Source organism: Peteryoungia algae (genome assembly GCF_030369675.1).
Lineage (GTDB): Bacteria > Pseudomonadota > Alphaproteobacteria > Rhizobiales > Rhizobiaceae > Allorhizobium > Allorhizobium algae.
The window spans coordinates 3,469,843-3,583,085 of record NZ_CP128477.1; the positions used below are offsets into that span (position 1 = coordinate 3,469,843).

Consider the following 113,243-nt stretch of genomic DNA (forward strand, 5'->3'; position numbering starts at 1 on the left):
ACGTCGAAGGAGACGTCGTCGACCATGACGACACCACGGCCGTCCTTGACGGTCAGGTTGCGCACCGAGAGGAAAATTTCGCCCGGATTGGCCGGCTGCTTTTCCACATGCAGGAGCACGCGGCGGCCGACCATCAGTTCTGCAAGTTCCTCGACGGTTGTCTCCGACGTCTTGCGGGTTGCGACCATTTCGCCGCGGCGCATGACCGACACCGTATCGGTGATCGCCATGATCTCGCGCAGCTTGTGGGTGATCAGGATGACCGTCTTGCCCTGGTCGCGCAGCACGCCGAGGATTTTGAACAAGTGGTCGGCTTCGGCCGGGGTCAGAACGCCGGTCGGCTCGTCGAGAATAAGGATCTCGGCGCCACGATAGAGCGCCTTCAGGATTTCAACGCGCTGCTGCAGGCCAACGGGCAGTTCCTCGACGATCGCGTCGGGATCCACTTCCAGTTCGTAGTCTTCCTCCAGCTTCTTCAGCGATGTGCGCGCGGCATCGGTGCCCTTGCCGAGCAGGGCGCCGCCTTCCGCGCCGAGCATCAGGTTTTCGAGCACGGAGAAATTTTCGACCAGCATGAAGTGCTGGTGCACCATGCCGATCCCGGCGCTGATGGCGGCCTGGCTGTCCTTGATCGTGATCGGCTTGCCGTCGATATGGATGGATCCGTGATCGGCCTGGTAGAAGCCGTAGAGGATCGACATCAGCGTCGACTTGCCTGCGCCGTTTTCACCGATGATGCCGTGGATCGAACCCTTGGCGACCGTCAGATTGATGTTCTTGTTGGCATGCACCGCACCGAACTTCTTGTCGATGCCGATCAATTCGATCGCGGGTGCCTGGTTCGCTGCACTCATTCCGGTCCCCCAGACATACAATAAGGGCGCAAGACGACACTGGAGCCGTCCTGCGCCCGGATTTCAGATCACTTCGGGCAGGAATTGTCCGACATGTAGTCATGGACCTTGATGGTGCCCGCAGCGATGTCGGCCTTGGCCTTCTCGACGGCAGCCTTCATCTCTTCGGTGATCAGCTTGGCATTGTTGTCGTCCAGGGCATAGGCGACACCCTCCTGAGCAACGCCGAGAACCTGCAGGCCAGGCGTGAACTTGTCGTTCTTCGAGTCCGCGTAGGCGTTGTAGACGGCGAGGTCGACGCGCTTGACCATGGAGGTCAGAACCGAACCCGGGTGCAGGTGGTTCTGGTTGGAGTCGACGCCGATCGACAGCTTGCCGTTGTCGGCAGCCGTCTGCAGCACACCGAGACCGGTGGCGCCGGCTGCCGCGTAGACGACATCTGCGCCCTGGTCGATCTGGTTCTTGGTGAGCTCACCGCCGCGAACCGGGTCGTTCCAGGCAGCGCCCGTCGTGCCGGTCATGTTCTGGAAGACCTGGATGTCGGCCTTGGCCGCACGTGCGCCCTGCTCGTAGCCGCAGGCGAACTTGCGGATCAGCGGGATGTCCATGCCGCCGACGAAGCCGACCTTGCCGGTGGTCGATGCCATGCCGGCGAGCAGGCCAACGAGATACGAACCTTCTTCTTCCTTGTAGACGACCGAGCGGACATTCGGCTTGTCGACGACCGAGTCGACGATCACGAACTGCGTGTCCGGGAATTCGGCGGAGACCTTTTCGACGGCCGAGGTCCAGGCGAAGGAAACGGCGACGATCGGGTTGAAGCCGCGCGAAGCGAAGTTGCGGATCGCCTGTTCGCCCTGCGTGTCGCTGGTCGGCTCGAAATCGCGGTAGTCGACGCCGGTTTCGGCCTTGAACTTCTCGGCGCCACCGTAGGCGGCTTCGTTGAAGGATTTGTCGAACTTGCCGCCCGTGCCGTAGACCAGCGCCGGCTTGACATCGGCCGCAAGCGCGGTCGCCGACATCGCGGCCAAGGCAAAGAGACTGAGGAGGGTTTTCTTCATAATGCAGCCCTGTTGTTGCTATTGATCTTGTTGGGTCCTCCCGCAAGCCTTTCCTGAAGAGAAAGACATGTCTGCGGAACCGCCGCCCCCTGTCTCGGAGGTCTTGGCTGGCGATCATCCTTGCATGGCTGGTATGAAAATTCACCAGATTTTTTTCATCTGGTAAAAATTCACAAGTCTGCTGATTTTTCAGTGCCCGGCGCTGAAAAATCAGTCAGATCAATGTGATTTCTGCTGCCCCATTGGGCATTTGCCCTCAGGCCGCAGGTGTGATCGGGCAGGAGACACCCGTCCCGCGCAACCCACAATAGCCGTTCGGGTTCTTCGCCAGATACTGCTGGTGATAGTCTTCCGCATAATAGAATGGGCCAGCCTGGGCGATCTCCGTCGTCACCCGGCTGTTGCGACCGGCCGTGACCAGCGCATCCTGGAACCGGTCGCGCACGGCGACGGCAACCGCCATGTCCTCCTCGTCCTCCACATAGATGGCCGAGCGATAGGTGGTGCCGATATCATTTCCCTGACGCATGCCCTGAGTCGGATCATGGGCTTCGAAGAAGATCTTGAGCAGGCCCTCCAGCGAAATTGTCGCGGGATCATAGACCACCTTGACCACCTCGGTATGGCCGGTAAGGCCGGTGACGGTTTCCTGATAGGTCGGATTGGGCGTGATCCCGCCCTGATATCCGGCGACCGTCAGGTGCACGCCGGGCGTCTGCCAGAGCAGACGTTCGGCACCCCAGAAACAACCCATGCCAAGATAGATGGTCTTCATGCCGTCAGGCGTGGGGCCCTTGAGCGGAAGGCCGGAGATGAAATGCGTGGACGCCGTCGGGATCGGCTCGGAGCGGCCGGGAAGGGCGTTTTCTGCCGTGGGCATGACAGTCTTCTTGTTGAACATGTCGATCAGGAACATCTGCTACCTCCTGGGCCGCATGTCGGCCCGCTACTTCTCATTTTATGCAGTTAAGCCCGAAGGCGAATTGTCGAATGCGGCATTATTTGCAGTTCCGGCCAATGGGTCGTTGGTCGCAGGCCGTGGCTGAAACGGACACAGCGCGGTTCTTGCTGCTGCATGACCCGACCCTTCAAGGCGGTCTCCATCAAATCAGGCGGCGAAACGCCCGGCGGCAGACGGTTTCTTGTAGCCGATCACCCAGAATGCCAGCGCCAGAACGAGACAGGCGGCGAAAGCCGGTTGCGGCAGAACCACATCGCGCAGCGCAAGCCAGGCACCATCGCCGAACCGTTGCTCGACCATGCCTTCGAGCGCCATGAGCGAGCCCGGATGTGCGTCGATCCAGGCCTCCGAGAGAGGGGTAATGATGACCTGCGACGCCGATACCGACGCGATCGAATCCACGACGCCGAACACAACGCCGACGCAAAGCGCAAGCAAACTCAAGATCCTGAACAGGAATCGCACGATCAATGTCTCCGGCTGAGGCCCGGCACGGCCTCCAACCCGCCGCGCTCGGCCTTATAGATAGGGAATTGTCGGCTGATGTCAAAATTCTGATAGATTTCGGTTGATCCGCCGGAATTCCTCGGTATATATCGCGCCCGACCAACCGCGGTGATTTTCCCCCCGCGATCCCCCTGGACAGGTGGCCGAGTGGTTTAAGGCGCACGCCTGGAACGCGTGTGTGCGTGAAAGCGTACCGTGGGTTCGAATCCCACCCTGTCCGCCATACAATTCAGAAAAAGCTGTTTTTGCAGATTGCGCTGAGCGAGCCGTTTAGCCGCTGTTCGCAATCCCCGCACGGATACGGAAACCATCGCTCTGCCATTCGCGGCCGATGAGTGTCGATCTTGATCGCCAGCAGCGGAGCGGAGACCCGCAGTCATGGCCTTCTCCACAATCAATTGGCGGACCTGGCAAAAAATAGCCGGGGAACAGGATTTGCACCACGGGGGAGATTGCGCCCGTTGGAGCAGCAAGGGCACGCCCACGGCGTTGCCGCCGATCTCACCAGCATCGGAACAGTTCTATTGTCATATTCTCGACCGGAAGCCATGCCATCTCCCTCCCATTGCCAGGAATTGACGCATCCTGCGCGGTCGGCACACCGCTCCGGCCCGAAGCAGAGCCGTGTGCGTGACGTCCACGCATTCGCTTCGATTGCAGCGATACCTTCCCCCTGCTAGCGTCAGTTTCGGCGATCGCGCCGGATTGTGGAGAATGAACCAATGTCGGTTGAAGAGGGAACAAAAAAGCCGCGGCTGAAGATCGGCTTCGTGCTGTCACGGTCCTTCACGCTCTCCGCCTTTGCGCTCTTCATCGATACCATCCGGCTTGCCAGCGACCAGTATGATCGTTCCGGCCGCGTGCTCGCCGATTGGCAGGTCATCGGCAGCACGCGCCACCTCATCACCTCCAGCTGCGGGGTGCAGGTCGCGCCCACCAGCGATTTCGTTGATCCCAGCCGCTTCGACTATATCGTCGTGGTCGGCGGCCTGCTCGGCCGTCAGCCGGCCGTGGACGATCAGACCATCGCCTTCCTGAGGAAGGCCGAGGCGCAGAAAGTCCCGCTGATCGGGCTTTGCACCGGCACCTTCATCCTCGCCGAAGCCGGATTGATGAAGAACCACCAGACCTGTGTCAGCTGGCTGCATTATCAGGAGTTCCGCGATCGATTCCCCGATCACGAGGTGCGCTCCGACCGCCTGTTCAATCTCGACCGCCGCCGTGGCTCCTGTGCCGGTGGCAGCAGTTCCGCCGATCTCGCCGCCTTCATCGTCCGGCAGTATCTCGGCCACGACGCCGAGCGAAATGCGCTGGAAGTGCTGCAGATCGAAAAGGCCCGCACGAACAAGGACATCCAGGTCCGCAGGCCATTGACCATCGACTGCGACGATCCAAGACTGAAGGCGGTGCTGATCCTGATGGAACAGAGCCTGGAAAACGAGCTGACCATCGACCAGCTCGCGCGCTCCGTCGGCCTGTCGCGCCGCCAGCTGGAACGCCTCTTCGCCCAGAAGATCGATGTCTCCCCGGCCCGTATCTATACCAAGCTGCGCATGGAGCGTGCCAAGATGCTGGTCACCAAGACCAATGCTTCACTGATCGATATCGCGCTTCAGGTCGGCTTCCAGAACACGTCCCATTTTACCCGCGTCTTCAAGGGCACCTATGGCCGCACGCCCGGCCAGATGCGCAGCCATCCCGCCGCCTGAGCCGGGCGCTGTACGTTAAGAGGCGCCTGTTCCAGGTCGCCCTGTTTCGGCGTTTCCGCTCGCATCGAAACGGCGTTGCATCACCGCTTGTGAGCGGCCTGTCTGAATGCTAGTCAAGCGCGTCTGTCGGGGGATGGAATGACGGAAACGGGCGTCCGGATGAGCTTTGACCGAGCGATACGCATGATCTGCGTCGTCGCGCTGGTCCTGCTCGGCCTCGCCCATCGACCGGTCTTGGCACCCGCACAGCAATTCTCCCCGGATGAAATTGCCACCCTGACCCTGCCGGATGGCAGCCTGCCCGAACTCTGTCTGCCGTCGGATGACGGCAGGGGGAAGACGCACGCCGCCGCCGCCGCTTGTGAAGCCTGCCGCATCTCGACCGCGGTTCTGCTCCCGTCGCCCGCCGATGCCGTCGGCACGCGTATGGCCATGGCCGCCACCGTCGTTCTGCCGCAGCCGGCAGAGGCGCATCACCGCCAGCTGTTCCCGCCCGATACCCATCCTCGCGCACCGCCTGTCACCGCCTGATCGAAGGTCATGGCCGGCGCATCCCTGCATCCGGCCGTCGTCGTCGTCAGGCCGGTGAGGTTGCAAGCCCTGCAACTCCGGTCGAAATCGGATGTCTGTCTTGCTGCAAATCCTCCCCGATCGCGGGCTGTCGCCTGATCTCCCCTTGCGTCTCCCGCCATCTGCAAATGCCCCCGCACCACGCCCTGACCGGCCTGCGGCGATCTCGTCGCCGCGTTCGCTCCGCAACAACTTTGGGGCATCGCGGCCGGCAATCGCCTGCTTTCCCACTCAACCCTCCTCAACCAGTCGAGACCCAGGATGACCATCGTTTCCGATCTCTCCCCCGCCCAGGCGCACAGCGCCGCCGTGTCGCGCCGTTTCTACATCACCGCCTGGCGCTGGCATTTCTATGCCGGCCTCTATGTGGCCCCCTTCCTGCTGATGCTCGCCGTCACCGGCCTCGTCATGCTCTGGACCGCCACGATCTTCGGCCGTGACGGAGAAAAGACCTTCGTCGTCACGCCCCGGTCGACGATGACCGGTGTGTCCGCCCAGGCCGAAGCCGCCATCCGCGAAATCCCTGGCCAGATCGTGCAGTACATCGCACCGCGACACCCCGACCAGGCCTCGCTCTTCCGGATCAATCAGGCAGACGTCTCTTTCATGGTCGCCGTCGATCCCTACAAGGCGGAGACCCTCGGCTATTGGGAACGTCGCGACGGCCTTTATGATCTGGCCAGCACCATTCACGGTTCTCTCATGATCGGCGATCTGGGAGATCGACTGATCGAAATCGCCGCCGGCTTCGGCATCATGCTCGTCGTCACCGGCCTCTATCTGTGGTGGCCGCGCGACGGTCGCAGCATCAGATCTATCCTCGTTCCGCAATTGTCGGCGAAGGGCCGGCCGCTGTGGAAATCACTGCATATGTCGATCGGCGTCTATGCCTCGCTCTTCCTGGTCGTCTTCCTCATTTCGGGTCTGACCTGGGCCGGCATCTGGGGCGAGAAGATGACCCAGGCCTGGAGCACGTTTCCGGCAGAGAAGTGGGACAATGTCCCCCTTTCGGACAAAACCCATGCCAGCATGAACCATGGTGGCGTCAAGGAAGTCCCGTGGACGCTGGAGCAGACGCCGATGCCGGCCTCCGGCTCTGCGGCGGGCGTCACGGGCACGCCGGAAGGACAGCCCGTCTCGCTGGATGCCATCGTCGCGCTCGCTCGCAATCTCGGCTTCGACCAGCGGTTCCAGCTGGCTTTCCCGGGTGATGACACGGCAGTCTGGACGATTGCCCGCGACACGATGAGCAATGACAGTGCCAATCCGTTCATGGACCGCACCGTGCATGTCGATCAGTATACCGGCCGCGTGCTCGCCGATGTCGGCTTCACTGACTACGGCCTCGCCGGCAAGGCCATGGCGGCGGGCATCGCCTTCCACGAAGGCGACCTGGGGCTCTGGAACCTCATCCTAGTGACGGTTCTTTGCCTGTCGATCGTCTTCCTGTCGGTCAGTGGCATCGTCATGTGGTGGAAGCGCCGCCCGAAGAATGCGGCCCGGTTGATGGCGCCCGTTGTCGTCGAGCCCGGTCCCCTCTGGAAGACCGGTGCCTTCGTCATGCTGGTGACGGCGCTGCTCTTCCCGCTCTCTGGCGCCGTTCTCATCACGGTTCTTCTGCTGGATCTCCTGGTGCTGCGCCACGTCAAGCCCCTGAAAAGGGCTCTGAACTGATCGAACGCCGACGCCCGGAAAACGGGACGTCGCATCACTCCGGCCATTTTTCCAAAAAAATATTGGAACAATGGAACTGCTCACGCATTTGCATGGTAAGCGACGGTGTGCCGGCGATCGACGATCGGCGTGCCGGCGCGCTTTTGTTTGGTCTTTCAACGGAGGTTTCAGCCCAGTTCATGTGTGGCATTTGTGGAGAAGTGAGATTCGATGGTGCATCGCCATCGGTAGCGGCGGTTTCGATCATGGCGGATGTTCTGGCCCCAAGAGGGCCGGATTCGGCCGGCGTGATAGTCAGGGGCAATGTCGGGCTCGGTCACCGACGATTGCGCATCCTCGACCTTTCCGACAAGTCGCAACAGCCCATGGTCGATCCCGACCTCGGCCTCTCGCTCGTCTTCAACGGCTGCATCTACAATTTCCGTGAACTGCGCGGCGAACTGGAAGCCAAGGGCTACCGTTTCTTCTCCGATGGCGACACAGAAGTCATCCTGAAGGCCTGGCATGCCTGGGGTCCGGACTGCGTGTCCCGCTTCCACGGCATGTTCGCCTTTGCCATCCACGAGCGCGATACCGGCCGTGTGGCCATGGCGCGCGACCGTTTCGGCATCAAGCCGCTTTATCTGGCCGAAGTTTCGGGTGGCCTGCGCTTCGCCTCGTCGCTGCCGGCCCTCGTCAAGACCGGTGGGGTCGATACCGCCATCGATGTCACGGCGCTTCATCACTACATGACCTTCCACGCCGTCGTTCCGCCGCCGCGGACGATCTACAAGGGTGTGCGCAAGCTGCCCCCGGCGACCGTCAGGGTCTACCAGGCCGATGGCAGCTTCGAGGACAAGCGCTACTGGGATCCGGCCTATACGCGCCGGGCCGAAGATGCGCGCATGAGCCGCGAGGACTGGCAGCAGCAATTGCTCGATGCCCTGCGTCTCGCCGTCAAGCGCCGGATGATCGCCGACGTGCCCGTCGGCGTCCTGCTCTCCGGCGGCGTCGATTCCAGCCTGATTGTCGGGCTCCTGGCCGAGGCAGGGCAGACGGGCTTGATGAGCTTTTCGGTCGGCTTCGAGGAAGCCAATGGCGAAAAAGGCGACGAATTCGTCTATTCCGATCTGATCGCGAAGCATTTCGGAACCGACCATCACAAGATCTTCGTGCCTTCCGCCGATCTCATGGGCGCGCTGCCCGGCACCATCGCCGCCATGTCCGAGCCGATGGTCTCCTACGACAATGTCGGCTTCTATCTCCTGTCTAAGGAAGTCTCGAAACACATCAAGGTGGTGCAATCGGGCCAGGGCGCCGATGAAGTCTTTGGTGGTTATCACTGGTATCCGCCGCTCGTCGGCTCCACCGATGTCGTCGCCGATTACGGCCGCGCCTTCCGGGATCGCTCGCACGAAACCTTGCAGACCCAGCTGCAGGATCGCTGGATTGCCGATCGCGACGTCAGTGGCGACCTGCTGCGCGAACATCTTCTGCGCTCCGGTGCCGATAGCCCTGTCGATCAGGCGCTGCGCCTCGACAGCAATGTCATGCTCGTCGACGACCCGGTCAAACGGGTCGACAACATGACCATGGCTTGGGGCCTGGAGGCGCGTGTCCCCTTCCTCGACCACGAACTGGTCGAACTTGCCGCCCGCATTCCCCCCGAGGAAAAGTTGCGCGATGGTGGCAAGGGCATACTGAAGGATGTCGCCCGCAAGGTCATCCCCTCGGAGGTCATCGACCGCAAGAAGGGTTACTTCCCGGTCCCGCAGCTGAAATACATTGCCGGCCCCTATCTCGACATGCTCCGCGACGCCCTGTCATCGAAGGCGGCACGCGAGCGCGGCCTCTTCCGGCAGGACTATATCGATCGTTTGGTGGCCGATCCCGCCTCGCATATCACGCCGCTGCAGGGTTCCGAACTCTGGCAGATCGGACTTCTCGAAATGTGGTTGCAGGCCCAGGAGAACTGACGTGAGCAAGGCAGAGAAAAAGCCCGCCACTCCGCCGCGTAAGGCAAGGCGCGGCAAGGCTGTCTCTCATCGACTGACCCGCCTCCGGACACCCGGGGGCGGCAGCCAGGGCTCGGCCAGCCGATCCGCGGAAACGGCAGGGCGCAACCGCAATGTCGCCCTGGACTGCGGCTGGGGGCGTCTCCTTTTCACACCGACTTTCGACCGCTATGAGGATCTTCTCGCAGCCCTGCGTGAAGAAGCACCTGATACGCGCGACATCGCCTTTCACGTCGGCGATCCCCATGTCCTCCTCGCCCAGGCCCCCCAGGAAATCTTCCTCGATCCGTCACATACCTTCCGGCTCGACCTCTCGACCTATCGTGCCGGTGGCCGCCGCCCCAAGGGCGTCACCATCCGGCGTTTCTCGTCAGAAAGCGATGCTGCGGGCATCAACGCGGTCTATGCGAACTGCGGCATGGTCCAGGTGCGCGAGGATTTCTTCGCCGGCGAGCGCGACAACAGGCCGGTGACCTATTTCGTCGCGCAGGACGATATGACCGGCGAGATCGTCGGAACCATCACCGGCATTGACCACCACCGCCTGTTCGACGACCCGGAACGCGGTGCCTCGCTCTGGTGCCTCGCGGTTCACCCCCAGGCTCGCCAGCCGGGCATCGGCGAAGGCCTGGTGCGCATCCTCGCCGAACATTTCCATGCGCGGGGCCTCGCCTATCTCGATCTCTCGGTCCTGCATGACAACGACAAGGCGATCGGACTGTATGAAAAGCTCGGCTTCCGCCGCGTGCCGCTCTTTGCGGTGAAACGCAAAAACGCCATCAACGAAAAATTCTTTGCCCAGCCTGTCGAAGGCTATGAGGCACTCAACCCTTATGCCCGCCTGATCGTCAATGAGGCGCTGCGCTGCGGCATTCATGTCGAGGTAACAGACGCCGAAGGTGGGTTCTTCCGTCTGAGCCATGGCGGGCGCAGCATTCACTGTCGCGAAAGCCTCTCGGATCTTACTTCCTCGGTCGCCATGTCGATCTGCGATGACAAGGCGGTCACCCGCCGCTTCGCCGAGGCAGCCGATCTCAGCGTGCCGGCGCAGCTCTCTGCGGATGCACCCGATGCCGAAAAGCAGGCATTTCTGGAAAAGCACCTCAAGCTGGTGGTCAAGCCCGCCCGCGGAGAGCAGGGCCGAGGCATTTCGGTCGGCATCTCTTCGATGGAGGCCTTGCAGGCCGCAATCCGTCAGGCCCGTCAGGTCTGCGACCGCGTGCTTCTGGAAGCCTGCTTCGAAGGCGAGGACCTGCGCCTCGTCGTCATCGATTACAAGCTCGTTGCCGCCGCCGTCCGTCGTCCACCGCGCGTGATCGGCGATGGTCGCACCTCGATCCGCAAGCTGATCGACCAGCAATCTCGCCGCCGGGCTGCCGCGACAGGGGGAGAGAGCCGTATCCCTGTCGATGCCGAGACGAAGCGATGCCTTGCCGAGCAGGACCTCGATCTCGAAAGCGTGCTCGAAGAGGGCCGCGAGATTACCGTGCGAAAGGCGGCCAATCTCCATACCGGCGGCACGATCCACGACGTCACGGCAAATGTCCATCCCAGGCTCGTCGAAGCCGCTTGCCGGATCGCCAAAGCGATCAAGATCCCGGTCGTCGGCATCGATTTCATGGTCCATGATCCTGCCGAACCCGACTATGTTTTCATTGAGGCCAATGAGCGCCCCGGGCTTGCCAATCACGAACCGCAACCGACGGCCGAATGTTTCATCCAGCTGCTGTTCCCCGGCAGCCGCGCCCGCGAGCGCCGAAACGGCTGATGACCGGATAGACCAGCAGGGTAGGACGTGAGGGCGGCATTCGGTGCCGCCCCATTTTTTTGAGCATGTTTTCGACTATTGCGACGGGCCGAGCGTGTCGGCGACATGGGCGCCCCGAAGTCCCATTGGCTGGGTCGGCCCCGTCGTTGTATCCTCGGCCGTCTGATGTTCGAGTTCCGCGTTCATCATCGCTCCGACGATCAGGATGACCACGGAAAGCCAGGTCCAGAACATCAGGCCTATAAAGGTGCCGAGTGTGCCATACGTGGCGTTGAAGTCGGCGAAATTCTCCAGATAGAAGGAGAAGCCGATCGACATGACCAGCCAGGCGAGCGAACTGAGCAGCGTGCCCCAGGTGAGCCATCGCAGCTTGGCGTTTTCCCGGCTCGGCCCGTATCGATAGACCATGACGGTCCCGAGCCAGACGACGCTCATCAGGATCGGCCAACGGATCAGCCCGACCAGCATCTCGGCCCGTTCGGAAATGAGGACGACGGAAATGATCATCGGCAGGATTGCGAGCACCGTGACGATGACGGCGAGGATGGCCATGGCCCCGAGGGTGAACGCGATGGCCAGAAACGTGGTGTGGATGAAGCCGCGCTTCTCCGTTTCCTTATAGGCAATGTTCATCGCCTCGAAGAGGGCTACCATGCCGTTGCGGGCGCTGAACAGCGAAACGCCGAGACCCGCAAGAAAGCCGATGCTCAAGGTGCTGTCGTTTTCGTCCGCGAGGGACTGTAGCTGGTCCAGGATCATCGCCACGCCGTCTGCCGGCAGCAGTTCGGAGAGAAAATCAAGCCGACCAGCGATCGTGGTGGGGTCTGCAATCAACCCGTAAAGTGAAACAAGCGCCGCAAGCCCGGGAAACAGGGACAGCATCATGTAAAACGATACACCCGCCGCCGCCAGCATGACCCGGTCGGAGGTCAGCCGAGCCATGAGCCTCAGCGACACATCCCACAGGCCGCGCAGGGGAATGGTTTCCGGGCTCTGCGCATGCCGGCCCCTTTCGTCTGCCACAGGGGTGGTCGCGACGTGAGGGGATGAAGGCGTGACTGGCGGCATCTCTTGCTCCTTATCAATGAAGAATGGTCCGCTTGCCGGCATGTTCCATGATGAGAAGACGGAGGGCCGACGGAACCGGATAGGGCCACCGTCGGTTGGAGACGGACGCATGTCGGAGGGAGAAGACCATGCCGCAAGACACAGACCACGCAATACCGAATGAAAGGCCAGGAGGCGAAAGCGATCCGCGTTTGGCGCAGCCTGTGGAAAGCGCCGCTCGCCGGTCGGATGCAGCTGCCACAGCACACGGCATGTCCAGGGGTGACGAACTGCTCAATGTCTACCGTCTGGAACCCATCGCCGAGCCGGATGATCCGCGTTGGGATAACGCCCGCAGCCATGGTGTGGTCACTGTGGCTGCCCGCTCTACGGGCGATGCCCGCCTCGTCGCTGCATCGCAAGAACTGGACTATATGGAGATTGACGCCAAACCTGCCGAGGACGTGACGACCGGAATGGCGAGTGCCTTCCGCTCGGAGAAACTCTATACGGTGGTGGAAATTGCGCGTGACCGGCAGGGTCTCACCCGCGGCCTCATCGAGGGCGAGATCGGTACCGATACGATCAGGCCCGTTCAGGTCTGACTGGCGCCGTGCTGTTGTGAACCGGCCTGTGGAAGCGGGGTGTGCCCGCTTCCACGCTCCCGGGGCCTGAAATTGGCCGGGCCCTCATACCTTCGCGTCTTCGCCCGCCTCCTGCCGCGAGACGAATTCGGTCGTCACCTCACGGAGATTCTCCCGCAGCCACTCGGCCATGGTTTCCTCTTCCACGAGGTTCTGCTGCAGAGCGCTCATCGCGCCGTGAAACCCACCCATTTCCGCCATGACCAGCAATGAATTATAGGCGGCGATCTCGTAATTCTCGAAAGCCTGGTTGGCGAAGGAATTCTTCAGGATCTCGTCGTTCGCCATGGCGTGGCCAAGGGCCGCCATGCTGGCACCGGCCGAAAGCATCCAGTCCTTGATGGTCGAGTGCTCCTCGTCGAGGCTGGCGAGAATGTCTTCCAGCCGTTTCAATTGCACTTCCGTTTCCCGCAGGTGCTGCTCGAGGCGCCGTGCCACTTGAGGATAGTTCTCGATCCGAGAGAGCTGTGGTTTGATGATCGAGATTGCCTGGTTTTCCATTGCATGCGCATTGCGCAGGCCGGTGACGAAGAGCGAACGTCTGTCCTCTGCCATTGTCTGTGTCTCCTTGATCTGACGGCCTCCGAACCGCAAGCTGCCGAAAGGGTTCCCCATCGTGAGGATGCCGGGCCGATCAAGGAAAAAAGGCACGCCGCAGCACGGCGCGCCCCGAAGGGGACTGTCCCCCGATCAAGTGTCTTGCCGATGCAGGCTCAGCTCTCGAACTCTTCGGCGGATGGGTTGACCTCGCGGCCGCCGACGATGATCGCCCGCTTGCCGACATGGTTGGCCGGGCCGACAATGCCCTCCTGCTCCATGCGCTCGACCAGCGAGGCGGCCTTGTTGTAGCCGATTGAAAGCCGCCGCTGGATATACGAGGTCGAGCACTTCTTGTCGCGCAGCACCACCTTGACCGCCTTGTCATAGAGATCGTTTCCGTCCTCTTCGCCCATGGCGCTCTTGTCGAAGACGGCGACATCTTCTTCCGGCTCGTCCTCCACCTCGTCGGCATCCTCGGTCACAGTGCCCAGATAGTCCGGACGTCCCTGCATCTTCAAATGCGCGACGACCTTCTCGACTTCCTCGTCGGAAACGAAGGGACCGTGGACGCGGGCAATGCGTCCGCCGCCGACCATGTGCAGCATGTCGCCCTGACCGAGCAGATGCTCGGCACCCGGCTCGCCCAGAATGGTGCGGCTGTCGATCTTCGACGTCACCTGGAAGGAAACGCGGGTCGGGAAGTTCGCCTTGATCGTGCCGGTGATCACATCGACGGAGGGGCGCTGCGTCGCCATGATCAGGTGGATGCCGGCCGCACGCGCCATCTGCGCCAGCCGCTGGATCGCGCCTTCGATCTCCTTGCCGGCGACCATCATCAGATCGGCCATCTCGTCGACCACGACCACGATGTAGGGCATCGGCGAGAGGTCGAGTTCCTGCTCCTCGTATACGATTTCGCCGCTGTGGCGATCAAATCCGGTCTGGACATTGACGGTGATCGTCTCGCCCTTTTCGCGCGCCTGGGCGGCCCGGGCATTATAGCCGTCGATATTGCGCACACCGAGGCGGCTCATCTTGCGATAGCGATCCTCCATCTCGCGCACCGCCCATTTCAAGGCCATCACGGCCTTTTTCGGGTCGGTCACGACGGGCGTGAGCAGATGGGGGATCCCGTCATAGACGGAAAGCTCCAGCATCTTCGGATCGACCATGATCAACCGGCACTCGTCGGGACGGAACCTGTAGAGCAGCGACAGGATCATGGTGTTGATCGCGACCGACTTGCCCGACCCGGTGGTCCCGGCCACGAGCAGATGCGGCATTTTCGCGAGTTCGGCGATGACGGGTTCGCCGCCAATGGTCTTGCCAAGGCAGACCGGCAGCTTGTAGCGCGTCTCGGCATAATCGGGCGTTTCGATCAGCTCGCGCAGATAGACCGTCTCGCGCACCGGGTTCGGCAGTTCGATGCCGATCACGTTGCGCCCGGGGACAACAGCAACACGCGCCGATAGGGCCGACATCGAACGGGCGATATCGTCCGAAAGGCCGATGACGCGCGAGGATTTAACCCCCGGTGCCGGCTCGAATTCGTAGAGCGTGACGACCGGACCGGGCCTGACGTCGATCACTTCACCCTTGATGCCGAAATCTTCCAGCACGTTTTCCAGCAACCCGGCGCTCTGCTCCAGCGCCTCGGCCGACATCGTCACGCCCGTCTGGACCGGCGGCGTCTGCAGGAAGTCGAGGTAAGGCAGTTGGTATTCGCCTTCACCAAGCGCTTCCTGCGCCCGGAACAGCGGTTGGCGCGGCAGTGCGGCCGAGACCGGAACGATGGAGGCGTGGTTCGCCTGAACTGCCAGCGGCACGGCAGCTTCGAGCGGGGGGACTGTTTCAGCCGTCATCGAGGCCGGCCGCAATGCAAAGGTCGATGCCGTTACGTCGCGGCGGGCGATTTCCCGGTAGAGCGCCACGACCGATCCGGCAGTCGCCTCGAAAGACGGCTTGCGCGGCAAACCGGTTGCAGGCTGCACCGATGTCGTGAGCGCGTCGGGCCGATAACGAACCACCTCGGCGCGACCGGCTGCCATGGCCGGCGGTGTCGGTGCGGGAATGGTCCTGACGGGCTGGTGAACGGCCGGGGCGATGCTCTGACGGGCGGCGGGCAGACGTGTCTTCGTGGGCGACGGTGATACGACAGGACGCGCCATTTCGATATCCGAGGGCGTCTCCACCGGCTCGATCATCGCCTCGAAGAAGATGTGATCCGACAGCAGCGATGCGATCGGAAGTCTCGCTGCCGTCACCGGCGCCTCGACGACGTCGGGGGCGACCGGAGCTTCGGCTGCGGGCAGCTTTGTATCCGGCGCGGTCATCTGGGCCCAGGCCGAAAAGCCAGAGGCAGCAGGCGAAGTGCTTGCGGCGTTGTGCGTCGCGGGTGACGAGACGGGTTCCGGATTGATCGGTTGCGGTGTGCGCAGGAATGCGTTGCGCACCATGGGCGCGCGCGCGGTCTGGCTTGCTTGCAGGGCGGCCACCCGCGCGGCCTCTGCCTGCTGCGCCAGCGAGCGCTGCAGATATGGCGGCACGGAAACGTCGTTCGTCGGCCGCTGAGCCGCGCCGATGGTCGCGGCCTGGGTGCTGGCGAGCACGCTGCGCATCCCCTGGACCAGCGGTGCCGGCTGCAGCGGATGCGGCGCAGGCCCGATCTCGCTGCCGGCACCATCCGCAACCGAGGCTTCCCAGGCAGCCTGCTCGGCCTGTTGACGTGCCAGTTCCCGGCGAAGCTTGTAGGTGAGCGCCCGCGCGCCGATTGCATCCGGCGGCTGTGGCAACGTAACGGAAGCCGGTATGCGCGGCGCTTCCGGCTGGGGCGCAGGCGTCGTTGCGCCGGTCCGCGGCAGCCCGGCAAAAGGCACGCCGGTTGACGGCGATGCCGTCCGCGCGGAGGACGGGGGCGTGGGTGAGGGAACGTGGTGCCTGGCCTGCGGCTGAGTTGCTGCCGGTTGCGTGACCGGCTGCGAGGCGATCGTACGCGTCGGAGTGGTGGTCCGTGCCGTTGGCTGCGGCAATGCGTTCGCCTCAGCTTCCGGCTTGGCCGGTACGCGATCGGGCGTGCGGGTAAAGCGCACATTCGGCCCGAGCACGAACGCCTTCTGCCAGACAGGCGTTTCCTCGCGGCCCTCGATCTGGTTTGCCGCCGACTGGTCGGCCCCCTGGCTGTCGCTCTCCCCTGACTGATTGACCTGATACGCAGAACTGGAACGGGGAGGGTGCATCGGAAACCTGAACTCTGACGGGATACGGGAACGCGAAAACTGAGCTATCTGAGTAGAAAATAAAGGTTAACGACCGCTTTCCGTCTGGCAGGAATTCCTAATGCACGGGAAGCCAGATCGCCCCCGTTCTGTCGCCGATGATGCTGTTGCCAAAGCCGAATTCTGCTCCGTGCCGGACGAAGCGAGGCGACAAGTTTTTTTCTCGCGCCAGCCCCGCGCTCGGGCTATGGACGGAGACGAACAGAAAGCCGGTCATGTCCAAGAAAGAGAAGCCCAGCCCGTTGCAGAAGCTGCTGAAAGCCTGGACGGCCGCCACATCGGAGGAGCGTCAGGCCTTTCTCGATTTCGTCTCGGCCGAATCGCGGGCGAGGGGACGAGGCGCCATAACGGCGGAACCGGCCGAGCCAGTGCCGGATGACGCCGCAGCCCTGATCGCGAACGGCCGCTACCTGCTTCCGTCGACCATCGAGCGCATCGAGACCGTCATGCGCGCCCGCCAGCTCACCCCCTCAGGCGTGATGGCGGAACTCGGCTTCTCCAGTCGGGACGCATCGCTCACCCGGGCACTGGCCATGAAGGCGGCACTCAGGCTCTCGGTCATCGCCGCACTCGCTGACTGGCTCACCCTCCACGAACCGGGCGCCTGAGAGAGCGCCATGCCCTACACGCTCCTCGCTCCCGCCGATATCGTCCAGGACATCAAGAAGAGCCGTTTCATCGGCCAGGCAGCGCCGATTGCCAGCGAAGAGGAGGCCAGGGCCTTTCTTGCGAGCTTTTCCGATCCCGCCGCCAATCACAATTGCTGGGCCTGGCGCATTGGTCAGGCCTATCGCTTCTCCGATGACGGCGAACCCTCGGGCACGGCGGGCAAGCCGATCCTGCAGGCGATAGACGGTCAGGATCTCGACGGTGTCGTGGTGGTCGTGACCCGCTTCTTCGGCGGCATTCTGCTCGGCAGCGGTGGCCTCATGCGTGCCTATGGCGGCACCGCAGCGCAGATGCTGCGTCAGGCCGAAAAGCGCGAGATCATCCCGATGGTGACGGGAGGCTGTGCTGTGGGTTTTTCCGATCTCGCCTTGGTCAAGGCGCGGCTGACCGCGATCCCGCATCTCGTGCTCGCCGAAACCTTCACGGCGCAGGGTGTGGATCTCACGGTGACGCTGAGCCGGGGCGATGAGGACCAGGCGGCCCGGCTGGTCCGGGATCTGACCAGCGGCCGTTCCAGCCTCGACTTTCCCGATTGAGCGGGGCTCAGCCCTTCTTTTTCGGCATGTCCTGACTGGAAAGCTGCTTCCAGGAGTTCTGCTGGGCCAGCATGCCGCGCAGATATTGCAGATTGGCAGCCGCCTGTTGCGGGTCGAGTTCCTGCGAGGCCAGCTGTTCGGCCTCCTGGAACCGGCCCTGCAGACCGACCACCAGCGCAAGGTTCTGCCGCACACGGCTGTCGGCGCCCGGTTGCTGCGAGGCCTGGCGCAGATAGGTTTCTGCCGTCTTCAGGTCGCCGGAAAGCACATGGGACATGCCCAGGTTCGACAGCACGCTCGGATCGTTTGGCTGGATCTGCAGCGCCATGCGGTAGCGCGAGCGCGCTTCGCTGGAGCGTCCGAGTTGATCGAGCACCGCGCCTTCGGCAGAATAGAGCCGCCAGTCGGGCCGGTCGGGTGTCTGCGCCCGCAGGATTGTACCGAGCGCTTTTTCCAGCTGCCCGGCTGCAGCCTGCGCCTTGCCGAGCGCGGAGAGCACTTCGCGGTCGCTCGGATGGGAGATCGCCACCTGCTGCATGACGGCGAGTGCCTGCGCGTTGCGACCCGTCATCATCAGGCCATTGGCATAGGAGAGCCCGGTATTGCGATCCTTGGGATTGCGCTCATAGGCCTGGCCGATGCCGTCCACGGCACGGGTGAGCTCCGATCCGCTCAGCGCGTCGAGCGAGCGGGTCGTCTTCGGGATGGAGCCGGTCGTCAGTTCCTTCTTTCCCGATGCGCATCCTGTAAGCGCCAGCGCGGCCACCATCAGGCCGGCCGTGGCCATGATCTGCAAACGATTTGCCGAGCCTGGGTTTTGCATGCGCATGGTGATTGTCCCGAGTTCCGTTTCGTCCCACCGCCTCGCCAGGGACGGGCGGCGCAATCTCCACTCAAGCAATAATCTGTTAACCCTAACGGAGTGTTAATCGGTCACCTCCTGCGAATCTCCAGAAAGCGTCTCCATGGCCCCCTTCCAATATATCGAACGACCTTCCCCCTTCAGCACGAAGGGCGGAAAGACGCTTCCGGTCTTCGCCGTCACGCCGGCTCATGTCGAAACCGGCACTCTGGAACCGCTCGCCCTCGACTGGGCCAAGAAGGCGGGCTTCAAGGCGGAGCCCGGCGCGGTCCTGCTGGTCCCGACAGCCGAGGGGCATGTGGGCGGCGCGCTGTTCGGCCTCGGCTCCAACCCGTCCGAAAACCCCTATCTGACCGGCAAGCTCGCCCGCGCGCTGCCGGCCGGCGAATGGCATATCGAGACCGCACCGCTGACCGCCAACCGTCTTCTTCTCGGCTATGGCCTGGGCGCCTATAGCTTCGACCGCTATCGCTCGGCAAGCATCACGGAGCCGCGTCTGCTCATCCCTCAGGATGCCGACGCCGCCGACATCAAGCGCCAGATATCGGGCGTCTATCTTGCCCGCGACCTGATCAACACGCCGGCCAATGACATGAGCCCGGCCGACATCGAAGCCGTCGTTCGCCGTCTTGCCGAACACTACAAGGCCGAAGTCTCGGTGATCGCAGGTGACGACCTGCTCGCGAAGAATTTTCCCCTCATCCACGCCGTCGGCCGCGCCTCCACCGTCGCGCCACGTCTCATTGACATGCGCTGGGGCAAGAAGGGGCACCGCAAGGCAACCCTCGTCGGCAAGGGCGTCAGCTTCGATACCGGCGGCCTCGACATCAAGCCGGCTTCTTCCATGCTTCTGATGAAGAAGGACATGGGAGGCGCTGCCAATGTGCTTGGCCTTGCACTGATGATCATGGACGCCAAGCTGAAGATTGATCTGCGCGTCGTCATCCCGGCTGTCGAGAACGCGGTCGCGGGCAATGCCTTCCGACCGGGCGACGTCTACAAGAGCCGCAAGGGTCTGACTGTCCAGATCGACAATACCGACGCGGAAGGCCGTCTAATCCTGGCGGACGCCCTGGCCTATGCCGATGCGGAAGAGCCGGACCTGCTGATCGACATGGCGACACTCACCGGCGCCGCCCGTGTTGCGCTTGGCCCCGACCTGCCGCCCTACTTCACCGACGACGAAGACCTCGCCGATCGGATTGCCGATGCCAGCATCGAGGTTGACGATCCCGTGTGGCGTTTGCCCCTGCACAAGGGCTACGAGCGAATGTTGAAGGCTCAGATTGCCGATCTGACCAACGCCCCCTCCGGTGGCATGGCGGGTGCCATCACGGCGGCCCTTTTCCTCAAGCGCTTCGTCTCCCCCGGTCGCCGCTGGGCCCATTTCGACATTTTCGGCTGGTCGCAGAGCGAACGAGCCCATTCTCCCGTTGGTGGCGAGGCCCAGGCGATTCGCGCCCTCTACCGAATGCTGCAGGCAGACTGAGCTCGCCGCCGGGTGGTGCATGGCCGCTCCCTCTTGCCAGATCGTTTCTTTGCCGGAATGATGGGAAGCGGGACGGAGTGCCCGCATCTGACGAAGGGGAGGGGCCATGGGCCTCGAAATGACGGCAACCCAGGCGCTCGGCCTGTGGCACAAAGTGACGCTGGATCAGGTCCAGAGGCAAGGCCATGATCTCACCATGCGCCAGCTCGCCGTGCTGCTGGAAATATATCTCGTTCCCCCGCCCCACACGGTGCGCGGGCTTGCCGCGACGCTGAATGTCACCAAGCCGGTCATCACCCGCGCGCTGGACACACTTGGCGAAATGGGCCTGGTCGATCGCATCAGGGACGAGCTCGACCGCCGCAGCGTCATCGTCAAACGCACCGTATCAGGTGCGCTTTTCCTCGAAAAATTCGGCGATTGCGTTATCGCCAAGGGCCGCTCGCTCGGCTGACGGAGATTGCCATGCTCGACCGGCGCCTCGCCGCCTTCCGCCCGGATCTCGCCGATATTGCCCTGAAGGGACAGGTGGACGCCGACCGTTTCGTTGCGCCCGAACCCTCCATGGTGACCTTGCCGGTCGTCGCTCTCCGCCCAAAGCCGGATGTCTCTCTAGGCATCGACACCGAGCTCTTGATGGGCGAGCACGTCCGTGTTTTCGACCGGCAGGATGGCTGGGCCTGGGTCCAGGCCACCGATGACAGCTATGTCGGCTACCTGCCGGAAGAGGCGCTCGGCCAGACAGTTCCGGCGACCCACGTTGTTACGGTTCCTCGCACATTCGTCTATCGCGGCGCCGACCTGCGCTTTCCCACCCGCACAGCGCTCTCAATGGGTAGCCGGCTCACGATAGTCGGAGAAGCCGAGACCCGTGGCACGCGCTATCTCCTCCTTTCCGACGGCGGCGCGCTCGTATCACGCCATCTTCGCCCTGTCTCCGATCCGCCGGCTCCCGACTATGTCGCGGTTGCGGCTCTCTTCCTCGAGACCCCCTATCTCTGGGGCGGCAAATCCGGCTTCGGCATCGATTGCTCGGGGCTCGTCCAGCTGGCCATGCGCCTCGCCGGTCTCGAGGCGCCCCGTGACAGCGATATGCAGGCTGCGGGTCTCGGAGTGCCGATCGAGCGCTGCGACCTGCGACGGGGCGATCTCGTCTTCTGGAAGGGGCATGTGGCGATCATGGAAGACGAGACGACCATGATCCACGCCAATGGTCACACCATGACCGTGGCACGAGAGACGCTCGAAGCCGCCATCGAACGCATCGGCTGGCTTTACGGAACGCCGACGGGCTATCGCCGTCCCGTCGCCGAAACGTGAAGTGCAGACCCTTGGTGGTGGGGCGGAGACCACTTATATCGGCACTGTCATACCCTGTGGGATAAGTGCCATGCTGCCGGTTCGCCGAGACAATCCAATGCAAATATCGATCGGCCGCCAGGGCGCCATGGCGCTGCTGATGGTCGTTCTGTCGGCCCTTGCAGCCCCTGCCGTCGCCGCCGAAGGCATCGCCTGGGGCAATGCTGCACAGGACAGTTTCCAGGATCTGCCGGGTGTGAAGCCGCAGGACCCCGCCAACCAGTTTGGCGAAGGCTACGCCTGCGAAACGCGCACGATTGCCCCGCGTCCCGGTTTCGGGCGCCGCGAACTGCGCGACATGCTTCCATACACGGTCTATCGGTGTGAAAAGAACGGCATTGTCTACCAGGGCACCGAGCCGCCGCGCAGTGGTCGTGATTGGTATCCGGGCGTCAACCCGCGCATCATCGACTGAGAGCGTCGGTCTGTTCGCCTCAGCCCTGGTCGTCCTGTCCAAGCAGGCCGTCGAACACTTCGAGCAGTGCCGCGCTGATTGCGCCACCGAGGTTTTGGCCTGCCTCACGCAGGCCCTGTTCGTCCATGTCACGCGCCGCAAGCGCCAGCGACGTGCCTTCCTGTGCGACGATTTCCTTGGCCCGTTCGATCGCCCAGAGGGCGAATTCGCTACGGCTTTCGATGGCGACGGTCTCGTCCATGGTCTGTCCTTTTCGTCTATGCGCGGGCGTTCGGGAAAGGGCTGCTGAAATCGGTCGAAGATGGCTTTGCAGCGGCGTCGAGCGGCTGCCAGAAGACAAGAAAAAAGCCCGGCAAGCCGGGCTTTTTTCTTTTGTTTGAGGACCGCATAAACTGCTGATCTCAAATCGGAATTTGGTGCCCAGAAGAGGACTCGAACCTCCACACCCTTTCGAGTACCAGCACCTGAAGCTGGCGCGTCTACCAATTCCGCCATCTGGGCGACGAGGAGCCGTGTAAAGCGACTACCCCGGCCTGTCAACCAGCATTTTGAAGTTTTCGTGTCGCCTCTGTGAAAGGGCCCGGAAAGCTGGGAAAACCATCTGCAGAATTGCGACACTTGTCCGGCCTCGGCGGTGCTGGCCGCCACCTGCCGGCCGGTAACGCCGTCGTGAAAAAGCCGTGATCGAACGGCTCTGTTTCCGAGTCGGCGAAGCACGAGAGCGGCAAGCCGGGGACGAGACAGGATAAAGAGATGACGACGAGAACAGCCCTCATGGCTCTGGCGCTGGCCGGCACCCAGCTTTTGGCACCTTTGGCCGAGGCCGCCATGCCGACGCCGCTTCAATCCACCGCTGAGCAGCGCTTGGACGTCGAGACGGTCGATCTGGTCTGTGACTTTTCCGGTTGCTACGAAACCTGGGATCGCCCGCCGCCGCGTCGCCCACGGCCCCTGCCGCCTGAATACTATCCGCCCTCTGTCTATGATGAGCCGCCGGTCTATCGGCCCCGCCCGCGTCCGCCCGTCTATGTCGAGCCCGGTTACCGTCCGCCTCCACGCCCGCCGGTCTATGACAATCCGGGATATCGACCACCCGGTCGCGCCTGGCAGCGCCATGTCGACTGGTGCCTGAACCGCTACCGGTCCTACAATCCCCGCACCAATCAGTTCCTCTCGTCGAGCGGCTACTACAAGATCTGCCGGTCGCCCTTCAACTGAGCCACCGGAAGCCGGCAGGGCGACCGATCGGCCGCCTTGCTCAGCTGTCCATTCCTTCATTGCGGCTCGCTCTATCCACATGGCCGAGATCGCGCTCGGGATCGATCGCGTCGCGCACCTTCTGCTTCAGATCCTTCGGGCCCGGAAAGCCGCCGTCGCGCTTGCGCTCCCAGATCAGTTCACCGTTCAGCCGGATCTCGAAGATCCCACCGGTCCCCGGGATGAGTGCCACTTCGCCGAGGTCGTCGGCAAAGGTATGCAGCAGCTCCTGCGCCATCCATCCGGAGCGCAAAAGCCAGTTGCATTGGGTGCAATAGGTGATCGATATCCGGGGCTTGTCCATCTTTGCCTTCCTTGCATCACGCAGAAGTTAACTTTCGTATTCAACTTTTTGTCCAGCCGCAATTGCCATGCCCCCGGTGTTCCCTCATGAGGCCCGTATCATTGTCTTCCGAGGTATTCTGCATGTCGACTGAACCGAACCGTCTTTTCATCCCCGCTCTGGCTCCCGTCTATCGCTCCGGCCATGATCTCGTCGAAACCTTGCTGCGTCTCGTTGCGGGCGGTTTTCTCGTCATCCATGGTGCCGGCAAGATCGCCGATCCCTTCGGCGCCGTCCAGATGGTCGAAGGCCTCGGCTTCTATCCCGGCATGTTCTGGTCACCCTTGCTCGCCGCCACGGAATTCTTCGGTGGCATCCTGCTGGCGATCGGGCTGCTCACCCGCCCTGCGGCACTCGCTGCCACAATCGTCCTTCTGGTCACGGTCTATTTCCACTGGATCCAGATGGGGCAGGGCTTCTCCGGCGCCGAAAAGTCTCTGCTCTGGGTCGCGATCACCCTGTTCTTCGTGATCCGCGGCGGCAACAGCCAGTCCGTCGATGCCCGCCTGAAGAAAAACGTCTGATTTCGGAGGATGGAGGGTACTCGGGTGCCCTCTGTCTTGCGACGAGCGCGTGTCCATGCTTTCTCTGAGGCACCCGCCCGCGAGACCCGATTCCCCATGCGCGTTGCCATCGTCGAGAATACCCGCGTCACCGAAGCCGGCCAGGTGGGCATTGCGCTTGCCGAGGCCGGTGCGCAGATCGTCACGGTGCATGCCTATGCCGGGGAACCCTTGCCGGACGTCGATGCGCATGACGCCCTCGTCGTCTTCGGCGGCGAACAGAATGCCCGCGACGACGACAAGCATCCCTATCTCTCCGAGCTCGCAAGGCTGATGCGTCGCTTTGGTGACAGCGACAAGGCGATCTTGGGCATCTGCCTCGGCAGCCAGCTTCTCGCCCGCGCCTATGGCGGCGAAAACCTGATCGGTTCCGCGCCCGAATTCGGCTGGCGCGGCATTGTCCGCACGGAAGCCGGCAAGGCCGATCCGGTGCTGTCCGTCCTGCCCGACCACTTCCTCTCGTTCCAGTGGCACGACGATACCTTCACCCTGCCGCAAGGAGCGGCCCATCTGGCAGAGAACGAAGCCGCCCGGCACCAGGCCTTCCGCATTGGCCGCGCTGCTTACGGTTTCCAGTTCCACTTCGAGGCAAATCGCGAGGTGGTGCGCAACTGGATGACGCATTTCCCCGACATCATCGAGCGGAAGGAGCCCGGCTGGCTCAACCGGCATCCCGAGCTGGAGCCGACGGATGGTCTCCTGTCCGATGAGGCGGGCCTCGCGATTGCCCGCGCCTGGGTCGAGCAGATCATGCCGGCTTGAAAGGCTCGCTGCGGCCTCCGGGCTCGACCAGTGGCAGGCGGCATCGCGGCTGCGTCACCAGCTGGGTTTGCCCCACAGTCATCCCTTGCCCCCCTTGCGAGGCGTCCGCCCCCGTGCTTAATCGATATTCAATCGATTGAGATTGCTTCAGAAACCTGTGGGAGGGGGACATGAAAGCCATGGGGAAGCGCATTCTGGCGCTCTGCTTCATCATTCTGGCGCTGGTGGTTCAGCCGGTCCAGGCAGGCTCTGTCGGAGCCGACACGGTCATTCGCGACTGGTATCGCCTGATCCTCGAACTCGTCCGTCATACGCCCACCTATTCGCCACCGGTCGCCAGCCGCGCCTTCGCCTATCTCGGCGTCACCGCCTATGAAGCGCTTGCCTCCGGCGACACGACGCTCACTTCCCTCTCCGGCCAGCTGAACGGGTTGACGGCGGTACCGCCCCGCGAAAATGGCGCCTATGACGAAGCCGTCGTGCTGCAGGCGGCGCTTTCGTCCGCGGCCCGGGAACTCTTCGGCAATACCGGCCCGACCGGCCAGCGCGCCCTGAAGCGCATGACGGAAAAGCTGTCGGCCGAGGTGTCCGCCGGTCTCGCTCCTGATCTCGTCGCCCGCAGCCAAGCCTATGGACAAGGCGTCACGGCCCATATCCTCGCCTGGTCAAAGGGGGATGGCGGTGCTGATGTCGAGAACATGGGCTTTCCGCTGGAATTCGCCCTCGGCAACCGCAAGGACAGCTGGATCCCGACCAGCTTGATCAACCAGCAGCAGAAGCCGCTTCTGCCGAAATGGGGTGAGAACCGGCCCTTCGCCATGGAAACGGGCAATGGCTGCCCCTTGCCGCCGCCACCGACCTATAGCGAGGACAAGGAGTCGGATTTCCATAAGGAGGCGGTTGAGGTCTATGCTGCGGTGAACGAGGTCACCGATGAGCAGCGGGCCATTGCGCGCTTCTGGTCGGATGATCCGATGCTCTCGCCAACCCCGCCGGGCCACTGGATCGTGATCGGCCTCAAGATCCTCGACGAGCGCCAGGCGAGTGCTGCAGAGCATGCCGATCTGGTTGCCCGCCTTGGCGTCACGCTGGCCGATGCCTTCATCGGCTGCTGGCATTCGAAATTCGAATACGACCTGCTTCGCCCGGTCACCTACATCAAGCGCGTCATCGACCCGAAATGGGAACCCATCCTGATCACGCCGCCCTTCCCGGAATATCCGAGCGGCCATTCCACCCAGTCGGGCGCCGCCGCCACCGTGCTCACCGCCTTCTTCGGCGAGAACTATGCCTTCACCGACAACACACATGAAAAGGACAAGCTTCCCAGCCGGTCCTTCGGCAGCTTCTGGGAAGCCGCCGAGGAAGCGGGCGTCTCGCGTCTTTATGGCGGCATCCATTTTCGCGCGGCAATCGACCGTGGCCTGGATCAGGGCCGCTGCATCGGCGCAAAGACGGTCGCCCTGAGGACCCGTGGATGACTGGCGTCATGAAGATCCGGAGTGTCGGCAGGATCACGACGCTGACCATCCTTCTCGCCGCATCGCAGGTCGCGACAGCGCGTGCCAATGGCGGGCCGCTTCCTCCCCGCTTCGCCGACGAGACTGCGTCCAGCGGTATCGCCAGCACCTATCGAGGTGACTGGGAATATATGGTCGGCGGTGGCGCCGGCAGTTTCGACTGCAATGCCGACGGGTTTCCCGATCTGGTGCTATCAGGCGGCGAGGACAAGGCGAGGTTCTATCTCAACCGCAGTACCCCCGGCGGCGCCCTGAAATTCGAGGAAAACGTGTCCGGCCTGGAGCTCGACAAGGTGATCGGCGCCTATCCGCTCGATATCGATGGCGACGGGCTGCAAGACGTCGTGCTCCTGCGCTCCGGCGAAAATGTCGTCATGCGGGGTCTCGGCGAATGCCGCTTCGAGCGCGCCAATGAAGCCTGGGGCTTCGACGGTGGCGACGCGTGGTCCACGGCCTTCTCCGCCACCTGGGAGCGGGGCAACAGCTGGCCGACACTCGCCATTGGCAACTATATCGACCGCTTCGAGGATTTCGAGCCCTGGGGCTCCTGCACCGACAACTGGCTGCACCGCCCGATGTCTGCCACCGAGCGCCGCTTTGCCCCGCCGCTGCCGCTCACGCCCTCCTATTGCCCGCTGTCGATCCTCTTTACCGACTGGAACCGCTCCGGCACGCCGTCGCTGCGTGTCTCCAATGATCGGGAGTATTACAAGGGCGGCCAGGAGCAGATGTGGCATGTCGAGCCCGGCAAGGCGCCGAGGCTCTACACCCAGGACGAGGGGTGGAAATACCTGCGCATCTGGGGCATGGGCATCGCCAGCCACGACCTCGATTTCGATGGCTACCCGGAATATTTCCTGACCAGCATGGCCGACAACAAGCTTCAGACGCTGGACGCAATCCCGGCCGATGGCAAGCCGAAGCCCTCCTATGCCGACATCGCCTTCGCCAGGGGGGCGACTGCCCACCGGCCTTATGTTGGCGCAGAGATCCGCCCGTCGACGGCCTGGCACACCGATTTCGAGGACGTCAACAATGACGGCCGCACCGATCTCTTCGTCGCCAAGGGCAATGTCGCCGAGATGCCGGACTTTGCCGAGAAAGACCCCAACAACCTTCTGGTTCAGGGCGAGGACGGCCGGTTCGCCGAGATGGGCGACAAGGCCGGCGTCGCCTCCATGGCCAAGGGTCGTGGCGGGGCGCTCGTCGATTTCAACCTCGATGGCTTGGTCGATCTGCTCGTCGTCAACCAGGGCTCGCCCGTCGAGATCTGGCGCAACGCGACCGAAGGCACAGGCCATTTCCTCGAGATCGCGCTCCGCCAGGACGACGTCAACCGAGATGCCGTCAGTGCCTGGATCGAGGTCAAGACCGGTGAGATCGTCCAGCGACGTGAGGTCACCATCGGCGGCGGCCACGCCAGCGGCAAGACCGGCTGGCACCATGTCGGGCTGGGGAAGCAGGCCGAAACCGAGATTCGCGTGCTCTGGCCGGATGGCGAGGCGGGGCCCTGGCAGACGGTCAAGGCGGACGGGTCTTATGTGGTCGCGCGCGGTGTGGCGCCGAAACTATGGAAGCCGGGCGAGGGGTTCTGAGGGCGCGCGTCACGCGCCAATGACGGTGGCTAGGCAGACACTCTGCGGGTGCCGGGGAAAAACGGGCGAGGATTCCGATAGCGAGGGACATGTCTCCCCCCTTGCGGATTTTCCAAGAGAGGGGCTTGGTGAGGCGAGTGCCACGCAGCCATGCCCCTCGCCACGAAAACCTTAAGTTCAAGCGGCTTCCGCTGACCTCAGGCCTTCGGCATTCCGTCCTCCCCCGAAGGGGAGGAGGTAGCCGCCTGCATCAGCAAGAGAGGAAGCCTATCAGCCTCACTCGGCCTCTTCGACGACGGCCTCGGCGGCGCGTTTCTGGACGGATCCGATGCAGTTCTTCGCGCTCGACTTCGATTTGTAGGTTTCCGAGCGCACCATGATCTCGCCATTGGCGGCGCGGAAGCGGACGAAGGTTTCCCCATTCTTGGCGCGGTCGATCTCGAAACGATAACCGCTGCCGGTCTCCTCCTTCGTGAGGTCGACGACGGGGGCGGCAGGAGCATTCTTCTTCAGCGATTCGACGCAGTTCTTGGCGCTTGCCTTTGAGGCATAATTTTCCGACCAGACCATGATTTCGGCATTGTAGACGAACTGGACGCGAAATTCGCCCTTCTCGGTCTTGACGATCTTGAACTTGTGCATGCCCGTTTCCCCTGTCTTTTCACCCATCGGCTTATGATTGCATGCGAATGCTAGCGTGCGATGGGCGCGTGGGCAAGAAGGGGCCGGAAACCCAGGAAGAGGAAATCACGGCACCGGTGATCTCGTCGCGCGAGCGGAGAGATCTGCGGGAGCGGGACCGACAGCAGAGAGGTGGACAGTCGTAATGAATTGGGTGAGCCTCGCGAAGGTTTCGCCATCGATGGCAATGCGAGGATTGAGGCGGGTCCGGTCCGGTAATTTTCGAGCGGCAAGCCATGCCTGGCGACATGGTCGTTTGACGCCCTGATCGCCTCGGCGACGAGCGCTTCACTGTCTGCCGGGTCATGTGGTTTTCGGGCTTCGATCGACAGGGATGGTCTCCGTTGCTGCGCAAAAACCAGCACGGATTCGGCTCGTTGAGAATGGCCCCATCAGCCCTTTCCCCGCCCATCATAGGCCTCGCGTGAAGCAAGGATCACGTCCTTGTGTTCCCGCGACCATTCGACCAGCCCGGCCGTTATGGCCGAAAACCCGAGGCCGTGGGTCGTCAGAGAATAGGTGACCGAGGGAGGGTTGGTGGGTTCGACATGGCGGTCAACCAATCCGTCCCGTTCGAGACGGCGCAATGTGAGCGTAAGCATGCGCTGGGTGACGCCCGAAAGCGCGCGCTCGATCTCCCGGTAGCGGCGCGGGCCTGTCGAGAGTTCCGCGATCACCATGACCGTCCATTTTTCACCAAGGCGATCAAGTGTCAGGCGAAGGCCGCAATCCTCATGATCCGGTGTGCCGCAAGGTTCGAGCGTCTTGGCCACAGGCTGTGTTGCGGCGAACATCAATGTGCCTCCTTACGTAGTTCCGGTGGTCGCAATAAATAGATGCGCCCGCAACGAAAAGGACGCAATCCATGATACTGCTGACTGGTGGCTCCGGCCAACTCTCCTCCCTCATCGCGCAAGGTGTCAAAGACGCCGGCCTCAACATCTGCATTGGCAGCCGCCTGGCAGACGAGGCGGGGCCAGATCGACGTCGGATCGATTTCGACGATCCACAAACGCTCGACTTCAGCGACGTCGAAACGCTAATGATGATCTCCGCCGGTTACGCGGAAGACGATGTCGTGATTAGCCGCCATGAGGCTGTAATCGCAGCTGCTGTCAGCTTCGACGTGCGGCATGTCGTCTATACCAGCCTCAGCGGGACGGGCGACCACCTCGCCTTTGCGCTCGCCCATCGGTGGACAGAGAAGCGGCTGAAGGACAGCGGCCTTGCCTGGACGATCCTGCGCAATGGTCTCTATGCTGAGTTGATTGGGGCACTTGCCGCGCCGGTCGATGGACTGATCCGGGTACCCTTCGGCACTGCGCCTATTTTACCGGTGGCGCGGGAAGATCTGGCCGATGCCGCAGTGACGGTTCTGAAGAACCCGCAGGTTCATGCAGGTCGCATTTACGAACTGTCGGGAGTGGAAGCCTGGACTATCCACGATCTGGCAAGTGTCCTCGGCGCCACATATCAGCCGTGGCGCCTTGAAGAGATGCGGGCGTCCCTGGCTGGTGCGCCGCTCAAGCCCTTCCAGCCCCCGATGCTGATGTCGATCTATTCGAGCGCGGCTGCAGGATTTCTGCAGGCGGAGAGCACGGACCTTCCGGTCCTGCTCCCTGACCCGCCACGGGAGACCTTGCCGATCGCGGCAGAGGCTGCGCGGGCGTCAGGGTGAGATGAGGAAACGGGAGCCTTCAAGGAAGGCCCCAGCCCTCACTCGTCGCTCATCTTCAGTGCTGCGATAAACGCTTCCTGCGGGATCTCGACCTTGCCGAACTGGCGCATGCGCTTCTTGCCGGCCTTCTGCTTGTCGAGCAGCTTGCGCTTGCGGGATGCGTCGCCGCCGTAGCACTTGGCGGTGACGTCCTTGCGCATCGCCGAGATCGTTTCGCGGGCGATCACATTGCCGCCGATGGCGGCCTGGATCGGGATCTTGAACATGTGGCGCGGGATAAGGTCCTTCAGCTTCTCGCACATGTCGCGGCCGCGCTTTTCCGCCGCCGTCCGGTGGACCAGCATGGAGAGCGCATCGACCGGCTCGCCATTGACCATGATCGACATCTTGACGAGGTTGCCCTCGCGATAGGCGTCGAGATGATAGTCGAAGGAGGCATAACCCTTGGAGATCGACTTCAGCCGGTCATAGAAATCGAAGACCACTTCGTTGAGCGGCAGCTGATAGGTCAGCATGGCGCGCTTGCCGACATAGGTGAGTTCGGTCTGGATGCCGCGACGGTCCTGGCAGAGTTTGAGGATGCCGCCGAGATAATCGTCCGGCGTCAAGATCGTCGCCTTGATCCACGGTTCGTGGATCTCGTTGATCCGCACGACGTCGGGCATGTCGGCCGGGTTGTGCAGCTCGCGCTCTGTGCCGTCGGTCATGAACAGCTTGTAGACAACGGACGGTGCGGTCGCGATCAGGTCGAGATCGAATTCGCGCTCGAGGCGCTCCTGGATGATTTCGAGATGCAGCAGGCCGAGGAAGCCGCAGCGGAAGCCGAAGCCGAGCGCGGCGGACGATTCCATTTCAAACGAGAAGGAGGCGTCGTTGAGGCGAAGCTTGCCCATGGCGGCGCGCAGGTCTTCGAAGTCGGCGGCGTCGACCGGAAACAGGCCGCAGAACACCACCGGCTGGGCCGGCTTGAAGCCCGGCAGCATGTTTGCGGTCGGGCGCTTGTCCTCGGTGATGGTGTCGCCGACGCGGGTGTCGGCCACTTCCTTGATCGAACCGGTGAAGAAGCCGATTTCGCCCGGGCCGAGTGAATCCACCGCAACCATTTTCGGGGTGAGCACGCCGACGCGCTCGACATTGTATTTGGCATCCGTGCCCATCATCCGGATCACCTGGCCCTTGGTCAGCACGCCGTCGAGCACGCGCACCAGAACCATGACGCCGAGATAGGTGTCGTACCAGCTGTCGACCAGGAGCGCCTTCAGGGGGGCCTTTTCGCCACCTTCGCTCTTCGGCGCCGGCAGCTTGTGCACGATGGCTTCGAGCACGTCGGGAATGCCGAGACCGGTCTTCGCCGAAATCAGCACGGCTTCCGATGCATCGATGCCGATGACTTCCTCGATCTGCTCCTTGATCCGCTCGGGTTCGGCGGCCGGAAGGTCGACCTTGTTGAGGACCGTCACCAGTTCGTGATTGTTGTCGATCGCCTGATAGACATTGGCAAGTGTCTGGGCTTCGACGCCCTGAGAGGCGTCAACCACGAGCAGCGAGCCTTCGCAGGCAGACAGCGAGCGCGAGACTTCATAGGCGAAGTCGACGTGTCCGGGCGTGTCGATCAGGTTCAGCACATAGGTTTCGCCATTATTGGCCTTGTAGTGCAGACGCACCGTCTGGGCCTTGATGGTGATGCCGCGTTCCTTCTCGATCTCCATGTTGTCGAGGACCTGTTCCGACATCTCGCGATCGGCGAGGCCGCCGGTCGACTGGATCAGGCGGTCGGCCAGCGTCGATTTGCCATGGTCGATATGTGCGACGATGGAGAAGTTGCGGATATGGTCGAGAGGGGTGCGATCGGTGCTCATGGCTCGCGCATATAGCAGCGAGCTTGGTCAACGCCTAGCGGGAAATTGACGCGATAGGCTGGAAAGCTTGGCTTTTAGACGCAGAATTGTTCCGGCCAGTCGCGGCGGGTGGCGACCTGGCCATCGGTTCTGAGGCGGCGGACGGTGTCGAGATCGATTTGCGTGATCAGCCAGTGGCTCTCCTCGACCTCGTCGCTCTCGCTTTCGGCATAGATGCCACTGGGCGGCATGCCGTAGTCGGAGGGCACGTAAAGGGCGGCACGGCCACGATTTTCGTCGAGTGCGGGGGACCAGGGCGCGGTGCCGGCCGTGGGGGAGGAAAGAATGGCGATCTGGTTTTCGAGCGCCCGCGCCTGGGCGCCGATGCGCACGCGGTAAGCACCGGCCAGCGTGTCGGTGCAGGACGGGGCGAGGATCAGATCGACGCCCTGTTCCGCGAGGGTGTGGGCGAGCATCGGGAATTCGTTGTCGTAGCAGATGAGGATGCCGAGTTTGCCGAGCGGCGTGTCGAGGGCGGTGAGGCCATCGCGTCCGGCAGCGATCCCCCATTGCTCGCGCTCGAAGCGGGTCATGATGATCTTGTCCTGATGGCCGACAAGGCCATCGGGTCCGAAGAGGAAGGCGCGGTTGCGGTATTGACCGTCGGGGTCGAGCACGGGTGCCGAGCCGGGCTGGAAGACGATCGAATGGGTGCGGGCGAGCTCCTCGCAAAGTTCGACCCAGGCCGGGATCGTGGGCTGGATGCCGGCAATAGAGCCGTGCAGGTCGGACCGTGTGGCGGCGTCGAGCTGGCCGGCGAGCACCAGTCCGGCATATTCCGGCAGGAGCACGAGTTTCGCGCCGCGCTCGACGGCCTGATGCACCAGTTGCGTCAGATGGAGGACATAATCTTCCCAGCTTTCGATGAGCTCGATCTTGTACTGGCAGGCGGCAAGGGTAAGGACTGTCATGCGCTGAGATCCCGGATCCAGAAGGAAAGCGGCTTCGGACTTTCATGGGTTTCATCGAGGTCGCGCCAGGTGAAGATGGTGCGAAGCTCGGGGTGATGGGTATAGCCGCGCTTGCCCCAGAAGGCATCGAGCGGCTGATAATCCGCCGGCCGGCGCGGGTGGTCGGCGGGGCGCTCGACGGCGCAGAAGGTGGCGTAGCGCAGGCCGAGCTTCTTCGCCTGCGCCTCGCGGCCCTCGAAGAACTTCACGCCGATGCCGCGGCCGCGATATTGGGGCAGAAGCACGCTTTCGCCGAAATAGAAGAAGTGTTCGGGATCGAAGCCTGCCGCAAGGAAAGGGCGTTGAACCTCTTCGGTCTCGCCTGCCATCGGCGTGCCCGTCGCCACCCCGACCACCTTGTCGCCATCCATGGCCAGCACGAAGACGGAGCCTTCAGACCTCGCATAGGTCGACAGATAGGTCTGCTCGTAATCCGGATTTCCCTCGTACAGATAGGGAAAGTCGCGAAAGACGGTGGATCTGAGCCGCGCGAGGTCGCCGAAGAAGGGTGTCGCGTCGCTGCCGGAAAAGGATTGGATCGTAAGCGTCATAGAGTGTTTTCAGTCCGTTGCGGAGTGGTTATACCCGTCTGTGACGACCTGAGAAAGCAGTTCCACGACGAGGAGTGATCGATGACCGCCGCCGCCACCATCCGTGCCTATTACGATGCCTTCAATGCCGGCGACATGGACCGTTTCCTCGCGCTCCTGACCGATGACGTGGCCCACGACATCAACCAGGGCGCCCGCCAGACGGGCAAGGAAGCCTTTGCGAAGTTCATGGACCACATGAACCGATGCTACAAGGAAGAGCTGACCGATATGGTGGTCATGGTGAACGAGGACGGCACGCGGGGTGCTGCCGAATTCATCGTCAACGGCACCTATCTCGCCACGGACGAGGGCTTGCCGGAAGCCGATGGACAGACCTACCGCCTGCCGGCTGGCGCTTTCTTCGAAATCCGTGACGGCAAGGTTGCCCGCATCTCCAATTATTACAGCCTGCCCGACTGGATCGCCCAGGTCGGCGGCTGAAGACATTCAGAAATGGAAAAAGAGCCGTCCCGTTCCATGGGACGGCTCTTTGCTTTCGCCGGCATCATGCCAAGGCGTATCGATCAGTTGACCGACCAGTCGCGCTTCACGTCGTCGGCGTTTTTGGCCAGATGCACGTGCTGATCGACATGATCGACCCAGTCGAGGGGAATGTAGTGGTGCTGACCGTCAGCCGAATCATTCTTGGTCAGCTTGATGCGGCTTGCGCCATCCATATGGTCGACAGTGCCGACATGGGCGCCGTCCTGGGCCAGAACTTCCATATGTTCGCGGATCTGATCTGCAGAAATCATCTGATATCCTCCTTTGGATGTTTCGATGCCTGAGAAAGTCGCGACCGGGGGGATTTGTTCCGGTCGGGACTTCCGGTCTCAGGTGGAAGATCAGCGGAACATCCGCCGCCTATGCGCATTGTCAGGGACCCCCCACGCGAGATCCCTTGCGCGACAGCGAGACATTCATGCTTCCGAGAATTGCGATCATCGGCACGGGTCCAACCGGCCTCTACACCTTCAAGCGACTGATCGAGGCGACAGCTCCCCTGTCGATCACCCTCTACGAGGCGGAGGGTGAACCCGGCAAGGGCACGCCATACCATCCCGATATGAATGACCCGGCCATGCTCTCCAATATTCCGAGCATCGAACTTCCCGCCTTTACAGAAACGCTGGCCGAGTGGCTGCGGCGGCAGGATGATGAATGCCTGGTCCGCCATGGCATCCGCCGCGAGGCGATCGACGAGCGGGAATTCTATCCGCGCCTGGTGCTGGGCGATTACATGCAGGCGCAGTTCGAGCGCATGCTGACGCTGGCTGCCGAGCGCGGTCACGAGATCACCGTGCTGGCCCGCCACAAGATAGCCGACATCGAGATCCAGGCGGATGCGATCCGGTTGCGGGTTTCCCATCCGGACGGAGAAGACGACGCGAGTTTCGATCACGTTGTCATGGCGACCGGTCACAACTGGCCCGAAAGCACGGAAATCCGTCCCGGCTACTTCGTCTCGCCCTGGCCAGCGACGGTGCTCCAGTCTATCCGCAACGAGGCGGTCGGCATTCTCGGCACGTCGCTGAGCGGCATCGACGCTCTGATGACGGTCGCAACTGCGCATGGGATGTTCTACGCTGATGCGGCGGGCGACCTTCAATACCAGCCCGCCGAAGGCACGCAGGATTTCCGGGCGACGCTGATGTCGCGCAAGGGCATCCTGCCGGAGGCCGATTTTTATTGTCCTCTGCCCTATGTGGAGCCCGAGGTCTGCACCGAAGAGGCAATCGACGCCCTGATCTCGACGGGTCGGCACGATCTGCTCGATGATGTCTTCGATCTCTTCCGCCGCGAGATCGTCGCGCGCGATCCCGACTACGCCGCCCGGATCGGCCTGTCGCAGTTGACGGTGGAGAGTTTTGCTGCGGCCTATTATGCCGACCGGACCGAGAGCGATCCTTTCGTCTGGGCAGCGAAGAACCTGGCCGAAGCCGAGGACAACAGGGTAAAGCGCTACACGGTGCCGTGGCGCTATGCGATCCTGATCACCCACGAGATCGTCGCCCGTGTGATTCCGCATCTGGACGAGAACGACCTCAAGCGTTTCCACCGACACTTCAAGGGCATTTTCATCGACGACTATGCAACGGTGCCGCTGATGTCGATCCGCAGGCTGCTTGCGCTGTCGCGCGCGGGCAAGCTGTCCATCCTGCGGCTTGGCGAGGAATACCTGATCCGGACGGCCGAGGACGGTCTGGAGCGAGGCGCGGAAGTCGAGGTGTCAGGCACGGTGCATCGCTTCGGCGCCTTCATCGATGCGACCGGCCAGGATACCCTGTCGGCCACGGATCTCCCCTTTCCGACCCTCGTCGCCCAGGGTGGCGTGCGCGAAGCCGCGACCCCCAAGGTCGAGACAATCATGTCCCTCGACCGGGATCCCGATATGGTTCGGACAGGCGGCATCGACGTGGACGATTGCTATCGCCCGAGTCTCGGCCTGATGTCGCAGGGGCGGCTTTATTGCGCGGCGATCGCCTTCCTGCTGCACAAGGAGCCCTTTGTTCAAGGCATCACTAGTGCCCGGGACATCGGCGAGACAGTTGGCGATGCAATCCTCAAGGACATTTTTGAGGTCGACACGCCGCTATTTCAGATCTCGGCGTAAACAGCATCATCGACGCGGATGGTCACGGCCTCGGCTGGCGTTGCATAGACGCCGAGATTGCGCTTGTTGTGGCGCATGATGCCGCGCAGCACGTCGGGCTCTTCCGCCATGCCGGGCTGTGCGACAAGCGTCATCCCACAGCGACGCGAGGCCTCGGTGACGCGGATGTCCGCGTCGCCGATCCTGACGACATGACCCACCCAGTCGTTTTCGAGGAAACCATCCCCGTTGTCGGTTTCGATCAGCACGGAGGGGCGAAAGCGCCTTGCATCGAGCGGCGGGAGGCTTGCGCTTCCGGCAAGCGCCTGAAGCGATGCCGATGTCACGAGGTGAAGGGGCGCCGGCTGATATCGGTTGGAGACAACGGGAAAGCGGTAGTCACCCGCGCCAAGGAGCCCGACGGCAACCGGGAAGCCGAAATGCTCTGCCAGTCGATCCGCCAGTGCGTCGTCATCAAGTGCATGCTCCGCCCCGTCGGCGAAGCGCAGCACCGGCAGTCCGGTTGGCGCTTGCGAGGCGGTGACGAAGAGTGCGGGACGCCAGCGGGTCTCCCGTTCGGGGGCTGCGGCCAGACCCGTTGCCGGGTCGAACAGGGCGAATTGCCGGTCACCTGCGATCCCCTCGGGGGAAACCGTGATCGAGGCGAGCGATTCGCCGCCAACCGAACTCACCGGATAGCGCCAGACTTCCCGCACTCGACCGATTCTTTGCATGATGGTTCCCCGTTTCAAACGATCACCATACGCGGGATAGTCGCATTATGTTCCCGGAATTCTGCGTGGCAGCACCTTTGCCTGCGTGCTCGTCCTCAGGTCCAGTCGAGCACGATCTTGCTCGCCTTGCCAGCGCTCGCGAGTTCGAAGGCTTCGGCATAGTCGTCCACCTTCATCCGGTGGGTAATGACCTTGCGGATGTCGAGGCCGCTTTCCAGCATGGCGAGCATCTTGTGCCAGGTGTCGAACATCTCGCGGCCATAGATGCCCTTGAGCGTCACCATGCGGAAGACGACCTTGGAGAGATCGAAATGGAAAGGTCGCGCGGGAACGCCGAGAAGCGCGATGCGCCCGCCCATGACGAGATGGTCGATCATCTGGTCGAGGGCGGCCGGTGAGCCGCTCATTTCGAGCCCGACATCGAAGCCTTCCTTCATCTTCAGCTTCGCCATCACGTCGCGCAGGTCTTCCTTGGCGACATTGACCGGATGCACGTCGGCGACCTCTGCCGCGAGCGCCAGGCGCTCCGGATTGACGTCGGTGATGACAACGTGGCGGGCGCCGACATGACGGGCGATGGCCGCCCCCATGATGCCGATCGGACCGGCGCCGGTGATGATGACGTCCTCGCCGACGAGGTCGAAGGCGAGCGCCGTGTGCACGGCATTGCCGAGCGGATCGAGGATCGCGCCGATCTCGTCGTCGATCGTGTCGGGGAGCGGGATGATGTTGAAGGCGGGGATCCTGGCAAATTCCGCAAACGTGCCCTGTACGTTAACGCCGATGCCCTTCGTTTCCGGATCGAGATGATACTTGCCGGCGCGTGAGGCGCGGCTGTTCATGCCGACGAGATGTCCTTCGCCCGAGACCCTCTGGCCGACGCTAAGATTGCGGACATTGGCGCCGACGGCGACGATCTCGCCAGCATATTCGTGGCCTGTTATCATCGGCACGGGGATGGTCTTTTGCGCCCACTCGTCCCATTTGTAGATGTGCACATCCGTGCCGCAGATGCCGGTCTTGTTGATCTTGACCAGCACGTCGTCAGGCCCAATTTCGGGAACGGCTGCGTCGATCATCCAGATGCCGACTTCGGATTTCTGCTTGGAAAGCGCCTTCATGATCAGATCATCCCGATGGTCTTGCCGGCATCGATGAATGCGGCGATGGCGGTATCGATATCGGCCTCGGAAAGCGCTGCCGACATCTGGGTACGGATGCGGGCCTGCCCCTTGGGCACGACGGGGAAGAAGAAGCCGGCGACATAGATGCCGCGCGCATCGAGTTCGGCGGCAAGCTTTTGGGCAAGCACCGCGTCATGGGTCATGACCGGGATGATCGGCGTTTCGCCGGGAAGCAGTTCGAAGCCAGCCTCGGTGAGGCCCTGGCGGAAACGCCGGGTATGGCCGGTGAGCTTTGTGCGCAGTTCGTCGGCGCTTTCGGCGATCTCGATCGCCTTCAGGGAGCCGGCAGCGACAGCGGGTGCAAGGCTGTTGGAGAAGAGATAGGGCCGCGCGCGCTGGCGCAAAAGGTCGATGGCGGCTTTCGGGCCGGCGATGAAACCGCCCATGGCTCCACCAAGTGTCTTGCCGAAGGTGCCGGTGATGATGTCGACACGCGTGCCGACACCCGTCAACGTCGGCGTGCCCTTGCCCTTGGTCCCGAGATGGCCGGTGGCATGGCATTCGTCGATCATCACCATGGCGCCGTATTTTTCGGCGAGCGCACAGATCTCCGGCAGCTTTGCGACATAGCCGTCCATCGAGAAAACGCCGTCGGTGACGATCAGACGGAAGCGCGTACCGCCGGCGATTGCCTTCTTCAGCTCGTCTTCCAGCCCGTCCATATCCGAATTGGCATAGCGGTAGCGCTTAGCCTTGGAGAGGCGCACGCCGTCGATGATCGAGGCATGGTTCAGGCTGTCGGAAATGATGGCGTCTTCCGGGCCCAGCAGCGTTTCGAAGATCCCGCCATTGGCATCGAAACAGGCGGCAAACAGGATCGCATCGCCCTTGTCGAGATAACGCGCGATCGCCTGTTCGAGCGCGCGGTGAATGTCCTGTGCGCCGCAGATGAAGCGGACCGAGGCCATGCCGAAGCCATGGCTGTCGATCGCGGCCTTGGCGGCCTGTTCGATATCGGGATGATTGGCGAGGCCGAGATAATTGTTGGCGCAGAGATTGATCATCTCGCGCGTGCCCTTGGCATCACGCACCTGTATGCGGCCCGATTGCGGACTGACGATCTCGCGTTCGCGCTTCAGAAGCCCGTCGGCTTCGATGCTCTTAAGGGTTTCGGTAATGTGGTCGAGAAAGCCGGTCTGCATGGGAAATCCCTCGATGCTGAATAATTCCAGCATATCGGAATTTTGCCCTCCGGCAATCGATATTTTGGAATTGCCTTTTCGTCTACCTGTGTAGCACGACCAGCAGGCCTTTGCCGATATCCGTTCCGCCATTGCGGATCGCATGCGGAACATCGGCGCGGTAACGGGCAGTCTCGCCGGCCCGGATGACGGTCTTGCTGCCGCCGCTCGAAATCTCGAAACCATCGGTGAAGGCGGTGAAATGCTCGAAGGCGCCGATCGAATGTGGCTGGCTGATCAGCGCGCCGCCGGGATCCATTTCGAGCTCGTACCATTCCGTCTGGCCGGCGAGCCGGGGTGAACTCCGGATCTTCAGCCGGCAGGACCCGTCAGCGCTGCGGATCACCGGCGTGTGCATGATCGAGGTCACCTCGATCTCTTCGCGCCCGGCGACCGACGTGCCGTTGCCGATGAGATCGGACAGTTCGACCTCCATCGCCTGGGTAAGGCTCCAGAGCACGGCGAAAGTCGGATTGGCCTCGCCCCGCTCGATCTGGCTGAGCATCGACTTGGAAACGCCCGACAGCGTGCCGAGCTGTTCGAGCGTCAGCTTGCGCGCCTTGCGCTCGCGTTTTATGGCCGGGCCGATCTCGGGAGTGTGCTGCTGCATCGGATTGTCCTGCGGTCTTGACGGCGGGGCGGTCGCTTCTTTTACGCCGAGGGTGAGGCATGAAGAAAGAGGGGGCATACCAAAGCTTGACTCCATTATGCGCACATGAAATTCTCGGATAATGGAATCAGAAGATTGCTTCGAGACACATGTCGCCGAGCGGCTGAAGCGTCTGCGGGTCGGGCGCGGCTTGACCCTCGACCAGCTGGCCGAAGCGTCCGGCGTCAGTCGGGCGATGATTTCGCGCATCGAACGCACGGAGGCAAGTCCGACGGCCGCGCTGCTGGCGCGGCTCTGCTCGGCGCTCGGTGTGTCGCTCTCGGTCTTCTTCGCCAGCACGGAAGCAGAGCCTTCGCCACTGTCGCGCCGGGTCGAACAGCCGATCTGGCGCGATCCGGAAAGCGGCTATCTGCGCCGTGCCGTCTCACCGCAAGGCACGGGCAGCGGGACCGATATCGTCGAGGTCGAGTTTCCGGCCGGTGCCGAGCTTCGGTTTCCGGGACGCCCGACCGGGCGCAGCCAGACCCAGCATGTCTGGGTCTTCGAGGGCGTGATCGAACTCATTGTCGGCGACACAGTACATCGGCTGGAGGCAGGAGACTGTCTCTTCATGAATGTCGGTGATGTGCACGGCTACCGCAATCCGACCGACCGCGCTGCCCGCTATGCCGTCGTCATTTCCCTCGGACCCTGATCACTCCCGACCACAGGACTTGAACCATGCCTGCCGCCAAGCCTGATATTCGCCTGCTCTCCGAAGCCGACGCGCTCGCCGTCCTGAACGACCTTTGCGAGGCCCTGTCCGACTGTGTGGACGACGGGGCTTCCCTTGGCTTCATGTCACCCTTCACGCCCACGGATGGCAAAGCCTTCTGGGAAGGGGTCGCAGACCGCGTCGGGCGCGGCGAGGTGCTCCTCTACGGCGCCTTTATCGGGGACCGCCTCGTCGGCACGGTCCAGATCGGATTTGCCTCGAAACCCAACCAGCCCCACCGCGCCGATCTGATGAAGTTGCTTGTGCATCGTGATGCTCGTGGGCTCGGTCTGTCCAGGATGCTGATGGCCGCAGCGGAGGCCGGTGCGGCCCGGGCGGGTCTGTCCTTGCTGGTCCTCGATACGGCTGCGGGCGAATTGGCCGAAACACTTTACGAGAAACTCGGCTGGCAGCGCTCCGGCATCATTCCGAACTATGCGCTCTTCCCCGACGGACGCTTTTGCGACACGGTGATTTTCTGGAAGGCCCTCTCCTGATGGGCGCAGCGCAAGCTGTTGAAACTCACCCAAAAAACGTCAGCGCCAAGCCCTTTCCATAGGCATGGTCTTCTGCTTATCGTCCGCCGGAATTCAGATAATCAGGGGAACGTGGAACAAGATGGTTGCAACGAACAGTTTGAAATGGATCGCCCTGGGATTGGCCATGGCCGTGGCCTCGCCGGCTCTTGCCGCCGACGTCACCTTCGTGATGCGCAACGACCACCCGAATGCCGTCGAGCTCGAGCTTTACAGCCAGGACCGGAACCACATCTGGCCGGGCGACAACCAAGTTTACTATCTGGATGACGGCGAGACCAAGCAGATCCCGCTTTCCTGCGAAGAAGGCGAGTCGATCTGCTATGGAGCCTGGATCTCGGGCGACAAGCAGACCTATTGGGGCGTGGGGCCTGAAAATGCCGAGACATGCGAAGACTGCTGCTACACCTGCAGCAGTGGCGAGACAGAACAGATCAACCTGACCGAGTAGAATCAATTCGGCGGGGGCCGAGGGGCGGGGGCAATTTTTTTGGTCGAATGACCAGGAAAAATTGCCCCCTTTGCACTTGTGGCCGAGGCTCCGACAAGGCAGATTTTCCTTCAAAATGACCAGAGGGAAATCAATAGGCATGCGGGTATTCTATTCCGAAAAGCACAAGCTGCGCGACGCCAAGACCGAGCTGCATGGCGGTTTGCTGGTCAAGCCGTTCGAGGGACCCTTCCGCGCTGAATGGGTGCTGGCGGGCGTGAAGGACGCGGGCTTCACCGATGTGCGCGCACCGGCCGAGCACGGGCTGGACACGGCGCTCAAGCTGCACGATGCAGGCTATCTCGAATTTCTGCGCACCTGCTGGGATCGCTGGCAGGCGCATGGTTTCGAGGGCGAGGCAATCGCGACCTCCTTCCCCTGCCGACGCAGCCAGACGGGCCGCGTGCCGAAGAACATCGACGGCGCTGTGGGCTACTACACCAATTCGGCCGAAACCTCGATTTCCAAGGGCACCTATGAGGCAGCGATCGCCTCGATGGATGTTGCCTTGTCGGGCGCCGACTGGCTGAACGAGGGCAGCCGCTTCGCCTTCTCGCTCTGCCGCCCGCCGGGCCACCATGCCGGTATCGACCTCTTCGGCGGCTACTGCTTCATCAACAACGCCGCCGTCGCCGCACAGCGCCTCCTGGATCATGGCGCCAAAAATGTCGCGATCCTCGACGTCGATTTCCACCATGGCAATGGCACGCAGGACATTACCTATCGCCGTGGCGACATCTTCTTCGCCTCGCTGCATGGCGAGCCGGAAGATGCCTTCCCCTTCTTCCTCGGTTACGCCGACGAGACCGGCGAGGGCGAGGGCGAAGGCCTGAACGCCAACTATCCCATGCCCTCGGGCACGCCCTTCGAGATCTGGTCGGCAGCCCTCGAAGACAGCCTGAAGAAGATCAAGGCCTATGGGGCGGAAGCAATCGTCCTCTCGCTGGGCGTCGACACATTCGAAAAGGACCCGATCAGCTTTTTCAAGCTGACGAGCCCCGATTACATCCGCATGGGCGCGTTGATTGCGGCAAGCGGCGTGCCGGTGCTGACGGTCATGGAAGGCGGCTACGGCGTGCCCGAAATCGGGCTCAACGTCGCCAATGTGCTCAAGGGTCTCGAGGGCTGAACGCTCCTCCTTGGCGTTCGCATGGAGGCCCCGCCATGCAGCAGGGGCCTCCAGCTGCTTCAGGGCCTGGTGACGATGACTTCCAGATAGTCGCTCGGCACCACCATTGTGCCGTCGGTTGCCCGGTTGAAGCGGCCGATCAGCGCCAGGAGATCCTGGCTGAGAGCCGCCTGGCCCTCGTCTGGCAGCGCCGTAAACGCCTTGTGTACCGGCCCGTACCAGGTCCGGAAAACCTCCAGCCAATGATCAGGTGAACGATAGCGGAAGGTGAAGACCTTCCGTTGTGTGGCGACGGTGCCGGCGGATGAGAACAGCGCATTCAGCCGGGCCTCTGTCCCCCACGAGGCCGGCGAAAGCGCGCCGGGCGGTGGCGGCAGATGCTGACCCATCGTACGGAACAGCTGGCCAATGAAGCCATCCGGCGTCCAGTTGGCCATGCCGATGCGGCCAGCCGGACGACAGACCCTGAGCAATTCCTCGGCGGCTTGATCCTGGTTCGGCGTGAACATCACGCCGAAGGTGGACAGGACCACGTCGAAGGCGTCGGTCTCGAACGGCAGGGCCTCGGCATCGGCCGTCTGAAAAGCGACCGTCAGGCCGTCCGCTTCTGCCCGCGCCCGGCCGCGCTCCAGAAGTGCCGGAACATAGTCGGTTGAGGTGACCACCGCCCAGCGGCGGGCGGCAGCAAGCGTGGCATTGCCGTTGCCGGCGGCGACGTCGAGCACGCGCTCGCCGGCCCGCAGGTCGAGTGCTTCGCATAGCGTCTCACCGACGATCTGCAAGGTCGTGCCGACAACGGCGTAGTCACCCGATGCCCAGGCACCCTGCTGGCGGGCCTTCAGCGCGACCAGATCGGGCAGGGGAAACGAGGCGACGGGTGCGGGACTGGCGGCGGTCATTGCAGCATTTTTCATGGTCTCTCTCCTTCTGGTGGAGTGAGAAGTGTCGCGGCAGGATCCATGCGGGGCCAGTGTAGGAACTGTAGTGCGGCCGGTACAGAAAATGGACTGTCAGAGCGGTGCCGTGGCAAAGGAGCTGCGCACCATCCACGCGCCGATGGTGGCGGCCATCGCGGGATCGCCGACCAGGGTAATCCTGTTGCTGGCGATTTCGGCGCGAAGGCTGGAAAGCCCGATCCAGGCAGACGTGAGCGCCTTCAGATCGGCTGTCACGAAGAGATCGACGTCATGCCCGGGATCGGTGGAGCAGAGGTCTACGGGTTTGCCCGGCTTGCATAGGAGCCAGTAGCTCTGCTCGTCGCGTGGCAGTTCCGGGTAGATGAAGCAGATGACGCTGCGACGCGAGGCCGGCAGAGAGGCGGGATTGATCTTCCGGCGCATGTTCCACATCAGGAGGCGCGCATCGAGTTTCTCAAGTGTGACGTCCGCATCGATATTGCGGTGCGCCCATTGGCCGAGCGCCCGGACGATCGGCTCCAGCTCGTCGGCGATTGCGGTGGTTCGATAATTGATCTCGCCCGAGGTGGGATGCTGGGCGCGCAGGACGAGGCCGCGGTCCTCCATCTCTCTGAGCCGCTTCGACATCAGGGTCGGCGACATGCCGGGCACGCCGCGACGGATCTCGTTGAAGCGGGTGGAGCCGGACCACATTTCCGAGAGCAGCAGCAGCGTCCAGCGCGGCTCCAGCACCTCGCAGGCCTTGGCCACCGGGCAGAACTGATTGTAGCCGTCGCTCACCATCCCGGCCTCCAGGCGGCCATCATGCGCCCCGCAGCCCATGGCCGTCCAGTACAGATAGTGTAGCAAACGAAAACGCCCCGACCGGGGGCGGGGCGTTCGTTGCATCACGTTTGGATGAAGGCCTCAGAGCGTGCCCTGGCGCTGCTGGATCATCTGGTAGGTGTCGAAGCTGTATTCGGCGATCTGGGCCCAGAGATAGGCGTCCTGCTTGAACGCCTGCTGGCTATCGAAGAGCTTCTTGAACCACTCGTTCTTGGCCGAGAGATCCGCATAGGTTTCCTTGGCAGCCTTGTGGCAGGTGTCGAGGATATCCGACGAGAAGGCGCGCAGCTGGGCGCCGCCGGCGACGAGTTCGCGCAGGGCTGCTGCATTCGAGGCGTCGTAGCGGGCGAGCATGCGCGCATTGGCCGCCGCACAGGCATCGGTGAGGATGCGCTTGTAGTTTTCCGGCAGGCCGTTGAACTTGTCGAGGTTGAAGAAGGCGTGCACGGTCGGGCCGCCTTCCCACCAGGCCGGGTAGTAGTAATAGGGGGCGACCTTGTAGAAGCCGAGCTTCAGGTCGTCATAGGGACCGACGAATTCTGTGGCGTCGATCGTGCCCTTCTCCAGCGCCGGATAGACGTCAGAGCCGGCGATCTGCTGCGGGGTGACGCCGACCTTGGCCATGATCTCGCCGGCAAGCCCGGCGATGCGCATCTTCAGACCCTTGAGGTCATCGATCGTCTTGATTTCCTTGCGGTACCAGCCGCCCATCTGGGCGCCGGTATTGCCGGCCGGAAGCGCATAGAGCTTGTGGGTGGCGAGGAACTCGTTGAGCAACTCGTTGCCGCCGCCGGCGGTGAACCAGGAATTGGTCATGCGGGCGTTGAGACCGAAGGGAATGGCGGTGCCGAGCGCAAAAGCCGGGTCCTTGCCGATATAGTAGTAGCAGCAGGTGTGGCCCATTTCGATGGTGTCGGCGGTGACGGCATCGGCCACCTGCAGCGGCGGGACGATTTCACCGGCCGCGAAGACCTGGATCTCGAACTGGCCGTCGGTCGCCTTCGAGACGCTTTCGGCAATATCGGTCGCGGCCCCGAAGATGATGTCGAGGCTTTTCGGGAAAGACGAGGCGAGGCGCCAGGTGACCTTGGGGTTTTCCTGCGCAATGGCGGGCGCTGCAAGTGCGGCTGCTCCGACGCCGGCAATACCGGCCTGTTTGAAAAATTGACGGCGGTTCATGATCTCTTGCCTCTGATGATATGCACTCCTCCAGCTCCCGCGGCGGGTCTAGTCTCGCGGGCGAGGGAGTGCAAGGGCAAAAGCTCACTAAGTTGTCCGGCAACCCGACCAAATATGCGCTTTGTTTCGTCAGATCATTGTTCCACGCAAGGAACCGTCAGCTTGCGCCCTGCAAGCGCGGATCGTCCTGTGCCGGATTGTAGAAGAGAGACAGGACGAGGCTTTTGGCAATCCGCTCCGCACTCGCCATGAACCAGCCATGGGCTTGCGCGGACGCGTCGATCTGGGTGAGCGTGTCGGAGAAGAGCTGCAGCCACTGAAGGAAGAGCCCTTCGGTTATGCCATTCACCCCGTGATGCGCCATGACGGGCTTGCCGCCATAGGCGCCGGTCTTGAAGGCGACGGAGCTCCAGAAGGCCTTCATCTTCACCATGTGTTCGGGCCAGCGCCCGGCAAGGCGACCCTCGAAGACCGGCCCGAGATCCGCATGGCGGCGGATGTTGCCGTAAAAGGTCTCCACCAGGCGCTCGATGAAGGCTGCATCCACGCCCATGGCCGCCATGTCCGCTTCGGCACGGGCGGTAATCTCGGCGCGATGGGCGGCACGGCCCGTGAGATCCGTGGTCATGCTGTCTCTCGTTCTCGGTGACTGTCGCAAGGTTGATGCGCTTGCCGAAGGAGATGGTCCATTCGGCATCTTGATTCAAGCAGAAATCTGCCCTAAGTTTAGAACAATTCTAAAACAGGCGTTTGAATCTCATGTTCAGTCTCTCCCTCAAGGGCGGCAAGCGGCCCTTCGATCAACTTTCCGAACAGGAAATCCTGGCACTCGCCATTTCCTCAGAGGAGGATGATGCGCGGATCTACCTCGCTTATGCCGATCAGTTGCGCGCCCAGTATCCGCAATCCGCCAAGGTCTTCGAAGACATGGCGGAGGTCGAGCACACCCATCGCAACATGCTGATCGAGATGCATCGCGATCGTTTCGGCGAGCGCATTCCCTTGATCAGGCGGGAGCACGTGCAGGGCTTTTATGACCGTAAGCCCGACTGGCTGCGCCAGAACCAGACGCTCGATCAAATCCGTGACGAAACGATGCGAATGGAGGAGGGGGCCTACCGTTTTTATCACGAGGCCGCCCAGCACACCTCCGACGCCGGCATCCGCAAGCTTCTTGGCGATCTCGCCATGGCCGAACAGGGCCATGAGGAGATCGCGACCATGCTCGGCGACCGGCATCTGCCGGAAGATGTGCGCGAGACGGAAGACGAGACGAAGAAGCGCCAGTTCATCCTCACCTATGTCCAGCCGGGCCTTGCCGGCCTGATGGATGGTTCAGTCTCGACACTCGCGCCGATCTTCGCGGCGGCCTTCGCCACCGGCGACACCTGGTCCACCTTCCTGATCGGTCTCTCGGCCTCCGTCGGCGCCGGCATTTCCATGGGCTTTACCGAAGCTGCCCATGACGACGGCAAGCTCTCCGGTCGTGGCTCGCCGCTGAAGCGTGGCCTTGCTTCGGGGATCATGACGGCGCTTGGCGGTCTCGGCCATGCGCTGCCTTATCTGATCCCGCATTTCTGGACCGCGACGATCACCGCGATCATCGTCGTCTTCTTCGAACTCTGGGCGATCGCCTTCATCCAGAACCGCTATATGGAAACGCCCTTCTGGCGCGCGGCCATGCAGGTGGTGCTCGGCGGCTCGCTGGTGCTGGCCGCCGGCGTTCTGATCGGGCAGGGATAACGAGGGCACTGCCACGAGCGGTCGGCGTCAGGCCATGGTCTTCAGCTGCCGAGGCATTTCCGCCGTCTGATACATCGAGAGGGTATGCCCGTCCGGGTCGGCAAATTCCGCCGACCAGCCGCCCGGCGAATGGCTGACGGGTGTCACGATCGTGACACCCTGTTCGGCAAGCCCTTCGACCATGTCATCGATGCCGCCTTCTTCGAGATCGAAGACAATGATCGGGGAGTTGCCCGGTTTGCTTTCGGCCTGGAAGAACAGGAGGTCGATACCGTTGGCCGTCGAGGCGATCAGCCAGTCGGGTTCACCCGGCTCGTTTTGCATGCGCTGCAGGGGCAGTCCGAGCGCCTCGCCATAAAAGCGGGCAGTCCGTTCGATATCGGTGACGAAATAGCAGATGTTGTTGAGCTTCTTGGTTTTCAGCATGGAGAACTCCAGTGTTGGAACGCGAACGCCTTCATGTTGCCGCAGGCCGCAACTTCGTGAGGTCGAGACCAAAACAAATGAGATGACCGTCCGGATCATGGGTTGCGAGCCGGGCGCCGAGCCGCAGCACCAGCGGCCGCAGCGACCGCCGGATCGAGCCGAAGGCCAGCTGCCCGGAGAGGCGCTCGGAGGCGGAACCCGAAAGCCCGGCGACGCGCAGCCGCTTGCGGATCTCGCAGATGCGCTGCCGGAGCGTAACCTCGTTCACCGAGAGCAGATGCCGGATCTCGACGTGGGTCTGGCCATTGACGGCAAGCAGAAATGTCGTTCGAAGCGCAGGCGGCAGAAACTGCGCATGACGAGTGAGCTCCTGTGGCAGGGTCGGATCGCTCGCAATCGGCTGCTCGAATATGAAGGCACTTTCCCGCTGCCGCCGACGCATGGCCGACCGCGCTAGGAACGCGCTGCGATGACGCAGAACGCCACGGATCCAGCGCATGTTTTCCGGCAGTGAAAGATCCGCCCGACCGGCAGAAAGTGCTGCGACGAGCGCGTCCTGAAGCAGGTCTTCTGCCTCTTCAACCCGTCGGCTATGCCGTCTTGCCTCCTTGAGAAGCTGTCTGATCTGTCCGCTCTGCACCGGGTCCCTCATTCGGCCGGATGGTGGCAGATAGCGCTGAAGCCGACAAGCGCGCGACATTTGGATTGGCGATCTCGGACGATTGCGCCAGGATGACAGTCACACGTCTGCAATCATCCGTCGTTATGGCGCATCCATGAAAGCCTCTCCCGCGACCATTGGTCTGGGCGTCACCATGACCATCGGTTACGGTACGCTCTACTATTCTTTCTCCGTACTCGCTCCCGAAATCGCCCGCGAATTCGGCTGGGGCCAGAGTTTCGTCTTTGGTGTCTTTTCCTTCGGCCTGCTCGCGGGAGCGATCGCCGCGCCGATCCTCGGGCGCCTGGTCGATCGCTTCGGTGCGCGGCTGGTTCTCTGTCTTGGCTCGGTCACGGCCTCTGTGGCGCTCGCCCTGTTTGCGGTGATGCAGAATGCCTGGCAGTTTGCGGTGATCACCCTGGTGGCAGAATTCATCGCACTCGCCGTGCAATATGATGCGGGGTTCGCGGCCCTTGCCCAGACCCATGGCCGGGAAGCCCGAGCCCACATTACCCTTGTGACCCTGATCGCGGGCTTTGCCTCGACAGTCTACTGGCCGCTGCTGCAATGGCTGCTAACCTGGATGGATTGGCGCGATGTCTATCTCGTCCTCGCCGCCATGAACCTTCTGATCGCCCTGCCGATCCATTGCGCCTTGCCGCGAGCGAGGGGCGCCGCAGAGCCGGTCTCCCGCCTCGGGGAACCGAGCGCAGAGGTGAACCCTGACGGAGAGCGGAAACGCCGGATGGTGCTGATGGCGACGGCCTTCGCGGCGGGTGGCTTCGTTGTATCAGCGGTCGGCGCCACGCTTCTCGTCCTGATGCGCGACCTCGGTTATGCGACCACGTTGGCGACGCTTGCCGGCAGCCTCATCGGGCCGAGCCAGGTAACGGCGCGACTGATCGAGTATTCCAGGCGCAACCTCTTCGCGCCTCCCATGACGGCGACGATCGCGGCTCTTGCCTTGGCACTCGGCCTCTTCGTGCTGGCGGGTGCGCTCATTCAGCCCTTCGCGGCTTTCGCCATTGCCTTCGCGGTGTTTTACGGTGCGGGCCAGGGTCTGACGTCGATCGTGCGGGGCGTGCTGCCGCTGCATTACTTCGGGGCGGCCGGATATGGCCGGACCATGGGCACGCTCGCATCGACGCGCATCGTTGCGTCGGCAATCGCGCCGGTCTCGGTGATATGGCTGAACGAAACGGTGGGGCCATCGGCAGCGCTTGGCGCACTGGCTGGCATGGCCTGTCTGGCGGTTCTGGCGACACTCGCGCTGACGCGACGGTGAAGAGAGCCCCGATCCCCGACCCGATTACTGCAATGCGCCGACCAGCACGTCGGCCGTGCCGTTCTCGATGGTCACCCAGCGGCCGCTGTCGGTGTTCGACTGACGCTTGAGGAAGGCGTAGCGCGTCTCGGTCCAGAGCTTCACGTCGTCGTTGAGATTGTCGAGCACGAAGTCACCCGACTGGGTGCGGACCGTGAGGACTGCATGGCCTTCGCCATCGGGCTTGCGGACGACGGTGATCAGCAGATCTGCGGCCGAAAATCCGGCTGCCATCAGCTTCTTGCGCTTGAGCAGCACGAAATCTTCGCAGTCGCCGAGATCGACGGGATAAGCCCAGACCTCTTCGCGCCCGTAGATTTCCTCGTCGGTCATCGGGATGATGGCGTGATTGACACTGGCATTGATGTCGCGAACCAGGCTCCAGCCGTGATCGGTCACCTTGGGAGGGGTCGAGGGACGGTTGCGAACGGCGCATTCCTGCGGAAGGGCCTTGCAGAATTCGTAGTGGCCGATCGGTTGGGAAGTCACGCTGCCGGTGATCATCGATCGCAGCGACTGCGGTGCCGAAAAGCCCGCATGGGCAGGTGCAAGAACCGCAACTGCGATGATGAGCGCCTTGATGGCGTGCGAGCCGTTCGTCATGAACACGTCCCCTGTATCCTTAACAAAAGGTTAAGATTGCAGGGCGACGTAAGTCAACGGCGCCGATGGTCTCCACCGGCGCAATTCATCCACTATGGTTAAAATGCGACAGTTCGAACGTTCAAAGACACGTTCTGTTCCCGATCAGCGGGAGATATCGTATTTCGACGCTATTCAGATCATGGAGATGATTGCGGATTTCATCCGGGCAATGTCTTCCGGGCGGGAGAGACGGTGGTCTCCGTCCCGAACCAGCGTCAGCACGACGTCGTCCAGCGGCAGGAACTCCATGAGTTTCAGGGCGTGCTGATACGGCACATCCGGATCCTTCATGCCCTGCAGGATATGCACCGGGCAGCCGGTCTCGATGAGGCCCTTGAGCACGCGGTTCTTCGCGCCGTCTTCCATGAGATCACGCGTAAAGATGTTGGGTTCGGGGCTGTAGTCCGACGCTTCCTCGAAGTAGCCTCGCTCCGAGAGCGACTGCCGCTCCGCCTCCGTCAGGCTGGGTTCGATCAGGTCCGACGTGAAATCGGGCGCCGGTGCGATGAGCACCAGGCCAGCGACCGTGACCGGCAGGCCGAGCCGCTTCGCTTCCTGGATGACGCGAAGTGCGATCCAGCCGCCCATGGAGGAGCCGACGAGCACGACCCTGGAAGTGCCGGCGTCTGCGATGACCGCCAGCGCCTCCTCGGTCCAGCGTGAAATGGTGCCCTTCCGGAAATCGCCCCCGGACACGCCGTGCCCCGAATAGTCGAAGCGGATCGCGGTGAGGCCCTGTTCGGCAGCCAGCGCGTCCATCTCGATCGCCTTGGTGCCGGCCATGTCGGATCGGTAGCCGCCGAGCCAGATGACCGCCGGCTTGTCCTTGGCGACGCCGAGGCGTGTGATGACGGCGATGTCGCGTGCCGCCTCGCCGGTTCCGACAGTGATCGTCTTCTCCTGCAAGATATTCGCTGTTGTGCCCATGGTAGCCGCTCTCCTTTTGTCGAAGGTGGTAAAACACATTCGCAGAGTCGCGGACAACAGGTGATTTTCTTTCAGAAGCATGCTATTGACACTGCCGTCGCAGATATCACATAGCCATTTGACGCGAATGCGCGCGGGTTAACGCTGCGACATTCTGTAATTGTTTGAGGAGAATACGACCATTCGCAGACCGTTCAAGACCGATGCCCCCGTGAAAGACGGGCCGCGCTCCAACCGTGAAATCCGCATTCCGAAAGTCCAGTTGATCAATGACGAGGGCGTGAACCTTGGCATCATTTCGACTGATGAGGCGCTGCGAATGGCGGAGGAGGCCGGGCTCGATCTGGTCGAGATTTCGCCAAATGCCGAGCCGCCGGTCTGCAAGATCCTCGATCTGGGCAAGCTGAAGTTCGCCAACCAGAAGAAGGCGGCCGAAGCGCGTCGTAAGCAGAAGATCGTCGAGGTCAAGGAAATCAAGATGCGTCCGAACATCGACACCCATGATTATGAGGTGAAGATGAAGGCGATGAACCGCTTCTTCGAAGAGGGCGACAAGGTCAAGGTGACCCTGAAGTTCCGTGGCCGCGAAATGGCCCACCAGGAACTCGGCATGAAGCTCCTGCTTCAGGTCAAGGAAGACACGCTGACCATCGCAAAGGTTGAGGCTGAGCCGAAACTCGAAGGCCGACAGATGATGATGGTGCTCGCTCCGAAGTGAGCCGTCGTCACCGTGACGTTCAAAAGGCCGCCTTTCGGGGCGGCTTTTTTCGTTTGGTGCGTCCGGTGGATCGCCGCCGATGAGGGTCTGCGAGCCTGACAGTTCGCCGGCGCGCATCTGGCCGAAGGCGAGGCTATGGGGCCTGGCCTTGCTATCGGCGCCGACGTTCTCGCCCTCTCCTCGAAGATTCCGGCCGCCACCCGTTGCGCTTTCCTGGGTCTGCGGTTATAAGCGCCCGTCCGAACGGTCCGGCAGGGCATGCCGTGGCCGTTCTTTATGCTTGAAAACGGGCATTCGTCTGCCTGTTTCGATACAAGAACAATGGAGTAGCAAAATGCCCAAGATGAAGACGAAATCCTCCGCGAAAAAGCGGTTCAAGATCACGGCTTCCGGCAAGGTCCTCGCGGCTGCTGCTGGCAAGCGTCACGGCATGATCAAGCGGTCCAACAAGTTCATTCGCGATGCCCGCGGCACGATGGTTCTGGCTGAACCTGACGGCAAGAAGGTCATCAAGAACTACCTGCCAAACGGTCTCTGAGACCCGCTCGCTGTTGGACAATTAAGGAGATCATGACATGGCACGCGTAAAACGTGGCGTAACTTCCCGCGCCAAGCACAACAAGGTATTCAAGCAGGCCAAGGGCTTCTACGGCCGCCGCAAGAACACGATCCGGGCCGCCAAGGCTGCCGTCGATCGTTCCAAGCAGTTTGCTTACCGCGACCGCAAGAACAACAAGCGCAACTTCCGCGCTCTGTGGATCCAGCGTATCAACGCTGCCGTCCGCGAATTCGGCCTGACCTACGGCCGCTTCATCGACGGCTTGAACAAGGCTGGCATCGAAGTCGACCGCAAGGTCCTCTCCGACCTCGCCATCCATGAGCCGGCAGCCTTCGCGAAGCTCGTAGACGCTTCGAAGAAGTCGCTCGCCTACCTCAAGGATGCCGGCACGACCAACGAGTTTGAAAGCGCGGTCAAGTAAACCAGCGCTCCCAAGCCTCTTTGGATTTTGATTGGGAAACCCGCGCTGGACCTCCGGCGCGGGTTTTTTGTTTGCCGCAGTGGCGGGGAAGGATTGGACATGGCCTATCTGGGGGATGGGTCCGATGCGCCGAGTGGCGAAATCGAACTCGAAGACGATGAAATTGCGGACGTGTTGAGAGCGCTGGTCCAGAGCGACGACCGGGTGCAATGTCTCGACCTGCCGCATCGCCGGCTCTGGATCAAGCGCCAGGGCGTCAAGGTGCTGCCGCGTTTCGTCTCCTTCCAGGGTTTGGTCGCAGCGCTTCTGCGGGTTCCGCATCTGAGGCCCTCGCCGCAACTGGCGCCCGACGCCATGCAGGCGCGCGAGATCGCCCGGATGCACATTTTCGCGGCGGCAGGCTTTCCGGTGCCGCCGATCGTTTTTCAGTCGAAGACGGCAATGGTCATGGCCGATGTCGGCCCGACCTTGGCCGAGCGGCTGAACACTCTGCGCACGTCGGATCCGGTGGGCCATGACGCGCTTCTGGTCCAGGCGGCCGATGGGCTTGGTCGCGTTCATGCCGCCGGCCTTAGCCACGGGCGCCCGCATGTGCGTGATTTCTTCCTGAGCGACGACGAGGTCGGCTTCATGGATTTCGAGGAGGATCCAGCCTCGGTCATGCCGCTCGAAATGGCTCAGGCGCGCGACGTATTCCTGTATTTTCTCATCGTGGCGTCGCGTGCGATACGACCGGATGAAACCTGCCCGGCGGCACTCGGGGCATGGTCGCGCCACGCCACGGATGCGACACAACGCGAATTGCGATCGCTGACGACACTGGCCAGCCGAATTTTGCCGCTGATACGGTTGATCGGCCGCGTTCACATGGGTAGTGATCTGCGACGCTTCATCATGGCAACGGAATTTCTGATGAAGGCCCCACTCGACAGGGTGGCGAGCCCGAACACCGCCAAGGCAGGACAAGATGGTTGAACTAGACGTTTTGAAGGCACAGCTTCTGGCGGACATCGCCGCAGCCGGCGATGAGCCCGCGATCGAGGCGGTGCGCGTGGCGGCCCTCGGCAAGAAAGGCTCGGTTTCCGAACTCCTGAAGACGCTCGGCACGATGACGCCGGAAGAGCGCCAGACGCGCGGGGCCGCGATCAATGCTCTCAAGACCGAGATCACCGAGGAAATCGGAACCCGCAAGGCGGCGCTGAAGGATGCGGCGATCAATGCCCGCCTGAAGGCAGAGACGCTGGATGTATCGCTGCCGGTGCGTTCCTCGCCCGCCGAACGCGGCCGTATCCATCCGATCAGCCAGATCGTCGACGAGATCACCGCGATCTTCGCCGACATGGGGTTCTCGATTGCCGAAGGTCCCGATATCGAGACCGACCACTACAACTTCACTGCCCTGAACTTTCCAGATGGCCATCCGGCCCGCGAAATGCACGACACCTTCTTCTTGTCCCCGGATGAGAACGGTGATCGCAAGGTGCTGCGCACGCATACCTCGCCGGTGCAGGTGCGCACCATGGAGAGCCAGAAGCCACCGATCCGTATCGTCATCCCGGGCAAGACCTATCGCCAGGACAGTGACGCCACCCATTCGCCGATGTTCCATCAGGTCGAAGGCCTCGTCATCGACAAGACGGCGAATGTCGGCCACATGCGCTGGATCCTGGAAGAATTCTGCAAGGCCTTCTTCGAGGTCGATAGCGTCACTATGCGCTTCCGCCCGTCCTTCTTCCCCTTTACCGAGCCGAGCTTCGAAGTCGATATCCAGTGCGACCGCTCCTCGGGTCCGATCGTCAAGTTCGGCGAAGGCAAGGACTGGATGGAAATCCTCGGCTGCGGCATGGTTCACCCGAACGTGCTGCGATCAGGCGGCCTCGATCCTGACGAATACCAGGGCTTCGCATGGGGCATGGGGCTCGATCGCATTGCCATGCTGAAATACGGCATGCCGGACCTGCGCGACTTCTTCAACGCCGATGTACGCTGGATGAGCCATTACGGCTTCCGCCCGCTCGACGTGCCGACGCTGTTTGGCGGACTGAGCAGCTAAGCTGAACGATGCGTGGCTGCCTCATGGGATGAGGATGGCCAGACGGGGCGGCGGACCAATCCCGCCGCTCCGCGTGAATGAAGGCAATGCGACGTGATTGAACATCTCGACAACATGCGCCCGGTCGACCTCCTCTGCGATGACGACCTCTTGCATGTGGAACTGACGGACGGTCGTATCGTCAGCGTCCCGATCTCATGGTATCCGCCCCTCAAGGACGCGATGCCTGTGGAGCGGAACAACGTGGAATTCATGCCGACGAGCATTCACTGGCCCGACATCGATCTCGATGTGACGGTGGTCAGCATGCTCCTCGGAAGGCAGGCGTCAGGCGCGCGGTCGCTGGATGCTTCTGGCAAGATGCAGATGGGAACGAGACAATGAAATTCACACTCTCCTGGCTGAAGGATCACCTGGAAACAGAGGCCTCGCTCGAGGAAATCTGCGAGCGCCTGACCGCAATCGGTCTCGAGGTCGAGGACGTCGACGACAAGGCGGCCTACAAGCCTTTCGTCATCGCCAAGATCCTGACGGCGGAAAAGCATCCCGAGGCCGATCGCCTGAAGGTTCTCTCGGTCGATGCCGGTGACGGCAAGCCGGTGCAGATCGTCTGCGGTGCGCCGAATGCCCGCGCCGGCATGATCGGGGCCTTGGCACGGCCGGGCACCTATGTGCCGGGTATCGATGTCACCCTCTCGGTCGGCAAGATCCGCGGCGTCGAGAGCCACGGCATGATGTGTTCCGAAAAGGAGCTCAACATCTCCGAGGATCACAACGGCATCATTGACCTGCCCGAGGATGCGCCGGTCGGCACGTCTTTCGCGTCTTACGCTGGCCTCGACGATCCGATCATCGAGATCAATCTGACGCCGAACCGTCCGGACTGCACCTCCGTCTTTGGCATTGCCCGCGATCTCGCAGCCTCCGGTCTCGGCACGCTCAAGACAAGGAAGGCGCCTGCTTTCAAGGTCGAGGGCGAGACCCCGCATCAGGTGAAACTCGAGCTCGAAGATCATCTCTGCCCGGGCTTTGCCTATCGCCTCGTGCGCGGCGTGAAGAACGGCCCGAGCCCGAAATGGATGCAGCAGCGTCTGCTCGCGATCGGGCTGCGTCCGATCTCGGCTCTCGTCGATGTCACCAACTACATGACCTTCGATCAGGGCCGTCCGATGCATGTCTTCGACGCCGACAAGGTCCACGGCACACTGGTGGTTCGTCGTGCAAAGGACGGCGAGGAAATCCTCGCGCTCGACACCTACACCTACAAGCTGAACCCGAACAACGTCGTCATATCCGATGACAACGGCCCGGAATCGATCGGCGGCATCATGGGCGGCGAGCATTCGGGCTGCGATGAAAACACCGTCAATGTTCTGATCGAATCGGCACTCTGGGATCCGATCAACATTGCCAAGACCGGTCGCGCCCATGGTATCATCACGGATGCGCGCTATCGCTTCGAGCGTGGCGTCGATCCCGAATATATGGTCCCGGGCCTTGAGCGCACCACCGAACTGGTGCTCGACATGTGCGGCGGCGTCGCGGCCGAAGCGAAGGTCGAAGGCTACAAGGGCCACCAGAAGAAGGTCGTCGACTTCCCTTATTCGGAAGTGAAGCGCCTGACCGGCCTCACCGTTTCCAACGACGAGTCGCGCCAGATCCTGACCGCGCTCGGGTTCGAAGTCCTCTCGGGCGATGACAAGGTCGCCAAGGTCTCCGTTCCGTCCTGGCGTCCCGATGTCGATGGCAAGGCCGACCTCGTCGAAGAAGTCATGCGCATGTTCGGCGTCGACAAGATCAAGCCAGAGCCGCTGCCGCCGACCGGCTCGGTCAACGGCAAGATCCTGACGACCCTGCAGATCCGCACGCGCTCGGCGCGGCGGGCGCTCGCCTCGCGTGGCATGATGGAAGCAGTCACATGGTCCTTCATTCCAGCCGAGCACGCCAGGCTCTTCGGCGGCGGAAGCGAGGCGTTGAAGCTGGTCAACCCGATTGCGGCCGATATGTCGGACATGCGTCCCTCCCTGTTGCCGGGCCTGTTGACGGCCGCCCAGCGCAATGCCGACCGCGGCTTCGGTGATGTCGCGATCTTCGAAGTGTCGGGCACTTACGAAGCCGATACGCCGGAAGGTCAACGGCGTGTTGCCGGCGGCGTTCGGCGCGGAACCGCATCGATCGCCGGTGCCGGCCGCATGTGGTCGAATGGGGCCAAGGGCGGCGGCAAGCCCGTCGACGTCTTCGACGCCAAGGCCGATGCGCTCGCTGTGCTCGAAGCCTGCGGAATCCCGATGAGCAATGTGCAGATCGAGCAGGGTGGCCCCAAATGGTATCACCCCGGCCGGTCCGGCACGATCAAGGCGGGTCCCAAGGTCACGCTTGGCACCTTCGGTGAATTTCATCCGAAGACGCTGGAAGCGCTCGATGTCTCCGGCACGCTCTGCGGCTTCGAGATCTATGTCGATGCTCTGCCTGAGCCGAAAAAGAAGGCCACCCGCACCAAGCCGGCACTGGAGCTTTCGCCCTTCCAGATGGTCAAGCGTGACTTTGCATTCGTCGTCGAGAAGGCCGTCGAGGCAGGCGCGATCATCAAGGCAGCGACGAGCGCGGACCGCAAGCTGATCACGGGCGTCAACGTCTTCGATATCTTCGAGGGCGCTTCGGTGGGTGAGGGACGCAAGTCGGTGGCGATCGAAGTGCTGATCCAGCCCTCCGACAAGACCCTGACCGACGAGGATTTCGATGCGCTGACGAAGAAGATCGTCGGCAATGTCGAGAAATCGACGGGCGGTACGCTGCGCGCCTGACCTGTTTCTGGCAGGCGGCCCTGCCTGTCCTAAACAATGAAAAAGCCCTTTCCTCGTCTTCCGGGGAAAGGGCTTTTGTTTTGGGCCGGCAGTCATTGATCGCCGGGGTCGGGCTGTTGCAGTCACGCCTTACAGGCTGACGCGACGGCCTTCCTTGTCGGCTGACTTGCGGTCGTCGCCATGCTTGGCCAGGATGGTCTTGGCGTCCTCGACCGAGATGCGATGCTTCTTGGCAAAGGGGATGGGCTCATAGCCCTTCACTGCGGCGTTTTTGTCGTCTGCCATGCTGGTCTCCAATTCGAATCGTGCCCCGGCAGGATGCCGGAGCCTGGAATGTCGCGGGTAAACGAGGAAGAAAGCTCGTCTGTGTCGAGCGGATGCGACGCGTGCGAAGGGCGTCGCCTGTGACCCCTATGTAGGGTTTGGCGGCGGAAAGCTCAATACTTCTTCTTGCGCAGTGTCTTGTTGCCCTTCGGCCCGGAATAGACCGGCGTGCGATCGCGGTTTTCCGCCTGCAGTTGGCGCCAGCGATCGAGCCGGGCCGCATCGAGCGTACCCTCCCTGATCGCGGCCTGCACGGCGCAGCCCTTTTCATGCGAATGGCTGCAGTCGCGAAACTTGCACTGCGGGGCAAGGTCGGTGATTTCGGCAAACAGCGTATCGATGCCGTCGGTGATGTCGCTGACATAAAGCGTACGGATGCCGGGCGTATCGATCACCCAGCCGCCGCTTGCAATGGCATGCAGGGAGCGCGCGGTCGTCGTATGCCGCCCCTTGGCGTCATGCTCGCGGATCGCCCCGGTTTTCTGCGCCGTCTCGGCGCCATGGCCGGCAAGTGTATTGACCAGCGTCGACTTGCCCACGCCGGAAGACCCGACCAGCGCCACGGTCTGGCCGGGGCCGCACCAGGGCATCAAGGGGTCGATGGCATCGGCCGAGCGCGCATTGACGATGACGACGGACAGATCGCGCTGCAGCGCTCTTGCTTCATCGGCATATGGGGATGCGTCATCGACGGTATCGGCTTTGGTCAGTACGATCACCGGGCGCGTGCCGGCCTCGTTGGCCATGACCAGATATCGTTCCAGCCGGGCGGCGTTGAAATCGGCATTGCAGGAGGTGACGATGAACAGCGTGTCGACATTGGCGGCGGCGAGCTGTTGACCGAAAGCGCCCTCGGTCCGCCGTTGCAGGACGGTGTGGCGCTCCAGTCGACGCACGAGGAGGCCGGTATAGGGAGAGGTCAGAACCCAGTCGCCCACGGCGAAATCGGCCGTATTGCTGTTCGGCGGAAGCTCGATCGCAACAGGCCCCGTGGCATCGATCCCCTCCACGCGGTCGCGATGCACGGAGGAAATACGGCGGACGAGGAGTTCGGCCTCGTCAGCCGTCACCTGCTCGGTGAAGAAGGCGCCGAAGCCGAGCCGCGCAAGGACGGCGGGGTCATGGGGGCCGGTCAAGGGCAAAACCCTGGGGCAGGACGTGGGGCCATGGGCACTTTCCGCGTTGGGATCAGAGGTTGACGCTTCTCATAGCGCAGAAACTCTTCCCTGACGCGGGAAATCGACCGCGTCATCAGTCGCGACGGGAAGATCAGCGATCACGCCTTGAGATCCGCCGGCGCGACAGCGGTCACGGTCAGTCGGCGCGGCAACCGGGCAAACATGACGGCATTGCCAGCCAGCGTGAGTGCGAGGCCCAGGATCGCGAGCGGCGTGAAGTGATAGTCCTCGTAAAGGCTGGACAGCGTCAGCGCGACGACGGGGAAAAGCACGGTGGCATAGGCCGCTTTTTGCGAGCCGATACGCGAGACCAGCATGAGATAGGTGGTGAAGCCCACCACCGAGCCGATGACGGAGAGATAGACGAGGGCGGCGAGATAGGTCTGGTCCGGTGGCGGCACGATGGGCGTGCCTGTCATGCCGATAAAGACAAGAAGCGCAATCGAGCCGTAGCTCATGCCCCAGGCATTGGCGGTGACAGGCGCAATGCCGGCGGCGCTGTTGCGCCGCGAGGCCATGTTGCCAAAGGAAAAGAACAGCGTGCCGAGCGCCGATAGCCCGATGCCCTTCCAGCTGTCGGGATTGACGGCGATGAAGATCTCAGGGCCGAAGAGCAGCGCAAGCCCGGTGGCACCGAGGCCCGCTGCGACCAGCGTGCGTGGCTTGATCCTGTCGCCGAAAAATAGGCGGGCATTGACGGCATTGTAGACCGTGGCAAGCGAGAAGACGACGGAGATGAGGCCAGACGGCACATAGCTTGCCGCGTGATAGAAGCAGAGGAAGTTGAAGCAGAAGAGCGATAAGGCCTGAACGAGAATGAAGGGCTGTTGCCTGAGCGTCGGCACCTTGAGGCGACCGGACAGGGCCAGGACGCCGACCAGCACGAGGGCGGCAAGCGCGAAGCGGTAGAAGACCGAGACCAGCACCGGCACCGGCCCGATCTGCAGCGCAATCGCGATCCAGGTCGTGCCCCAGATCAGGACGGTTGAGGAGAAGAGAAGAAGATTGGTCATGGACTGTGGCCCCGCTTTCGGGAGGCAGGTAACGCCAAGCAAGCCCCTTCTTCTTGCACGATCTTGCGGTGTTCTTTTCCATGCTGGGCATGCCTGCCCGATTGCCGATGGCGCAGCGCACAAAGCGCGCTAGAATGCGGGCGATCTCGTGAAGGTTATCCATGCTGCGCACCGCCACCGTCTTCGGTTCCCTCTCCGCCTCGTCCCGTGCCGAGCGTGGGGAGACGCTCGACCTCGGCCAGGGCAGGGCAAGCGCGATCTGGCGCAACAGCCATGACCGCATGCGCTATGAACGGACCGACGGCCACACCTTCAGCTGTTATCTGCGCGGCGGCGACGGCACGCGGCGGCTCGATGCCGGCAGCATTGCCGGCTGGCCGGGCGCGCTCTGCATCATGCCGCAGGGGGCGTCGTCCGAATGGGAGATCACCGAGCAATTCGAGTTCGTGCATCTCTATGTCGCCGACGACGAGTTGCGTCGCCTCTTTTCCGAGACCTTTGACCGCGATGCGCGGCTGATGCTCGTGCCGGAGGCGACCTTTGACGAAGCGCCGCGCCTGGCGGAGGCGCTGGTGCAGCTCGCTGCTGCGACGCAGAGCGGCAACAGGCTTCTGGCCGAACAGGCCATCGTCTCGGCCGTCGGGCAGCTCTTTGCCGATCCGCGTTATGGCGGCGCGCGGCGTCCGGTGCTGCGCGGCGGTCTTGCGCCGGTCTTGCGGCGACGGCTGGTGGACCATATCGAGGCGAACCTGGACCAGACAATCACGCTCCGAGATCTGGCAACACTCGCGGATCTCAGCGAATTCCACCTGCAACGGATGTTTCGCGCAAGCTGCGGGGTCACGCCGCATGATTTCATCCTGAACCGGCGCATCCACCGCGCGCGGCGCATGCTCGCCGGCCCCGAACCGATTGCCCAGATCGCCTCGGCCTGCGGCTTTAGCAGCCAGAGCCACCTGACGCGGATGTTCAAGACCGTCACCGGGACGACGCCCTTGGCGTATCGCCGTGCCGCGAGCGGCTGAGCTACCTCATTCCCTTCAGAACCCGGTCAAGCACCCGGAACGGCCGTGCATCGCCCATATGCGCGACATTGAAGCGCATGAAGCCGTCCGCCGACAACGAGGGGCTGAAGACATTGCCGGGCGCCAGGACCACACCCTGGGGCAGGGCGGACTGGGCAAGCGCCGTCGAGCTGATGCCCTCGGGCATGCGACACCAGAGATAGGGCCCGCCACGGGGCGTGAGCACGGGTTCGATGCCGAGATCCCCGAGCCGGGTGGCAACCGCGCGCCGCGCCGTGTCGAGGCGCCGCTGCATCTGATCGAGATGTTTGCGATAGCCGCCGCTTGACAGCACGCCGTGGATCGCTTCGCTCGCCACCGGGCTCGGGCCGCCGAACTGGATCGCGACCTGCAGGTCGGTGAGCAGGCGGATGCGCTCGGGATCGGTGGCGATGAAGCCTGTGCGCAGTGAGGCCGAAATGGTCTTGGAAAAGCTGCCGATGCGGATCACCCGGGAAAGCCCGTCGAGTGTGGCGAGCGTGATCGCCGGCTCCGGTTCGAAATCGGAGAAGATGTCGTCCTCCACGATCAGCATGTCCGAACGGCCGACGATGCCGAGCAACTGGAAGGCGACCTGCGGCGAGAGTGTTGCCCCTGTCGGATTGTGTAGCCCGGAATTGGTGAGATAGAGCCGCGGCGCCTCGCGCGTGACAGCGGCCTCGAAGGCGGCAATGTCGGGGCCGTTGTCGGTATAAGGCACGGGGACCGCGATCGCCTGATGGGCTCTGAGCAGGGTCTGGAAGTTGAAATAGCAGGGATCGTCGACGATGACACGGTCGCCCGGGCGAAGCAGCAGCCGGCAGACGAGATCGAGCGCCTGGGTGGCAGATCCCGCAAGCAGCACCTGATCTTCGGAAAGCGTGATCGACTGCTGGCGCAGCCGCGTCTCGACGAAGCGGCGGAGGCTGGCACTGCCCCGGGAAGAACCGTAGTCGGTGGTAAGACTTGTCTCCTTGCGCAATATGTTCCGCATTCCGGCATGCAGGAGGCCCGTCGGCATCCAGTCCGTCGGCAGCCAGCCGCAGCCGGGCTTGCACGTGCCGGGATCGGCATCGAGCGCCTGGCGCGCCACCCAGAACGGATCGACTTCCGGTGCGCGGGGCGGTTCGAGCCGGACAAGCGGGGCAGGCGTGCGCCCGGCTTCTGTGACGAAGAAGCCGGAGCCGGGCCGGGGACGGATCAGGCCTTCGGCAGAGAGCCGGTCATAGGCCTCCACGACGGTGGAGGGGGATACCGAAAGCTCGACAGCCAGCCGGCGGATCGAGGGCAGCCGGTCATTGGGCGCCAGTTGGCCCGAACCGATCCGCCCGCGTATGTCGGCCATCACAAGCGCGGTCCGCGACGCGGAAAGCTTCGGTGGTTGAACGCGCTCGTTCATCTGTGTGGCCTTTGTCATCAGTACAGTGTGGTCAAATTGTATCGCTCCGTCTCTGGCTGCGCCAGCCCTTGTGCGCGATAGGGCAGGAATAGAAAACGGAGACGAGAATGACGACTTCCTGGAAAGCCTGGGCCAGCGGTTTCATCGGCGTACTGATCTTCAGTGGTTCGCTGCCGGCAACGCGTCTGGGGCTGGCCGATTTTGCACCGCTCTTTTTGACCTCGGCACGGGCGGTGATCGCAGCCCTTCTGGGAGCCGCCCTGCTGCTCGGCTTGCGGGAGAAGCGGCCGGCGCTTCGCGACCTCCTGCCGCTGGCGGTCGTCGCACTCGGCGTTGTCGTCGGTTTTCCTCTTCTGACGGCACTCGCGCTCCAGAGCATCAGTTCGGCCCAGTCGACCGTCTTCATCGGCTTGTTGCCGCTATGCACGGCGCTGTTCGGCGTGTTGCGCGCCGGCGAACGCCCCTCTGCGATCTTCTGGATGTTTTCCGTGACCGGCGCGGCCCTTGTCGCCGGCTTTGCGCTATCGACGACGGCGGACATGGCGATTGCCGGTGCCGGGCTGATGATTGCCGCGATCCTCGCCTGTGGCCTGGGTTATGCCGAGGGCGCGCGCCTGTCGCGCCGACTGGGTGGCTGGCAGGTGATCAGCTGGGCGTTGGTGCTGTCGCTGCCTGTCGTGCTGCCGCTCGCGCTCTGGACCGTGCCGGAGGATCTCGCAGCGGTTTCAACATCCGGTTGGCTGGCGCTGGCTTACGTCTCGATGTTCAGCATGATGATCGGTTTCATCTTCTGGTATCGCGGCCTGGCACTCGGCGGCATCGCCTCGGTCGGGCAGCTCCAACTGCTGCAGCCGTTTCTCGGCTTCGTGCTCGCCGCGGGGCTGCTGCATGAGAAGGTCAGCCCGCCGATGCTGGTAACGGCCCTGCTCGTCGTTCTCTGCGTGGCGGCCAGCCGGCGCTTTGCTCGCGAGAGCACGCCCGGAAAAAATGCGTGAGCGGCGGGCATCCGGACTGGGACGAAAAAAGGCATATGGAGCATTCCCGGTTTTCGACCGGAAATGCTCCAGCCGGTCAGCGCCCCGACATTTTCGACATGGCCTCGTTGTAGCGCGCGCCGGCCACCTTTTCGGGGGAGACGACCGCCGAGAGCGTGGCGAGGTCTTCCATGGAAAGGACGATCTCGGTCGCATCGATATTGCTGTCGAGATTGGCGATCTTCGTCGTGCCTGGGATCGGCACGATGAAATCGCCCTGGGCAAGGACCCAGGCCAGCGCCAATTGACCTGGCGTGACACGCTTCTCTGCCGCCATGGTCTCCAGCGCCGTGACGAGCGCCAGATTGGCGTCGAAATTCTCCTGGTCGAAGCGCGGCAGGCCGCGGCGGAAGTCGTTTTCACCCAGCTTGGAGAGATCCTTCAAAGCACCCGTCAGCATGCCACGGCCGAGCGGTGAGAAGGGAACGAAGCCGATGCCGAGCTCGCGGCAGGTGTCGAGCACGCCGTTGGTTTCCGGGTCGCGGGTCCAGAGCGAATATTCGCTTTGGATGGCCGAGATCGGATGAACGGCATGCGCGCGGCGCAGCGTTGCGGCACTCGCCTCGGAAAGGCCGAGGGCCTTGACCTTGCCTTGCCTGACGAGGTCGGCCATGGCGCCGATCGTTTCCTCGATTGCGACGTCAGGGTCGACGCGGTGCTGGTAGAAGAGGTCGATGACCTCGACGCCGAGCCGCTTCAGTGAGGCTTCTGCCACCGCCCGGACATGCTCTGGCCGGCTGTCGAGGCCGGAGGGACGTGCAGCCTTGGCCTCGTCGCCGACGGTGAAGCCGAACTTGGTGGCGATCACCACCTTGTCGCGATGGCGTTTCAGGCCCTTGCCGACCAGCTCTTCATTGGTGAAGGGGCCATAGACTTCAGCGGTATCGAACAAGGTGACGCCGCGCGAGACTGCGTGGTCGAACAGCCTCTGCGCCGTCGCCTCGTCGATATTGGTGCCATAGGCATGGCTCATGCCCATGCAGCCGAGGCCGATGGCGGATGTGGTGAGCGTGCCGAGTGTGCGGGTCTTCATGGAGGCCTCCGGAGTTTCATGGCGAACTCAGCCGCAGTGGGCTGACAAGGGATATCTAGGGCAACGGCGCTCTTCAGAAAATCCATGCAGATCGCATCAGCTTGTTCTATCATTTCGATCAATGAACAGAACCCAGCTGTCTCAACTCGCCGTCCTCGCCACCGTCGCCCATCACGGCAGCTTCCGCAAGGCGGCGGCCGAACTCGGCATCGCGCCCTCGGCGGTCAGTCATGCAATCTCCGCCCTGGAGGAGAGCCTGAACCTCCGCCTGATGGCGCGCACCACCCGCAGTGCCGCCCCGACGGCCGAAGGGCGTCGGCTTCTGGAGACCTTGCAGCCGGCACTCGCCGACATCGCCTCGGCGATCGAGGCTCTGTCGGACAGCACCGGCCGTCCGGCCGGCGCCCTGCGCATCACCATGCCGATGCTGGCGGCGCAAAGCATAGTCGCGCCGCGTCTCGGCGCCTTCGCCGCCGCCTATCCCGACATAGAATTGGACATCGTTACCGACGACCGCTTCGAGGATATCGTCGAGAAGGGTTATGACGCTGGCTTGCGGCTCGGCGAACATCTCGATGCGGACATGATCGCGGTGCGGATGAGTGGTCAGTGGCGGGGGTCCGTTGTCGGATCGCCGGACTATTTTGCCCGGCATCCGATGCCGTGCGAACCGCGCGACGTGACCGAGCACGCCTGCATCCGTCGGCGTTTCCAGAGCGGCACGATCTATCGGTGGGAATTCGAGAAGGCTGGTCGCTCTCTGTCGATCAATGTCCGGGGTCCGCTGATCCTGTCCGACCAGGGCCTGATGCGACAGGCCGCGCGGGACGGGGCCGGCCTTGCCTATCTCTTCGACACAGGCGTCGAGGCGGATATCCGCGAAGGTCTGCTCATCCGCGTGCTCGACGACTGGTGCCCGCCCTTCGACGGTTTTTCGCTCTATCATTCCAGCCGTCGCCAGATGCGGCCGGCACTTCGAGCCTTCATCGATTTCTTCCGCTGGCGCGCCTGACAGGTATCAGCAAAGCTTCAGCCGGTAGCGCACATGGCCGTCTTCCGGCGCGTATGTGTCATAGAGCTTGCGGGCCGTGGCATTGTCCCGATCGGTGTGCCAGTAGAGCCGCGACCAGCCCTTGGCCGTCGCGATCGCGATCAGGTCGTCGATCAGCGCCCGCCCGATACCCCGGCCACGATAGGTCGCATCGAGGAACAGATCCTCCAGATAGCAGTCCGGCGTCTTCACCCAGGTTGAATCGTGGAAATGGTGGATCGCAAAACCAGCGAGTACGCCGTTCACCTCCGCAACACGCATGGCGACGCGCGACGATGGATCGAGAATGCGGGCCCAGGTATGGGCCGTGACATCGTCGGCAAGCTCGACCTTGTAGAAGGCGAGATACTGGGCCCAAAGGCCCCGCCAGGCGGCTTCGTCAGCCGCCGTGGCGTCCCGTATGAAGGGGGCAGGCTTTGTCACGCGCCGGCCTCGTCCAGTCGCGTGATCTGCGCTTGCGTCAGGTCCAGATTGCCGGCGGCAATCAGGCTCTCCAGCTGGCGCAGGCTGGTGGCTGACGCGATCGGTGCGGTGATGCCGGACTTCGCTGCGACCCAGGCAATGGCGATGGTGGCCGGGCTCGTGCCGGTTTCTGCGGCCACCTGGTCGAGCGCACCGAGGATCGCAAGGCCGCGCGTGTCGAGATAGTCGCCGACGCGATAGGAGCGCGCGGAGCCTTCCGTATCGGCCTTGCTGCGATACTTGCCGGTGAGGAAGCCGGCCGCGAGCGCATAATAGCTGATGACGCCGATCTCCTCGGCCATGCAGAGATCCCGCAGCGGGCCCTCAAAGCGCTCCCGCGTGTAGAGATTATATTCCGGCTGAAGCACGTCGAAGCGCGGCAGGCCCGAGCGTTCGGCAGCCTCCAGGCTGGCCTGCAGCTCATCGGCTTCGTAGTTGGAGCAACCGATTGCCCGGACCTTGCCCTGATCCTTGAGGCGGGCAAAAGCCTCGAGCGTCTCCCCGATCGGCGTGTCGGCGTCCGGCTTGTGGGCAAGGTAGAGGTCGACATAGTCAGTGCCCAGCCGCTTCAGGGATCCTTCGACCGCTTCTGCAATCCATTTGGCAGACAGACCGGTCTTGCGGCCGTTGTTGTCGAAGCCGACCTTGGTCACGATGACGGCGTCTTCGCGACGACCCTTTCCCTGCTTCAGCCATTTGCCGATGACCTTCTCGCTCTCCCCGCCCTCATGGCCATCGACCCAGGCAGAATAGACATCGGCGGTATCGATGGTGTTGAACCCGGCGTCGAAGAAGCGATCGAGCAGTGCGAAGGAGGTCTTCTCGTCAGCCGTCCAGCCGAAGACATTGCCACCGAAAACGATGGGAGCGATGGAAAGGCCGGTGCGGCCAAGAGCACGTTTCTGCATGGGAAGCCTCGGAAAGGATCTGGGAGAAAGAGTAGGAACAACGCTATCAAGCGTAAGTGGAAGGTAGCAAAGAAAAACATTGAAGAAGTCGGAAGCTCAGCTGTTGGGCCGCCGTGCCTCGCCCCACATATGGGTGTTCCATCGGAGCTTTCCAGGTTCTGCCGCCAGTCAATCCGCTGTCTTGCGAAACGCGCGTGGAGACAGGCCGTGATGCTGGGAAAAGACCCGCCGCATGTGGCGGGAGGAGGCAAAACCTGCACGATGCGCGAGGCTTTCCATGTCGAGCCTGCTTTGCTTGAGCAGTTCCTGGGCAAGCGTCACCCGCATCAGGTTGACGTAATCCACGACCGACTGGCCGACATGCTCGCGAAACAGCCGTGACAGATGCCGTTCGCTCAAGTGCGCGATGTCGGCCAAGCCCGGCAGCGACCAGTCATGCGCGGGATCGGCCATGATCGCATCCTGTGCACGGTGGATGGCGGGATGGATGTGGTTGCGCCCCGAAAGCCAGGGGGACATCTGCGGGTCCTGGCCACTGCGCCTGAGATAGATGACCATCTTGCGGGCGGCAGCGAGTGCTGCCTGTGGCGAGGCAAGCCGGCTGACGAGATGCAGCATGAGGTCGATGCCGGTGGAAATGCCGGCGCTCGAATAGCGATTGCCATCCTCGACGTAGAGGCGGTTTTCCAGCACGCTGGCCGTCGGTGCAAGTTGCCGCAGGTCCTCCAGGCATTCGGCATGTGTGGTGCATTGATGCCCCTCCAACAGCCCGGCGGCAGCCGCCAGCAGCGCGCCGGAGCAGATTGGTCACAAGCCGCGTGTCGGGCCGGACCGACCGGGTGAGCCAGCGCGTGAGCGTCTTCAGTTCGGTGTCTCGCGCAATCTCTGCGATGCCGACGGTGAGGCTTCCGGGAAGGACGAGGATCGCCTTGTCGGGCAGCCGTTCTGGAAGTGGCTCCAGCCCGTCGAGGACCAATCCGATCGAGGTTGTCTGCTGTCGTGCAGCCGAGATGTAGCGATAGTCGAAGCGGACCCGGTCCTGCTCCTGGTTCGCATAACGCAGCACCTCCAGCGGACCGGCAATATCGATCAGCAGGCTGTCAGGCGGAACGAGGATGAAGACCGGGATCATGTCCATGAGGTGGTTCTCAGGCGGCTGCGGAGAGGGGTGCGAGCGCTTGTTCGACCGTCGCGATCCGGGCAAAGCGTCCGGCAAGCACCAGCTCCGTCCGGATGCGGATATCCTCGGCGGAGAAGACTTTGCCTGAGGCATGCGTCATCGGGAAGGTCAGTGTCGCCTCGGTGATGAAATCAACCTCGAAACCGAGATCCGATGCATGGCGCGTTGTGGTCTCGCAGCACTGCTCGGTGCGGATGCCCGAGACGATGACGCGCCGAATGCCTCTCTCGCGCAGCCAGGCTTCCAGGTCCGTATCGACCAGGGCGGAATGCACACCCTTGTGGAAGGTGACATCGGGCGCGATCGTGATCTCGTCCAGCGTGCGTACCAGGCCGCTTTCGAGTGTGAAACTGTCATCGCTGTCGACGTGGAAGATCTGCACGATCGGCATCCCGACGGCCTTGGCCCCGTCGATCAGCGCCTGCTGCCGGGAAAGATAGGCGGGCAGTCCCGTAGCGTCCCAGTAGGATGCCTGGCGAAAACTCTCCTGAACGTCGATCACGATGAGGGCAGTGTCTTGAGCGGACATATTCGTCTCCTGTCGTTGTGATATGGTCTAGCATAAATCGCGGTCCGCAAGACGCCATGCGCGAGCCGGACGAAAAGCGGACATTTTCAGCCAGGCACGCCTCCATGTCCGCCTGCCTATTGTCTGACAACCCGTTGCGCCCTGCCGGTGCTTCGCCTAATGTCCGCCCCGTTATTTTCAGGGAGGAATTGAGATGCTTCGTTTCGGAATTCTGTCGACGGCCAAGATCGGTCGCGAGCTTGTGGTGCCGGCGATCCAGGATGCCGAAAATGCTGTCGTCACGGCAGTTGCGAGCCGCGATCTGGCCCGGGCCCGCGAGATGGCCGACCGCTTCTCGGTACCCCATGCTTTTGGGTCTTACGAGGAAATGCTCGCCTCCGACGTCATCGACGCCGTCTACATTCCGTTGCCGACGTCACAGCATGTCGAATGGGCAATCAAGGCGGCCGATGCTGGCAAGCACGTGCTCTGCGAAAAGCCGATCGCGCTGAAGGCCTCCGAAATCGACGAGATCATCGCAGCGCGCGAGCGCAACAAGGTGCTGATCTCAGAAGCGTATATGGTGACTTACGCACCGGTCTGGCTGAAGGTGCGCGAGCTGCTCGCCGAGGGCGCCATCGGCACGCTGAAGATGGTCCAGGGCTCGTTCACCTACTTCAACCGCGACCCCGGCAACATGCGCAACATTCCCGAGCTCGGAGGCGGCGCGCTGCCGGATATCGGCGTCTACCCGACGATCACCACACGCTTTGTCACGGACAAGGAGCCTGTCCGCGTGCAGTCGACCATCGAGCGTGACCCGGAATTCGGCACCGACATCTATGCAAGCGTCAAGGCCGACTTCGCCGATTTTGAGCTGAACTTCTATATCTCGACGCAGATGGCCAATCGCCAGCTGATGGTCTTCCACGGCACGGATGGTTTTATCGAGGTGAAGTCGCCGTTCAATGCCGATCGCTGGGGCGCCGAAGAGGTCGAGCTCACCAATCGCGGCCACAATGTCTCGCAGATCTTCCGTTTCCCCGACAGCCGCCAGTACAAGCTGGAGGCCGAAGCCTTTGCGCGGGCCGCCGCCGGCACCAAGGGTGAGGTCGTCACGCTGGAAAGTTCAAAGGCGAACCAGAAGCTGATCGACGCGATCTATCGGGCTGCCGAGAAGGATGGCTGGGAAGCGGTGTAAGCCGGAGATTGTCGGGCGGCTGCCGAAGTGCGGCCGCCGGTCATCGGAGCCGCTTTATTCTTGAAAGGCCAAAGGCGAGGAAGAGCATCGACCCCGTCCAGGCCAGAAGCAGATGCAGGAGCGGCCGGATCTCGGGTGCCCGCGTATTGAGGATTGCGAACAGGCCGAAATTGATCAGCACGGTGACCGCGAGCAGCGGCCACAGGCCGGGGACCTGAAAGATGGCGCGGGGCGTTATGCCGCGGCCGATGCCGAGGCGCAGCGTTTGTGAGAACGCATAAGCGATCAGAAGCGACACGCAGCGTGACAGTATCGGCGCTCCCAGCATCCCGTAAACTGTCGGGAAGATCAGGAGGTCGGCCGTCAGCGTGGCGCCGAGCGCAAGGGCCCAGTCGCGCCGATTGCCGGGCTCAGACATGAATTGTCACGAGCCCGGCCAGGATCAGCAGGGTCCCGATCAGATAGCGCATGTGCAGCGGCTCACCGAAGAAGATCTGCGCAAGCAGGGGCACAAAGCAGAACGTCAGCCCCATGAAGGAATAGGCAATCGTCAGCGGAACCGAGCGCAGGACATAAATCCAGACGACGGTTCCGAAGCCATAAAGGGCAAGGGCGGCGATGAACACCGGATTGATGGCAAGCATCATCAGGCTGCCTGCAGAAAATGTCCCTATGCTCTGGCTCGTCAGCTTGAAAAGGACCTGTCCCAACGCGATCAGCAGGGGCGTGGCCAGCAAGCCGGTCCAGGTCGCGAGCGTCAGAGTAGAAAGCTGCATCATGCTCAGTCCTCGCGATTTTCCATGTAGAAGATGTCACGACCGATATCGACGCAGGTGTATTGCGGCGGGACAGGGTGCATGGCGCGAAGGAAAGAGTGCGTGTAGGGGAAAAAATTGAAGTGTGGGTTGAAGCTGTAGCGGGCCTCGCGTTCACGCGGCACCACGATGATCACGCGCTTACGGGCGATACGCCGCAGCTCGGCGATTGCGCGCTGGTATTCCAGAACATGTTCAATGACATGCGTGCAGATGACCGTATCGAACTCTGCATCCGCAAAGGGAAGATCCTCGATCTTGGCCGCCACATATTCGACGCCCGGCAAGGCGGCAGCGTCATCAATGACGAAGTCGACTCCGGTGACCCGGGACAGATGCGGGTGGCGCTCACGGATACGCGTGAGAAGCGCGCCCGTGCCACAGCCGATGTCGCACACGCTGTCGCCCTCGACCCCTTCTACGATCCGCTCGATGCAGGCTTCCGAATTGTCCGTGCCGGCATGGACCCGTGGGTGCTTGCGATAAAGATCGGCATAGGCCTCTTCCGTCAGAAAGGGCGCCCGAGCGCGAAACTCGGCCAGATCTGAAATGTGCTTGCCCCATACAAGCTGGGCCAGCCAGAGGAACAGCCTGGAATCACGCAGGATCGGCGGGAGGATGTCTTCAATGACGAAGCGGATCCGGTTGGTGGTCTCGCGCCTCATGCGGCATCTCTTTCCTGTGCATCCCCTTCGGCCGCTTCAGACCGGTGCCGCGAACGGATGGAGGGCAGGGAAAGATAGTGTAGTCGAAGAAGTTCGTTGCGCCCCTGTGCAACCGAATCCAGGATGACCCCGCCGGCAAAGGACACAAAGCTCAGGCCAACGAGGCATAGCGACAGGACCCATGTGGGCATCCGGGGTACGAGGCCCGTCTGGAAATACTCCACGACAACAGGCGCGGCAAAAAGAATGCCGAGAGCCAGAAAAGCCACAGCGATCAGTGCAAAGAATGCGAAGGGCCGCGTCTCCTTCATAAGAAGTGCGAACATGCGAAGAATTTTGAAGCCGTCTCGAAATGTCGAGAGTTTTGACTCTGAGCCGGCCGGACGACGCCCGTAGTCGAGTTCGAGTTCGATGACCGGCAGACGCAGCCGTGAAGCGTGGACGGACATTTCGGTTTCGATTTCAAAGCCGCCTGAAATCGCCGGAAAGCTCTTCACATAGCGGCGCGAGAACGCGCGGTAGCCTGAGAGAATGTCGGTGAAGTCGTTGCCGAACAGCAGACGGTAGAGCTGGTTGAACAGCCGGTTGCCGAAGGCATGACCCTGGCGTCCGGCATCATCATGTACGCCGCGTCGGGTGCCGACCACCATATCGGCGCGCTCGGTAATGAGCGTGCGGATCAGTTCCTCTGCATCGGCAGGGCCATAGGTCCCGTCGCCATCGGCCATGATGTAGATGTCGGCATCGATATCGCAGAACATGCGCCGCACGACATGGCCCTTGCCCTGGCGGCGTTCACGCACGACGGTCGCGCCGGCAAGCATGGCCTTCAGCGCCGTGCCGTCGGTTGAATTGTTGTCATAGACATAGATCTTTGCCTCGGGCAGGGCCGCGCGAAAATCGCTGACGACCTCGCCGATCGTCGCGGCCTCGTTGTAGCAGGGCAGGAGTACGGCGATATCGAGATGGGAACTGGCCTGACGGCTCATGGCGGACCTGCTGGATCGTCTGGAGGACAGGCAGCCTGCGGCCACCTTGGCTTTACTATTTCTTGAGAAGGTTAAGGCTAGGTTTCGGCCAGGATCAGTCTTTGAATTTTGGCCTGTCGGTTCGGTTTGCGCGCCCGACGGGCCTGGAGGTTTGACGAAGCATGGCCGACATTACCCTGCCGGAGGCGTCAAAGTTCTCCCGCCCGCGTCCGCTCGTCATCTGGGTTCTTGTCTATGGCCTCGTCACCACGGCCATGCTGATGCTGCTCAACCTGCCGGCGGCAAGCGACTATGTTGGCGCCGATAATGATGACGTCATGCGCCTCGTCCAGGTGCGGGATCTGCTCGCCGGCCAATCCTGGTTCGACCTGACGCAATACAGGCTTGGGCTTGATGGCGGCACGCTGATGCACTGGTCGCGCCTGATCGATCTGCCGATCGCGCTCCTGATCAGCCTCTTCTCGCCTATCCTGCCTCTGGAACAGGCCGAAGCCCTGGCGCTGCTTGTCTGGCCCCTCCTCCTGACCCTGCCGCTGCTGGCGGCCATGGCTGTTGCCGCGCGTCGCATGGGCGATGACGTCGCCATGCACATCGCGCTGATGCTGACCTCTGTCTTCGTGGTCACCAGCAACCGGTTTCTGCCCGGCTCCATTGACCATCACAATGTCCAGCTGGTTCTGGTCGCAACGATCGCCGCCGGCCTGCTCGACCCGTCCCGCGGTGCGTCCGGTCACGCCCTGGCCGGCCTGGCGGCTGCCATGGCAATTGCAATCGGCGCCGAAACGACCCCTCTGATTGCCGTGGCCTGCGCTACAGTCGGCATTCTCTGGGCGGTGGAAGGTCCGGCCTACGCACGAGCGGCGCGCGCCTTTTCGCTGACCTTGCTGATCAGCCTTTCCGCACTTTTCTTCGCGACCGTTCCCCCGGCACAGTATGACGTCGTCACCTGCGACAGTCTCTCGCTCGGCTTTTATGCCGTGGTCGGCATCGGCTCCGCAGCACTCTTCATCGCGACCCAGCTGCCCGGCATGCAGGACGTCCGGTTGCGGGTCCTGGCGATCGCCGTGACCGGCGTGCTCGTGGGCATCGGTGCGGTGACCATCGCTCCACAATGCCTCCAAAATCCGCTGGACGAGCTCGACCCGCTCCTCCAGTCGCTCTGGCTCTCCGGCGTGGTCGAGGCACAGTCCGTACTGGCCCAGGCCGAAAAGGACCCCTCGGCCTTTGGCGCTTTCTATGCTGTCGGCTTTTTCGCCATCTGCGTCTGCCTCTTCCGAATCGTCAATGCCGATCGTCCTCGCGCCCACGCGATCATTCTGGCGCTCGTCGGGGTCTGTTTTGCCATTGCGCTCGTCCAGGTGCGAGGAGCGATCTTTGCCAATCTGCTGGCCATCCCGCCACTCGCCCTGCTCATCGCCGAGCTCCGGCGCAAGGCCCGCAACGCGCCTGATCAGCTGGGCATCGGTCTGCTTTTCGCGCTGACTGCGTTTCTCTCGGTGCCCAGCGCCTGGGCCCTGTTCGGGGTGCTGGCCGTCGAGGGTACGGCGGGTGTCACCAACCGGATGAAATTTATGGCGGGCGGCTCTGCCGCGACGTCGAGCGAAGGCGGCCCGACCTGCGAAGCCCCGGCAGGTTTCGCCGCGCTTGCCGGCCTGCCCAAAGGCACCGTGGCGGCGGCATCCGACTTCGGTCCTGAAATTCTTCGCTTCACGCATCATAGAACCTTGTCCGGGCCCTATCACCGCAACCAGGGTGGCATGCTGACCGAAATCCACATCGGTCTCGCCGAACCCGAAGAGGCCGCCGCCTTCCTGCGCGGTTCGGGCGTCGACTATCTCGTCTTCTGCCCGACATTTGCCCAGACCCAGGTCATGGCCGCAATGAAGACGGACGGACTTTATGCGCAGCTGCTGGCTGGAAAAGTGCCCGGCTATCTGCGACCGGTCCCGATCGGTGGCCCCTCGGGCCTGCAGATCTACCGTGTCGAGCTTCCTTGACGGAAAGCACGGGATCTCCCGCGCGAGCGGGCTGATCTGCCCGAAGTTTTCCGCTAGGAAAGGAGCATGAGCAATTTCTTCGACAGCGATTCGCCGACGAACCTCACCGAGTTCTCCGTTTCGGAACTTTCGGGCTCGATCAAGCGCACCATCGAAACCTCATTCGATCATGTTCGCGTGCGCGGTGAAATCTCCGGCTATCGTGGGCCGCATTCCTCGGGTCATGCCTATTTCTCGTTGAAAGACGACAAGGCCCGCATCGATGCGGTGGTCTGGAAGGGCTCCTTCTCAAAGCTGAAATATCGGCCGGAAGAGGGCATGGAAGTGATTGCCACTGGTAAGGTGACGACCTTCCCCGGTTCTTCGAAATACCAGATCGTCATCGAACAGTTGGAGCCGGCCGGTGCCGGTGCCCTGATGGCCCTGATCGAGGAGCGCAAGCGGCGCTTCACGGCGGAAGGTCTGTTTGATCCCGCACGCAAGCAGCTCTTGCCCTTCCTGCCGAAGGTGATCGGCGTGGTGACGTCACCGACCGGGGCCGTCATCCGCGACATCCTGCACCGGATTTCGGATCGCTTCCCCGTCCATGTTCTCGTCTGGCCAGTCAAGGTTCAGGGTGAGGGCTCCGGCGACGAGGTGGCGAATGCCATCCATGGCTTCAATGCCTTCGAGCCTGGTGGGCCGATCCCGCGGCCGGACGTGCTGATCGTGGCGCGCGGCGGCGGCAGCCTCGAAGATCTCTGGAGCTTCAACGACGAGGCGGTGGTACGGGCGGCGGCGGCCAGCGCAATCCCGCTGATCTCGGCTGTCGGCCACGAGACCGATTGGACGCTGATCGACTATGCCGCCGATATGCGCGCGCCGACGCCGACAGGCGCTGCCGAAATGGCCGTGCCTGTGAAGGCCGATCTGGAGGCTCAGGTGGCGACGCTTTCCGCACGGCTTTCGGGCTCGATGAACCGGCAGATGGACACTCGCCGTCAGAACCTGCGCAGTCTGGTGCGGGCATTGCCCTCGCTTGACCAGTTGCTGGCGCTGCCGCGCCGCCGCTTCGATGAGGCCGCTGCCGGCCTCGGGCGAAGTCTCGAACTCAATACAATGAACAAGCGCCGCAGTTTCGAGCGCGCGGCGTCCAAGCTGTCGCCCGACATGCTCGTTCGCCGGCTGATCGAGCGTAAGCAGAAGCTATCTGAAAGCGCGGTGCGTGCCGAACGTGTCATCGAGCGTCTGATCGAGCGCAACAAGGCGCGTCTCGGGCGATTTGACGCGACGCTGACGGCGGTTCCGGGGCGCCTGAAGGCGATGACGGAGCGTTCCAGGGACCGGCTGGAAAGCCTCGGCCGTCGGGCCGATAGTGCCGTCGTCAATGACCTGCGCCGCGCCCGCCAGGCACTGGTCTCGCAGGATCGCGTCCTCCAGTCTCTCTCCTACAAGAATGTGCTCGCCCGCGGATATGCCGTGATCCGCGACGAGAATGACCGCCCGGTCTCGCGTGCGGATGGACTGTCGCATGGTCAGGCAATCGCGATCGAATTCGCTGATGGCCGGGTGGCCGCGATGGCCGGCGAAGGGGTGGGGCCGCCGGAACCATCGGCTCCGCAGCCGGCGCGCGCCGCGTCCGTGTCGAGAGCCGTCCGCAAGAGCGAGCCGCCGGCGGGGCAGGGCAGCCTCTTCTGATGGCCGCCCGGCATTTCCTCGTCGTTCTGGCCCATCCGCTGCCGGAAAGCTTCGCGGCCTCCGCCGCCCGGCTTGTCGTCGAAACGCTGCAGGCGAAAGGCTACACGGTCGACCTGCTCGATCTCTATGCCGAGGATTTCGACCCACGCCTGACAGCGGCTGAACGCGCCGCCTACATGGAGCCGAACTGTCAGCCGACCGAGGCCTCGGTCCTCGTGCAGCGGCTGAAAGCGGCAGACGGTCTCGTCCTCGTCTTTCCGCAATGGTGGTTCAATCTTCCGGCGATCATGAAGGGTTTCATTGACCGCGTATTCGTGCCGGGCATCGCCTTCGAGCACGACAAGGCGGGTGGTCGGATCGTTCCGCTGATGACCCATATCCGCACGTTCTGGGTGGTCACGTCGACCGGCTCCCCCTGGTGGGTGGTCCATCTCTACATGGGCAATCCGGTGAAGCGCATCCTGAAGCGCGGCGTGGCGGCTTTCTGCGCCAAGAGCGTCGATTTCCGCATGCTCGAGATCCACGACATGGACCGCGCGACGGAGGCAAAACGGGAGACTTTCCTGGCGAAGGTCAGGGCTGCCTTTGCCAGCATTTAGGGCGGCAAGGACGCCGTGGGTTGCAATATCCAGATTTACACCTTTGATTGAGGAGCCCCCGGAGCGAAAAACCGATGGTTGACTTTCACTAGGATAGCCTCTATCTATCCGGTATCGATTGTTGCTTGCTAAGCTTTGGTTATCGCGCGGAACAGCCCGCGCCCTGTCGAACCTTCCTTTCAAAAATCGTTACCTCCACAGCGCATCCGCGCTGCGGCACTCTATGCGCTATGAAAGGGTTCATCATGACCACTGGCACAGTAAAATGGTTCAATTCCACCAAGGGCTTCGGCTTCATTCAGCCTGACAATGGCGGCCCGGACGCCTTCGTTCACATCTCGGCCGTTGAACGGTCCGGCATGCGCGAAATCGTCGAAGGTCAGAAGCTGGCTTACGACATGGAGCGCGACAACAAGTCGGGCAAGATGTCGGCTTGCAACCTGCAGGCCGCCTAATAGATCCGGGATCCGCTTTCCTTTGACCACGGATGTACTGGCACTGTCGAAAGCACGATCCCACGGAAGGTCAGGCGGTTTGCCTGGCCTTTTTTTATTGCTCCAGCGGGCAAGCCTCCTGAAAGGAGACGACATGACCGAGCAACTCACCAAGTCGCGCCAGACTGCAGAAATCGCCTTTGCGAAGACACAGTCCCAGTTTCTCGCTCGCGGTCGCGCGATCGAAGAGCAGGACGCGATTACCTCGGCGCGCGATGAAAAGACCATCCGCCTGCGCGAGGCGCGCCTGACGCGCGAACGCGAAGCACGCGAAAGCGCAACGGCCGCACTGGTCGCCAAGCGCGCGCGAACCTGACCACAATTCAAAGATCGGAGTACCGATGAAATTCAGTAGAGATCATGGCCTGGCCGAACGCCGCACGACAGCAACCGACGCCAAGGCAGCTTTGCTTGAGGCCTATAAGGCGGCCCATGCCGCAGCCGACCCCGAACGCGAGGCCCGCATGGCCGAGCGCGCTGCCCGCGCTGAAGAACGCGAAAGGCGCCATGCCGAACGCGACCGCCTGAAGGCCGAGGAAAAAATCCGTGCCGAACAGGAAGCCCGCGAACGCGAAGAAGCCTTGATTGCCGAGGCCAACGCCGAGAAGGACGCCCGCGAACAGGCTGAAGCTTCGCGCATCAGCCGCGTTGTCGAAGACGAAGCCGCCCGCAAGGCCGAACGCGACCGTCGCTACGCCGCCCGCAAGGCGCGCCAGAGCTGATCGCCAGCCATTGGATGAGAGCCATGCGCCTCATCCGTGAAGACAGGCCACCGCAACAGCCGGTGGCCGTTACCACATGAAAATAGATTGCGCACAATCGATCAACCTCATGTGATGATACTGGACAACTATCTTCATCGTCGCCACATCTGCGCCAGAAGCCGGATGTGCTCCCAAGCATCCGGTCAAACGGAGCATGACCATGATGAAGAAACTCGTTCTTGCCGCAGCCCTTGCTGCGGCCACTGTCGGCGGCGTTTCAGCCCAGGCCGCGACCTATGTCGAAGCCGGCGGCTGGACACCCCGCGATATCCTCTTCGGCAAGCAGTATAACGGCAATGTCACCGCGATCCGTGTCGATCGTGGCAGCTTCGAACGCCATACCTACCCGCAGCAGGCCATCTACCCGACCGGCAACAGTCTGGCACTTGCCCAGGCTGTGGTGGCCGAAGATCCGAGCCTGTCGGCCGCCCTCGAAGTCCGCGGCATCGCCCCGCACAATGTGCTCTGGGTGCAGACGGCGTTCAATGGCGGCAAGATCGTCTACTACCGCTGAGCGATCCGGAGCGCTGAAACAAAACCCCGCCCTGGCAGCAGGACGGGGTTTTCTGTTTGTCGGGGATGCAAGGAAGGCGTCAGGCCCATTCGCCACGGCGCATGACCGGCACCTTGGAGCCGTCGGCGAGTATACCGTCGATGTCCACCTTGTCCGAGCCAATCATCCAGTCGATATGGATCAGCGAGGAATTGCCGCCTTGCGCCTTGATCTGATCCTGGCTGAGCGAGGCGCCGTCGAGGAAGCACTTCGAATAGCATTGGCCAAGCGCGATGTGGCAGGAGGCGTTCTCGTCGAACAGCGTGTTGTAGAACAAGACCCCGGACGCTGAGATCGGCGAGGAATGCGGCACCAGCGCCACTTCGCCCAGCCGCCGCGCGCCTTCGTCGGTGTCGAGCACCTTGTTGAGCACGGCCTCGCCCTTCGAGGCCTTTGCCTCTACAATTCGTCCGCCTTCGAACCGCACCTGGATGTCGTCGATCAGCGTGCCCTGGTGGCTGAGTGGCTTGGTCGAGGAGACATGGCCCTCCACCTTCAGCGCATGCGGCGTGGTGAAGACCTCCTCCGTCGGAATGTTCGGGTTGCAGGTCACGCCGTTCTTCGCCGTCGAGGCGCCGCCATGCCATTCATGGCCGTCCGCAAGGCCGACCGTCAGGTCGGTGCCGGGACCGGTAAAGTGAAGAGCTGCAAAGCGCTCGCCGTTCAGCCAGGTCGACCGCGTCCTCAGTTCGGCATTATGCGCTGCCCAGGCGGCGATCGGATCGTCGCGATCGACGCGGGACGCAGCGAAGATCGCGTCCGCCAGCTTGCGCACGGCCTCCTCGATCGGCATGTCGGGGAAGACGAGCTTTGCCCAGGACGGGTTCGGATAGGAGCAGATATTCCAGTTGATGTCGAAATTGGAGATATGCTCCAGCGCCGGCTTGTAGGCGATCGAGGTCGCCTTGTTGGCGCGGCCGACCTTGGCAGGGTCTTCCTGCGACAGAAGCAGCGGATTGTCGCCGGCAATCGCAAGACGCGCCGCACCGTTCTCATAGGCCTTGGCCATACCGTCATAGAGCCAGTTCGGCGCGCGGTCGAAGCTTTCGTCATGTCCATGGCGATAACGCGCGAGGGTTGTCTCTTCGTCCGAATAGAAGGTCGTGACCGTCGCGGCGCCCGCCTGGTAGGCATGCGCCGTGATCAGCCGCACCAGCGGCAGGGCGACAAGCGGGGCCGTCAGCACCAGATCCTGGCCCTCTTGCAACTGCAGTCCGACCTTGATCGCCACCGCGGCGAGCTTGTCGAGTTTTTGCGGGTCGATGGAGGCGGAGAGATCGGGGAGGGTCATGGGGGCATTCCTGTGGTGAAGATGTCAGTCAGACTTAAGCGCAAATATGGTGAAGTCCAGACCGCCGGCAAAGGTCAGGCCACCAGCGGTGCTGCAATTGCGCCCAGCGCGGCAAGCGCATCCCTCGGCGAGAGCCGCACCTGCAACCCGCGCTGCCCGCCATTCATTTAGACCAGCGCCTCATCCATGGCGGATGTCTCGATGGCCGTCGGCACCAGTTTCTTCTGACCGAAGGGGCTGATGCCGCCAACGACGAACCCGGTGAGCTTTTCGGCATTGGCTGGCTTCATCATCGCCGCCGACTTGCCACCAAACGCGCTCGCCAGCTTCTTCATTGACACCTCCTTGTCGGAGGGCACCACGACGCAGACCGGCTTGCCGTCGAGTTCGGCCATCAACGTCTTCAATACGCGCGATGGATGTTCGCCGATCGCCTCTGCCGCCTGCAGACCGATGCGCTCGGCATTCGGGTCGTAGTCATAGGTCGCGGTGGTGTAGGTCACGCCGGCCTTGTCGAGAAATTGCGTGGCGCGAGTGGTCTTCGCCATGGGCTCAGCCCTTGAAGGTCTGCTGATAGGTTTCGGGCTTGAAGCCGACGACGAGCGCGCCATCCACGTCGAGCACAGGTCGCTTGATCATCGACGGCTGCTCCAGCATCAGCGTCTTGGCCTTCTGCGCATCGAGACCTTCCTTCTTGTCGTCGTCGAGCTTCTTGAAGGTCGTACCGGCCTTGTTGAGCAGCACTTCCCAGCCGACCTTGCCGATCCAACCGTCGAGCGTCGACGCGTCGATGCCCTTGGCCTTGTAGTCGTGGAAGTCATGCGCCACGCCTTGGCTCTCGAGCCAGGTGCGCGCCTTCTTCATCGTGTCGCAGTTCTTGATGCCGTAGATGGTGGTCATGCCGCATGTCTCCTGTTCCGTGCTCGACGGATAGCAACAGGCAAGCGCGCCTGGCAAGCCGGAGCGCAATTTGGCGTCGGCAGAAAACGGGTTGATCGCGGCCTGGAAGATCGCCATTTTGAGGCATTGCGCCTGCAGGGACATTCGGCAGCCTCACGTCATCAGCGGAATGCAAATCATGTCGACCACGCATCACTATGCAGTCTTCGAAACGGCCAGGGGCTTTTGCGCCATGGCATGGGCCGGGAATGGCATTGCCGGCTTCCGCCTGCCGGGGGAGGCCGCAGAGGAGACCCGAGGCGCCATGCGGCGGCGTCTTCCCTCAGCGATTGAGGCAGAGCCATCGGTCTGGATCGGGCAGGTGATCGAGCGCGTCAGGACGTATTTCGTCGGAGATGAAGCCGATTTCTCCGATCTGGTTCTCGACCTTTCGGGCCAGACGGATCTCTATCGGCGGATCTACGACGCCACCCGTCGTCTTGGCTGGGGCAAAGCCACGACCTATGGCGCGCTTGCCGGTGAGCTCGATCTCGGCCCGGCCGGCGCCTGGACCATCGGTCAGGCCATGGCGAAGAACCCGATCCCGCTGATCCTCCCCTGTCATCGTGTGCTCGCCGCTGGCGGAAAGCTCGGGGGCTTCTCCGCACCGGGCGGCACAGTGTCCAAGCAACGCATGCTGGAGCTGGAAGGTCTGCCCTCGGTAGAGGCGTCACCCGCGCAACAGTCCTTCGACTTCTGAGTGCAAGGCACAAAAAAACGGAGGGCAATGACCCTCCGTTTCATTCGTTCATCACGACTAAGGCGCTGACCTCATTCCCACTCTAATATTTTTTCCACCATAAGTAATTGATTTTCCTGCAGGAAATCTTCTTTTCCGGCCTCAGCGCCGTGACCGAGGCCGTCAAATAGCTATCCTTTTGATTTTCCTCGGTTTTTTTGGAATCTCGGGAAGAAAAAAATTCTGTGAACTATCGGCGTCTATCGGTCGTCTGGCACCGAGGCATGCATCTCAGACCTCGAAGCTCCTGCCCCGATAAAGTACCGTCAAAACCGGCGAAATCAATACGCCCACCTCAATGCTCACTGGGATGGCGGGTTGGCCCTGGCGATTGTGGGAGCCGCAGGCATCAAGACCCCGCACTTCGGGTCGGCAACGGTGGTTCTTCGTCCGGCGTCCCGTCGCCGGCTGATAGTGCCCATCTGAAAACAGAGGCTCGTCTGAGCCGATCGGGATGTCCGCAATGTTGAACATCCGACACGGCAGCTTCACAACCGCGAAAGCGGGATAACGGACAATCGAATGCCTCAGTGTTGGGTGAGAGACCGACACACTGTGAACGTTCGGCCGCAGATTTTTTTCTGGCTGTGGATGGCCCGCTATTTCGTTACCACTGGATATCTAACCGCTCGGAGAATCCACGGTTTTAATTTCAGCTGGCAGAAAGCCGGTCCGGCACCAATTCCACTCAGCTGGTTCAAGCCTTTGAGATCTCTACGTAAGTCAGATAAAAACTGCGGATCATGCGATGTTCTTGCATCCGCTCACCTAACGAAAAACCGTTCATCTTCCGGGGGGTCGGCTGGAAAATATCCAGCCCACGATCCAGAACCATCTTCCATCCGGTGTCGGTCGTGATGTCGCGGGCATGGAGCGTTCCACTCCCATCAAACGCCCAGGTGAAATCAACGCCCGTGCCTGTACAGGCCTCGGCAATCCCGTCCAGGCATTCCCGCTGCTCTTGAACGTTCCCATCGTCGGGAGCGGTGACGAGATGCACTGCGACCTGATCCTCGGGCTGTTTGCGCCGAATCAGCATCTCGATCAGTTCCATTACGTTGCGCGCCTGATGGAACTTCCGGATATAAGGATCGGTGATAATGATCCTGGTCGCACCATCCGTCCACGGACCAAAAATCTTGTCGAAACTGATGCCCTTGCGGTTTTCAGCAAAAACGACATGTCCAGGCATGGGAACAGACGCCGAGGCGACGGCAACAACGGGTGTTTCAGAAGTGGCTGGCGTTGAGGACCGATGCGCGGCATCCGGCGTGGTCGCAGATTGCCCCCTACTGTCATCCCCACCGCCAGTCGATCGCCGATGGTAGAACTGGGGAAACTCCTCTTCCTCCAGGGTGGTGACAGCGCGCTTTGAGCCATCCGAGGCGATGTAATGGAAGTCCGCGTCCTCGAACGTGCTGTCGATCCGCAGGAGCTGGTCCTTCACCCGCTTGCGGCATTCAATCGCAAACCGCAGCAGCTCTTCAACTTCGGCTTCTGTCTCGCCACCATTCGGGAAGATCAGCTTCAGCAAGCCTGACATGGTTTTGTTGATCGCCGCACGATCTCGGATGTGGGTCTGAACGGGAACGGTGAAGAACCGATCCGGCCGGTGCGAGAAGTCCTCGGCACGCAGATGTCGCAGGATTTCGGCCAGATAGTCGACGATGAATCCATAGCCCGATGTGAACATCTCGCCCCGGATGATATCGACCTCCCATCCGGGCAAATAGGCGTGCAACCGATCGATAAAGGCGCTGTCGTGAAACTGCCGCGGCAGAGCCTCGAACAGGTCGGTATTTTTCAGCATCCATGGGACATTATGGTCGGTGTTGCCGACGAAGGCGAAGCTGGCCTCGGCGCCCATCGGATTTACACCGCGCGAAAACTGCTTGTTCGCCATGTAGTTCTTCATGATGTCGACGAGCGCTTTGTTGGCCGTCTTCTCACGACCTGCAAACTCATCAAAGGCCACGACGTCCCAATAGCCGACCAACCCAATCCGCCCATTGGAGTTGTTCACAAAAAGCTTGGGAACCGTGACTTCGCCGCCAGAGATCAGCTGGCCATGGGGCGAAAACTCGGAATAGATATGCGACTTGCCCGTTCCCTTGGGACCAAGCTCGATGAGGTTGTAGTTGCGCTCCACGAAGGGAATCAGGCGCAGCAACTGCAAAAGCTTTGACCTGCGCCCGAACAGGGATGGATCAAAGCCGATGCTCTGCATCAACAGATCGATCCATTCCTCGGTGGTGAACTTGTCACGCGTTTCGCGATAGCCGTCATAGTCGACGCGGGCGATCTGGATCGGCTTCAGCGTGTCGATGATCCAGGGGGAAATCCGGCTGTCTTCCGAAAACTCGTACTGCACATCGGCGATGCACCAGATACCCGTTACCAGCAGTTTTGGATGCGCCTTGACCGTGGCGCTGTCGATCGCGACCCGCTTGATCCCGAGGTTTTCGAACACCGCCTCATATGAATCCGTCTTTTCGTTCAGGGCCACACTGACCTGATCGATGACCTTGTAGCGGCCGCGCTCCTTGATCGTCGACTGGACCAGTCCCGCTTCGGAACGGTGGACGTAGTGCTTGCGCAGGATATCCTTGACCGTCTCGATGCCTGTCGCAATCGAGGCCTCGTCATCGGTCGCGCAATATTGGCCGAGCAGGTATTCAAGCACATAGGTGGGGACAATGGCGTTACCCTTCACGGTCTTCACCAGGTCCTTGCGGACCACGAAACCGGCAAAATGCTCGTTGATCTTGTCATCAAAGGTCGACATCGGCACCTCAGAAATCGAAATCTGTGCTGATCCCGCGTTTCAGCAGAAGCGGCTGTGACGCGTGATCTTCGAAATGGCTGGTCTTGCCGATGCGTGTTCGCAGCTTCAGAAAGACTGTCTGATTATTATAGGCGTCTGCCGCCTTAGATAGCAGGAAGCCCCGCGATAGCTCACGCTCGCGCGGGTTCTCGGACGCGAAATCGAATTCCAGCTCGGCTTCGTCTGAGATGAGAGCCCCATCATCGGCAAAGATTGCTGTATGCACCTGCCGGGGCTGCTGCTTGTCGGTAACTGGCTCTGCCTGATAGAAGGTGACCTGGATCTGGCCCGTGGTGATCTGGGCACGAGCCGGCGGAATGATCTGCACCGACACTTGCCCGACATCCTCCTTGCGCTGCTTGCCCACACGCAGAACCGGCAGGACGATCTCCTGCAGGCTTGCGCCGCCGTGGACAAAGCGGCTGCCTGATCCCTTCACGCGCAGGCGGTTGATCGAGTTCGGGATCAGGACGTCCTGATCGCCCTCTAGGCCAAGCTGCGAGGCCGTGAACTTCTTCATGCCGCCACTGCTGCTGAGGCCGCGACCGATCACATAGCGCCGGTTGCGTGTAACGATGTCGCCTTCCGGCTCGCTCAGCGCAAAGCCGCTTTCTTCCAACGCCTTATGCTGCCACAGGAACCCGTGATCGGCGGTGATCAGGATGTTCGAGAAATTGGCCGAGGTCAGCTTGCGCACAAGCTTCACCAGATCCTCGATGGCGGTCTCTGCCGCTGCGGGAACATTCTCCTCGGTCGCGAGCTTGTCTCCGATTGCGTCAATCTGATTGTGGTAGAGATAGAGGATGTCATGATCCCGGAAGAGGTCTTTGCCCTCTGACGATCCAAAATTCATGAAATCCTTCGCCGCCAGAACCTTTACCCGGTCTCGAGCCCTGCCAGAGGCCAGCGCCTTCTCACGGGCCGCAGCGCCCATGGTGCTTTCACCGTCCAGCAGCACCAAATCATTGTCATCGCGGATAGCCAGTTGGCGGTGTGGCAAGAGCGCCGCCATGCCCAGTTGGGTATAGCTCGGCAAAGCCCCGATCATCGGCTTCAGATCAGCATCGAACCGGTTGAGTTTGCGGATCTCGCGCAGCGCCTCATCGGCAACCTCATAGCGCAGCGCATCCGAGATGATGACGACGACCTTCTGGTCTTTGCGCCTGAACTCCGCGGCCTGTTCCCGGTAGAAATCCACCTGACGTCGAAAGCCCGGAATTGCCCAGTCCGTCAGGCGCGCAACCTGATCCTGCCAGGCATCGTTCAGCTTCAGAACGAAGTTCGTGGTGTAACGATTTTCGACTGCCTCATAGAGCGCGGATAGCAGCCCGGACTGCCCGCTTTGCTGCATGTGATAGATGAACTTGCGATAAAGCTGGTCCAGCCGAAACCAGCTTGCGGAATAGCGCTTCACGCCATCAGACAGGCTGGTCATTGTCAGGTCGGCTTCGGCCAGCGCCTGCTGGAATTCGGTCGCATAGCCAATGGCCTGATAGACATCAGCGTAACGGCTATACCAATGGCTCTGGCGGCGGTCGCGCACCCATTTCAGTACATCTGTCGCTGGCAGACTCTGCTGGGCCAGCCCCTCAACGATGGCGACAACGATCCGCCGGTCCACTTCCTCGAAATGGTCATATGGGATCAGGGCGCGGAAATCGCGTGAGGCCAGATCGTCCCTGATCTTCAGCACATCCTGATAGTCGCCCGACAGCTTCTCGAACGCCTCACCCCACCGGCGCGAGGCGCTCCAGCGGCGGAACATCAGCGCGGCATCGGTATTCAGCGACGCGGTCTCCCCCATGGCTCGCGCCCAGGCGCTGGAAAACAGCGTGATGGAGAAATCCTGAAAATCCGGCTCGGCAGCCGAATAGCCATAGCGCGTCGAAACCTCTTTCCAGAAGAACTCCGCCAGTCCGAACCGGTCGATGAGCCGCAGTGCATCATCCTGGCCGTCCGCCAGTTCGGCCAGCAACGCCTCGACCACCGTATCGAGATCACCATCCGCACCAGCGCAGACCGCCAGCATCTTGCGGCGAACATCGTTGGCGCTCTGCGATGGGCGTTCGCGTTCGATCGCGCGCAACGCTTCCAGCCGCTTGCCGGAACGGTAGAATTCGGCGTGATCGCGCACGGCGGCTTCATATTTCGCGGGGATGCCGAGATCCGCCACCCAGATCGCCGCCTGGTCGGCGCGGAACACAGCGCTCGCCAGTTGCACATCCAGCAACCAGTTTTCAGGCATCGGCGGCTCGGGGCCGTCCTTGTAAAGCAGGAATCGCGCCTTCGGCTCCTGCCGCAGCATGCGGTATTTCAGGCCGAATTCATTGTTGGCGATCTCCACCTTGGTGACGCCGGGGAGGTTCACCGCATCGAACGCCCCGCGCAGATCGCGGGCGGCGTCATACCAGAAGACGATGCGGTGACCCTTATCCTCGTAGAGGCGCATCAGGCCGGCGGTGATACGGTCAGTCATCCGCAGCCTCCAGCCCCTTGATCGGCTTCAGCGCGCCGGCGAACAGTGGATAGTTGCACTTCACCCCGTCATCCAGATCGATGGCGATCTTCTGCTGCGCCATAGGGTAGACGACTTCGCGCTCCCATTCGGTCAGCTCGGCGATCTGCTTGATGACCGTAGCCGTTTCCTTCTGCGCCCTTGTTTGCTGGGCGGGCGTAGCGGCAGGATCGACGGCCAGCTTTTCCAGCCGCGCGCGCTCAACTTCCAGCTTGTGGATGAACTCGCGCACATACTGGTTCAGCACGACCGAGACCGTGTCGGGCCGGTAGCGGTGCATATAGATCAGCGCGTTGAAGCTGCCCTTGGGGCTGGAGAACATCCAGTAGATCGGGCGCTTCTTGTAGCGGCGCACATGGTAGTCGAAGAAATCCTTCGTGAACCAGCGGCGCAGATCCTTGCCGAGCGCCTTTTCGACGAAGGCGAGGTTTTCACGGAACTTCGCCTCGCCAAAGGTGACGCGCAGGAAATCACGGGCGCGGGTGACGATGTCGTCGGCGAACCAGTCGGCATCGAGCACCGGGATGACATTGTCGCGGTCGGGAGCGAAGCTCGGTTCTGGCACACGGGTCAGATAGTCCTCGATCCCCTCGCCCTGATTGGCGAGGATCAGGCCCGGCGCGTCGCGGCTATAGCGCCCGAAAATGCAGCCCACGGCATAGTGAAGGAATTCGGCCACCGTATCCTGCAACAGCCGTGCCTCGCGGTCCTCTTCCAATCCCTTCACGCCATAGCGATAGGCCGGGTTACAGGTGAGGGTGATTTCCTCGATCGGCACCTCAGGGGTCAGTTCATCCTTCAAGCCGTAGGCGTCGATGAAGATGCGGTTGTTTTCTTCCTCGAGCCGCTGCATCTCGTCGGTCACACCCTGCCAATGGGCACGAAGGCGGGCATAGCTGGCCTCCAGCGTCTCGGCCCGGTGGTCGGGGGAGAGCAGCGGAAGCGTGGTGAAATCCCAAGAGGTTTCGTAAGCATCCCAGTCGGATTTGGCTATTTCAACAGCCCGGTGCGCGACATTGAGCTTTTCAGCTTCGATGTGGATGATAGGGAGTTTCCCGATCGCTCCTTCGCTGTAATCGACGGTAGGGGAAAGCGCCGAGATCAGCTTATCGACTACAGACGTGTTGAGAAATCCCAAGACATTTTTGGCTTCGGCGAGATCTTTGATCGGAGAGGAAGACCCTTTGCTTTCAAAGGCAAAATGTCTGGGGAGAAGTCTTGCGGAAAAAGATCCGATAGTCAGGCTTGACCATGTTACGCCCCCAACGAAAAAGAATTGCGTATTCTGCGGGCGCGATCTCAACTTCCCGTTTTCATCAAAGAAATTCCGAATTTCATGGCCGTCGCTCTCCCAGTTCACCAGGTAGTCGCAGTTGCCATACCAACGGCGGAAAGCGCCACCTTTCGTACAGGGGAACCATCTCGCATTGTCCTTCTGCGCTTCATGCCTTGCTTCTGTCAGAGCAGATTTTTCGGACGCGACTTCGTGCCAGAACCTAAGGAATCTCTCGTTGTCGCCAGTTTTGATACCTTGACGTGGGCGGGCAATTTTCGACAGCGCTGTTCCAGTGGAGAACGCTTGAATTGCCTTTTCGCTGAGCCAGTATGCAATTGGGGTATCGGGAATATTCCTGAGAGAGTTTTGGCGAACACCGTGAGAGCCAAAGGACCGGTTTTGGAAGAGCTTCTCAATTTCTGAGTTGGTTCGGACGATAGAGAATTTCTCGAACAGCCGGCGTGCTATGAATGTAGCGTCCCCACATGCAACACGATTGTCCACGACAAAAGCCACGGCGCCGAAATCAGCCCCAAACACTCCACGCCCAAGATGAATTAGAGAATGGACTGTCTGCAGTGCGAGTATTCGTGCCCTCAATTCTTTGTAAGAGCTCAGGAACATCCATGATGGAAGGTTGATCATCCCCCACGTCCCTGATGGCACGTTGAGCAAACGACAACGATCCATAAAAGCTGTCATCAGGTCGGAGCAGCTTTCCTCGAAGAAGTCCTCCAGCCAAGATGCAAGTGACTGGTTCAACCCTTTGACGCCTGCATACGGCGGGTTGGCCACCACCACGTGATACTTGGGCGACAGCGCCTCGGCCATGCGCAGCACGGCTACGACCCGCTCCTGCACCTCCTTCAGCAGCAGGTCGGAACCGAAATCCCTCGCCTCGACCGCCCGCAGCGTCTCGGCCGGGTCGCGCAGCTTCGGCACGATCAGCGAGCCGAAGTTCTTGGCTTGCTCGAACTGCTCCAGCGTCCCGCGCAACTCATCTGTAAACAGGTCTTTGCCCACCACGGCGGCGACGTCCTGCATCTCGGCGGGCGTGAAGCGCACATCCTGCAGAACGACGATGTCGGGCTTCGCCTCCATCCGCAGGAATCGCCGCCGCCCCAGTTTTGCCGCCGCCTTCATCGACAGCGCAAAAGCTGCCAAGGCGCCTGCGCGATCGTCAATCTCGATGCCGGTCAGGTTGTGCTTCAGGATCAGGCCGGGGATTTCGGCCGCGTCATGGCCTTCCTCGGCATAGATTTCATAGAGCAGGTCAAACGCATAGGTCAGCATATGGCCCGAGCCGCAGGCCGGATCGCAGATGCGGATATCCTCGGGCTGGGCGATCTTCAGGAAATCCGTCTCGGGCTCTTCGGGTGCGATGTAATAATCCATTTTGGCCGCCAGCTTCGATTGCGGACGGTTTAGCAGCCACAGCCGCCCAAGCGAGTTTTCCACCAGATAGCGGACGATCCAGTGAGGGGTGAACAGCTGCGTCGCGGCGGGGATGTTCTCGGCTGTGATCTTCTGATTCTTCTTCAGGCCGGCAAAGACATGATCCTTCTTTTCGCTGATGTAGAACTGGTAAAGCCAGCCGATGATCTCGACATCCTGGCAGGCATCCTGGGTCATCACCTCACGCAGACGGGCAAGGATACTGTCCGGCGACAGTAGATCTTCCGGCATCAGCAGTTCGGTATAGTCCTCGGCCCGGTCGAGCATATCGGCACGCTCAAACATATAGGGCATCGCCCCGTGCCATTCGTTGCAGGCATGGATCAGCAGAAGCCGATAAGCCTCCGCCTGCCCGTCATGGGCAGGGCGAGTACCGTTCAGATATTCTGCGATCTCGGGCCGGGCACGATCCGGCAGGTTGCCCGCCATCGCCTCGGCCAAAATCTCGGGCCGGGTGGCGCCATCGGCAGGCGACACCACGCGCGGGTTGGTCAGGCCCGTCACATCCATAAAGCGCAAAGCGGTGAAGCGGTTGAACCATGTGTAGGCCGCGTGCTCGATCACCTGGCCACGGTTGCTGTTGGCCGCAGCTTCCAGCTTGGCAATCGCCTTGGGATGTGCGCGGCGAGCCGCTGCGCCCTCGGCCAGCACCATGGTCAGCCGGGCAGTGACTTGATCAATCAACAGGTTTCGCGCGCTTTGCGCAAATTTCTTCAGTCCGTTGGTATCCATCAGACAATCACTTTCTTGCCCGCGCCGATCTCGGCCAGCAGGGTCTTTTTCATCTCATCAAGGTACTGGGTCACATCGTCCTCATCTTCGAGATAGGTTTTCGCGAAGCGGACGGTGATCGACTGCGCCTTGATATATTGGGGCTTTGCCGATGCCGGAGGCACATATGGCGCTGGCTGAGGTTCTGCTACGCCACCGGCAGGTTGGGGCTGTGGCGCGGGAGCTGGCGCCGGTGCAGGCATCAGTTCGGCAATCCGCGTCAGCGTGTCGGCCAAAAGGTTGGAACGCACCTCTGTCGCCCGATGGCGCAAGGCCGGGATCAGGGTTTGCGAGGCAACACTGGCTTTCTGCGAGGCAAGCTCATCGCGGATACGCGTCTGCTGCTCTGGCGGTAGCGCACGGAATTCCGAAGTCTGGATGGTTTTCTCGGCCACCTCTTCAATCGCCGCGATGACGGCGTTGCGTTCGGCCAGAACCGTTTGTTCGATGCGCTCCTTCAGGGCGTAGAAATCCGTCTTCAGTTCCTGAATCGCGGTGCCCTTGAAGCACTGCGGATCGCCCAGAGCCTGACGTATCGTATCTGCGGCAGAATCTTGGGCAAAGGTTACGTTCTGATCCTGTGCCGTCAGGAATGCACGGACTTCATCATAGATGCCCTTCTGCGGTCCGGACATGAAACTGCGGACCTTGTCGAGGATATCCTCCTTCGCATCCAGCAGCTGATCCTCGTGCCCTGCCGGGCCGGAAATGAACCATGTCGCCGGCTGATCGCGCATGCTGTCGAGCAGAGTCCGCAAGGTGTCGAGGGCGGCAATGAAGGGGTAGCCAGCCGACTGTCGACCAAGACCTTCCAACTCGCTGGTGAGCTTGCGCAACTGGGCCTGCCATTCCGCCCCCAAACTGCGTGCGTCATTGCCAGAGGCGGGCAGATCGAACAGTGCCTGAAACAGCTCCCGCGATTTGCGGATCTGGCCCGCGGTAAACTCGATCTGCGGGGAGAGCAGAATATTGCCAAGGACATGGCTGTTGCGCAGCCCTTGCACCAGCGCATCCCCTTCCAGCAGAGCACTGTCAGCCCGAGCCTCGAGCTTGCCGCGCGCGACCAGGCTCGCAGTCAGGCACAGCACCGCAATGGGAGGCCAGCCATAAGGTTTGGCGCCAAACTTCTCGACCAAAGCTTTGACCGAGACGCGCGTCCCAAGACGCATCTGGGCCTGAACATGATTTAGCGCGTCTTGCTCAGCTTCGGTCAGACCGCTGCCTTCGCCGCCGAACAGGCCGCCATCGACACGGCGCCCAAGATCGGCTTCGGTATAAGTAGCGCCACGCAGGACAGGCAGGCTGGTATAGACCTTGTCGACCAGGACCTGGAAACCTTTAATCAGCCGTTCCTGCGGATCCTCTCCGCCGATTTCCAGCTCGGCCCCGCGCACGAACAGCCGCGCATCTGCGATGAGACCGCGTAAGCGTTGCACCAGCTCCTTTTCGCGACGCGTATTCTGGTCACGCTTTTCCGCAATGATGCGATCACGACCGAGCTGGGCATCCCCGCTGGCGACTTGGCGGGCAAATTTTACGGTCTGGAGCCAGAGGACGAGATCGCGCGTGAAGCGCACATCACGCCCCAGCAGGACAACCATCTCATCGCTTGCCATGCTGTTCGAACGAACCACATCCGGCGTGTCGGAATCGTCGCTGAAGGGCGAGACGATATTCACCGAAAGCTCATGCTCCCGGTTCAGGCTGTGCCCGTCGAGCTTGCGGGTGAAGGCATAGTCCACGCCCGTGCCGGCATGCTTGATCTTGCCGTGACGGAGGATCGCGCCGAATGCCAGTTCATCGAGTTGCCGCTCAATCTCGGCGGGATCAACGGCGATTGCCTTGATCTCGGCTTCGACGTCCTTTTCCTCATTGGTGAGGAATTCATAGACTTCGCCATTACGCTGGATCAGCGTCTGGCGCTCTAGCAACGACAAAGCCTCTTCGATATTGCGGCGCTGCTTGGTCTGGTCCGCCTCGAACCGGGACAACAGGAGGATCGATATGTTGCGGGCAGTCGGCTTGAATTCCTTGACGTATTTCACGAGGAACAGCACTTTCAGAACCCGAACGGCAAAATCATCGCCAAGGTTCTTTTCAGCCAGCTGGATCGACTGCTGAACCGATGATTTCAGGGCGGCACGAATCCCCCCGAACATCAGGTCGAAGGTCGCCAGCCCCCCGACTGGCGTATCCGCCAGCTTTTTAGCCACCTCCTGAAACACCCCCAGCATAGAGCGTTCGCCGACCGAACTGTGCTTGCCCTCGAACGCGTTATGTTGCGAGAGGCCCATGATCGCGCGCTGGAACAGATCATACTGGTAGTTCGGGAACGGATAGCTCGCGACGAACTGCTCCTTTCCGGAGAAGTTCCTGAACTTGAACGAATTATCGCCGAAATCGAACAAAGTACGCAGGTTGTTCTCCTCAGCATCATAAAGATTGCCAAGGGTGATCTGGCCAGCCTCGGTCTTGGCCAAAAGGCGACGCTGGATGACCTCAGCCACATCCTGTGAGTTCAACGGTATCCGGTTCGCAAAGCGCGCCTGGATTTTCGAGAAGTCATTCTCCTGCTGTGCCGTCAGATCGCCGATGACTGAACCCATGTCCTGCTGGGCGGTGACAACAATCCAGGCCTGTCCCTTGCACTTCGTGTTCAGGCTTTCGGCAATGGTTTGCAGGTTCGTCATCAGTTTGACGCTGTCAGCGATGTACTGCCCAACTTCATCAACGAAGAAGTTCAGCCTGAATTTCGGCCCCTGCGCATTGATCCACGATTTGACCATATTGGCAAAATCTTCGATCGAGACCTTCGTATCTTTGCGGTAATGGCCAAGAACATCCTTGACCTCATCGCCTGTGACCTCCGTGAAGGCTGCGGCAATGTGCTTGCCTTCCATCAGAGCCTGTTCGCGCCCGCGCTCCCAAGGCTTGCCGGAAGACCGCGCAAAGGCCGCCTTGAAGGCATCAAGTTTGCCACGGCTGTCCAGATCACGCTCGAACTGTGCGATATGCGGGAGCTTGCCGTAGTAGCCGCACATCTCGTCAAAGACCTTCTGGAAGACGGCCAGAAGCGCATCGGTATCCGTCTTCGTGATCACATCCGCCTTCTGGTCGATATTGAACAAGACCGATCGGGACGGAATCGACACTGCCTTGCGCAAGCCCCCGGCCAGCATCGGGTTGCCCACGAGCTTTCGCTCAAAGATTTCGATGGCGCGCTGCCCCTCGATCTCGTCGTTCTCCAGCAATAGAGCGAGCATCTTCAGCAGGTGAGACTTACCTGACCCGAAAAAGCCCGAGATCCAAACGCCATTCGCGGTATCGTAATTGTTGTAGGCGTCGAGGAATTGCTCCAGCCGGGCGCCGATCTCATTGGTGATCACATATTCATCAAGCTCTATCAGGAGGCTGGCCTTGTCGTCAGCCTTGATCACCCCATCGATCGAACGGTCGACCGGCTTGGCAAAGATATCACGTAGAAGAGTAGCCATCGGTCAGACCTCGTAATTCATGACATTGAACGCGCGGTAGTATTTGTCGTCATGCAGCAAGCCGAACAATTCCAGAGATGCTCCTGTCGCCAACGCGTGCGTGTATTTTCCCGGAAAGAACATGACCGTGGGGCGGTCTTTCGCGGTGCTTTGCAGGTTATTGAGTACGTTGTGCGACCGCAGGTAGGGGTAAACCTCGCCTACGCCTGACAGGAAGATCACGTCGTGTGGGACTTCTTCAATGCGCCGCGCAATCTCTGGAATGAGGTGTGCTTGCGGGTCCAGAACGCCCTGCAACAGCTCCTTGAGCTCCGTCTTTTCCGTTTCTGCTTCAACCTCAAGAATCTGCTCGAAGATTCCCCGGTCTTCGAGGATACTGATCGAAAGGTCGTAAAGGTCGACATCAAGCACCCGCACACCAGCATGGCCCAGCCGGGCGATCAGATCCTCGCGATCCTCGCCCAGGCTCAGGCCGTCTTCGGCATCGAAAGCGCAGATGAAAAAGGGAACCTCGTTGCCCAGCCCTTGCTTTTGCAAGAACCGTTCACTGGAAATTACCTGGAACAGGTGTTCGGCGCGAAGGCGCCGATCAGTTTTCGCACCCACAATTACCCCCCATTTCCGGGAAAGACCCGCAAGTCCGCCGGATTACTATCCTCGATCAGTCGCTTCATGCGCCCCGACAACCAGATCGGCTGAATTCTTCCATCGATACTTATCAGGCTAGCTTCACGCAGTATCCGAAAAAGGACCTGACGTAGTTTGGCGCAGGTCGATGGTGAGAGCTCAGCGAGGCCAGAGTCACTCTCAGCTTTCTCCGCCAGAAAGCGGTCAAAAACCTCATGGCCCAAGTCAAGCCGCCAGGATTGGTAGCGCTCGCTGATCACCTCGACAGCGAATTCGTGGACAAAGCGATAGGTCCGGCAGACCGCCAGCCACACTATCGCCTGCTGCTCAGCGCGGTCAGCCTCTGCCGACAGGTAATGGCGTTCGGTATCGAAGAGATGCCCTATCCGGTCATACACTTCGCGAAGCGCACGCGTTTGCGAGGCCAGTTTGGGCAAGGAAGATGTCCCTTGGGCGAGCAGGCGCTCACGAGCACAAGCCCATGTCTCGCCGGGTCGATAGGCCTGGGCAATCACGAGGCTCTCATTGAGCATCAGCCCGCCAACACTGAAGGACATTCGGTACTTATGATCGGATGCGTAACAGCCAGAAGTCACAGGGCGAACTCCGCCTTTTTCAGAGCCGCGGCTGTTTGGGCTCTGTTGATCACCACTATATGCTGGCTGCGGGCAGGCAGTTGAGCGGCGTCACCTAGAAGGCCGAGACGTTTCAGCACATAAAAGAGCATCGCGTAGCGGACGGTCAGCACGGCTGAACCGCTAGCCATCCCATAGTCCTTTTCGACTACCGCCTTCTGACTTTCGGTGAGGTCGGGATGCGGGCCCACCTCAATCGCAAAGCGCTCCTGCCAAAGAGCGTCCTGACTGGCTGGCGCGCCCGGCTCGCCAACTTCGCCTGCATCAAGGATGCGCGGCAGGAGGAAGTCTTTGAACTTGTCGGTGATGTGGCAGTAGCCGCGCGCATGCCAGCGAAAGCCATCATAACCGAAGGCATGCGGCGTAATGCGACGCCAGATCGGATCGGGTCGATCGTTACTCATCGACTGATAGTGGATATCGACTGATCGCACGTCCCGCACTGCGCTCAAAATGGTGCGCAGAACCTCGGCGTTGATGTCGCGGCGGGGTGTCAGTGCAATGTCGGTATCGGGCACTTGGGTGATCCAGGACTCACCCAGTTCGATCAGCCCCTCGGCGACCGAGCGTAGGCGCGACAGATAGCCATAAGGGTCGGGCTTCAGGAAAATGGGTTCGAAATCGGGGCCGGCCACATAGCGCCTGGCGCTCTTGTCATAGAGCGCGTTATGCGGTGCGCGCTCTTGGTAGAGCGTCAAATCCTTCGATGCTTGCGGCACCGACACATCGAACATTTCGATGATGTCTGAGCGGTTGACGCCGCCCTCCCAGAACAGCCGGAACTCGATGAATTCGAGGCGGCGTTCAACGCCCCACTTCAGCACTGGCCCCTCGATGGTCATCTGGTTCCGATCCTTCACATCACGAGAGTATAAAAACTATATGGACATATCTGTAATGCCCATATAGTTTCTATCCATGCGATGGAGTCGCGTCAAGCGGAACCGGCAAGACAATAGGAGGAAGTTAGCGGTGAGCACCAATCCTAATCGGCGCACGATCGTCGCGCATGGCCGTTTGGCGATGCGCGAACTACGCCTCGATGCCGCCCGGCGACGGCTTCACGGTTTGCAGATCGTATCGTTCGAGCAACTCGCTGTCCGGCTGAGTGGAGGCTTCACGCGGCCAATTGACGACGAGAGCCTGCGCAGCGCGATCCAGGCAGCCTTGCCGGAGACGCCTCTGGGCGAGCTGGACGGCATCAAGCTGCTGCCGGGCATGGTCGATGCCGCGGCCGATACGCTCCACAAGGTCTGGCGCTCGGGAATCGACTTGGCCGAACGCGCCCATGAACACCCGCGTCTCAATTCGATTGCACGCCTCGAAGCGGCCGTTCTGGAGCAGCTGCCGCCCGGGATGATGCGCCCCGCCGATCTGGTGGCGGCTGCGCTCAAGCGCCTGGTCCACGCTCCGGCGGTCCTCGGTTCCGTCGAGATCGTCGGCATCACCGAGCTTTCGCCGAGCTGGCGCCCGCTTCTGATGGCACTTGCGGCGCATGTGCCGGTCGCATGGATCGCGGGCCCGCGCCCCGTCCCGGAATGGCTTTCTGAGACCGAAATCGAGGTGCGTCGCTCCGATGCACGGGTGCCTGAGCAGCACATGGTCAGCGCAGCCACCGGCTATCATGAAGCGGTCGAGGCGATCCGCTGGGCGCGCGCGCTCATGGTGACAGACGGCGTCGATCCTGCCGACATCGCCATCGCCGCCGCCTCGACCGGTGATTATGACGATCACTTCCTTGCCATGCGTGCGGATGCCAACCTGGACCTTCATTTCGTCCATGGCATCAAAGTCACCACCACTCGCGACGGTCAGGCCGCAGCGGCGCTTGCCGATATTCTGATCCGCGGGTTCTCGCAGACCCGCATGCGCCGGCTTGCGGCGCTTTGCGGATCGGAGACCGGCCCGTTCCAGTCATTGCCGCAGGGATGGTTGCGCGTTTTGCCCGCCGATGCGCCACTGGCCTCTCGCAGCGCCTGGGATCGGCTGCTCTCTCGCCTCACAGCCGCGGATTGGCCTGATGAGCAGGATCACACGCCGACGTTGCGCAGGATCGTCGATTTGCTCGCCAAGGGGCATGCGGCAGCCGACGAGGTCGGCGCTGCATTCCTGACCGGCCGTGCGCTCTCGATCTGGCGCAAAGCACTTCTTGATGGCCCTTCGGTGTCGCTCGATACGACGCTCGAAAATCTGAAGCAGGATGACGGCCTTGAAGCCTGCGTGTCACCGGCATGGATGCCCGCAAGCGCGCTTGCGGCATCGCCGCGTCGCCATGTGCGCCTCATCGGGCTCAGCTCCTCACGCTGGCCGCGCGGGATTTCCGAAGATCGCCTCATTTCCGATCATATCATCCCCACCGCTGAACTCGATCCGCTGCCGATCGGCGCTGCGGACCGCCGCGATTTCGAGACCATTCTGGCGACAACCGAGAACGAGGTCACGATGTCGCGTGCGCGGCGCGACAGCGAGGGGCGCCTGCTTGGCCGGAGCGCGTTGCTCGGGCCAGCCGCGATGGAGAACTACATCGGCCGCAACGCAGTCCCCGCACATGCTTTCAGCGAGACCGACCGCCTGATGGCGCGGCCGGATGAGTTCGCGGGCGACAGTCAGGCCGCTAGCGCGCTCACCACCTGGCGCAACTGGCATCGCAAGGAGATCACACCGCACGACGGATTGGTTCGCGCGGACCACCCGCTGCTTCTCGACATCCTCGCAAGGACCCAGTCGGCAAGCTCGTTGAGGCTGCTCCTGCGTAGTCCGCTTGGCTTCGTCTGGCGCTACGGCATGCGCCTGCAGATGCCCGAGAGCGGCACCGACCCGCTGGTGCTCGACGCGCTGGCGATGGGCGATCTTGTCCACATGACCCTCGACCTCGCGCTTCAGAATTTGGAAGCGAATGGCGGCTTCGCCAATGCCGGCGATGCTCAGGTCACTGCCGCTATCGATGCCGCCACAACGAATGTCGCGGGGGCCTGGGAAAGCGAGCGGGCTGTCCCGCCGCCGGTCATCTGGCGGCGCACGCTCGATGATGCGCGCAAACTTGCGGAACGCGCGCTCACCTATCGCGGCGAGCCTTTGGAAGGCGCTCGTTCCTACGGCGAAGTCGCCTTTGGCGGCGCTACGCCCAAGACCGGCGCCGACAGCCCGTGGGATGCTGCAACCCTGGTCGCGATCCCCGAAACCGGCTTTGCCATCAAAGGCTATATCGACCGGCTCGATCTTTCCGGCGATGGCACGCGCGCGCTCGTCCGCGACTATAAGACCGGTCGACCGCCCAAGGATGATATCAGCATCGACGGAGGCCGCGAGTTGCAGCGTTGCCTCTATGCCTTCGCGGTGAAAGCCCTCTTGGGGGCCAACGTGTCGATCAGCGCTTCGCTGCTTTATCCGCGCGCAGAGATCGATCTTCTGCTCACTGACCCCGAGGCGACGCTTGGCGAGCTTACCGGCTATCTCCGGTCCGCGAGCACCAACCTGAGCGCTGGCCATGCGCTGATCGGACCGGACACCGGCGGGACTTATGACGATCTCGCCTTCGCGCTGCCTGCCAACGCCGGCGCTACCTATTGCAAACGCAAGACGCCCGCTGCCACCGAGCTCCTCGGTGACGCTGCTCTGGTCTGGGAGGCCCAATAATGACCGCCGCTCTGAATATCCTACGGGATGACGCTGCCCGCCGTATTGCGATCAGCAGCCATGACCAGTCGCTTCTCGTGGAAGCGGGCGCTGGATCGGGCAAGACCGCCGTCATGGCAGGCCGGATCGCGGCCATGCTAGCGCAAGGCGCCGTTCCCAAGTCAATCGCGGCCGTGACATTCACCGAACTGGCCGCGAGCGAGCTTCTTGCGCGCGTGCGCGATTTCTTGAGCGAGCTGGTCGCGGGCACGATCCCGACCGAACTCAAAATCGCATTCCCTGATGGGCTCTCCGAGCAGCACAAGGCGCATCTCACGGCCGCCGCAGCGCATATCGACGAAATCACCTGCTCGACCATTCACGGCTTCTGCCAGCGCTTGATCAAACCCTATCCGGTCGAGGCCGACATCGATCCCGGCGCGAGCGTCATGGATCGCAACCAGGCTGATCTCGCCTTCATCGAGATCGTTGATGCGTGGCTGCGCGAACGGCTTTCCGGTGCCGAAGGCGGCCTCATTGCCGAGATGGTACTTCACAGCCCTGGCGAGACGGTCAGCCTCATCCACCGGATCGTCGATAACCTGCGCAAGCGGCGTACCGTTACCGCCCCCGCCGCAGAGCCGCTTGCTCCGCATCTCGCAGCGTTTCGGGCAGCGGCAGCGGATTTCGCCGAGTTAATCCGCACCGCACCGGCCGTCGAGGAAGAGACAGCGGCCTTTGCCGAGCGCTTTGCGGAAATGGCGGACGCCCTCGAAGGCGGGCCGGCAGTGGATTCACCCGCCGGTCTCGTGAGGCTTCTGATCACGCCGCCGCATCCTGACCTTGTCACCGGCAAGGGCACCTTCCTGGTCTTCAAGAAGAAGGGCAAATGGGTCGACGCGGCAAAGCGCGAAGGTCTCGCTAAAGCAGATGGCGAGCGTCTCAATCTCGCAGCGGAGGCTGCCTATTCGGCATGCTGTGTCGCGTGGCAGATGCTCACGCAGAATGTCGCGAGCCGCGTCCTTGCCGACCTGATCGGCGAAGTGCGCCCCGTACTCGATCGTTTCCGCGACTATAAGCGGTCCGCCGCGCTGCTCGATTTCGATGATCTGATCTTCGCGACGCGTGGCCTCCTGCGCGACCATGATGATGTGCGCCGCGCGCTCGCCGCCCGCTTTTCGAAGGTGTTGGTCGATGAGTTCCAGGACACCGATCCGCTTCAGACCGAAATCTTCTGGCGCCTGTGCGGTGAACCGCCCGAGGCCGGGAAACCAGGTGATTGGGCCAGTTTCGTCATCCGCCCCGGCGCCCTCTTCCTTGTGGGCGATCCCAAACAGGCGATCTATCGTTTTCGAGGAGCCGACGTCTCGGCCTATGTCCGCGCCCGGGATGCGTTCGTCGCCCAGGACGAGGAGAGCGTCCTCTCGATCTCGACCAACTTCCGGTCCTGCGCGCCGATCCTGACTTTCGTAAACGAGCGGTTCGAGGGGCCGCTCTCCAGCGACGGCCAACCCGGCTTCACGGCGCTCGATCCCTTTCATGCCGAACGCGGGGAAGCGCTGTGCATTGCGGCGCTCGATGTCGCGGTCGCCGCCGAGGACGGCAAGGCATCCGCCGAGCAACAGCGGGATGGCGAGGCCGAAGCCGTCGCGCAGATGTGCGCCCGGCTTATCGGCAGCGAGATGATCCTCGATCGACGTTCAGGCGCGGGGCGTCTGTGCCGCCCGGGCGACATCGCCTTGCTCGCACCCACCGGCAGCGACCTGTGGCGCTATGAGGAAGCCCTGGAACGCTATGGCATCCCGGTCGCGACACAGGCTGGCAAAGGCCTTTTCCGTCGCCAAGAAGTCCAAGATTTGATCGCACTCACCCGCATCTTGGCCGATCGTCGCGATACCCTCGCGCTCGGCGCACTTCTGCGTGGGCCGCTCGTCGGTCTGACCGAGGAGCAACTGCTCGACATCATCTGGGCGCTGCCGCGCGCCGAGGAGGCACCCGACAAACTTCCTCGCCTCGACCTTGGCGTCGATCCTGCCGGCATCGCGCATCCGCTGGCCCGTGCTACGATCGAGAAACTCCAAGCGCTCCAGCGTCAGAGCAACAGCACAACGCCGCACGAGCTTCTGTCCCAGGCGATCGATGCGTTGCGGATGCGGCCCATTCTGTTGGCGCGCCACCGCGGCCAGGCCGAGCGCGCGCTTGCCAATGTCGATCTCTATCTGAGCCTGACCTCGGCATTTGCGGTACGCGGCCTGCGCGCCTTTGCCGAGACGATGACGGCGGCCTGGACCGATGAGGCACGCGCCGTCGAAGGGCGGCCGGACGCGCAAGAGGAAGCGGTCGCGCTCTACACCATGCACGCCGCCAAAGGGCTGGAATGGCCGATTGTCGTCCCGATCAACACAATGACGGCGATCAAGGCGCCCGATAGCGCCGTCACCGACCGCGACAGTGACACCTTTTACTGCCCGGTCTTTGGCGTGAAGCCGGCCGGCTATGAAGCGGTGCTCGACGCCGAGAAGGCCGAACTCGACCGCGAACGCATCCGCCTCTGGTATGTCGCGGCGACCCGTGCCCGCGAATTGCTGGTGCTGCCGCGCCTCGATGCGGCACAGTCCAAGTCCGCCTGGATTTCGCTGGTCGATCTGTCTCTGGCCGAACTGCCCGCGCTCGATCTTTCGCATCTGCCCGAAGGGATGGGTGCGGCAGCGGCACAAGCAGTCAACGTTCAGACCCGCGATAGCTTTGCCGCCGAAGCCGCCGCAATCCTCGACAAGCGCCAGCGCCTCGTCTGGCTCGCGCCGAGCCGCGATGAAAGCTACGCCGGGCCGGTGCTGACACCCGAAGCGGTGGAGATCTGGGCAGCCGGCGATGACGGCCAACCCGATGGCGAAGGGCCGGCGCTGAGCGTTCAGGGTGGGCGCGAGCGTGGGCTCATCCTCCACAAGCTGCTTGAAGAGGTGCTGACGGGCGAGACCGATGCCGGTGAGGCGGCGCTGACAGCTCGGGCTCGGGCCTTGATCCTGGAAATCGGCAAGCCGATGACGGACGATCCCGCCCAAGGCCTAAGCCCCGGCGAACTAGCCGGTTGCGTGGTGCGGACGCTCAACCTGCCTGAGATCGCCGAGCTGCGCCCCAGTCTGGTGCCTGAACTGACCGTCTATGCGGCGGTTGAGGTCGAAGGGGTCGAGCAGGCGATGGTCGGTATTGCCGATGCGACCAGTTTCGACGGCGACGGCAAGCCTACTGTCGTGATCGACTGGAAAAGCGATGTGCAGCCGACCGCGGCGACGATCGAGCACTATCGCGCTCAGGTTCGCGCTTATCTCGACATGACCGGCATCCAGCGCGGGCAAATCGTGCTGCTGACATCCGGTCAGGTGATCACCGTCAACCCAAGCCCGGCAGCCGTCGCGGCCTGAAGCGCAAGGAGGCAACGAAGCGATGCTGAAGCGAACGACGCCCAAGCAGCCCGACCAGGACGATCTGTTCAGCGAAGAGGTATCGCTGCCCGCCCGCTTGGCGCTCGAAGGCAAGATCCTTGGTAGTGCAGTGCGCCAACAGGCAGAGCCTGCGGCAGAAACCGCATGCCGCCTTCGACCCTTTGCGGTTCGCCGGGTTCACGGCTTTGAGGCTCTACTGAAAAGTGGTGAGACGCTGAAAATCATCAGCGCGAAAACGGCGGCATCCTTCGGCGCCGACCTCGTCCTGCTCGTGCCGGATGCCAAGACCCCCAAGGATATCAGGGCGGCCTTGCTGCGCGGCGACGGGCGCTGGGTAGGGTACAAGCCGATCGATCCCGCGACGCTCAGCGCACAGGATATGGCGGAGCGTCTGGCCGGCGTACTGCTATCCTGGGAGGATGCACTGCATCTGCGCGAGGGGCGTCCGGCGGCTGATGGCAAGCCCGCATATCCCGGACTGCGCCGCCCGCAGATCGGCGCGCTGCACGCAGCACTCGCGCACGCTACCCGTTCGACAGATCCCGCGACGATCGTAATGCCGACGGGCACGGGCAAGACCGAAACGATGCTGGCGCTCAACGCCCGCCAACGGTTCGACCGCTTGCTGGTGGTGGTCCCAACCGATGCGCTGCGCGAACAGATCGCCGCCAAGTTCGAGACGTTTGGCGTACTCAAAAAACAGGCATGCCTTGATGAGGAAGCGCAATTTCCGATCGTGACGCGCCTCGCGCATATTCCGGCATCAGTCGCTGAGGTCGATCAGATCTTCGACAGCGCCAACGTCGTCGTGACGACCATGCACATTGCCGGGCGCGCGGAGGCGCCGGTGCAGGATCATATGGCCGAGCGCTCTTCCGCGCTGTTCATCGATGAGGCGCATCATATCGGGGCGCGAACCTGGAAGGCGTTTCGCGGCCTCTTTGTCGAACGCAATCCGCCTGTCCCCGTCGTTCAGTTCACCGCCACCCCGTTTCGTGAGGACGGCGGCCGCGTCGATGGCGAGTTCATCTACACCTATCCGCTGAAGAAGGCGCAGGCGGAGGGCTATTTCAAGCCGATCCGCTTCGAGGCCGTGTTCGGTCTCGACCAACCCGATGCCGACCAGGCCATCATCGATAAGCTTGGCGACGTGCTTGCCACCGATCTGAAGGCTGGCCTCAACCATCTGGCGATGGCCCGCTGCAACACGATCGAGCGCGCTAAACAGCTCCACGGCCTCTATGCGGCGAACTATCCCGAATTTCGGCCGGTGATCGTCCACAGCCAGCAATCCTTGAAGGACCGCCGCGCCAATTTGGCTGCGCTACGCAGCTTCGAGAGCCGAATCATCGTTTGCGTCGATATGCTGGGCGAAGGCTTCGACTTGCCCGAACTGAAGATCGCGGCCCTTCACGATCACCACAAAAGCGTCGCCGTCACGATCCAGTTCGTCGGCCGCTTTACGCGCCAGGATCCGACCCTTGGCGACGCCACTGTGATCGCCAACACCGGCGTCGATGATGTCGATCGCTCGCTCGCCAAGCTCTATGCCGAGGACGCCGACTGGAATGCGCTTGTCGAGGCGCTCAGCTCCGCCAAGATCGAGCGTCAGGTTCGCCGTGCCGAGATGTTCAAGGGCTTCTCCGGCGACCTGAGCGACATCCCGCTCCAGACTCTCGAGCCGAAGATGAACGCCGTCCTTTACCGGACGTCATGCGAGGCGTGGGATCCCTTCGCCGCCGAGGAACTCTACAACCCCGGCACCTATCTCGGCATGAAGCTCAATCAGCATAAGCGGGTTGCGATCTTCGTCACCCGCGCCGAGGAGCAGGCCCGCTGGACCTCGGCACAGCAGGCGGTCAATGTCACCTGGGATCTGCATATGATGCACTGGGATCAGACCACCGGCCTTCTCTACATCAGCAGCTCGGCCAAAGGCCCGTTCGACCGGCTCGCCAAAGCGGTCTGCGGGGATACGACGCGCCGCGTCGAAGGCGAGGAAGTGTTTCGCAGCCTGCACGGTTTCAAGCGCCTCATCCTGCGCAATTTGGGCCTTACCCATCATCAGGGGCGCGGCGTGCGCTATTCGATGTATATGGGTGTGGACGTGGCGGATGGCCTCGATAGCGCCAAATCCCAGTCGCGGATCAAGAACAACATCTTCGCGACCGGCTTCCTCGACGGTATGCCCGCCTCGCGCGGCTGTTCGGCAAAGGGCAAATTCTGGTCGAGCGTGAAGGTCCATGATCTCACCGACTGGGTGGACTGGTGCCAGGATGTGGGCCGCACGGTGAACGATCCCAGCATCACCACCGACGGCGTCTTTAAAAGCGCGATGCGCCCACGCCAGATCAGCCGGCGGCCAGACGTACCACCCGTCGCAATCCGTTGGCCCGAGACCCTGATCACGCAGATCGAGGAAAGGATCGAAATCTCGTTCGGCGATGAGCCGGTCACGTTTGCTGAATGCGACATTGAGCTGCTCGATAACGCCGGTACCGGACCACTGCGCTTCGCGGTGCGCAGCGATGACCATTCGGCCGAGTTCGAGATTGTCTTCAGCGACGGACACGCCCGCTATCCTCAGCGCGCCGGCGCCAAGGCCAACATCAAGGTCGGCGGCAAAGTTCAGACCCTTTCTGAGTCGTTCGGCGAGGACTCGCCTCAAATCGATTTCGGCGATGGCTCGCTGCTGATCTACAGCCATCTCTACACCTTGCCCGAGGGCGAGACGATCGAGCCCTATCCGGCGGATCGGATCGAGGCCTGGGACTGGTCGAAGGCCAACATCCGGGTCGAATCGCAGGGCACAGGGAAGCGCGTGGACTCTGTCCAGCGCAGCGTCATCGAGATGCTCATGGCCGACCCTGATCCCTATGACATCATCTTCGACGACGACGGCAAGGGTGAGATCGCCGACGTGGTGGCTTTACGCATCACAGACAGCGTGGTGTCCGTGACCTTGTATCACTGCAAATACTCAGGGGCCGACACTCCGGGCGTACGGCTCGGCGACCTCTATGAGGTGTGTGGGCAAGCCCAGAAATCAGCGCGATGGCGCGATCGGCCTGGCCGTATGCTTCAGCACATGCTGAGGCGTGAAAAGATGCGACGGGATCGCGGTGAGAGCTCGCGGATCGAGCAGGGTTCGGCCGCCGGGATCAAGAAGCTAAAGGTTGGCTGGCAGGACCACCGCTTCGAGTTCGACGTCCGTATAGTGCAACCCGGCCTTTCGCGAAAAGCCATCGGCGAGGAAGCCTTGCACCTGCTCGCCGGAGTCGAGACCTACCTTCTCGAAACCCGCGCCATGCGGTTGAAGGTTATTGGCAGTCAGTAATACGCGGCTGCTATTAAAAATCTTAAACCGCAGGCATTTATGCTCTGATCGATCACGCCTAGGGGGACGGGCTTCGTGTCATCTTTTGGATTTACTTTTCTTTCACGCAAAGCGCTCGGTCAGGCCGAGCAAATGATGTTCGGCGGTAAGGTAGGCGTTCGCGATGAGGTCGGCTTTCTGATCGTCCACCAGCGCTATGCTGATCATTTCTTTCCAGGCACCTCGGTTCTGCATACGCGGCTGCGTTATGCGCTCCTCATCCCTTGGCTCTATCAGAGCTTGCGAACAAAGCGCCCGATTCCCAAGGATTTTGCGCAAGCCTTTGCCGATCTCGAACATGAGCTGACCGGGCGACTTAAATTCGCCGACGGACTGGGCGGAGAGAAGGATGGCGTGATCGGTGGGGAGGTTTATCCCCGCGCGATCAGTCAGCCACCCGCCTATGTGTATTGGACGGCGCTTGCCAAGTGGGGCCTGATCGGCACTCGCCCTGACGGTCGTCCCTGGAGCCGCCAGGATATGGCCAAGCTCCTGGCCTCATCCAGCAAACGGGCAATCCACGACGACGACGGCAAACCCTTTGAGGCTGTGGCTTGGCCAATCTCGGGGTTGGTCGATGCCCCCGCCGACTGGGAGGATTGGGGAAACTGGGACGAGCGATACAACGAGGATAGCGACGGGAAACTGACACTCGACCTATCTCATCGAGAGCAAAACTATATCGCTGGCAAACTGCGCGCCGTCCGTTCACCGAGGGATCCAGGTGAACCGTCGCTTTTGGCTAAGCTGGTAGGAAAGCCGCTCGATGGTGCAGACCATTGCTGGGATGCAGCGATCGTTTCGCTGGCCGGCAATGAAGCTCCGATGTTGAAACGCGCCGGCCAGGCTGCGGCGCTGTCGGCGATAGGTAGAGCGATCTATGCAGCCTTGGTCGAGACCCTCAAAGAGAACAGAGATAAACGGCCGCAGCCTGATCGGCATCGATCGGCGCTCAAGGACACCGTTGCCAAATGGGGGAAGCAGGCCTCGCGCCTCGATATGAACCTGTTCCTCGACGAAGTTGGGCATCTGCCACCGCCGGTCGAGGTCGTCTTGAAGGACACCTTCGCCTGGGTTCGAGCGGGCGGTAGGGACCCTATGCCGCTTCTTGAGGTCTACACCCGAGCCGAAGTTAGCAGGAAGGACGATCGTGCACGCCTGGCGGCCAATCAGTTCGGTGTCGATCGCCGAATGGAGTGGCAAGGCGAACACCATGGGAATGCCGATCCGCTCCACTATCGCTGGGGCAATGTGAAGCGCCTGCTGCGCGATCTGGAGGGGGTTGCATGAGCGATCGGCAGGCATGGGCCGGCCAGCCCTATCTCGATGAGCTGCGGCCGGGGCGACTGGAAACAGTCAGACTAGCGCTTTTTGCAACCTATTCGGTCGACCTCTCCGCGGTCGCTGCGACCTTGCTGGCCCTGATCGGCCGCAACAACGACAAAGGCAGCGGCACAGCGGTCGATTTCGCCCAAGCAATCGATACGCTGCGTGATCGCGTCAGGATCATCATACAACGCGGCCGGATCGCGCGGCCAGCCGCGCTGCCTCTCATTGCCGGCATCCTCGATCAGTTCATCACCGAGCAGGATCATGATGAACGCGATCGCAGCTGGCACCCCAAGATCGCTCTTGTTGCCTACGATTGTCCAAGAGGGGAAATTCGCTGGAAACTGTGGATCGGCAGTCGGAATTTAACTCGATCGCAGGATCTCGATGTTGGCGTTCTTCTGGACGGAACCGGAAAGCGCGCGAAGGGCCGCGTCCGCCTCGCAGGCATCGGTTCACTCGGGGCCACTCTCGCACGGGCTGCATCGCGTACTGATGCCGATGGCTTGGCCGAGCAGCTGGACGCGATCTGGTGGCAGGCCCCAGAAGGATTTCTGTTCCGCTCCCTGCTCAACGGGCTCGATGAGCAGATTCCGCTTCCCACACAGCCGCCCGCCGGCACGATCGATGGAATAACGGTCATTAGCCCTTTTTTGTCGCCTGGTTTCCTGAAGACAGCCGACAAATGGGGACCGGACGGTTCCAGAACACTCATTTCATCGATGCCAGCTCTTGTGGATATGGCCAATCGATCGAGCAAGCCGCTCAAGGGATTCTCCAAGATCCTGGCCTACGCCGCACCAGCTATGCTGCCCGACGAAAGCGCTGTCACACTCCCCGGCAATGAGGCTGTCACCGAAGATGATGCTGAGCCGTCCCCGCTGGCTTTACACGCAAAGCTCGTTTGCTTCCATTTAGGCGACAGGACCATCTTCAGGATCGGGAGCGCCAACGCGACCGAGCGTGCGTGGGCGGGCCGCAACTCGGAGGTCATGGTGGAACTGGAGGCTGGTGACGCATTCACATCCGGCTTGGTCTTCCTAGCCGGGAAGGCAACGCCAGTCTCCGTCGAGGATCTTGCTGCCACAGCACCACCAAATGCGAGCGAGGCTGACGCGCTGGAGGAATCGCGCAAGATGCTGATGGCCTCGTGGCAGCCGATCCTGCGGCGCGACGGCGAGCGCTTCTCGATCGATGCAGGCGCATCGCCATTGCTCGCATATCAAGCTCACCAGCTCCATGCTGGGTCCGTAAATGGCGATCTTCTGCCTTGGCCAAGCGGCGTTAGTCAGCTCGATCTCGGAACTATTCCCCTATCGCACCAATCCGCTTTCATTCAGGTACAGATCAAAGGCCTGGACGGCGCCGTGCGATGGATGCAGCGGGTCGTTATCGATCCCCCGTTGGACGAGCAGCGCGACCTTGCCGCGCTCGCTAGTCATATGGGGCTTCGCGCATTCCACGACTGGATGCGCGCAATGCTGAGCGGAGATACGCTTCCGGTTGGCGGTGGTGACTGGGATGAAGATACTCGTTCGCCTGTAAAGCGTCATAAAGGCCAAGGCTATGATCGCCTGACGCTGGAGGACATTCTCACCGCCTGGGCGCGCGATCGAAAGGCGTTCGGTCGGGCCGATCGTCACTTTGCGCCCTACGTCGACGCGCTTCTCGCGCATGGCGACAATCTCAGCGACGCGGAGAAGGCAGACTTGAATGAACTCGCGCAAATCTGGGCCATCGCACGGACCCGGCTCGCGTCATGAGCGCTAGATCCAAGCCTTTCCAAGCCGCGACGGTTAAGGCGGCTACCGCAGCCCTCTCGGGCGATAATCCGCTCCGTCGCTTCCTTGTCGCCGACGAGGTGGGTCTCGGTAAAACTGTTGTTGCGCGCGATACACTTGCCGCGCTCGCAGATAGGGCGCGCAAGTTTACGGTCTATTATATCACCAGCGGGCTGAAGGTCGCCGACCAGAACAAGGTTGAGCTGCTGCGATTTCTCGAAAAGGACGACGCTAAACATGCGCTGTCAGGCATCGATCGGGTCGGTCTCATCCCCTTCGAGGAAAAGCGCAAAGGCAAGCTGCGTCTTTACGCTTTTACGCCAACGACCTCATTCTCCAGCTCCCAGCGTCTTTACGGAGGGAAGGCTGTCGAGCGTGCGTTCATCAAACTGTTAGTGGACGAGCTCTATCCGGGGTTGTCGGATGAATTTCCCGAAGGCTACATCGAATATGGGGCGACTTCGGGCTGGCCCTGGGCGTGCGGTGAAGCCCAAGATAAATTCGACAATGTCTCTGGCGTTTTCAAAGCCGCCTATGGGCGTGCGCTACGTGCGGAATTTGGCAAGCCGGTACGCGAAAAAATTCTGCGTGCAATAGAGACAAGCAAGCAGGGTCAGAGCCTGGGCCGGATGCGAAAGGCGCTTGCCCAAGCTGCGTTGGATTCCGCGCCTCCCGATCTCGTGATTTTCGACGAGTTCCAATGCTACCGCGATCTTCTCAACGCGGGCGAGGATAATCCGTTAGCGCACCAATTGCTGGAAGGACAAGGCGGGGAAGCGTCGCCGCCGATCCTCCTCCTGTCTGCCACGCCCTATCGCTTTTACGCCGAACGGTGGGAAAACGGCACCGGAGCCGCACCACATGTCGAATTTTTTGAGATTATCGAGTTCCTGGGTGGCTCGACCATTCGCGCGGAGGCTGAAGCGCAGTTTCGTCGATTTGGTGATCTATTGCATTTGATTGGCCACTTGCCGCTCGACAATTGGCAAGCCGCTATCGAGGAGGCGCAATCCCTCAAGCGTAGTCTGGAGGATCTCCTCACACCATTGATGTCGCGTACCGAACGACCAGTGTTTCACCATCCAACAGAACCCGAACCCTACTCCGTAAGGATCGAACCCCATGATCTCGACGTCTATCGACACTTCACCGATCATGTGTCGCCCAAGCTGGCAAGCAGCGCGATCGCCTACTGGCTGTCCGTGCCACTGCCCGCGCAGGCCTTGGGTGATCGGTATCAGATCTCTCGCGACATAGATTTTCCTGCAACGCGCAGTGTTCCACGCCTCGGGGTCACGAATTGCTTCAAGCCGCCAAAAGATGGCTGGGGAAGCGCCAAGCTGCGCGCGCTCAACAGCCTCGTGCCAACCGACGCGCTCGCGCTCCCGTGGGTACTGCCGTCGCTGACATGGTGGGCACCTTCAGGCCCTTGGACGAACGTGACGCAGTCCCCCAAGATGTTGATCTTCAGCCGGTTCAGGGCTACTCCCCAGAGCCTTGCGGCTCTCGTCAGCCTCGAGGTCGAGCGCAAACACGTTGGGAAAGGCAATCTTCCCTACGCAGCCGCATGGAAGAAACGGCACCTCAATCCCAAGCCCAACCAAGGCCCGACGCTCGCCCTGTTTCATCCCAGCCCATTCCTCGTCCGAGCTGTTGATCCCCTCGATGTAAAGGGGAAAGCGACAATAAAGCAGGTCAAAGCCCGAGCGCGTCAGCAGATCATTCAATCGCTGCCGGCATCGATTGCGGCCGTAGCACCGAATGCGCGCAGCAACCGGCGGCGCAAACCAGCATGGGCGGTCCTCGCTGCGATCGAGCGCGCCCAGAAAGCCCCGCTCGCCCGCGAGTTCAACTCGGTCCAGAAGTGCTGGAGCCGGGTCGCGCCAAAAGACATGGCGCTCCAAACGCTGCTTAAACAACGCCAAGACGCCGATGCGATTACATGGCTGAGCCGCTGGGAACTCGATGCCCTGGTCGATATGGCGCTTGGCGCTCCGGGTGTTGTGGTCGGCCGAGCACTTTACCGTCACTTGCCCAGCCTGTTTGACTTCAACGAGCAGCATTTCACGCAGTTGGTGCGCTTCTGCTGGACGCGGCTGCGAACCTATCTCGATCGCCCCGTATTCTGGTCGATCCTGCCGGGCGAGGATGCAACCCAGAAATATCAGAATGCGTCCATCGACGGCTGCCTTGAAGCAGTACTCGATGAACATTTTTGGCTACGCAAATCAAAGGTCAATGCCGATGGACTGATGGAGGATTTGTCCGCGGCGCTCGCTGCCAACGTCGGTACGTTCGGGTTCAAGGGGGCTAAAAAACGCGACAAGATCCGTATCCGCTGTCATGCTGCAGTGCCGTTTGGCGGCACAGAAAAGGAAACGCAACGGCAAGATCAAGGTACCGATGAACCGCCACCGGCGCGTTCGGAAGAAATCCGCAGCGCGTTCAACACGCCCTTTTGGCCGCACGTCTTGGCGACAACCTCCGTCGGCCAGGAAGGACTGGATTTCCATAGCTGGTGCGACAGGCTCGGCCATTGGGATCTCTGCTCAAGCCCGGTCGATCTGGAGCAACGCGAGGGCCGGGTGCAACGCTTCGGCGGACTAACTGTACGACAGCCGCTTGCCCGGAAACTCGGTGAGCAAGCTCTAGCACAGGCCCGAGGCCGAACATCGTCGCCATGGGATATAATCGCTCGCAACGCGGACGAGGCCTTTGCGGATGACAAGACTGGCCTCAGCCCGTGGTGGACTATGCAAGGCGCGGACCTCAAGCGGCACCTGTTCGCGCTACCCCAAAGCCGCGACATTGATCGGTTCGCGAAGTTGAAGACGCAGCGGTTGCTCTACCGCCTCGCCTTGGGGCAACCGAATCAGGAAGATCTCGTCGAGTTGCTGACGCACGACGATGTGGAGACCACGCGATCATTGCAGGCGCTTACCCTCGATCTTTCTGCATTTTCGCGCACGAAGCGCGAGTAGGCGCTTGTTGCTCCACTCGCCGTGCCCGTGCATTTCCAGGGATGGCGCCGATCCGCAGCGCATGAAGCACACGCGTTAAGGGTCGTGTGGGCAGCCAGTTTTTGGCGCATTTTGCCGCCTAGCTAAAAGTATGTAACGTAGAAGAATAGAAGCTAAAAAAAGAATGATGCGAATTCGAGGCGAAGTGCGAAGGTGGCGGTATGGTGAAAAACATGACTAACGCCTTTTCGCCTTTGGCGAGCCGTATGCCGCGCGTCGTGCGCGAGCATGAGGTGCTGCGTGTTGCCGGATGGATACCGGGCGGCGATCCTGCCACCATTGGCAATACTGCGATCGGGGAAGTCCTCAGATGGGCACAGCGGCGCAGCGGCGGCCAGTTGCCGGCCGAGGCCTGGGAGCATAATTCCTTCGACTACCTTTCCGGCGGGCGGAACAGCAGCTGCGTGCGCCTCCAATCCGACGCATCCGATCTCTGGGCCATCCGCGCGGACGACCCTGATAAGGCCGTCGCCGAACGAATATGGACGACCGAGGTGGTCGTTGGTCAGTTGCCCGACCAGCCCGCAAAGTTCAGCGCCCGATTGCTCGTCAGTACGCCTGAAGCCGACTTGCAAATCGAACCGCACACGCCGGGTTTCATCCAGCAAGTCGTCGAGAATTGTAGGCTGATCAGCGGCAGCAAGCTGCTCTCTGTCGCGCCGGCGGTCCATGAGACTGAGGCAGATGCCGACGAACTGATCGACTATCTGATCGACCCGTCTCGGCAACTGCCCATCTTTGTCGTGACCTTGGGCGAGAACGGACAATTTAATCATCCGACGCTCGACACGGCGGCTCTGAGTCGCGCCGTGCTTGGCATCGGACATGTAGCCCTGCTCCACCCCGCGGCGACTTGGCGGCTGACCGAACGGTTCGGGAAGTTCAAATCGGTCTTCGGCGGCGCGGCGCGTGTCTATCTGCCCGGCTTTTCCGATGATGCCGACCCCTACATCCATCGCCTCGTTCTCGCCAATCAGCTTGAGACGGCCGAGGGCGCCGCCCGGGCAACTAGCTGGATGCGGCAGCTGGCCGCGCAGGA

General features: G+C 61.9%; 102 protein-coding genes, 2 tRNA genes and 2 pseudogenes (2 of these 106 only partly in view). 53 read left to right on the top strand and 53 right to left on the bottom strand.

The window, feature by feature from the left end:
- From QTL56_RS16435 to QTL56_RS16450, 4 genes are all read right to left on the bottom strand, one after another.
- Positions 1–854, bottom strand: partial view of an ABC transporter ATP-binding protein gene (locus QTL56_RS16435; protein ID WP_245134161.1) — the 5' portion only. It extends 667 nt beyond the left edge of the window; the window shows 854 of its 1,521 coding nt (coding positions 1–854); its start codon is at positions 852–854; the stop codon falls past the left edge of the window.
- A gap of 68 nt (positions 855–922) precedes the next feature.
- A complete protein-coding gene (locus tag QTL56_RS16440) occupies positions 923–1,915 on the bottom strand; it encodes a BMP family lipoprotein (RefSeq protein WP_229573598.1) in 993 nt (330 codons plus the stop codon).
- A 256-nt stretch (positions 1,916–2,171) separates the two neighbouring features.
- Entirely contained in the window at positions 2,172–2,831 is a 660-nt protein-coding gene (gene msrA / locus QTL56_RS16445; protein ID WP_245134165.1) for a peptide-methionine (S)-S-oxide reductase MsrA, read from the bottom strand.
- 192 nt (positions 2,832–3,023) lie between these two features.
- Entirely contained in the window at positions 3,024–3,344 is a 321-nt protein-coding gene (locus QTL56_RS16450) for a hypothetical protein (RefSeq protein ID WP_370660368.1), read from the bottom strand.
- Positions 3,345–3,516: 172 nt separating this feature from the next.
- Between QTL56_RS16450 and QTL56_RS16455 the strand changes: the two genes are divergently transcribed.
- From QTL56_RS16455 to QTL56_RS16470, 4 genes are all read left to right on the top strand, one after another.
- A tRNA-Ser gene (locus QTL56_RS16455) sits at positions 3,517–3,606 on the top strand.
- Positions 3,607–4,105: 499 nt separating this feature from the next.
- Positions 4,106–5,092: a GlxA family transcriptional regulator gene (locus QTL56_RS16460; RefSeq protein ID WP_245134168.1), complete on the top strand. Its 987-nt coding sequence runs from the start codon at positions 4,106–4,108 to the stop codon at positions 5,090–5,092.
- A 138-nt stretch (positions 5,093–5,230) separates the two neighbouring features.
- The gene (locus QTL56_RS16465) at positions 5,231–5,623 is read left to right on the top strand and encodes a hypothetical protein (RefSeq protein ID WP_245134170.1); all 393 of its coding nucleotides are present in this window, start codon (positions 5,231–5,233) and stop codon (positions 5,621–5,623) included.
- Positions 5,624–5,923: 300 nt separating this feature from the next.
- On the top strand, positions 5,924–7,336 hold the full coding sequence (locus tag QTL56_RS16470; RefSeq protein WP_245134171.1) for a PepSY-associated TM helix domain-containing protein: 1,413 nt from the start codon (positions 5,924–5,926) through the stop codon (positions 7,334–7,336).
- Positions 7,337–7,370: 34 nt separating this feature from the next.
- Here the strand turns inward: QTL56_RS16470 and QTL56_RS16475 are convergent, their stop codons facing one another.
- Positions 7,371–7,583, bottom strand: coding sequence for a hypothetical protein (locus QTL56_RS16475; RefSeq protein WP_245135534.1), 213 nt, complete (start codon positions 7,581–7,583; stop codon positions 7,371–7,373).
- Here QTL56_RS16475 and QTL56_RS16480 point away from each other — a divergent pair.
- The gene (locus tag QTL56_RS16480) at positions 7,516–9,291 is read left to right on the top strand and encodes an N-acetylglutaminylglutamine amidotransferase (protein ID WP_245135465.1); all 1,776 of its coding nucleotides are present in this window, start codon (positions 7,516–7,518) and stop codon (positions 9,289–9,291) included. The two genes, QTL56_RS16475 and QTL56_RS16480, sit on opposite strands and share 68 nt — an antisense overlap.
- Position 9,292: 1 nt before the next feature.
- Positions 9,293–11,098, top strand: a complete 1,806-nt coding sequence (ngg, locus tag QTL56_RS16485) for an N-acetylglutaminylglutamine synthetase (RefSeq protein ID WP_245134173.1) — start codon at positions 9,293–9,295, stop codon at positions 11,096–11,098.
- 75 nt (positions 11,099–11,173) lie between these two features.
- Here the strand turns inward: ngg and QTL56_RS16490 are convergent, their stop codons facing one another.
- On the bottom strand, positions 11,174–12,166 hold the full coding sequence (locus QTL56_RS16490; protein WP_245134176.1) for a YihY/virulence factor BrkB family protein: 993 nt from the start codon (positions 12,164–12,166) through the stop codon (positions 11,174–11,176).
- A 128-nt stretch (positions 12,167–12,294) separates the two neighbouring features.
- Here QTL56_RS16490 and QTL56_RS16495 point away from each other — a divergent pair, with 128 nt between their 5' ends.
- Positions 12,295–12,750: a hypothetical protein gene (locus tag QTL56_RS16495; RefSeq protein ID WP_245134178.1), complete on the top strand. Its 456-nt coding sequence runs from the start codon at positions 12,295–12,297 to the stop codon at positions 12,748–12,750.
- An 84-nt stretch (positions 12,751–12,834) separates the two neighbouring features.
- Here the strand turns inward: QTL56_RS16495 and QTL56_RS16500 are convergent, their stop codons facing one another.
- Together QTL56_RS16500 and QTL56_RS16505 are read right to left on the bottom strand one after the other, a co-directional pair.
- Positions 12,835–13,344, bottom strand: coding sequence for a ferritin-like domain-containing protein (locus tag QTL56_RS16500; protein ID WP_245134180.1), 510 nt, complete (start codon positions 13,342–13,344; stop codon positions 12,835–12,837).
- A gap of 158 nt (positions 13,345–13,502) precedes the next feature.
- Positions 13,503–16,565, bottom strand: a complete 3,063-nt coding sequence (locus QTL56_RS16505; RefSeq protein ID WP_245134183.1) for a DNA translocase FtsK — start codon at positions 16,563–16,565, stop codon at positions 13,503–13,505.
- Between the two features lie 254 nt (positions 16,566–16,819).
- On the opposite strand from QTL56_RS16505, the gene QTL56_RS16510 reads away from it, so the two are divergent.
- Both QTL56_RS16510 and QTL56_RS16515 read left to right on the top strand, forming a co-directional pair.
- Complete coding sequence (locus tag QTL56_RS16510) at positions 16,820–17,212, top strand: hypothetical protein (protein ID WP_245134185.1); 393 nt, start codon at positions 16,820–16,822, stop codon at positions 17,210–17,212.
- Between the two features lie 9 nt (positions 17,213–17,221).
- On the top strand, positions 17,222–17,809 hold the full coding sequence (locus tag QTL56_RS16515) for an IMPACT family protein (RefSeq protein ID WP_245134186.1): 588 nt from the start codon (positions 17,222–17,224) through the stop codon (positions 17,807–17,809).
- Positions 17,810–17,816: 7 nt separating this feature from the next.
- On the opposite strand, the gene QTL56_RS16520 is transcribed toward QTL56_RS16515, so the two are convergent.
- Positions 17,817–18,638, bottom strand: a complete 822-nt coding sequence (locus tag QTL56_RS16520) for a tetratricopeptide repeat protein (protein ID WP_245134188.1) — start codon at positions 18,636–18,638, stop codon at positions 17,817–17,819.
- Positions 18,639–18,774: 136 nt separating this feature from the next.
- On the opposite strand from QTL56_RS16520, the gene QTL56_RS16525 reads away from it, so the two are divergent.
- From QTL56_RS16525 to QTL56_RS16540, 4 genes are all read left to right on the top strand, one after another.
- Positions 18,775–20,160 carry a leucyl aminopeptidase family protein gene (locus QTL56_RS16525; RefSeq protein WP_245134190.1) on the top strand — a complete coding sequence of 462 codons (1,386 nt, stop codon included), beginning with the start codon at positions 18,775–18,777 and terminating at the stop codon, positions 20,158–20,160.
- A 106-nt stretch (positions 20,161–20,266) separates the two neighbouring features.
- Positions 20,267–20,614 carry a MarR family transcriptional regulator gene (locus tag QTL56_RS16530; RefSeq protein ID WP_229573583.1) on the top strand — a complete coding sequence of 116 codons (348 nt, stop codon included), beginning with the start codon at positions 20,267–20,269 and terminating at the stop codon, positions 20,612–20,614.
- Between the two features lie 11 nt (positions 20,615–20,625).
- A complete protein-coding gene (locus QTL56_RS16535; protein ID WP_245134192.1) occupies positions 20,626–21,480 on the top strand; it encodes a C40 family peptidase in 855 nt (284 codons plus the stop codon).
- Between the two features lie 97 nt (positions 21,481–21,577).
- The gene (locus tag QTL56_RS16540) at positions 21,578–21,934 is read left to right on the top strand and encodes a hypothetical protein (protein WP_245134194.1); all 357 of its coding nucleotides are present in this window, start codon (positions 21,578–21,580) and stop codon (positions 21,932–21,934) included.
- 19 nt (positions 21,935–21,953) lie between these two features.
- On the opposite strand, the gene QTL56_RS16545 is transcribed toward QTL56_RS16540, so the two are convergent.
- Positions 21,954–22,175: a hypothetical protein gene (locus tag QTL56_RS16545; protein WP_229573580.1), complete on the bottom strand. Its 222-nt coding sequence runs from the start codon at positions 22,173–22,175 to the stop codon at positions 21,954–21,956.
- Between the two features lie 173 nt (positions 22,176–22,348).
- Positions 22,349–22,435, bottom strand: a tRNA-Leu gene (locus QTL56_RS16550).
- 252 nt (positions 22,436–22,687) lie between these two features.
- Between QTL56_RS16550 and QTL56_RS16555 the strand changes: the two genes are divergently transcribed.
- Positions 22,688–23,152 carry a BA14K family protein gene (locus QTL56_RS16555; protein WP_245134195.1) on the top strand — a complete coding sequence of 155 codons (465 nt, stop codon included), beginning with the start codon at positions 22,688–22,690 and terminating at the stop codon, positions 23,150–23,152.
- A 40-nt stretch (positions 23,153–23,192) separates the two neighbouring features.
- Here the strand turns inward: QTL56_RS16555 and QTL56_RS16560 are convergent, their stop codons facing one another.
- On the bottom strand, positions 23,193–23,495 hold the full coding sequence (locus tag QTL56_RS16560; protein WP_245134197.1) for an Rdx family protein: 303 nt from the start codon (positions 23,493–23,495) through the stop codon (positions 23,193–23,195).
- A 122-nt stretch (positions 23,496–23,617) separates the two neighbouring features.
- Here QTL56_RS16560 and QTL56_RS16565 point away from each other — a divergent pair, with 122 nt between their 5' ends.
- The 4 genes from QTL56_RS16565 to QTL56_RS16580 all read left to right on the top strand — a co-directional run bounded on the left by QTL56_RS16565 (position 23,618) and on the right by QTL56_RS16580 (position 27,974).
- Positions 23,618–24,058: a DoxX family protein gene (locus QTL56_RS16565; RefSeq protein ID WP_245134200.1), complete on the top strand. Its 441-nt coding sequence runs from the start codon at positions 23,618–23,620 to the stop codon at positions 24,056–24,058.
- 96 nt (positions 24,059–24,154) lie between these two features.
- A complete protein-coding gene (locus QTL56_RS16570; RefSeq protein ID WP_245134202.1) occupies positions 24,155–24,859 on the top strand; it encodes a type 1 glutamine amidotransferase in 705 nt (234 codons plus the stop codon).
- A 170-nt stretch (positions 24,860–25,029) separates the two neighbouring features.
- Positions 25,030–26,340, top strand: coding sequence for a vanadium-dependent haloperoxidase (locus QTL56_RS16575; RefSeq protein WP_245134204.1), 1,311 nt, complete (start codon positions 25,030–25,032; stop codon positions 26,338–26,340).
- Positions 26,337–27,974 (top strand): CRTAC1 family protein, encoded by a 1,638-nt coding sequence (locus QTL56_RS16580; protein WP_245134206.1) that lies wholly within the window; start codon positions 26,337–26,339, stop codon positions 27,972–27,974. The genes QTL56_RS16575 and QTL56_RS16580 overlap by 4 nt, the downstream gene beginning before the upstream one ends.
- A 276-nt stretch (positions 27,975–28,250) precedes the next feature.
- Here QTL56_RS16580 and QTL56_RS20935 read toward each other — a convergent pair whose 3' ends face one another.
- The gene (locus QTL56_RS20935; protein ID WP_370660303.1) at positions 28,251–28,616 is read right to left on the bottom strand and encodes a YegP family protein; all 366 of its coding nucleotides are present in this window, start codon (positions 28,614–28,616) and stop codon (positions 28,251–28,253) included.
- A 431-nt stretch (positions 28,617–29,047) separates the two neighbouring features.
- Positions 29,048–29,449: a winged helix-turn-helix transcriptional regulator gene (locus tag QTL56_RS16595; protein ID WP_245134209.1), complete on the bottom strand. Its 402-nt coding sequence runs from the start codon at positions 29,447–29,449 to the stop codon at positions 29,048–29,050.
- Between the two features lie 71 nt (positions 29,450–29,520).
- Here QTL56_RS16595 and QTL56_RS16600 point away from each other — a divergent pair, with 71 nt between their 5' ends.
- Positions 29,521–30,333 (top strand): Rossmann-fold NAD(P)-binding domain-containing protein, encoded by an 813-nt coding sequence (locus QTL56_RS16600; RefSeq protein ID WP_245134211.1) that lies wholly within the window; start codon positions 29,521–29,523, stop codon positions 30,331–30,333.
- Between the two features lie 38 nt (positions 30,334–30,371).
- On the opposite strand, the gene lepA is transcribed toward QTL56_RS16600, so the two are convergent.
- The 3 genes from lepA to QTL56_RS16615 form a co-directional block, all read right to left on the bottom strand.
- Positions 30,372–32,192: a translation elongation factor 4 gene (gene lepA / locus QTL56_RS16605; protein WP_229573571.1), complete on the bottom strand. Its 1,821-nt coding sequence runs from the start codon at positions 32,190–32,192 to the stop codon at positions 30,372–30,374.
- 74 nt (positions 32,193–32,266) lie between these two features.
- On the bottom strand, positions 32,267–33,142 hold the full coding sequence (locus QTL56_RS16610) for a carbon-nitrogen hydrolase family protein (protein WP_245134213.1): 876 nt from the start codon (positions 33,140–33,142) through the stop codon (positions 32,267–32,269).
- A complete protein-coding gene (locus tag QTL56_RS16615; protein ID WP_245134215.1) occupies positions 33,139–33,732 on the bottom strand; it encodes a GNAT family N-acetyltransferase in 594 nt (197 codons plus the stop codon). Before QTL56_RS16615 ends, QTL56_RS16610 begins: the two co-directional genes overlap by 4 nt.
- A gap of 81 nt (positions 33,733–33,813) precedes the next feature.
- Here QTL56_RS16615 and QTL56_RS16620 point away from each other — a divergent pair, with 81 nt between their 5' ends.
- Complete coding sequence (locus tag QTL56_RS16620; protein ID WP_245134216.1) at positions 33,814–34,215, top strand: ketosteroid isomerase-related protein; 402 nt, start codon at positions 33,814–33,816, stop codon at positions 34,213–34,215.
- Positions 34,216–34,298: 83 nt separating this feature from the next.
- Here QTL56_RS16620 and QTL56_RS16625 read toward each other — a convergent pair whose 3' ends face one another.
- A complete protein-coding gene (locus tag QTL56_RS16625) occupies positions 34,299–34,529 on the bottom strand; it encodes a DUF2171 domain-containing protein (protein ID WP_229573567.1) in 231 nt (76 codons plus the stop codon).
- A gap of 167 nt (positions 34,530–34,696) precedes the next feature.
- On the opposite strand from QTL56_RS16625, the gene QTL56_RS16630 reads away from it, so the two are divergent.
- The gene (locus QTL56_RS16630; RefSeq protein ID WP_245134218.1) at positions 34,697–36,388 is read left to right on the top strand and encodes an FAD/NAD(P)-binding protein; all 1,692 of its coding nucleotides are present in this window, start codon (positions 34,697–34,699) and stop codon (positions 36,386–36,388) included.
- Here the strand turns inward: QTL56_RS16630 and QTL56_RS16635 are convergent.
- The 4 genes from QTL56_RS16635 to QTL56_RS16650 all read right to left on the bottom strand — a co-directional run bounded on the left by QTL56_RS16635 (position 36,373) and on the right by QTL56_RS16650 (position 40,076).
- Complete coding sequence (locus QTL56_RS16635; protein WP_245134220.1) at positions 36,373–37,101, bottom strand: MOSC domain-containing protein; 729 nt, start codon at positions 37,099–37,101, stop codon at positions 36,373–36,375. The genes QTL56_RS16630 and QTL56_RS16635 overlap by 16 nt on opposite strands.
- A 95-nt stretch (positions 37,102–37,196) precedes the next feature.
- On the bottom strand, positions 37,197–38,222 hold the full coding sequence (tdh, locus tag QTL56_RS16640) for an L-threonine 3-dehydrogenase (protein WP_245134222.1): 1,026 nt from the start codon (positions 38,220–38,222) through the stop codon (positions 37,197–37,199).
- A gap of 2 nt (positions 38,223–38,224) precedes the next feature.
- On the bottom strand, positions 38,225–39,427 hold the full coding sequence (locus QTL56_RS16645) for a glycine C-acetyltransferase (protein WP_245134224.1): 1,203 nt from the start codon (positions 39,425–39,427) through the stop codon (positions 38,225–38,227).
- A gap of 82 nt (positions 39,428–39,509) precedes the next feature.
- On the bottom strand, positions 39,510–40,076 hold the full coding sequence (locus QTL56_RS16650) for a helix-turn-helix domain-containing protein (RefSeq protein WP_245134227.1): 567 nt from the start codon (positions 40,074–40,076) through the stop codon (positions 39,510–39,512).
- 121 nt (positions 40,077–40,197) lie between these two features.
- On the opposite strand from QTL56_RS16650, the gene QTL56_RS16655 reads away from it, so the two are divergent.
- The 4 genes from QTL56_RS16655 (at position 40,198) to QTL56_RS16670 (ending at position 42,985) form a co-directional block, all read left to right on the top strand.
- Positions 40,198–40,770 (top strand): helix-turn-helix domain-containing protein, encoded by a 573-nt coding sequence (locus QTL56_RS16655; RefSeq protein WP_245134229.1) that lies wholly within the window; start codon positions 40,198–40,200, stop codon positions 40,768–40,770.
- A 26-nt stretch (positions 40,771–40,796) separates the two neighbouring features.
- Complete coding sequence (locus tag QTL56_RS16660) at positions 40,797–41,327, top strand: GNAT family N-acetyltransferase (RefSeq protein WP_245134231.1); 531 nt, start codon at positions 40,797–40,799, stop codon at positions 41,325–41,327.
- Between the two features lie 121 nt (positions 41,328–41,448).
- Positions 41,449–41,817: a hypothetical protein gene (locus QTL56_RS16665; RefSeq protein ID WP_370660304.1), complete on the top strand. Its 369-nt coding sequence runs from the start codon at positions 41,449–41,451 to the stop codon at positions 41,815–41,817.
- 139 nt (positions 41,818–41,956) lie between these two features.
- On the top strand, positions 41,957–42,985 hold the full coding sequence (locus QTL56_RS16670) for a histone deacetylase family protein (RefSeq protein WP_245134232.1): 1,029 nt from the start codon (positions 41,957–41,959) through the stop codon (positions 42,983–42,985).
- A gap of 59 nt (positions 42,986–43,044) precedes the next feature.
- Here QTL56_RS16670 and QTL56_RS16675 read toward each other — a convergent pair whose 3' ends face one another.
- The 4 genes from QTL56_RS16675 to QTL56_RS16690 all read right to left on the bottom strand — a co-directional run bounded on the left by QTL56_RS16675 (position 43,045) and on the right by QTL56_RS16690 (position 46,534).
- The gene (locus QTL56_RS16675; RefSeq protein WP_245134235.1) at positions 43,045–43,899 is read right to left on the bottom strand and encodes a class I SAM-dependent methyltransferase; all 855 of its coding nucleotides are present in this window, start codon (positions 43,897–43,899) and stop codon (positions 43,045–43,047) included.
- A gap of 96 nt (positions 43,900–43,995) precedes the next feature.
- The gene (locus QTL56_RS16680) at positions 43,996–44,751 is read right to left on the bottom strand and encodes a winged helix-turn-helix transcriptional regulator (protein ID WP_245134237.1); all 756 of its coding nucleotides are present in this window, start codon (positions 44,749–44,751) and stop codon (positions 43,996–43,998) included.
- A 57-nt stretch (positions 44,752–44,808) separates the two neighbouring features.
- Positions 44,809–45,906 (bottom strand): TRAP transporter substrate-binding protein, encoded by a 1,098-nt coding sequence (locus QTL56_RS16685; RefSeq protein WP_245134240.1) that lies wholly within the window; start codon positions 45,904–45,906, stop codon positions 44,809–44,811.
- 157 nt (positions 45,907–46,063) lie between these two features.
- Positions 46,064–46,534: a group III truncated hemoglobin gene (locus tag QTL56_RS16690; RefSeq protein WP_245134241.1), complete on the bottom strand. Its 471-nt coding sequence runs from the start codon at positions 46,532–46,534 to the stop codon at positions 46,064–46,066.
- A gap of 131 nt (positions 46,535–46,665) precedes the next feature.
- On the opposite strand from QTL56_RS16690, the gene mbfA reads away from it, so the two are divergent.
- Positions 46,666–47,649, top strand: a complete 984-nt coding sequence (gene mbfA / locus QTL56_RS16695; protein WP_229573553.1) for an iron exporter MbfA — start codon at positions 46,666–46,668, stop codon at positions 47,647–47,649.
- 27 nt (positions 47,650–47,676) lie between these two features.
- Here mbfA and QTL56_RS16700 read toward each other — a convergent pair whose 3' ends face one another.
- Together QTL56_RS16700 and QTL56_RS16705 are read right to left on the bottom strand one after the other, a co-directional pair.
- On the bottom strand, positions 47,677–48,075 hold the full coding sequence (locus QTL56_RS16700) for a VOC family protein (protein WP_245134243.1): 399 nt from the start codon (positions 48,073–48,075) through the stop codon (positions 47,677–47,679).
- A 31-nt stretch (positions 48,076–48,106) separates the two neighbouring features.
- The gene (locus QTL56_RS16705) at positions 48,107–48,715 is read right to left on the bottom strand and encodes an RNA polymerase sigma factor (RefSeq protein WP_245134244.1); all 609 of its coding nucleotides are present in this window, start codon (positions 48,713–48,715) and stop codon (positions 48,107–48,109) included.
- Positions 48,716–48,851: 136 nt separating this feature from the next.
- Here QTL56_RS16705 and QTL56_RS16710 point away from each other — a divergent pair, with 136 nt between their 5' ends.
- Positions 48,852–50,021 carry an MFS transporter gene (locus QTL56_RS16710; RefSeq protein ID WP_245134245.1) on the top strand — a complete coding sequence of 390 codons (1,170 nt, stop codon included), beginning with the start codon at positions 48,852–48,854 and terminating at the stop codon, positions 50,019–50,021.
- A gap of 24 nt (positions 50,022–50,045) precedes the next feature.
- Here the strand turns inward: QTL56_RS16710 and QTL56_RS16715 are convergent, their stop codons facing one another.
- A complete protein-coding gene (locus QTL56_RS16715) occupies positions 50,046–50,663 on the bottom strand; it encodes a transglutaminase-like cysteine peptidase (protein WP_245134247.1) in 618 nt (205 codons plus the stop codon).
- A 174-nt stretch (positions 50,664–50,837) separates the two neighbouring features.
- Positions 50,838–51,632, bottom strand: a complete 795-nt coding sequence (locus tag QTL56_RS16720) for an alpha/beta hydrolase (protein ID WP_245134249.1) — start codon at positions 51,630–51,632, stop codon at positions 50,838–50,840.
- 181 nt (positions 51,633–51,813) lie between these two features.
- Here QTL56_RS16720 and infC point away from each other — a divergent pair, with 181 nt between their 5' ends.
- From infC to pheT, 7 genes are all read left to right on the top strand, one after another.
- On the top strand, positions 51,814–52,350 hold the full coding sequence (infC, locus tag QTL56_RS16725) for a translation initiation factor IF-3 (protein ID WP_229573910.1): 537 nt from the start codon (positions 51,814–51,816) through the stop codon (positions 52,348–52,350).
- Positions 52,351–52,684: 334 nt separating this feature from the next.
- The gene (gene rpmI, locus QTL56_RS16730) at positions 52,685–52,888 is read left to right on the top strand and encodes a 50S ribosomal protein L35 (protein ID WP_102020677.1); all 204 of its coding nucleotides are present in this window, start codon (positions 52,685–52,687) and stop codon (positions 52,886–52,888) included.
- Between the two features lie 37 nt (positions 52,889–52,925).
- Positions 52,926–53,330: a 50S ribosomal protein L20 gene (gene rplT, locus QTL56_RS16735; protein WP_229573547.1), complete on the top strand. Its 405-nt coding sequence runs from the start codon at positions 52,926–52,928 to the stop codon at positions 53,328–53,330.
- A 99-nt stretch (positions 53,331–53,429) separates the two neighbouring features.
- A complete protein-coding gene (locus QTL56_RS16740; protein WP_245134250.1) occupies positions 53,430–54,305 on the top strand; it encodes a BUD32 family EKC/KEOPS complex subunit in 876 nt (291 codons plus the stop codon).
- On the top strand, positions 54,298–55,383 hold the full coding sequence (gene pheS / locus QTL56_RS16745) for a phenylalanine--tRNA ligase subunit alpha (RefSeq protein ID WP_229573545.1): 1,086 nt from the start codon (positions 54,298–54,300) through the stop codon (positions 55,381–55,383). The genes QTL56_RS16740 and pheS overlap by 8 nt, the downstream gene beginning before the upstream one ends.
- Before the next feature lie 93 nt (positions 55,384–55,476).
- Positions 55,477–55,767 (top strand): DUF2442 domain-containing protein, encoded by a 291-nt coding sequence (locus tag QTL56_RS16750; protein ID WP_229573544.1) that lies wholly within the window; start codon positions 55,477–55,479, stop codon positions 55,765–55,767.
- Positions 55,764–58,187 (top strand): phenylalanine--tRNA ligase subunit beta, encoded by a 2,424-nt coding sequence (gene pheT / locus QTL56_RS16755; RefSeq protein WP_245134253.1) that lies wholly within the window; start codon positions 55,764–55,766, stop codon positions 58,185–58,187. Before QTL56_RS16750 ends, pheT begins: the two co-directional genes overlap by 4 nt.
- Before the next feature lie 129 nt (positions 58,188–58,316).
- Here the strand turns inward: pheT and QTL56_RS16760 are convergent, their stop codons facing one another.
- The 3 genes from QTL56_RS16760 to QTL56_RS16770 all read right to left on the bottom strand — a co-directional run bounded on the left by QTL56_RS16760 (position 58,317) and on the right by QTL56_RS16770 (position 60,702).
- A complete protein-coding gene (locus tag QTL56_RS16760) occupies positions 58,317–58,472 on the bottom strand; it encodes a hypothetical protein (RefSeq protein ID WP_229573542.1) in 156 nt (51 codons plus the stop codon).
- 152 nt (positions 58,473–58,624) lie between these two features.
- A complete protein-coding gene (rsgA, locus tag QTL56_RS16765; protein WP_245134255.1) occupies positions 58,625–59,647 on the bottom strand; it encodes a ribosome small subunit-dependent GTPase A in 1,023 nt (340 codons plus the stop codon).
- A gap of 140 nt (positions 59,648–59,787) precedes the next feature.
- Positions 59,788–60,702, bottom strand: a complete 915-nt coding sequence (locus QTL56_RS16770; RefSeq protein WP_245134257.1) for a DMT family transporter — start codon at positions 60,700–60,702, stop codon at positions 59,788–59,790.
- A 161-nt stretch (positions 60,703–60,863) separates the two neighbouring features.
- On the opposite strand from QTL56_RS16770, the gene QTL56_RS16775 reads away from it, so the two are divergent.
- Positions 60,864–61,727 carry a helix-turn-helix domain-containing protein gene (locus QTL56_RS16775; protein WP_502572670.1) on the top strand — a complete coding sequence of 288 codons (864 nt, stop codon included), beginning with the start codon at positions 60,864–60,866 and terminating at the stop codon, positions 61,725–61,727.
- A 1-nt stretch (position 61,728) separates the two neighbouring features.
- Here the strand turns inward: QTL56_RS16775 and QTL56_RS16780 are convergent, their stop codons facing one another.
- Entirely contained in the window at positions 61,729–63,090 is a 1,362-nt protein-coding gene (locus QTL56_RS16780) for an aminotransferase-like domain-containing protein (protein ID WP_245134259.1), read from the bottom strand.
- A gap of 161 nt (positions 63,091–63,251) precedes the next feature.
- On the opposite strand from QTL56_RS16780, the gene QTL56_RS16785 reads away from it, so the two are divergent.
- Positions 63,252–64,139 (top strand): DMT family transporter, encoded by an 888-nt coding sequence (locus QTL56_RS16785; RefSeq protein WP_245134261.1) that lies wholly within the window; start codon positions 63,252–63,254, stop codon positions 64,137–64,139.
- A 76-nt stretch (positions 64,140–64,215) separates the two neighbouring features.
- Here QTL56_RS16785 and QTL56_RS16790 read toward each other — a convergent pair whose 3' ends face one another.
- Positions 64,216–65,211 (bottom strand): aldo/keto reductase, encoded by a 996-nt coding sequence (locus QTL56_RS16790; RefSeq protein ID WP_245134263.1) that lies wholly within the window; start codon positions 65,209–65,211, stop codon positions 64,216–64,218.
- A gap of 121 nt (positions 65,212–65,332) precedes the next feature.
- Here QTL56_RS16790 and QTL56_RS16795 point away from each other — a divergent pair, with 121 nt between their 5' ends.
- A complete protein-coding gene (locus QTL56_RS16795; protein ID WP_245134265.1) occupies positions 65,333–66,223 on the top strand; it encodes a LysR family transcriptional regulator in 891 nt (296 codons plus the stop codon).
- Between the two features lie 6 nt (positions 66,224–66,229).
- On the opposite strand, the gene QTL56_RS16800 is transcribed toward QTL56_RS16795, so the two are convergent.
- The 4 genes and pseudogenes from QTL56_RS16800 to QTL56_RS16815 all read right to left on the bottom strand — a co-directional run bounded on the left by QTL56_RS16800 (position 66,230) and on the right by QTL56_RS16815 (position 69,341).
- Complete coding sequence (locus QTL56_RS16800) at positions 66,230–66,685, bottom strand: GNAT family N-acetyltransferase (RefSeq protein WP_245134267.1); 456 nt, start codon at positions 66,683–66,685, stop codon at positions 66,230–66,232.
- Entirely contained in the window at positions 66,682–67,632 is a 951-nt protein-coding gene (locus QTL56_RS16805) for an aldo/keto reductase (protein ID WP_245134269.1), read from the bottom strand. Before QTL56_RS16805 ends, QTL56_RS16800 begins: the two co-directional genes overlap by 4 nt.
- 168 nt (positions 67,633–67,800) lie before the next feature.
- Positions 67,801–68,770 (bottom strand): annotated as a pseudogene (locus QTL56_RS16810) (GlxA family transcriptional regulator).
- A gap of 10 nt (positions 68,771–68,780) precedes the next feature.
- A complete protein-coding gene (locus QTL56_RS16815) occupies positions 68,781–69,341 on the bottom strand; it encodes an isochorismatase family protein (RefSeq protein WP_245134272.1) in 561 nt (186 codons plus the stop codon).
- A 193-nt stretch (positions 69,342–69,534) separates the two neighbouring features.
- On the opposite strand from QTL56_RS16815, the gene QTL56_RS16820 reads away from it, so the two are divergent.
- The gene (locus QTL56_RS16820) at positions 69,535–70,521 is read left to right on the top strand and encodes a Gfo/Idh/MocA family protein (RefSeq protein ID WP_245134274.1); all 987 of its coding nucleotides are present in this window, start codon (positions 69,535–69,537) and stop codon (positions 70,519–70,521) included.
- Positions 70,522–70,561: 40 nt separating this feature from the next.
- Here QTL56_RS16820 and QTL56_RS16825 read toward each other — a convergent pair whose 3' ends face one another.
- Genes QTL56_RS16825 through QTL56_RS16840 form a run of 4 tightly spaced genes read right to left on the bottom strand, consistent with a single transcriptional unit; the run spans position 70,562 to position 72,990 of the window.
- Positions 70,562–70,939 carry a hypothetical protein gene (locus QTL56_RS16825; RefSeq protein WP_245134276.1) on the bottom strand — a complete coding sequence of 126 codons (378 nt, stop codon included), beginning with the start codon at positions 70,937–70,939 and terminating at the stop codon, positions 70,562–70,564.
- Positions 70,932–71,297 (bottom strand): EamA family transporter, encoded by a 366-nt coding sequence (locus QTL56_RS16830; RefSeq protein WP_245134278.1) that lies wholly within the window; start codon positions 71,295–71,297, stop codon positions 70,932–70,934. Before QTL56_RS16830 ends, QTL56_RS16825 begins: the two co-directional genes overlap by 8 nt.
- Positions 71,298–71,302: 5 nt before the next feature.
- Complete coding sequence (locus tag QTL56_RS16835; RefSeq protein ID WP_245134280.1) at positions 71,303–72,001, bottom strand: class I SAM-dependent methyltransferase; 699 nt, start codon at positions 71,999–72,001, stop codon at positions 71,303–71,305.
- Positions 71,998–72,990, bottom strand: a complete 993-nt coding sequence (locus QTL56_RS16840) for a glycosyltransferase (RefSeq protein ID WP_245134281.1) — start codon at positions 72,988–72,990, stop codon at positions 71,998–72,000. Before QTL56_RS16840 ends, QTL56_RS16835 begins: the two co-directional genes overlap by 4 nt.
- Positions 72,991–73,151: 161 nt before the next feature.
- On the opposite strand from QTL56_RS16840, the gene QTL56_RS16845 reads away from it, so the two are divergent.
- From QTL56_RS16845 to QTL56_RS16875, 7 genes are all read left to right on the top strand, one after another.
- Positions 73,152–74,987 carry a hypothetical protein gene (locus QTL56_RS16845; RefSeq protein ID WP_245134284.1) on the top strand — a complete coding sequence of 612 codons (1,836 nt, stop codon included), beginning with the start codon at positions 73,152–73,154 and terminating at the stop codon, positions 74,985–74,987.
- Between the two features lie 66 nt (positions 74,988–75,053).
- On the top strand, positions 75,054–76,664 hold the full coding sequence (gene xseA / locus QTL56_RS16850) for an exodeoxyribonuclease VII large subunit (protein ID WP_245134286.1): 1,611 nt from the start codon (positions 75,054–75,056) through the stop codon (positions 76,662–76,664).
- Positions 76,664–77,263, top strand: coding sequence for an NAD(P)H-dependent oxidoreductase (locus QTL56_RS16855; protein ID WP_245134288.1), 600 nt, complete (start codon positions 76,664–76,666; stop codon positions 77,261–77,263). Before xseA ends, QTL56_RS16855 begins: the two co-directional genes overlap by 1 nt.
- A gap of 245 nt (positions 77,264–77,508) precedes the next feature.
- Complete coding sequence (locus QTL56_RS16860; RefSeq protein WP_006725042.1) at positions 77,509–77,718, top strand: cold-shock protein; 210 nt, start codon at positions 77,509–77,511, stop codon at positions 77,716–77,718.
- 133 nt (positions 77,719–77,851) lie between these two features.
- Positions 77,852–78,073: a hypothetical protein gene (locus QTL56_RS16865; protein WP_136556934.1), complete on the top strand. Its 222-nt coding sequence runs from the start codon at positions 77,852–77,854 to the stop codon at positions 78,071–78,073.
- Between the two features lie 25 nt (positions 78,074–78,098).
- Positions 78,099–78,479: a DUF6481 family protein gene (locus QTL56_RS16870; protein ID WP_229573524.1), complete on the top strand. Its 381-nt coding sequence runs from the start codon at positions 78,099–78,101 to the stop codon at positions 78,477–78,479.
- Positions 78,480–78,681: 202 nt separating this feature from the next.
- Positions 78,682–79,035: a hypothetical protein gene (locus QTL56_RS16875; protein WP_245134289.1), complete on the top strand. Its 354-nt coding sequence runs from the start codon at positions 78,682–78,684 to the stop codon at positions 79,033–79,035.
- 79 nt (positions 79,036–79,114) lie between these two features.
- On the opposite strand, the gene QTL56_RS16880 is transcribed toward QTL56_RS16875, so the two are convergent.
- From QTL56_RS16880 to QTL56_RS16890, 3 genes and pseudogenes are all read right to left on the bottom strand, one after another.
- A complete protein-coding gene (locus tag QTL56_RS16880) occupies positions 79,115–80,365 on the bottom strand; it encodes an aminopeptidase (protein WP_245134291.1) in 1,251 nt (416 codons plus the stop codon).
- A gap of 74 nt (positions 80,366–80,439) precedes the next feature.
- Positions 80,440–80,913, bottom strand: a pseudogene (ybaK, locus tag QTL56_RS16885) (Cys-tRNA(Pro) deacylase).
- A 4-nt stretch (positions 80,914–80,917) separates the two neighbouring features.
- Positions 80,918–81,265 carry an ArsC family reductase gene (locus QTL56_RS16890; protein ID WP_229573520.1) on the bottom strand — a complete coding sequence of 116 codons (348 nt, stop codon included), beginning with the start codon at positions 81,263–81,265 and terminating at the stop codon, positions 80,918–80,920.
- Positions 81,266–81,440: 175 nt separating this feature from the next.
- Between QTL56_RS16890 and QTL56_RS16895 the strand changes: the two genes are divergently transcribed.
- Positions 81,441–82,004: a methylated-DNA--[protein]-cysteine S-methyltransferase gene (locus QTL56_RS16895; RefSeq protein ID WP_245135469.1), complete on the top strand. Its 564-nt coding sequence runs from the start codon at positions 81,441–81,443 to the stop codon at positions 82,002–82,004.
- A gap of 736 nt (positions 82,005–82,740) precedes the next feature.
- Here the strand turns inward: QTL56_RS16895 and brxL are convergent.
- The 7 genes from brxL to QTL56_RS16930 all read right to left on the bottom strand — a co-directional run bounded on the left by brxL (position 82,741) and on the right by QTL56_RS16930 (position 96,482).
- Positions 82,741–84,765, bottom strand: coding sequence for a BREX system Lon protease-like protein BrxL (brxL, locus tag QTL56_RS16900; RefSeq protein ID WP_289393306.1), 2,025 nt, complete (start codon positions 84,763–84,765; stop codon positions 82,741–82,743).
- A gap of 70 nt (positions 84,766–84,835) precedes the next feature.
- Positions 84,836–87,343 (bottom strand): BREX-1 system phosphatase PglZ type A, encoded by a 2,508-nt coding sequence (gene pglZ / locus QTL56_RS16905; RefSeq protein WP_245134295.1) that lies wholly within the window; start codon positions 87,341–87,343, stop codon positions 84,836–84,838.
- Complete coding sequence (pglX, locus tag QTL56_RS16910; RefSeq protein ID WP_245134297.1) at positions 87,336–90,845, bottom strand: BREX-1 system adenine-specific DNA-methyltransferase PglX; 3,510 nt, start codon at positions 90,843–90,845, stop codon at positions 87,336–87,338. Before pglX ends, pglZ begins: the two co-directional genes overlap by 8 nt.
- Positions 90,845–94,378 carry a BREX system P-loop protein BrxC gene (brxC, locus tag QTL56_RS16915; RefSeq protein WP_245134299.1) on the bottom strand — a complete coding sequence of 1,178 codons (3,534 nt, stop codon included), beginning with the start codon at positions 94,376–94,378 and terminating at the stop codon, positions 90,845–90,847. Before brxC ends, pglX begins: the two co-directional genes overlap by 1 nt.
- A 3-nt stretch (positions 94,379–94,381) precedes the next feature.
- Positions 94,382–94,984: a DUF1788 domain-containing protein gene (locus QTL56_RS16920; RefSeq protein WP_245134300.1), complete on the bottom strand. Its 603-nt coding sequence runs from the start codon at positions 94,982–94,984 to the stop codon at positions 94,382–94,384.
- Between the two features lie 2 nt (positions 94,985–94,986).
- Positions 94,987–95,562 carry a DUF1819 family protein gene (locus QTL56_RS16925; RefSeq protein WP_245134302.1) on the bottom strand — a complete coding sequence of 192 codons (576 nt, stop codon included), beginning with the start codon at positions 95,560–95,562 and terminating at the stop codon, positions 94,987–94,989.
- Positions 95,563–95,597: 35 nt separating this feature from the next.
- Positions 95,598–96,482 carry a WYL domain-containing protein gene (locus QTL56_RS16930; RefSeq protein ID WP_245134304.1) on the bottom strand — a complete coding sequence of 295 codons (885 nt, stop codon included), beginning with the start codon at positions 96,480–96,482 and terminating at the stop codon, positions 95,598–95,600.
- A 181-nt stretch (positions 96,483–96,663) separates the two neighbouring features.
- On the opposite strand from QTL56_RS16930, the gene QTL56_RS16935 reads away from it, so the two are divergent.
- From QTL56_RS16935 to QTL56_RS16965, 7 genes are all read left to right on the top strand, one after another.
- Positions 96,664–99,276: a PD-(D/E)XK nuclease family protein gene (locus QTL56_RS16935; protein WP_245135472.1), complete on the top strand. Its 2,613-nt coding sequence runs from the start codon at positions 96,664–96,666 to the stop codon at positions 99,274–99,276.
- Positions 99,276–102,677 (top strand): UvrD-helicase domain-containing protein, encoded by a 3,402-nt coding sequence (locus tag QTL56_RS16940; protein ID WP_245134310.1) that lies wholly within the window; start codon positions 99,276–99,278, stop codon positions 102,675–102,677. The genes QTL56_RS16935 and QTL56_RS16940 overlap by 1 nt, the downstream gene beginning before the upstream one ends.
- Before the next feature lie 97 nt (positions 102,678–102,774).
- Complete coding sequence (locus QTL56_RS16945; RefSeq protein ID WP_245134312.1) at positions 102,775–106,035, top strand: DEAD/DEAH box helicase; 3,261 nt, start codon at positions 102,775–102,777, stop codon at positions 106,033–106,035.
- A 75-nt stretch (positions 106,036–106,110) separates the two neighbouring features.
- On the top strand, positions 106,111–107,364 hold the full coding sequence (locus QTL56_RS16950; protein WP_245134314.1) for a DUF6361 family protein: 1,254 nt from the start codon (positions 106,111–106,113) through the stop codon (positions 107,362–107,364).
- Positions 107,361–109,166: a phospholipase D family protein gene (locus QTL56_RS16955; protein ID WP_245134316.1), complete on the top strand. Its 1,806-nt coding sequence runs from the start codon at positions 107,361–107,363 to the stop codon at positions 109,164–109,166. The genes QTL56_RS16950 and QTL56_RS16955 overlap by 4 nt, the downstream gene beginning before the upstream one ends.
- Positions 109,163–112,165, top strand: a complete 3,003-nt coding sequence (locus QTL56_RS16960) for a DEAD/DEAH box helicase family protein (RefSeq protein WP_245134317.1) — start codon at positions 109,163–109,165, stop codon at positions 112,163–112,165. The genes QTL56_RS16955 and QTL56_RS16960 overlap by 4 nt, the downstream gene beginning before the upstream one ends.
- A gap of 200 nt (positions 112,166–112,365) precedes the next feature.
- On the top strand, positions 112,366–113,243 hold the 5' portion of the coding sequence (locus QTL56_RS16965; RefSeq protein WP_245134319.1) for a hypothetical protein. The gene runs 742 nt beyond the window's last position; 878 of the gene's 1,620 nt are visible here — the first part of the coding sequence; the start codon lies at positions 112,366–112,368; its stop codon lies off the right edge, out of view.

Bases quoted from the DNA above. Each gene is read 5' to 3' on its own strand.
- QTL56_RS16440 (WP_229573598.1), bottom strand. From the start codon at position 1,915: ATGAAGAAAACCCTCCTCAGTCTCTTTGCCTTGGCCGCGATGTCGGCG.
- msrA (WP_245134165.1), bottom strand. From the start codon at position 2,831: ATGTTCCTGATCGACATGTTCAACAAGAAGACTGTCATGCCCACGGCA.
- QTL56_RS16460 (WP_245134168.1), top strand. From the start codon at position 4,106: ATGTCGGTTGAAGAGGGAACAAAAAAGCCGCGGCTGAAGATCGGCTTC.
- QTL56_RS16465 (WP_245134170.1), top strand. From the start codon at position 5,231: ATGACGGAAACGGGCGTCCGGATGAGCTTTGACCGAGCGATACGCATG.
- QTL56_RS16470 (WP_245134171.1), top strand. From the start codon at position 5,924: ATGACCATCGTTTCCGATCTCTCCCCCGCCCAGGCGCACAGCGCCGCC.
- QTL56_RS16480 (WP_245135465.1), top strand. From the start codon at position 7,516: ATGTGTGGCATTTGTGGAGAAGTGAGATTCGATGGTGCATCGCCATCG.
- QTL56_RS16475 (WP_245135534.1), bottom strand. From the start codon at position 7,583: ATGATCGAAACCGCCGCTACCGATGGCGATGCACCATCGAATCTCACT.
- QTL56_RS16490 (WP_245134176.1), bottom strand. From the start codon at position 12,166: ATGCCGCCAGTCACGCCTTCATCCCCTCACGTCGCGACCACCCCTGTG.
- QTL56_RS16495 (WP_245134178.1), top strand. From the start codon at position 12,295: ATGCCGCAAGACACAGACCACGCAATACCGAATGAAAGGCCAGGAGGC.
- QTL56_RS16500 (WP_245134180.1), bottom strand. From the start codon at position 13,344: ATGGCAGAGGACAGACGTTCGCTCTTCGTCACCGGCCTGCGCAATGCG.
- QTL56_RS16505 (WP_245134183.1), bottom strand. From the start codon at position 16,565: ATGCACCCTCCCCGTTCCAGTTCTGCGTATCAGGTCAATCAGTCAGGG.
- QTL56_RS16510 (WP_245134185.1), top strand. From the start codon at position 16,820: ATGTCCAAGAAAGAGAAGCCCAGCCCGTTGCAGAAGCTGCTGAAAGCC.
- QTL56_RS16515 (WP_245134186.1), top strand. From the start codon at position 17,222: ATGCCCTACACGCTCCTCGCTCCCGCCGATATCGTCCAGGACATCAAG.
- QTL56_RS16520 (WP_245134188.1), bottom strand. From the start codon at position 18,638: ATGCGCATGCAAAACCCAGGCTCGGCAAATCGTTTGCAGATCATGGCC.
- QTL56_RS16525 (WP_245134190.1), top strand. From the start codon at position 18,775: ATGGCCCCCTTCCAATATATCGAACGACCTTCCCCCTTCAGCACGAAG.
- QTL56_RS16530 (WP_229573583.1), top strand. From the start codon at position 20,267: ATGGGCCTCGAAATGACGGCAACCCAGGCGCTCGGCCTGTGGCACAAA.
- QTL56_RS16535 (WP_245134192.1), top strand. From the start codon at position 20,626: ATGCTCGACCGGCGCCTCGCCGCCTTCCGCCCGGATCTCGCCGATATT.
- QTL56_RS16540 (WP_245134194.1), top strand. From the start codon at position 21,578: ATGCAAATATCGATCGGCCGCCAGGGCGCCATGGCGCTGCTGATGGTC.
- QTL56_RS16545 (WP_229573580.1), bottom strand. From the start codon at position 22,175: ATGGACGAGACCGTCGCCATCGAAAGCCGTAGCGAATTCGCCCTCTGG.
- QTL56_RS16555 (WP_245134195.1), top strand. From the start codon at position 22,688: ATGACGACGAGAACAGCCCTCATGGCTCTGGCGCTGGCCGGCACCCAG.
- QTL56_RS16560 (WP_245134197.1), bottom strand. From the start codon at position 23,495: ATGGACAAGCCCCGGATATCGATCACCTATTGCACCCAATGCAACTGG.
- QTL56_RS16565 (WP_245134200.1), top strand. From the start codon at position 23,618: ATGTCGACTGAACCGAACCGTCTTTTCATCCCCGCTCTGGCTCCCGTC.
- QTL56_RS16570 (WP_245134202.1), top strand. From the start codon at position 24,155: ATGCGCGTTGCCATCGTCGAGAATACCCGCGTCACCGAAGCCGGCCAG.
- QTL56_RS16575 (WP_245134204.1), top strand. From the start codon at position 25,030: ATGAAAGCCATGGGGAAGCGCATTCTGGCGCTCTGCTTCATCATTCTG.
- QTL56_RS16580 (WP_245134206.1), top strand. From the start codon at position 26,337: ATGACTGGCGTCATGAAGATCCGGAGTGTCGGCAGGATCACGACGCTG.
- QTL56_RS20935 (WP_370660303.1), bottom strand. From the start codon at position 28,616: ATGCACAAGTTCAAGATCGTCAAGACCGAGAAGGGCGAATTTCGCGTC.
- QTL56_RS16595 (WP_245134209.1), bottom strand. From the start codon at position 29,449: ATGTTCGCCGCAACACAGCCTGTGGCCAAGACGCTCGAACCTTGCGGC.
- QTL56_RS16600 (WP_245134211.1), top strand. From the start codon at position 29,521: ATGATACTGCTGACTGGTGGCTCCGGCCAACTCTCCTCCCTCATCGCG.
- lepA (WP_229573571.1), bottom strand. From the start codon at position 32,192: ATGAGCACCGATCGCACCCCTCTCGACCATATCCGCAACTTCTCCATC.
- QTL56_RS16610 (WP_245134213.1), bottom strand. From the start codon at position 33,142: ATGACAGTCCTTACCCTTGCCGCCTGCCAGTACAAGATCGAGCTCATC.
- QTL56_RS16615 (WP_245134215.1), bottom strand. From the start codon at position 33,732: ATGACGCTTACGATCCAATCCTTTTCCGGCAGCGACGCGACACCCTTC.
- QTL56_RS16620 (WP_245134216.1), top strand. From the start codon at position 33,814: ATGACCGCCGCCGCCACCATCCGTGCCTATTACGATGCCTTCAATGCC.
- QTL56_RS16625 (WP_229573567.1), bottom strand. From the start codon at position 34,529: ATGATTTCTGCAGATCAGATCCGCGAACATATGGAAGTTCTGGCCCAG.
- QTL56_RS16630 (WP_245134218.1), top strand. From the start codon at position 34,697: ATGCTTCCGAGAATTGCGATCATCGGCACGGGTCCAACCGGCCTCTAC.
- QTL56_RS16635 (WP_245134220.1), bottom strand. From the start codon at position 37,101: ATGCAAAGAATCGGTCGAGTGCGGGAAGTCTGGCGCTATCCGGTGAGT.
- tdh (WP_245134222.1), bottom strand. From the start codon at position 38,222: ATGAAGGCGCTTTCCAAGCAGAAATCCGAAGTCGGCATCTGGATGATC.
- QTL56_RS16645 (WP_245134224.1), bottom strand. From the start codon at position 39,427: ATGCAGACCGGCTTTCTCGACCACATTACCGAAACCCTTAAGAGCATC.
- QTL56_RS16650 (WP_245134227.1), bottom strand. From the start codon at position 40,076: ATGCAGCAGCACACTCCCGAGATCGGCCCGGCCATAAAACGCGAGCGC.
- QTL56_RS16655 (WP_245134229.1), top strand. From the start codon at position 40,198: ATGGAATCAGAAGATTGCTTCGAGACACATGTCGCCGAGCGGCTGAAG.
- QTL56_RS16660 (WP_245134231.1), top strand. From the start codon at position 40,797: ATGCCTGCCGCCAAGCCTGATATTCGCCTGCTCTCCGAAGCCGACGCG.
- QTL56_RS16665 (WP_370660304.1), top strand. From the start codon at position 41,449: ATGGTTGCAACGAACAGTTTGAAATGGATCGCCCTGGGATTGGCCATG.
- QTL56_RS16670 (WP_245134232.1), top strand. From the start codon at position 41,957: ATGCGGGTATTCTATTCCGAAAAGCACAAGCTGCGCGACGCCAAGACC.
- QTL56_RS16675 (WP_245134235.1), bottom strand. From the start codon at position 43,899: ATGAAAAATGCTGCAATGACCGCCGCCAGTCCCGCACCCGTCGCCTCG.
- QTL56_RS16685 (WP_245134240.1), bottom strand. From the start codon at position 45,906: ATGAACCGCCGTCAATTTTTCAAACAGGCCGGTATTGCCGGCGTCGGA.
- QTL56_RS16690 (WP_245134241.1), bottom strand. From the start codon at position 46,534: ATGACCACGGATCTCACGGGCCGTGCCGCCCATCGCGCCGAGATTACC.
- mbfA (WP_229573553.1), top strand. From the start codon at position 46,666: ATGTTCAGTCTCTCCCTCAAGGGCGGCAAGCGGCCCTTCGATCAACTT.
- QTL56_RS16700 (WP_245134243.1), bottom strand. From the start codon at position 48,075: ATGCTGAAAACCAAGAAGCTCAACAACATCTGCTATTTCGTCACCGAT.
- QTL56_RS16710 (WP_245134245.1), top strand. From the start codon at position 48,852: ATGAAAGCCTCTCCCGCGACCATTGGTCTGGGCGTCACCATGACCATC.
- QTL56_RS16715 (WP_245134247.1), bottom strand. From the start codon at position 50,663: ATGACGAACGGCTCGCACGCCATCAAGGCGCTCATCATCGCAGTTGCG.
- QTL56_RS16720 (WP_245134249.1), bottom strand. From the start codon at position 51,632: ATGGGCACAACAGCGAATATCTTGCAGGAGAAGACGATCACTGTCGGA.
- rpmI (WP_102020677.1), top strand. From the start codon at position 52,685: ATGCCCAAGATGAAGACGAAATCCTCCGCGAAAAAGCGGTTCAAGATC.
- rplT (WP_229573547.1), top strand. From the start codon at position 52,926: ATGGCACGCGTAAAACGTGGCGTAACTTCCCGCGCCAAGCACAACAAG.
- QTL56_RS16740 (WP_245134250.1), top strand. From the start codon at position 53,430: ATGGCCTATCTGGGGGATGGGTCCGATGCGCCGAGTGGCGAAATCGAA.
- pheS (WP_229573545.1), top strand. From the start codon at position 54,298: ATGGTTGAACTAGACGTTTTGAAGGCACAGCTTCTGGCGGACATCGCC.
- pheT (WP_245134253.1), top strand. From the start codon at position 55,764: ATGAAATTCACACTCTCCTGGCTGAAGGATCACCTGGAAACAGAGGCC.
- QTL56_RS16760 (WP_229573542.1), bottom strand. From the start codon at position 58,472: ATGGCAGACGACAAAAACGCCGCAGTGAAGGGCTATGAGCCCATCCCC.
- QTL56_RS16770 (WP_245134257.1), bottom strand. From the start codon at position 60,702: ATGACCAATCTTCTTCTCTTCTCCTCAACCGTCCTGATCTGGGGCACG.
- QTL56_RS16775 (WP_502572670.1), top strand. From the start codon at position 60,864: ATGCTGCGCACCGCCACCGTCTTCGGTTCCCTCTCCGCCTCGTCCCGT.
- QTL56_RS16780 (WP_245134259.1), bottom strand. From the start codon at position 63,090: ATGGCCGACATACGCGGGCGGATCGGTTCGGGCCAACTGGCGCCCAAT.
- QTL56_RS16785 (WP_245134261.1), top strand. From the start codon at position 63,252: ATGACGACTTCCTGGAAAGCCTGGGCCAGCGGTTTCATCGGCGTACTG.
- QTL56_RS16790 (WP_245134263.1), bottom strand. From the start codon at position 65,211: ATGAAGACCCGCACACTCGGCACGCTCACCACATCCGCCATCGGCCTC.
- QTL56_RS16795 (WP_245134265.1), top strand. From the start codon at position 65,333: ATGAACAGAACCCAGCTGTCTCAACTCGCCGTCCTCGCCACCGTCGCC.
- QTL56_RS16805 (WP_245134269.1), bottom strand. From the start codon at position 67,632: ATGCAGAAACGTGCTCTTGGCCGCACCGGCCTTTCCATCGCTCCCATC.
- QTL56_RS16815 (WP_245134272.1), bottom strand. From the start codon at position 69,341: ATGTCCGCTCAAGACACTGCCCTCATCGTGATCGACGTTCAGGAGAGT.
- QTL56_RS16820 (WP_245134274.1), top strand. From the start codon at position 69,535: ATGCTTCGTTTCGGAATTCTGTCGACGGCCAAGATCGGTCGCGAGCTT.
- QTL56_RS16825 (WP_245134276.1), bottom strand. From the start codon at position 70,939: ATGTCTGAGCCCGGCAATCGGCGCGACTGGGCCCTTGCGCTCGGCGCC.
- QTL56_RS16830 (WP_245134278.1), bottom strand. From the start codon at position 71,297: ATGCAGCTTTCTACTCTGACGCTCGCGACCTGGACCGGCTTGCTGGCC.
- QTL56_RS16835 (WP_245134280.1), bottom strand. From the start codon at position 72,001: ATGAGGCGCGAGACCACCAACCGGATCCGCTTCGTCATTGAAGACATC.
- QTL56_RS16840 (WP_245134281.1), bottom strand. From the start codon at position 72,990: ATGAGCCGTCAGGCCAGTTCCCATCTCGATATCGCCGTACTCCTGCCC.
- QTL56_RS16845 (WP_245134284.1), top strand. From the start codon at position 73,152: ATGGCCGACATTACCCTGCCGGAGGCGTCAAAGTTCTCCCGCCCGCGT.
- xseA (WP_245134286.1), top strand. From the start codon at position 75,054: ATGAGCAATTTCTTCGACAGCGATTCGCCGACGAACCTCACCGAGTTC.
- QTL56_RS16855 (WP_245134288.1), top strand. From the start codon at position 76,664: ATGGCCGCCCGGCATTTCCTCGTCGTTCTGGCCCATCCGCTGCCGGAA.
- QTL56_RS16860 (WP_006725042.1), top strand. From the start codon at position 77,509: ATGACCACTGGCACAGTAAAATGGTTCAATTCCACCAAGGGCTTCGGC.
- QTL56_RS16865 (WP_136556934.1), top strand. From the start codon at position 77,852: ATGACCGAGCAACTCACCAAGTCGCGCCAGACTGCAGAAATCGCCTTT.
- QTL56_RS16870 (WP_229573524.1), top strand. From the start codon at position 78,099: ATGAAATTCAGTAGAGATCATGGCCTGGCCGAACGCCGCACGACAGCA.
- QTL56_RS16875 (WP_245134289.1), top strand. From the start codon at position 78,682: ATGATGAAGAAACTCGTTCTTGCCGCAGCCCTTGCTGCGGCCACTGTC.
- QTL56_RS16880 (WP_245134291.1), bottom strand. From the start codon at position 80,365: ATGACCCTCCCCGATCTCTCCGCCTCCATCGACCCGCAAAAACTCGAC.
- QTL56_RS16890 (WP_229573520.1), bottom strand. From the start codon at position 81,265: ATGACCACCATCTACGGCATCAAGAACTGCGACACGATGAAGAAGGCG.
- pglZ (WP_245134295.1), bottom strand. From the start codon at position 87,343: ATGACTGACCGTATCACCGCCGGCCTGATGCGCCTCTACGAGGATAAG.
- pglX (WP_245134297.1), bottom strand. From the start codon at position 90,845: ATGGATACCAACGGACTGAAGAAATTTGCGCAAAGCGCGCGAAACCTG.
- brxC (WP_245134299.1), bottom strand. From the start codon at position 94,378: ATGGCTACTCTTCTACGTGATATCTTTGCCAAGCCGGTCGACCGTTCG.
- QTL56_RS16925 (WP_245134302.1), bottom strand. From the start codon at position 95,562: ATGTCCTTCAGTGTTGGCGGGCTGATGCTCAATGAGAGCCTCGTGATT.
- QTL56_RS16930 (WP_245134304.1), bottom strand. From the start codon at position 96,482: ATGACCATCGAGGGGCCAGTGCTGAAGTGGGGCGTTGAACGCCGCCTC.
- QTL56_RS16935 (WP_245135472.1), top strand. From the start codon at position 96,664: ATGCGCGAACTACGCCTCGATGCCGCCCGGCGACGGCTTCACGGTTTG.
- QTL56_RS16940 (WP_245134310.1), top strand. From the start codon at position 99,276: ATGACCGCCGCTCTGAATATCCTACGGGATGACGCTGCCCGCCGTATT.
- QTL56_RS16955 (WP_245134316.1), top strand. From the start codon at position 107,361: ATGAGCGATCGGCAGGCATGGGCCGGCCAGCCCTATCTCGATGAGCTG.
- QTL56_RS16960 (WP_245134317.1), top strand. From the start codon at position 109,163: ATGAGCGCTAGATCCAAGCCTTTCCAAGCCGCGACGGTTAAGGCGGCT.